Here is a 96,107-nt window from a genome sequence, read left to right on the forward strand (position 1 = left end):
CTATAACCGGCTCCTTTTCGTATTGTGGCTCTGCACTGGTTATCCCAAATTCAGTGTAACCCACGTGCTTACGAAATGGGGCCGGCCTCGTTCATTATGACTAATTGTAACTGTACACCTCGGTTATCATTTGTTTTTAACGGATTTTGACCTTTAGGTAACAACTTGAATTGTCAACATCGGGAATCTCGGATTAAAAAAAAGCCCGTCGATACTGACGAGCCATGTAAGGACTTGATTGTAAGTCTACATGGGGTTGTGGCGGAAAAATGCGGATCTACTTTAGCAAAATAAGTTCTACTCTGAGCAAAATAAGTTGGTTCCTACAGCACGGGTGGATTCGGGTCAAAAGCCTGAATTCGCCCGTGTTTTTGCGTTGCAGGGAAAAGGATTGAGGGTGAAGGGCAGGACGAAAAATTAGGGCGGGGGAAACTCAGAGCAAAAGTTCGGAAGGAAATAAAGACCCGAAAAAGCGTCGTAAAAATCGCGGTGAGTGCTTCTCAAATGGATTATAGTACAGAAAATAGGTACTGTTCACCCGTAAATTGTATTAAAGTAGGTTTTTCGCGTTTTGTTGGAGGTATCCATGGGGGGCCCCCCTAATGGAAATGCTACAAAATGTTCGTCTCTCATTTTTGTGGTGGACTCAATCGATTGAGCATAGTATTATGAGTGAGCACTCAATCATGAAAGGGGGTATAGTGATGACAACGGACGAGGAACCATTTCTCCGAACTGATTTCGAAAACATACAATCTGAGATTCAGGACATAAAGAATGAGTTTGGCATTGACATGAACTTTACGGAAAAACACTGGGCAATTATTGAAGCTGCAATTAAAGTGTTTTCCGAAAAAGGGTTTAGTGCCGGTCGTACAAGTGAAATTGCCAAAGAAGCAGGTGTGTCGGAAGGAACCATTTTTAATTACTTTAAGACCAAGCAAGATTTGCTACAAGGTATGCTTATGCCGTTTTTCCTATTTGTAACTCGCCCATTCATCCTTAAAGGAATTGAGTCATTCTTGTCTTCCAGACCAGAGACGCCTGTGGATGAGGCTCTGACCAAACTTGCCCTGGACCTGGTTAAACTCATTGATGAACGTCAAAATTTGGTCAAAACGATGGTTGCTGAAGCTATGTTTCACCCCGATTTGCTTGAACCAATTCGTAAGAAGATGTTTCCAAGTATGATGAAGGCTACACAGAAAGTTTTTGATTCAGAAATCGAACATGGCACCTTTCGTAAAGTGGATAGTTTAGAGGCCAAGAAGGTATTTATAGGGATGATATTTGCACATGTGACAATAAAACAATCAATTAAAGAACTTCGTGGGTCCGGGGATGATGAATCGGAAATCCGAAAGATGGTCGATATATTTCTTCATGGTGTCAGTAACACGATGGGGGAAAATTAGAGGAGGTGAAGAGGGGATAGTTTTATAAGCTTTCCTCAAAAAATAATGAGTAACTATTTACTCAAAAGATCCCACTTATATGGATTTAATTTAAACAGGAGGTGATTTGTTCATGCAACAAACAGCCAACCAAGTGTATGAAATAGACCGCATTAAGTCGCCAGCGCTACAGATGACGATTATTATTCTCGGAGTATTTATGGCAATCTTGGATACGAGCGTCGTCAATGTGGCGATCCCAAAAATGGAGACTGCCTTGAACGCAAGCACAGACCAAATTCAATGGGTTATCACGGCGTATATGCTTGTCCTTGGTATGCTAATTCCCATCTCTGGGTGGCTAACGGATAAGTTTGGCGCTAAAAAAGTGTTTCTATCTTCCCTAATTACATTCACCATTGGTTCAGCCCTTTGTGGTGCTTCGTGGAATCTCGACTCAATGATTACATTTCGAATACTCCAAGCTCTTGGTGGAGCTTTGATGCAGCCAGTCGCTATGTCCATGATATTCCGTATATACCCTCCACATCGACGCGGTGCAGTGATGGGGATATTTGGGATCGCTATGATGGCCGCACCTGCCTTTGGGCCGGCATTAAGTGGGTACCTGGTCGACTATTGGTCTTGGAGATTTATCTTTTACATCAATGTTCCAATTGGCATTGTGGCTGTTCTACTCGGTATGTTAACGATGCACGAATTCCCACATGAAGCGAAAGGTAAATTTGATCTTTTGGGATTTATCTTCACTGTGGTTGGGTTTGGAAGCCTACTGTATGGGTTCAACAATGTGACCTCTGATGGGTGGGGTTCGGCACAGGTTGAAACCTTCCTTTGGATAGGTGTTGTTTGTTTGTGTATTTTGGTGGTTGTGGAACTAACGGTAAAAGACCCAATGATCCAATTACGGGTGCTGAAGAACTACATGTTCAGTATGAGTCTGATCCTTAGTTCACTGATATTCGTTGCTCTATTTGCGGGTATTTTCTTTCTCCCGATATACCTCCAAAATACCCAAGGGTTCTCGGCTATACGTACTGGGCTTTTTATGACGCCTGGTGCATTGGTCTCGGCCGTGCTTATGCCGATTAGTGGCCGCCTATTTGACCGAATTGGTGCGCGACCTCTTGCCATCATCGGATTAATAATTGTCACATTGGTAACGTTTGGTTTTACAACTTTAGAGGTAAATACGAGTTCGGCGACTATCCAATGGTTGTATATCATTCGCAGTGCCGGCATGGGATTGACGATGATGCCGATTATGACTGCTGGCATGAATACGATTCCGTTCGAACTAACAAGCCAAGGTACTGCGATATCAAATACCGTGCGGCAGGTTGCTACTTCATTGGGAACAGCCGTCCTCACTGTTTACATGACCACACAGACCACAGTTCATGCTGCGCATTTGTCCTGGCAAGTGACTCCGACATCAGCATCGGGTCAGTATATGATGAAGATTCAGCAGTTGATGGAAGCCCATGGAATGTCACTTCAAGCGGCCAAGCAAGCTGCGATGTCCATGATGAACGGATTAATTGAGCAGAAAGCCTCTGTCGCGGGAATGGACGATTCTTTTATGATTTCGGCAATCTTAACAGCGATTGCTTTGATACTCGTATTGTTCTACGCAAGTAAGAAAGAACGAGCGATTCGAGAACAAAGACGCAGCAAATCCAATAAAGGATTGGAAGATAAGCAAAAACTTTTACTTGAGTGACACTAAGTATGGACTCACTTATATCACACGAATGATTAGGAGGAATCATCTATATGAAATCTGGACGCTTGTTAATCGTGAACGTCGTACTGATTTTGGTGATTATCATTGCGGGATTTACTGGTTACTACTTTTATAATCAATCGACGCTGTACTTAAAGACAGATGATGCACAGGTAGCAGGACAACAGATCACGATTTCTGCGCCGGCAACGGGAAAGCTTGTATCCTGGAATGGTGCAGTTGGAACTAACCTCAGTTCCGGGGGAACGGTTGGGAAAGTCGAAATCACAAGTGGTAATAAGACTCAGGATATCAATGTCCAAATTCCGCAAGATGGCACGATTGCTCAAAATAACGCCGTAACAAATGAATTTGTCGCTGCTGGAACGCCGCTTGCCGTTGCGTACAACATGAACAAACTATATGTCACTGCAAACATCAAAGAAACTGAGATCCAAAATGTTGAAGTTGGCGACAGTGTCGACGTTTATGTAGATGCATTTCCTGGCACCTCCATTACAGGCACTGTCAGTCAGATTGGTTTAGCGACAGCTTCCTCATTTTCTATGATCCCATCGGAAAATACGAATGCCAATTTTACAAAAGTAACGCAAGTGATTCCAGTTACGATTACTCTACAAGGGGTGCCCAGCGGTCTAGCACCAGGTATGAGTGCAACCGTTCGTATACACAAGTAATGTACACGAGATGCTACCAGTTTTAATTAGACGGGGGATGCATGATGAAAATATATGTAGTGTATGACAGTGAAATTGGTCACACAGAGGCATTGGCTAAAGCGGTTGCCGAAGGTGCACAGGTAGGAACGGGGACTGATGTCCTTCTTCGTCATGTGCATACAGCCGATATTCGAGAGTTAACTGACGTAGATGCCATCATCTGGGGGTGCCCAGGGCATTTTGGAACCATCAGCGCAGACCTTAAACAGTGGATCGACAAACTGGGTTATCTCTGGGCACAGGGCGCATTGGTGGGCAAGGTTGGCGCTGCTTTTTGTACGACAGCGACTGTGCATGGCGGTATCGAAATGACCCTTTGGAATCTAATCACGCCGATGTTGCATAACGGCATGATTATTGTGGGGCTACCATCGAATGTTCCGGAAAATGTGATGTATGGTTCTTACTATGGGGTCGGTATTACTTGCCCGGTTGAATTTTCTGAAGATGCACCGCCAAATATGCCGACTGAAACTGATTTGGCTCTGGGCAGAGCTTTAGGGAGAAGAGTTGCTGAAATTACTGCCAAGATGGTGGGATAAGTACTCTTGAAAAGGGATGACATAAATGGGTTTTATAACCGTATTTGTCCTTGTAATCGTCGTTGTCTGTATACTACTCATCGTTTTTAACCTTCGCGTCATGAAGCGTGAAGAAAGTGCCAAACAAGCCAATGACGAGAACCGGATGGAACAAAAACAACAAGAGGCGAGACAAACAGAAGCAGTCGCTGTTGAGCTGGAAACACCAGTTCAAGACATAGAGATGGCTGTTGAAAAGACGAATCGTCAGCCACGTCACAAGGAGCTGTCTCGTTCAGAAAGTACGAGTTCTGACAACAAGATGCCCGACGGACATTATCGGATGGCCTTGCGTCAAAAATTCAAACCGGATGGATCAACAGAATCCGATAAGCCAGCACAACCAGAAAATCTGAGCGAAGATGAATTGTACCGTTCGGCACTGCGTTCGATGCAAGGCAAAGAAGAGTGACGCAGTAACCATTGACGGTTAACGGATGTGTACTTGATGGACAATAATAAAGGTCAAGAAATCCACGTTTGTCCTTATTGTCATACAGTGAACAGGGTAAACTCTGAAAAGCTCCATCAGGCTGTATGTGGCTTGTGTAAAAATCGGTTAGATTCAACGTATTACGACATGTTGGGTATAAGTAAGAATGCCTCCATGCAGGAGGTCAAGCGACGATATCATGCGCTGACGAAAATGTGGCACCCCGACAAGAATTCGGGAAACGCGCACGCATTGGAAGTTTTCAAATCGATTACCCATGCTTATCGTGTCCTGTCGGATCCATATGAGCGTGAAGCCTATGATTTAACATTGAAAAAGCAAGAGATTACTCAGATTGAGAATGAGTCTCGAGAACCGGATAATTCAAATAAAGAAATGGACGAGAAGCAGTTCCAATTGAATTTAATGATCGTGCTGATGACTGTCTGCGCGCTCGTTATGATCTTTATTGCTTGGGTTTTAGTGAGACAAGTTAGATGATTTTACTTTTAGTTATTTTGATGCAATTACAAGCAAAGTGTTTCAGGACCTGTTAACATGCATGAAAAGAAAGACCTCTGGCATATTTGCTTATGCCAGAGGAATTCTGTGAAAAAGTATTAAACAGATAACCGTCTTGGTACCCATACGAAAGAAACACAGCTGTATTGTGTTCCTAAAAAACAAGAGCAAAAGACAGAAGATGGTTTCTGGGCGCATTGGGGTCGCCCCTGAGACAATGAGAAGTAGGGGTATAACCAAGGTTATACGCGATTACCATGAGATGCAGTTGGAACGCCAACTACATACTGAGATCGTGATGGCAACGGCCATGGACTACATCATCTGTATCTGGCAAACTGGGAACGTTACCACTGTTCAGGATGTTCTAAGAAAATGCAATCTCCCCATCGTTCCCCAACATTGTCCAGGAGCTTGGATGGAGAGAGCTCATTATATAGGAACAAGCACCTATACAAACGTATTCGGGAAGTAAGGCAGGCAATCCTAGAAAAGGATACTGATAGTACGGTACTTGAAGAGTTGGCTCAACAACCGTCGGATTGTACCATTTGATGTTATCAAAATTCTGGTTTGTGACATTCTTTGTTATATATAGTGGCAGATCGTTCTTATAATTCATGAGTGAAAAGCATCTGTTTATGACATCCGCAGGTATAACCCACAGATAGCTTCGCAAAACGCCGTTCTTCCCCAGTAAAATAAGTTGTTCCGTAGAGCACGGGTGAATTCGGGTCAAAAGTCTGAATTCGCCTGTGTTTTTTAGTGCAGGGGAAAGGGATTGATGATGAAGTGCAGGACGAAAAATCGAAGGAAACAAGATGCGGAAAAGCCCGACAAGTCAACGGATCTCCGACAATGCCCGATCAAAGATGAAAAAAACACACGACAAAATTGTTCTTCTTTCACCCAAAAACGTGCCCTGTTCTTCTAGGAAAGAAATTGATTTGACAGCTACATAGTACAGGGATTTGAATTTGGGTGAAAGGGTTCAGGGAGAGAATGTTTATCACGGTTTCTTTGTCACGGCGGCTATTGCCTTTCTCCGATTTTCGACATTGATGTCGAAGTGATCGGATAACTTGTGGCATTTATCGTCATAACAAATTAAAAATGTAAGATGGAGGACACTGAAAAAATCCTATTTCTGCGTCCATTTGATAACTGAGAAGGTACGAACGGGCGAAGAGGCTCGAGCGTCTTATTGTTGTGGAGGTGTGATAGTGTGAACAGGGATCAGTCACTATCGAATCGACAAATGAGTTAGTTGATGCTGTCGATTGATGTATCTAAGTGCGCGAAAGTGAACTGGAGTTCATTCTGGATTCTGCTACTATGAATTAAGGGTCAATATGCCAATGGAGGAATATCTTAAGCCTGTTTACTTGCAATATAACAGGAGGAACAGTTTTGAAGAAACGGTCGAAGTGGAAGTGGTTCGTCGGAATATCCGTACTTATCATCGCGGCGTTTTTCGTTGATTGGGGATATGTGTATTTCACTCATGCTACACCAGAAAAGGCACAAGCCGCAAATAGCCCAGGTGTGGGACCGTTCGAAACAGTGAAGTTCGCCAAAGGGGTCGTCTTAATTACTCCGTCTGGTCAGGGGAACTCATTCACGGCATGGTACATGACTAAGGACTTCTGGGGATGGCATGTGCACGGAATTTCAAACGCCGTAACTGGTCTTTCAATACAAAACTACAATGTAGACTTTGAGCCATTTAGTTTTGATGGAGAGACGTTCGTTTGGGGTACAGCTATGGTTCCAATCAAAAAAATCGTGTATCACCATAACGGAAAAACCTACATGACACGTATTGGCAAGCTCTCCGTCTGGCACATGATACTACCTTTCAAGCAAACTTTGTTTCCGTATTCGGAATGGACGATGGTGCTTCCCGATGGAAAAACTGCTCCATTGTTCAAATAATAGCGTTGTTCTGTGCGGCTGTTAGGAATGGCAATAATCATGGGTTCAATTGTCGGCGATATCCTGACGGGTGTGCTGGTCGCGATTCACGTCATCAGTCATAGAAAGCAAAGGAACTTTCATGGCATTTGGCTTCAAATTGTAGGGGCACTGTTTGTTGGATGGGATGTCAATTTGTTTTTAAATATTGGGTCTGGGTGGACATTCGTGGGTCAAGAACGCTCAATAATGCATTCGCGGACACGTCTTGAATGGGATAACTGCAACGAAGGCCTAACACTGACGGACGCGGTGGAAGCTTAACGAGACCGATACGGATTCTATCCGGGATTTTATGACTTGCAGACAATCTAGGATGTCTGTGAGCAGATTTCGCTAAAACCTTCGTTGAACGCTTAATATGGATGTCATAAGAACCGACGTTCTGCGAAACAGAGCGAGCAGGAAAGGAATGAAATCTAGAGAACCAAATATAACGCGGTTTAGTCGACAGAAGCACGTCGTTGGACTGATCGTAATAGGCAGAGTGAAGGGAGCCTCGTCATAATGACTGCCAGTATGTCGCCTGATGAAATTCGTGAGAATTATGATAAGATTGCAGATTTTTATGAACAGGGACGGTCCAAAACAATCGGACTAAATTATGTTGATAAATTCCTTTCCCTCATACCTCGTCACTTGAATCATCTAAAGCCACCTAGTGTTCTGGACATAGGCTGTGGAACGGGGATTCCGTTGACAAGATATCTTGTATCCAGTGGAGCAAGCGTAACGGGGTTAGACATATCAGCTAAAATGTTAGAGAAGGCGCGACAAATGCTCCCTGAAGTAACCTTTATCACGTCTGACATTACTTCATGCATGATAAATGGCAACTTTGATGGTGTATTGGCATGGGACGCTCTCTTTCACATCCCCTTAGAAAAGCAGATAGATACCCTTAAAAAAGTGATTCGATCACTCCGACCAAGTGGTGTAGCACTATTTACGACAGGTGGCCATCGTGGCGAATTAGTCTCAGAGATGTTTGGGCAAAAGTTTTACTACAGTTCATTGTCCAAACGACAATACGAAGACATACTAGCAGAGGAGAATTGCCAAGTACTTTTCAACGAGGTAGATGACCCAAGTGGTCATGGACACCGGGTCATATGCTGTAAGAAAAATAAGGTCATACAAGACGGAATCTCTCAATAAGCGAACTCCAGTGTATCAGTGTAATATGGGCATGTTGGAAGGGTTGAAAAAATTGAGTAAACTAAGAACAGCCATCGTCGGTGCAACTGGTATGGCGAGTGAATAATATGTTCAAGCGTGATCAAATCACCCAGCAAGTGTTTGGCGTAAGCAAGGTTTTGGTGGTATCAACGCAAGCTGTCAGTGGTGCAGGACGTAGTCCTGGTGTCCGTACGCTGGGGGAAGGTCCAGGATATGTCCTTGCAGAATAAAAAAAACGAGTTGAAGGGGAGGGATTATGAGTATGAAGGAACATACCATAACGCTATCTGATGGAAGAAACCTTGGATATGTGGAGTATGGTCAAAAAGATGGCGAAGTCGTTTTCATGTTTCATGGAACGCCAGGATCTCGTTACTATATTTATGCGACTCGGCTCGCATCTATTGCTGAGAAAGGGCAGATTTCGCTTCGAATCATTGTCCCGGAGCGACCTGGCTACGGATTGTCTGATGCGAAAGCCGGACGGACAGTTGAGGACTGGTGTCACGACGTTGAAGCTTTAGCTCAAGCGCTTGGCGTAAACCGTTTTTCTGTTGTGGGCATTTCTGGCGGGGGGCCTTTTGCACTCGCATGTGCATCCAGAATGTCAGAGTACGTGCGAAAGGTTGCGGTCATATGCGGAATGGGCCCAGTTTCCATCCTGGGTCAGGAAGGTCTTTCCGGAGAGGAAAAGATGTGTCTTGAGGGGCCCGATTCTGCACGCCTATACATGGAGCGGTTAGCAAACATGGTCAACGCTGATCCAGATCGATTTGCAGCGTACTATATCTCTTCACTCCCAGAAAAAGATAGGGAACTAATTTCGGATGATCTGGTTCCAGTTTTCAAGCAATTCGCCATTGAAGCCGCTCGGCAAGTTGAAGGTGCAATCCATGATTACGTACTTTACGGACAGCCTTGGAACCTTTCTCTAGAGGAAATTCATATTCCTGTTGCGTTTTGGCATAGTGAAGCCGACCACGCTGTCCCGATACACCACGCCGACTATTTGGCAAATCTCATTCCCCATGCACAGTTACATCGGTTGCAGGACTATGATCACACGGGATCAGTATTAGCCGCTCAACCTGCACTTTATGATTTTTTAACTACGGATTGAGCACAGTTATCTTTAGGGGATGACTTTAACCTGGGAATATACTATGGCGTAGTCGCACTGACGGCAGCGAGACCTCGATGAAGGTCTCGCTACTTTTGCACGAATATCCAATTCAGTTGGTTGGATTTTATTGAACATTTGGGCAGATGTGGTGAGATGGACGGTTCTCTACCTCCAAAAGGCGCCATCCAGGCGGTCTTGAGTCCCTCCATCAAAGGAATTGAACCACTTTGTTTAACCCCACAATCAGTGGGATGCTACCTTGTCAACATGCTTAACGTGATCGAGATTCAATCCGATAAACACGACCGCCAGAAATACAAATACGGATCCGACGATAAACGGAACGTGGGGATTGAACCAAGCCGCAAGTTTACCTGCCAAGTATGGCGCTACTGCTGCACCCAAAAACCGAAGGAAACTATAAGCGGCCGACGCCGTCGAGCGTTCCACGGGCGCTGCATTCATGACTGCAGTCGTTATTAATGTGTTATTGTTTCCCATGAGTGCACCCGAAATAATCACCATGACAATAGGCACCCAATTCACATACGTCCAAATACCCATGCTCAAGAGCAAGGCCGAGAACAGTACAAGCATTAAGCTCATGGCTTTCACTGTGCCCATCCATTGCTGGAGTTTCGGAGCCACGAAAACAGAAGTAATGGCGAGTAAGACGCCCCATCCAAGGAATACAAATCCGAGTTGATGAACGCCTAGATTCATGACAAATGGCGCGTAAGCTAGGATGGAAAAGAAGCCGAAGTTATATAGCGCTGCCCCAACTCCGAAGACAACGAGCGAGCGGTGTTTCATCGCACGAAATGGCTCGGCGATGGATGTGCCTCGGTTATTCGAAGGCCCTCGTTTGATGGATGGCATTAGAATGACCACTGCAAGAAAGGCAATCACCATCAACGACGCCACACCAAGAAAAGGCCCTCTCCAGGAAAACCCACCAAGCCATCCCCCGAGTAGCGGTCCGACTGATATGCCAAGGCCAATCGCAGCTTCATAAAAAATGATTGCTTTTGACATTCCATTTTTTGATAGAGAAATGATAGCAACTAGGGCGGTCGCCACGAACAAGGCATTGCCTAATCCCCAACCAGCACGGAAGCCAATCACCTGCCATACATTATGGGAGAGCCCACCCAGCGCGGAGAACACGGCAATGACGATCACGCCCAATATCAAGGTCCATTTCGCTCCAAGTCGCGAAGAAATGGCGCCAGTAATCAACATGGCCACAGCCATCACCGCATTGTAGCTGGTGAACAGCAAAGTAACTTGACTAGTGCTCGCATGCAAGCCCGCAGCAATTGATTTGAGAATGGGATCGACCAATCCAAGGCCCATAAATGCAATGACGCACGCGAAAAAAACAGCCCAGACAGCCTTTGGTTGGCGGAAGAAGCTCGCTTGAGCAGGCCGTGTTTCGCCCGAAGATTCAGGTGCTATGTCCTTATTCATAAGTCCCTCCAAGTCATTAAACTACACATCATTTAGGAGCATTGCCGTGAAACGTCAGCCTATAGGAATAATTTAAATACATTGCCGATTTCCAGCGGTGTCAAGCTTTGATCCCCATAGCGTCTCACCAAGTTTCATGATACAATTTCATAGTTCCATCATACAACAAAATTGTTTTGCGTCAACTACATGAAGGATGGATATGTTAGTATGTGGTTAACGTACTTAACTTGAATGGGGTTGTTCCACAAATTGTTATCGGTAGTGAGGTATAGCACATGGTGAACAACGACTCAATTGAGAAAAACTTACTTGATGAGCTCGCTGCGCTTGTACGCCATGTGACATCGTTCACCACGTACAAAAACGACAGTAATCTCGACCGTTCCGGTTATCTTTTGCTGAATCATATCGTGACTCACGGACCCACCGGTGTAAAAGCCTTGGCCGAACAATTTGGACTGCATGTTTCAACCATCAGCCGACAGTCGACAGCACTTGAACAAAAGGGGTATGTGGTGCGTGTGCCTGACCCAGTAGACGGAAGGGCCTTTTCCTTTGAGATTACGGCATTAGGCGAGAAGGAATTGAATCTTTATAAGCAGGTCCGAAGAACGCGAATGACAAAGATTATTGAGGATTGGACTACAGAGGAACGCCAAACGTTTGTAGCGCTTTTACAAAAATTTAATCGTGGATTCTGAGCAACAATATGAGAAATGCTGGCTAGTTGTCTCTGCCCAGCGACATCATGATTCGAGTCCTTCCGAATCGGCGATCCGGCAGTGGACGATGCAGTGGTTTCAACTATCTAGCCCCAAATGCTTGACGTGATCGCCAAGCATTATCTCAATCTGGTCGAATATGTCCAAAGTATCGACTTCTTGTGACGTTCAAGGACAGGAAAGTACAAGAACGAAATGGAATAAATTTGTGCGATATCACTGAAGTAGAAGCTCCCTTTGTGCGAACGCCTCTCTCCGCAGCATAAGTTCTTCCCTGAATAAAAATGGTTGTTCTATATAGCATGGGTGAATTCGGGCCAAAGGCATGGATTCACCTGTGGCGCTTCACGCACAGGGCAGCGCTCAAGCGCCCATAGATGTGAAAACAAAATCCCTTCATCCATATCAAAAATGATTCAATAATCGATTTTATTTCAATGTCAAACGGCTACCCTGAACTTAGTTTCACGAAACGGGTGGAGATATGGGAAAAAGATTAGGCCTTGTTTTCACTATGATTGGGACGCTGGGAATTGTCTTAACCCTTTGGCGCTCGCAAGCGACAGGTAAATCTACTGCAGACACGCCAGATAAGGTGATTAAACAAACGATGCATACAGTTACTAAAGATACCGAAAATAGCGTTACGCAAGCCGATTTTAATCCATTTGGATCGCAGTTTCATCAATTTCTAAAAACGCGCAGTGATGACGTATCTGTTGCCATCTATGACAAAAATACAGGGCAGACGTATAGCTATCATGGCGACGCTGTATATTGTCCTGCCAGCACAGTAAAAGTTCCGATTATGGCCGAGACGTTGGAGAAGACGGATGGAAATCTGGCGGAGGAGCAACAGGAGCAATTAACTACAATGATTGAAAATAGCGATGATGATGCCGCCACAGATCTTTGGGAAGAAAATGGCGGAACAGCAGCGATGCAAACGTTTATGAGTGAACTTGGGATGTCGCATACAGTCGCTAACAATGCATGGGGCTTATCGACTACGACAGCTTCAGACATGTTAAAAACGATGGAGTTGTTCGCATATCCAAATCACATATTAACCAATTCCGAACGAGCGTACGGACTGAATCTAATGGAAAACGTCGAAGCGGATCAACGCTGGGGGGTCAGTGCGGGCGTTGCCCCTGACGCCACCATAGCGCTGAAGAATGGTTGGTCACCTGAAACTTGGTCAGATTGGCGGATCAATAGCTTAGGTTATATAAACGGTGACGGACGTGACTACGTGATTGCGGTTTACACCATCAGCAATCCTACAGAACAATATGGAATCGATACGATTGAAGGGATTTCAAGAATCATTTGGAGCGAATTCGGAACGAATCACTAAGCGCCACATTGTATAACCCTATATCATGTCTTGAACGTCGCCAACAGCGCAAGAGGCTGCTGCCGCTTGCTTTCATGACTCCACGCGCACTGCAAGTTTTTGCGCTTCCAGACACAATTGTGCTGCCTTGAAAGCGTGCGCCTGTGTCATGGCATTTTCCGTTCGGTTCAGGCAATCAAGAATCAACTCACCGAAGAACGGATAGCCAACTTTTCCATGAACATCAAAGTGGTACTCACCTTCGTTGTTGACTAGGTAAACATGGTCTTGCCCGTTATGGCGCGCGATATCCGTGTATTTGCGGATCTCGATATAACCATCCGTACCTAGAATGAAAGTCCGTCCGTCCCCCCATGTACTGAGGCCATCTGGTGTGAACCAGTCAACACGGAAATAGTTGGTAGCGCCGTTATCGCCGATGAGTGTCGCATCGCCAAAGTCCTCAAGTTCCGGGAACTGCGGGTGGTGATAGTTGGCGATTTTGCTGTGTGCTACCTTGGCGTCTTTCACATTGGCAAAATGCAAGAATTGTTCAATTTGATGGCTGCCAATGTCGCACAAAATGCCGCCGTACTTTTCTCTTTCAAAGAACCAGGTCGGCCGGGTGTTTGCGTTGAGCCGGTGCGGCCCGAAGCCTACAACCTGAAGCACTCTTCCGATCGCGCCCTCTTCAATTAACTGTCCAGCGTAAATGGCACTTTCCACATGCAATCGTTCGCTGTAATACACCATGTACTTGCGGCCTGTACTCGCTACCTTATTTCGTGCTAGCGAAAGTTGTTCCAATGTGGTGAACGGTGCCTTGTCTGTAAAGTAGTCCTTGCCGTGATCCATGACGCGAATTCCGAGAGCAGCCCGTTCAGACGTGATTTTCGCGCCCGCAACCAATCGAACGCGCTCGTCCTGAAATATTTCGTTTTCAGAGCGGGCAACACGAGTCTGCGGATACTTTGCAACAAATTGTTGGGCCTTTTCATGGTCTGGGTCGTATACCCATTTTAGGGTGGCGCCTGCTTCAATTAGCCCATTGGACATCCCATAAATGTGCCCATGATCTAGCCCAATCACAGCGAAGACAAACTCTCCTTCTCCACAGACTGGTGCCGCCTTCCCTTTTGGTGCATAAAACATGCCATCTTTCGTCATTGGTTGCGCCTCCTGAAATGGTAATTGTCTCTATCGAGACATCGTTTCGTATTGATCTCGCACACAAGACCTATCTTGCGCGAAACTACATCTGCTTCAAGGGACAAAATAACTACGATTTGCTGCCGCGATATGTGGGAGTTCGTCCGTCAGTTTCCGGAGATGGTGCTCCAGCAGCTTACCGGCCATGTCTTCATCGTTTGATATCATTGCATTCAAAATCGCTTCATGTTCATTCACCAGCTCCGCCATCGTGGAGAGTTCCTGAAGAGACAGGTATCTGACGCGATTCAGGTGTCCACGCATATTGGTTACAATCGTCAACAAAGTTTGGTTCTCGGTAAGTTCCAATATCATCCTGTGGAAATCCTCATCAAGTTCGAGAAATTGCACGCGCTCACCTTGTTGGAGGGCCAGTTTCTGCTCACGGAATAGGGACCGAATCCGATGTTCAAGCTGTTTGAATCGTTCCGTGTGCGCATCCCACATCTGAGCTGCAATTTTGAAAGCATTCACTTCTAAACACTCGCGAACAAAACGTGTTTCTTCTACCTTCCGTACAGAAATCGGAGCAATCCTTGCGCCGCGTTGTGGAAGAACTTCAATCAGATCCTCCATTGTTAACATGCGAAAGGCCTCACGGATAGGTGTACGGCTTACACCCAGGTGTGATGCAACTTCAAACTCAGATACCATTTGGCCTGGTTTTAATTCCAATGAAATAATCGAATCAAGGACCGCTTCATACGCTAATTCGCCCAGGCCTTTCCGAGTCGTCTTTAAATTGAGCGACTTCATGGTATACCTCTTTTCTCATGTCACATAGTTCGATAAATTCCAACGAGTTGGGACTCCTACAGCGCCAACGGCGTCAGGAGGGCAAAATAACGATTCGGTCTCGCCATTTTGCCCTCCGAATTGAATCAGTTTCCGCGGGTCGTGATTTCATTGTTTTCAAATCGTTCGACGGATGCGGTTTTCTCGTAAAAGTGCGGCACAGACGCCATCAGTCCCTCCTTTGTGTAAAATGCATCATCCGATCCTAAAGGCAGTCGAACTGACGCGCCCGTGGAAGCTGATTGATAGATGGCCACGATGAGTTCTAGCGTCTTTCGTCCTTCTTCACCGTCGACAATGAGTTTGCAGTCTCCCTTCATAGCGCGAAGGACGTTCTCAATCTGACCGGTATGTCCCTCATAGGCTACTTCAGGAAGGTTGTCATAGTACGACTGAATCGCTGATTCCGTCTGTTCGTCACGTTCCGGGAAGCCATTTTCTTTGGAAGCGGATGCATATAACTGCCAAGGTGTCGAGAGCTTCGCTCGCTCACACTGAAACACCAATTGTTGCGCTTGACCATGGTGTACGACCGAACTGGTGATCTGCCCTACACTGCCAGATGCGAAGCGCAGAAGTGCCAGTGAGATGTCTTCTACCTCTGCATTATCATGTGCAACATTGCCCATCAGCGCGTGCACCTCGACGGGAAGGCCCATCATCCACTGGAGCGCATCAATATGGTGAACCGCATGATTCAGTGTGCATCCGCCACCTTCACTTTCCCAGGTGCCTCTCCACCAGAGATCGTAGTAACTGTGCCCACGCCACCAAAAAGAATCCACTTGTGTATGCAAGACCTTACCTGCTACGCCCTCATCTAGTATCTTTTTCAACTTCATCCACGATGATTGGAACCGGTTTTGGGCAACGATGGACAACAACTTACCACTTTTTTTCGCTGCTTCAATCATTGCGTCGCACTCTTCCAAGGAAGCAGCCATTGGTTTTTCGACTAATACGTTTTTTCCGGATGCCAGAAAATCAATCGCAATTTTCGCGTGGGTGGAAGGCGGGGTGCAGATGGAGACTAGGTCAATCGACGGATCATTCAATAATTCCTTGTAGTCACTGTAAGCTTCGGCATCCAGTTTGTAGCCCTCAATGTGCTTCGTCGCTTTATCCACGTAAATATCTGAAATGGCCTTAATTTGGCAGTCACTCGGGAAGTTTAAATATCCCTCGATGTGACTGGTCGAGATTGCCCCTGCGCCGATTACTGCAACCTTAATCATGTTACGCATGCCTCCTAGTTCTATCCTCATTTTATCAACTTCCTAACCGAAAGACACTCGCTTAATGCGCCTTAGTTCTTTAAGCCATGTGTTGCAATTCCTTCTACTAGATAGCGTTGGAAGATGACGAATATGACCATCACGGGGATGACCGATATGATAGACATTGCAAACAAGTCACCATACTGGCTGTTGCCCATGTTGTCCATGAACATATTCAAACCAATCGGCACCGTGAATAGGTTAGGGTTATTCAAGTAAATTAACTGGCCGAAGAAATCATTCCAAGTCCAGTAAAAGGCGAAAATCGAAATTGTGATGATAGCCGGACGCGTGAGCGGAAGGATGATGGAGCGAAACATACGCCATGTGCTGCATCCATCAATCACGGCTGCTTCATCTAAATCCTTCGGCAATCCCCTGATGAATTGCACCATGAGATAAATGAAAAATGGCGTGGTCCCGAGAAAGCTCGGCAGCATCAGTGGAACAAAGGTATTGATCAACCCGAATTTGTGAAAAATAATATACTGCGGAATCAGGACAACCTGTGCTGGAAGCATCATCGTCGCCAACATGAACCCGAATAAAAATTTTCTCCCATGAAACTGCAGTCTGCCAAACGCAAATCCAGTCAGCGCAGAACTGAACAGCGATCCGATCACGACGACGAACGAAATTTCAAACGAATGGAGGAACATCGGTCCGAAGCTGACGCCAGACGCCCCTGTAATGCCATCAATATAGTGTTGGAATGTCCACGTCGTAGGCCATAATTTTGTCGTTGAGAAAATCTGCGTATCCGGCTTAAAGGATGAGAAGAACATCCATAGAATCGGATAAATCATGATAAATGAAATCACAATCAGAAGAATGTGACGACCACCACTTCGCAGTACAGATTTAGAGGCTCCCATAATGCACCACCTTATACATCGTAATTGACCCAAAACTTTGAGGTCAAAAAGATAAACCCGGAACAAAGCGCGACAATCACCAGCAGAACGATGGCCATCGCTGTAGCGTAACCCATGTGGAAATATTGGAAGCCCTGCTGGTATAGATACAGGACGTAGAACAGGGTCGAATTCATAGGGCCTCCGTCCGTAATGACCTCCACTTGGGTGAACACCATGAAGGAGGAGATGGTCCCCATCAGCAAATTAAAGAAAATGATGGGGGACAACATGGGAAGCGTGATCCGAATATAGCGCTGAAAATGATTTGCACCGTCAATCGTCGCTGCTTCATAAAGATAGTTAGGGATTTGTTTTAAACCCGCCAAGAAAATGACCATCTCCGAACCAAACTGCCAGACGCTGAGTAAGACCAACACAATAATCGCCGTATTGGGATTACCCAACCATACCGGACCTTGAATGCCAAACAAGTGTAAAAAAGAATCGATAGGACCATTTTGATCGAAGAGTTCTTTCCATCCAATCGAAGCTCCGACGCTTCCACCAATCAACGACGGCAGATAAATGAGCGCACGGTAGATGCCGATTCCCCTGACCTGTTTACTGAGCAGTGTCGCCACAAGCAAGGAAGCGACCATTCTGGCTGGTACAGACGCGACCACGTAAATTAAGGTCACGCGAATGGATGTCCAGAAGTTGCGGTCCGAAAACAACTGCGTAAAATTGCTCGTTCCTACGAAGTGTGGACGACTCAGTAGGTCGTAGTTGGTGAATGAGAGATAGAGCGTGAATAGCATCGATCCTGCGGTCAAAAACAACATGCCCAAAAGCCAAGGTGTCATAAATCCATACGCAACTGCGTTTTGTCCGTTCCGGGCCGTTGTACGCCGACGTCCAACACGGTTCAACTCTTCAACAGTCTGTGCGGATGCTTCCATTTTCCAACTCCTCCTGAGGTGCGGCACCTTTCAGTCGCTTTTCACAAGTGCCACACCCGCAGTTTGACTTTAAATCAGCTATTGCCTTGAGATAGAATCTGGTTCGCTTGTTGGATGAACTGAGCTGCAGCTTGGCTCGGCGTCAATTTATTAAACGTCACTTCCTGCCCAATCGTCTGCAACAAATTGGTCAATTGCCCTGCATTCGGCGGGTCGAGTGGCACAGTGCTGGAGACCTTTTGCACCTTGTTCATAAATTCATCTTGCACTTTTACCGTGCCTCCGAGCGCTTGGGCATCTGCCTGCATATTCTTCACATTCGCCGTCACGCCACGGTCATTTTGGAAAATCTTCGACACCTGTGGATCGTTCTCAAGGAAATTGACCAGTTTCTCAGCCGCAGCGGGATACTTTGTTGTTGAGGAAATGCTCCAATACATGGCTGGATGAAGCATATAAGGCTTGCTCGGCAGGTTCCATTCCGGGTACAAAATACGTTGAATTGGCCCGCCAAGCGCCTGTTGATATTGCGGACCTTCACCGATGAACATGTACGTAAACGCCGCTTGCCCTTTGTCAAACGGACTCTCCTGTTGGTTCGTATGATCCCAGGAGGAGTTTTCCTGTGCAGGTTGAACACCCCCTTGATTCTGGAGGTTCAACCAATATTGAAACCAAGCTGCGAGGGTTTGTTGCGTCATGCCAATGGATTTGTCGTCTGCGGAATACATGGACTCGCCGTGCGTTCTAGCCCAGTAGGCCAACGGCGCCTCTTGCCAGATGTCGTCTGTGGCCCCATAAACATTTGGCAATTTCTTGTGAACTTCGATGAGGATGTTGGCGAATTGGTCCCAAGTATAGCTCTTCGTGGGATCGTATGTAATCCCCGCCTTTTTCAAAATCGCTGGATTGTAAATATAACAAATCGCATTAATCGCAACTGGAACCGCATACAACTTACCATTGACTTCGCCCAACTTTACCGTGTTTTGGCTCAGGCCTGATGTGTCAATCGAAGTATTACTCAAATCCATCAACTGATTCTTCGAGACATATTGATTGATGTAGGAGGCGTCCATCTGCATCACATCCGGTTGACTACCACCGGCAGCCTCAGTCGCCATTTTTGTCCAGTAACCATTCCAAGGTGAATATTCCATTGTTACGTGAATATTGGGGTACTTCTTCTCGAAAAGTTTTACAGCCTGTTTTGTCATTTTCGTGCGACTCGGATTTGTCCACCAGGCAAAGGTGATATTCTCCTGTTTAGAACTAGAGTTTCCCTTGCTCTGATTTCCATTGTTCGTTCCGCAGCCTGCAAGTGTGGCTATGGCAGCCAAACTGACGGATGCGACTGCAAGAAACCTCTTCTTGGACCGATTCATTCTGTTTCCCCCTTGAACAATGTCGTGATTCCGCTTTCATTCACTTCGCGAAGAGAATACTAGAATACTCGCATACTAGTATTGTAATGAGGTGAGTACTCAATGTAAAGGGTTACATTTGTGTTTGATGAAGTGTAGGCAGTTTTTCCAAACAAGTGGATGAACAGTGTTTTGGTGCAAAAGTCATTAAGAAGGTAGACATGGCTCCTGCTGATAGTTGATGTGGGGTAATGCTGTGAAGTGGAAGAAATCATTGATAAATTTCGTCTGCCGGATTGAAGTTCATCGCGGGATCACGGGTTTCATCCTTTAGTTGCTACAGTGAGTTGCTACAGTGCCGTATCATCAATCATCCATTACACTCATCTTAATCCGCCCACGCATTTCGCGTGGTGCGAGCATCTGAAATCTGGTTGGAAAGGTATATTTCATATGCCTATCGCAATTGGAAATACCACGAATCATCCTATGGAGGATTTAATCTAGGTAGTTCTCTGAATGTGCGTGGTTAGGCATACGGATGTACTCATATGGTATCAGGGACACCACAAAGTCGATTGGGACATCACTGTTTTTCTTGCTCATGTGAGAATTCCAAAGTATTGCGAACGGGGTAGCTCCTATCATGATACAGATTAGTATGACAGCCAACTGATACACCTCACCGCGTTTGTTTTGTCCAACAGTCCCGAATTCAACGCTGCCGGACGATGACGATCACTCTGCCGTTCCCGCCAAAACAAGTGTAGGCTGCCGATATGAATATAGTGAGGAAATTTGATTAAAGGATTATACATTTTGTGTAAAGAATTGATTACGGCGCTTATCGTATATCCCAAATGGGGAAAAATGCTGGCGTTATCTGTCCACTCGCGTGATCGTTACTAACTTGGCAATGCCCCATGCAATTAACGCGTACACTGCGAGATAAAAAGGGTTCCGCCAAAGTATCAACCATTCGGCGGAACCCCATCATTGAAACCAACTCGTTCATTGAACGTAGCTCTCAATCTCATTGAAAAACGAGCGAACTCCATACGCCCAGTTGGGATCTGTCGCATACACGCCGCTTCCTGCGCCGTTTTTTGGATCGTTGATCCAAATAATTGCGTCTTCCCCGCTTGGCGGTGCAACGGACAGTTTGACCTGAACGATTTGCGCGGCGTACGCCGCCGATTGGGCGATTGTCGTATGATAGAGTGCCCAACTGCCAAACACGTCGAACGGATTTTCCAGCTTCCACGATTCATACGGCGTCCCATTTTGGACAAAATCGAGTTCTTGTCCGGTAATCGCCACCATCAGTACCGGATTTACGTCATATGATCGCGCCACTGTACAAATGGTGTCAATGTCGCTCTGCGTAAATGCGGAACCGTTCATCTTCACAAATGCGTACAGCTTTTGCGGAGAAATTGGCTGATATCGAAGTGCAGGAACGACCACAGACGACGAACTGCTGCGGCTCCGTAAAATTTCCTCTTGCTGTCTGGCTTCTGCTTTGAGACGGGCAATCTCATTTTGTGTTAAGTTTAATTTTTTTGCGAGGGATTGTTGCTGCTGCGTCAAAGCGTTTGCACGGTTTTGTGCGAACGTTGCAGACGCTTGTGCCTTTTCTTCCTCGCTGATTGCTTGCTGTTTTAAGTCGTAGAGTGCGTGTGTTTTTTGGACCAACAGCTTGTAATTTTTTTTCTGACTCTCCTGTTGAAGTAAAAGCTGCTTTTGCATAGATTCAGTCTCATGAATTAAATGATTTTGACCTTCAGAGACATAAGAGAGTATCTGAAAACGACTAACAAAGTCGCTGAAGCTGGTTGCGCCAAAGAGCACAGACAAATAGGATACCGGTCCGTTTTCATATTGTGTGCGTAACATAGTTACTAAGTCGGAGCGGTCTTGCTGTAAATCTCCTTCCGTGCGATGGATTTTTTTAGTTTGCAAATGAATCACAGCTGTGATTTGGGCTGTCTCTGTTTCATTTTGATCAATTTTTTCATTTAAGTTGTCCACTGTGAGCTGCTGTTGCTGTGCTTGGTTGATGGCGGAAGCAGCGGCCTGCTTTTGCTGTGTGATTCGCTGTTGATTTTGCGAGATCTCGTTTTGAATCAGCCGTTTTTGTGTTTGCGCTTGGGTCAACTGACTGGCATACGCTGTGTCTACACCACCAAGGATGAGTGAGCCAAGCAGCCCAAACGCAATTTTGCAGCGTTTCAAACAGACTTAACCCCAATCTTTTTGGTTTTGTATAGTCTTCGTATATTATACGAGTTTTTGTCGGGGTCATACGTGGATGTATACGGTGCATTTTTACGAAACTTCGACCACAAAAGGGAAGCGATAAAGTAAGATGATAATCAAAGTGGAACACTTGATGACCATGCGACCCTACTCAAAATAGCGATGATGACCTAATTTGACTTATAGGAGGAAACTGCTTGAAGACGTATGAAATTGCCGTCATACCTGGTGATGGGATTGGAAATGAGGTTGTGCCCGCAGCGCTGCAGGTGCTGCGTACACTGGCCGATGTACACGGCGGCCTCAACTTCAAATTTACAAGTTTCCCTTGGAATTGTGACTACTACATGGCCAACGGCAAAATGATGCCCGACGACGGGATCGACATTCTAAAAGGCTTTCAAGCCGTTTTTCTTGGCGCAATTGGTGATCCCAAACGTGTTCCGGATCACATCTCCCTATGGGGGTTATTGATCAAAATTCGTCGAGAGTTTGAACAGTCCATCAATATTCGTCCGGCCGCATATTTTAAGGGGCTAGAATCGCCACTTAAGCATACAAAAAATTTCGATTTGATGGTCGTGAGAGAGAACAGCGAAGGCGAGTACAGTGAAATTGGCGGACGAATCCACAAAGGTGAAGATCAACTCGCGATTCAAAACGCGATATTTTCAAGAAGAGCTACCGAAAGAGCGATGGATTACGCATTTAAACTGGCGCAAAGTCGAAGAGGCCACGTAACGAGCGCGACGAAATCAAACGGAATTGTCCATACGATGCCCTTCTGGGACGAGGTCTTCGAAGATGTTTCCAAAAAATACCCCGACGTGCAAACAGCAGCGTATCATATCGACGCCTTAAGTGCATTTTTTGTAACCAGACCTGAGATCTTTGATGTGGTCGTATCCAGCAATCTATTTGGCGATATTTTAAGTGAACTTGGTGCGGCAATCATGGGGAGTATCGGAATCGCGCCAGCGGCCAACATCAACACGAAAGGCAACTACCCATCGATGTTTGAACCTGTTCACGGATCAGCGCCAGACATTTATGGACGAGGCATTGCCAATCCCATCGCACAGATTTGGACTGCGAAAATGATGTTAGATCACTTTGGGGATACCGATATCGCGCAGAAACTGCTGGATATCCTCCAGGATGTGACTGCAGAGGGTGTCAAAACACCAGACATCGGCGGGCGGGCGACCACGCAGGAAGTCACGGAAGCGATTTGCAATAAACTCAAGGACCTCGCTTGAATGGGCGTGGGGGGTACGAAATGGAGTTTCAACTGTTGACGCAGCTTTTGAATGGAATTATAGCGTGAACACCTCTAAACATCACCGTACGCCCCCTGAGCTGTCTCCGTAGGGGCGTACGGTGTGCACGTGTCAGCACCAGCCTCGTGCGCTGAAGCCAAGACTTTTTACCCACGCATCCCGTACCACTTAAGTACACGCATGGCGCGAAGCGTATTCCACCGGCTTGGCCGACCTTCGCCTTCGTCCATCTCGACTGGCATCACGCCGGGATACCGGACATCGAGCGGCCACCGTCCGTCGCCGTCGCGCTTTGACATGACCAACGTGATCGCCTCGGCCACCCGTTCGTCGGGCGCGACACCGGCGCTGCGCAGGTACTCGAGTCCACGCAGCACGTCATAGTACCACCATGTCGGGAAGCTGAAGCGCGTCCACGCGGCACCGCTCTTGCGATCTCGCTCGATCACTTCACCAGTTGATAGTCGCCGGAAGAGCCGTCGCTCAAGAAGGTATTCCTGTCCGCGGAGACGGGCCGCGGTCACCTCCGGTGTCCCGCCGTCGGCCCGTTCGTACTCGAGCAGTGCTTCAAGCACGCAGATTGTGGTGTTGAACGACGAGCGCGTCGATCCGCTCGGTGCCTCGCAGTTCCAGCCGCCGTCGGGTAGTTGCTCGCCGAGTAGCCGATGAACGATACCGTGGACGTCCTGGCCGAAGTAGGCGCCAACCATCGCGACCTGCCCGTTGATACAGGGTTCGATCTCGCCAGCGAAGAAGAGGTTGTTGTCACACTCCAGAGGACCACACCCCTGCCACGTCACTTGGTCGCGGACGATGCCCACCGCGCGCCATGCCTCATCGCTTGAGGGGTCAAGACCCATGTGGCACAGTAGCCACAGGACATGCATCGTGGAGTTCCACCCGTGGTTCCAAGCTGCGCCTTCCCATCGGCCGTCGGCTTCCTGCTTGCCCAGCAACTGTGCGCCCCAGCCTTCGGTGGCGACGCGGGCCCGTTCGGCTGCTACGACGTCTTCCGGCGCATCGAGTAGGTCGCGCATCACCTGCCAGCGGATCGCAGGATCCGAATCAAGCAACCACTCTAAGACAGACTTTCCAGACTCCGAGATTTGCCATTCACCTATCATATCCATACGCGGTTCCGCCCTTCTTTTCAATTGGTAGCTATGACAAATCAAGTCGGTTGTCATCATTTCAGACTCGTTGAGTTGTGAGTTATGTATTCTAGGGAGGAAAGATCATCCCTTTGAAAGATTGTCTCACACGCTGCCTTGATGTGTGCGATCACACGCGGCTTGAAACGATCCAACATATTCAAGCAAATACTCAAGAACAATCAAAAAAACATCAATTTCTGTGTATGCACAAGTATAATGGAATCGAATTAGTTGAGGAGAAGGAGCCTGCCAATGAATATCGATGTAGTCTCACAGCCAAAAACCTTTACGTTATATGGTTTTTCGAAAGTTCATGATGCCGATACAGAATATCGCGCAACGATGTTTGAGCTTATGGACAGACTTTGGACTGAGGTCAGGGCAAAACAATTGGCCCACTTAGGAATCAATCATGTAGTGTATGACTGTGGAGACGTTGTATTTTCCGGAGTTGAACTGTCAGGTGAACCAGAGACCATTTTGGAAAAAAGGCAGGTCACGCTTCAGAAATACGCTTATTGGAAACACATTGGGCCGTATAGTGAACTAGGGAATGTCTATGACGGAATAAGCGCCACGCTTAAAGAGATGGGATTGACGCCTACTTGCCCAAGTATGGAGATATATGGGGATTGGACTGAGGACGAGAGTAAGCTTGAAACTGAGATTTATATGTCAATCGAATGAGTCAAAAAAAGGATTGATATATCTATGAACCACTCTGGTCGAGTATGAATTTTGAGCAGTCGGCCCAATTTGGTGGTGGACTGTTTTTTATCAGGTCGTGACAATGCAACGCTTTTGTAAAGATATAAATCGCGATGATAACCCGGTGCTTGGTTAAATTGAAGGGTTATCATCTATTGCCTGCGTCAATTGGTCGATGGATCTCGTGACGTCATTTGACCCTGCGTACGCATCATTCGCGTATGCCCGAATCATGTTTACATTGCCATTTTGCGTTGATACAGATTCGAATAAATCATTGAATACACGCAGTGCCACTTCAACAGCGTCTGATGTTTGGCCGCTCATTCTTCGTGTGTCCTCATTGAATTTCAAGATATCTCGGATATCTTGGACAATCTGTGAAGTGATGGTGTCCACGTCAATGGCTTTACGTTGTATGAGATCGGATAGCTGTCCGATCTCGTTTGCAATCACACGAAACCCGCGACCATATTGTCCCGCGCGAGCCGCTTCAATTTGAGCATTCAATGTGAGAAGACGGCTTTGGCCAGCAAACTGGGAGATAATCTGAGTGATTTCTTGAATGCTCTCAATGCGGGACGCCAGGACATCAATTTGCGCTTGTTGATGATGATTGAGCGTGAGGAAGGTGTTCAGCGATGTGTTCACTTCTTCTATCACTTGGCGCCCTTCCGACGTAAACATCGTCATTCGCGACGACTCGTTTCTGCCTTCATCAGTCGCATCCACAACTTGAGATACCAAAGCTCGGATGCGTTCAACCATTTCCTTCGCACGGGTTAATGTGTCTTTCCTCAGTCCTTCAGATAGTTGCTGCATGATCCGTGACATCCCGAGAATATCCCTCATGGTCAAGATTCCGAAAAACTTATCGTCTTTCGTCACCACAACAGCATCGTAGAACTTTTCTTCCGTTCTAGATAAGGCAAGGTCTATGATTTCCATTGGATTCATATGGGCGGTGACAATGAGTGGACGGTTGTCCATCAGTAATGCAATCGGTCTGCCGAGAAATAGCTGAGTGCCGAAACGTTGGCCGAGTTCCTTGTAAAAGTGGGTCTTCATGACCATACCCTGGACCTGCAGGAATTCGTCACATACGACGATGCTCTCCGCAGAAGTTGTGCGAAACAAGTTATGGACCGCTTGGCTTTGAATGGTTGGGAGTACATGTGGGACTTGCCGAACATAGGACGCTAATGTTTGGTTTTCGTTTACAGCCTCAGGAACCGTTTGAAGTGTTTGAATCAAGGAAATTCCCCCAATGCACAGTGTTTCGTGAAACCGATTTATCATATCTTACGAGACTAGGAAACAGGACATCCGGCATTGAAGCCAGGGCCTGTATTGAAGTTATAGGTGTTTTCCATTTAGGAATATAGTGCAAATAGCATACTCAATCTGTTTGGGATCCACGTTAATTTTGTGTAAATTTTTGTTGATAAATGGAGCATTGTGCGTGTTTTTGTCGAAATATCACCTCGGAAAAATGATAACGATTTTGAAACTTGCTAAAAAAATGTTGACTGACATCCGTGTAAGCGGTTATCATGACGTTAGTTTCAACTAAGTTCAAACAAACTGAACGGGAGTAATGCTCGTGGAGCTGAAGAAGGGTACCTTATCTGACATAAGGAGATTTAACCGTTCGACGATTTTGCAACTGATTCGCGAAAACGCTCCGATATCGCGCGCGGATCTCGCCCAGACATTAAATATCAGTCGTTCCGTAGTGTCGATTATTGTCGACGAATTATTGGCCGATGGCATCATTCGAGAGGCTGGAACTGGAGAATCGACCACGCTAGGTGGGAGGCGTCCAGTATATCTGCGTTTTGTTCCTGAATCAAGATTTGCGCTCGGTATCGATGTGGGTGGCTCTAAGACAATGATCTCTCTCGTGAACCTGGCTGGTGAAATCGTACAGAAGAAGAAGATCCGGACTTTGCATCGCGGCAGTGCAGCCATTGAATACATCGCTTCAGAAGCGGCTGAATTTATCCGAAATACGAAGATTCCTGCAGATAAGATTCTAGGCACGGGAATCGGTGCGCCTGGCTTTGTAAATCCGCATACAGGATTGTTATCCAATGCGCCTGGACTTGCGATTGATGAGCTAGATATCAAAAGTGTGGTTGCAGACACCTTGCCGAACCCTATTTTTGTCGACAACGATGTGAACATGGCTGTGATTGGCGAAGTATGGTGTGGCGCGGCGAAGCATGCCACAGATGCCGTCATGCTCACCATCGGTACGGGGATTGGCGCGGGTATCGTCATCTCCAAACAACTTTACCGCGGAAGAAGAGGATATGCGGGCGAAATCGGGTACTTTCAGACCTATGATCATCCATCACAAGGAGAAGTGGGCCTTCTCGAATATGGTCCGCTTGAGGCAGTTGCCTCCGGTGGTGGCATCGTAAATCTGGCTCGGCAGTTACTTGGAGATTATCCGTCATCTGCACTTCACAAGTGCTCGAGTATCACTGCGGAAGACGTCTTTGCTGCAGCAGAATCAGAGGACATATTAGCGCTCAGGGTGATCGACAGCGTTTCAGCGCATCTGGCGGCAGCGTTGAACAATGTGATCGTGCTGCTAGATCCAGATATCGTGATCATTGGAGGGGGGGTTGCAGGGGCAAAGGATATCTTGTTGGACAGAATTCGCAGGATCGTTGCAAGGATGTCCCCGATTGACTGTTCAATCGCCCTAGCTCGTTTAGGCGAGGATGCAGGTGCTGTTGGCGCCGCAGGCACCGTCTTGATGCAGAGCGAGTATCTCAAGTTATCGTAGGCTTTCAACATAACTCTAGGAATGATTTATACGAATTCTTTAATCAACGTAGATTTGTGGGCAGTTCATCGTGCTCCGTGATGGTTTTGGGATGATGGTAGTGAAAACGCTAAATCATAATAAACTTCTATTTTTGGAAATGTCACAAGCATCTCGTTTTAAATATTACGGACGCGTCAGAGAGGGCGCTTAATGAGCGATTGATTGTACACAAAGGTGCTTTGTTGCGCTTATTTTCAGAAATACGTATTTCAAGAGCGAGTTCAAATCCGTGCTGCTAGCTATATCAAAATCAACATGGGGGTGTCTTTCATGAAAAAACGAATCATCGGAATGAGTGCTATGGGGGTCGTTTGTTTGATGACCGCCGTTGGCTGTGGACAGGCGGGGGCCAATGGAAAGGCGATATCGACGACTAGCCAAAGTGCTTCGGGGCCACATGTGGGAGGTTCCATCAGTATTAGTCCACAAGAGAGCGGGCCTTGGGCGGATGTTTTTAATCCGTATTCTCCAAATGGCAATACGAGCGATATCAGTAAAGTCATCTACGAACCACTAGTGGAGTGGGACAGCAATACGGGGATGAGTAAAGCTTGGTTGGCCAAGAGTTGGACTTGGAGTGATGGCAATAAGGTACTTACCGTCCACTTGCGTCCGGGTGTCAAATGGTCTAATGGGAAAAAATTCACGAGCGCGGATGTCGTGTTTACGTACAATATGTTAAAAAAATATCCAGCTCTTGATTCTAACGGGTTGTGGTCGTTCATGAAATCTATTTCGGCAAAGGGCCCGGATACGGTGCAAGTCGTGCTCAAACAACCGAACTCAACTTTCTTTTATTATTTTTCCGGTGTACCTATCGTATCAACATTTCAGTTCCAGGGTGTGAATCCGCTCACTTTCCAGGATCAACAACCCATCGGGACCGGCCCGTACATGTTACAGACATTTAATTCTCAACAAATCACACTTACAAGGAACCCTCATTATTGGCAACCAGGGAAACCTTATTTGCAAACGGTTAATTATCCTGCTGAGACATCGAATGACAGTACAATCCTTGGATTAGAGTCGGGACAAATACAGTGGGCAAGTATATTTTCACCTAGTTTAGAAACTTCTTATGTCAAGAAGGATCCGACTGCAAATCACTTTAATGACGGCCAGGCTCCAGCGTTTGATTCATTGTACGTGAATTTGCATTCCTATCCATTGAACATGCCAGAAGTACGTCAGGCAATCAGCGTGGCTTTGGATAGGAGCAAGCTATCGAAAATCGGAGAAAGCGGTTATGCATCGCCAGTGTCTTCTTTAGATGGAATTCCCGATAGCCTGGCAAGTCAATGGGGCACCACATCTTTAAACAAGATGTTCCCAGCCACATACAACACGAGTAAGGCAAAAAACATGCTGCTCAAGGCAGGTTTCAAAATGTCTGGGAGCAAAATGATGACGCCGCAAGGGAAACCCTTCACCATCAATATGATTGTTCCGGCACCATTTACGGATTACGTTACACTCTCTAATCAGATAGCGAGCATGCTTGGTCAAATTGGCATCACTGTGAATCAACAGTCTATATCATCAAGCCAGTATGCAGATGATATGGCAAAAGGAAATTTCCAAATGGGCGTCTACTGGACGCCAACGGGGCCGAACCCATTTTTTGTTCTGAATGGGCTAATGAACACTCAATATGGCGGCCCGATTGGCTCGACCGCACTCGGCTCCAACTATGGTCGTTTTGCAAATGATCAGGTACAGAAACTTGCACAGCAGTTCGAGGGAACAGAGAATGCGTCAACACAGAAAACAATTATTGATGAAATGGCAACCATTTATGCTGAGCAATTACCTGTGATTCCGCTGTTAAACAGTGATACAACCGATGAATATTCATCGAAGACAATAGGTGGCTGGCCAACAAAGCAAAATCCGTATTGGGATACAAATTCCTACGGTGGCCCAGTTGTAGTCTTGACCCAACTCTATCAAAAATAGGTAAATATCAGTTGGACGAAGATGTGACGGATGGTTGCGTGATACTATCCGACACATCTTTAGGATAGTGTCGGGAAACAAGTGAAAGGGAGTAGAGGCGACACACATGTATATTCTCAAGCGCTTCTTGTTTTATGTGTCCATTTTCTGGGCGGCCATCACCTTAAACTTTATTCTTCCGCGGATGATGCCAGGGAATGCGGCTTCATCTGTTATCGCCCGTGCGCGTGGTCAAATGCCGCCACAAGCGATAAAGGCTCTCGAATTGGCTTTTGGCGTCAACAATCATCAGCCGATGCTTAAGCAGTACCTCGGCTACTTATGGAATACCCTTCAAGGTAATTTCGGTGTTTCGTTTACTTATTTCCCTGAACCCGTCATTCAGGTCATTCGCAGCGCGTTGCCTTGGACATTGTTCCTGATTGGCGGTTCTACAATTCTAGGTTTTTTAATTGGGACGGTACTTGGCATCTATTCGGGATGGAAAAGAGACAGCATTCTGTCGGATGGGGCGCCTAGTCTTCTTTTTATGATATTGAACTCTATCCCTCAGTTCTGGGTGGCCTTAGTCTTTCTGTTTGTATTTTCCTATAAATTAGGATGGTTCCCAATCGCGCATGCCTACGATATAAGCCTTCCAATGGCATTCAGTTGGCAGTTCATCACCAGTGTTCTGTATTACGCCATTCTTCCGTTACTTGCGCTGGTCATCACGTCTTTGGGCGGATGGTCGATAGGAATGAGGAACAATCTCGTCAGTGTTCTCTCGGAGGATTACATCATGCTTGCGCACATGAAGGGTTTGCCAGATAGAGAGATCATGATGAATTATGGGGCTCGTAATGCAATGCTGCCCCAAATTACAGGGTTTGCGTTGGCAATCGGCGGGATTGTCGGCGGCGCTGTCGTCGTGGAGGTTGTCTTCAGTTATCCAGGCATCGGCTATGCGTTGTTTCAGGCGGTGTCAAATCATGATTATCCTTTAATGCAAACCATTTTCTTGATGATTGTCATCGCTGTACTGTTAGCAAACTTTCTCGTCGATGTTCTTTATTCATGGTTGGACCCACGTGTCGCTGACGTATAAGAAAGGGTGGTCTTTGTGTCTCTTACTAACGAACATTCGCAAACACAAATGGATACACCACCCATCCGTGGTGTAGTAAAACCAAGAAAGCGTCAATCCACGAACCGATGGTTGTCTATGTTTCGAAATTGGAAATCCGCAACAGGTTTTGTGATTATCGCTTTGTTTATCGTCATCGCTATATTTGCTCCATTCATTGCAAAGTCACAACCACAGGCAGAAATCTATCCGCTGAATCTCCCGCCTAGTGGTGCACACCTTCTGGGGACGAATTCTCTAGGCCAGGACGTATTCAGTCAATTGATCTATGGCACACGGGTGTCTCTGCTTGTCGCATTTGCTGCAGGGGTATTGACGACGTTTATTTCGCTGGTTGTCGGAATTACAGCTGGCTATTTGAGAGGCATAGTGGACAACATTCTAAACTGGATTACAAATGTGTTCATTGTCATGCCCGGGTTGCCGCTGCTGATCATCGTTTCGAGTTACTGGAATACGAAATCTGAATGGCCAATTATTCTCATCATTTCCATGACAAGTTGGGCGTACGGAGCAAGATCTTTGCGCGCACAGACATTGACACTACGCGAACGCGACTATGTCTTACACGCTAGACTCGTCGGCCGGTCTTGGTGGAAAGTGGTAGGCGCTGAAATACTACCGAATATGCTATCACTCGTCATATCCGGTTTGTTATTTTCGATGATTGGTGCATTGTTGGCGGAAGCAGGTCTCGACTTCTTGGGATTAGGCAACGTGAACACCGTTAGTTGGGGCGTCATGTTGTATTGGGCCCAAAACAATGAGGCGATGGTAAACGGGCTATGGTGGTGGTTTGTTCCACCAGGCGCCGCAATTGCCATGTTCGGTGGAGCGCTCGCACTCATCAACTTCTCTATAGACGAGATCACAAATCCACGTTTAGGACGAAAGAAGGTGAAATTGAATGGCTGAACCTCTAGCGCTTTCAATTCACAATATGTTTGTAAGATATCCAACAACACGTGGCTGGGTACAAGCAATTCGCGGTGTCAGTCTGGACATCAACAGCGGTGAATTCGTCGGAGTGGCTGGGGAGTCTGGGAGCGGGAAGTCAACCCTGGCGCTCGCTGCAACTAGAATACTGGCGTCTCCTAATGCGTATGTGGAGGGAGATGTCACAATAGTTGGTAAGGACATTTTTAAACTCTCACAATCAGAGCTAAAAAAAGCAAGATGGAAGTCCTTTTCGTTTGTCACACAAAGTGCAATGAATGCACTCAATCCTGTCATGCGAATACGGGCACAGATGATGGACACGTTGAAGGCTCATGATCCTAAGTTTAATCGTGTAAAAGCTCAAAGACGTTGTGAAGAGGTTTTCCAAATTGTTGAATTATCTGCCGACAAGCTTGATAGATATCCTCACCAACTCTCCGGTGGTCAGAGACAAAGGGCAGTTATTGCATTGGCCCTGCTTTTGCAGCCAGAGCTGATTATCATGGACGAGCCAACGACGGCTTTGGATGTGGTAGCACAGCGGGAAATTATTGCATTGATCCGGCAACTGCAAAAAGAGTATGGGTTCGCAGTCATGTTTATCACGCATGATCTCTCATTGCTCTTGGAAGTGGCGGATAGGGTTCTTGTGCTATACGGTGGGCGTGTAATGGAAATGGGGAAGTCAGAAATACTCGTCGAAAGGCCGGAGCATCCTTATTCACGGGCACTTATCAACTCATTTCCGCCATTGCATGGAACAATGGAGCGCCGAGAAGGGATTGCAGGATCGCCACCTGACATGTTGCAACCACCACCAGGGTGTCCGTTTGCTGCCAGATGCCCATTGGTTATACCGGTTTGTCACCAAGACATGCCTCCGTTGCTTGATATACAAGGAAGACAAGTGGCTTGCCACGCAGTTATGCAAACTTATGCCGAGGAGGTGCACACGTGATTGAACAGACACAAGCGACGACACTGGTAGGCTCGACGGACGGTAAAGGTGCTGCTTTGGTGCTTAAAGATGTACACAAGCGCTTTGTTCAAAGAGGTCGCGATTCGCATGTTCTGCGCGGCGTAAACCTAACTGTAGGAGCAGGAAAAATTGTTGCACTCGTAGGTGAGTCAGGCTCTGGTAAATCGACGTTGGCTCGTACGATCATGCGGCTCTATCGGCCAGATAAAGGGAAGATGTTGTTCGATGGTGTGGAGGTCGGCCGAATTCGTGGCCGGTCACTGAAAGACTATCGGAGTCAAGTGCAAATGTTGTTCCAGGATCCATTTGCTTCATTAAACCCGACGCATACGATACGTACGATCATGGCGCATAGTCTACCGGCGAATCGCGCTCGCATGTCCCGTCGTGAAAAGGATGAGCTTTTTGCCAGTTCATTGGCACGGGTGGGATTGAATCCACCCTCAAATTTCTTGGCTCAATTTCCCCACGAACTCTCTGGGGGCCAGCGCCAACGTGTGGCATTGGCGAGATCTTTGGCAGCTCAACCAAAATTGGTTCTGGCGGATGAACCGGTTTCTATGCTTGATGTGTCTTTGCGGTTGAGTGTCTTAAATCTTATGCAACGGCTGAATGAGGAATTGAACATTGGCTATTTGTACATCACCCACGATCTGGCCAGCGCCCGCTACGTGGCTACGCGAATTGCAGTGATGTACGCAGGTGAGATCGTCGAAGAAGGAACAGCAGATGAAGTGATTGAGGATGCAAAACATCCCTATACGCAACTCTTGATTCAGGCGGCTCCGGATCCAAATAGACAGACTCGGGCAATGGTCGACACAACGATTTTTCGCGGGGAACCTCCGAACTTAACCCAGAAAATTGTCGGGTGTCCATTCCAATTCCGCTGCCCGCATGTAAATAACCGTTGTCGAACTGAAGCGCCCAATATGGTTGAAGTTGGTGAAGGGCATAAAGCCAAATGTCATTTGTTTGATGTGTGATCAGTTCAAATGAAAGAGTGATGCCTAATGATAAGCGTTTTTAGTAACGAAGATGAAGTTGCTCACGAAATTGCTCAAGAAATGCAATGGCATATACAAAACGATGAAAATCCAGTTTTTTGCTTGGCTTCTGGTAGTACACCAAAAAAGAGTTATAAAAAGTTTGCTGAAGAAATGACAAATGAACAATCCCGAATCAAACAACTTAAAATTGTCAGTTTAGATGAATGGGTCGGTATTGATAGAACATCTGAGGGAAGTTGCTACCAGATGCTTTATCGAGATTTGTTTTCACTCATTCCGATAGATGATGAGCAAATTGAGTTCTTTGATGGGAACGCAACTGATCTGCAAAAGGAATGTAAAAAAATCGACGGTTTCATTCAAAGTAATCCCATCACCTTTAGTTTAATGGGTGTCGGTATGAACGGACATATTGGTTTGAATGAGCCAGGGCAGGCAGTGTTGGATTACAGTAGTGTGGTTGACTTATCCCAGAATACGAAAGAGATCGCTCAAAAGTATTTTCTTCAACCAACGGTGTTGGAGAAGGGGATTACGATTGGTTTGAACCAAGTGATGAAAAGTAAGCGGGTCATTGTGGCCATTACCGGGGAGCATAAGGCGGATATTGCTCGCAAAGTGTTTTCCAATCCGGAATCCCGGTTACCAGCGCACGAATTACTTGGTCATGATCATATTGACTTTTTCTTAGATAGAGCGGCTGCAAAATATTTAGAAGTGTTATCGAGTTAAGGGGCTAGCAAAAATGGAAAGTGTCATCGGAATAGATATTGGGGGGACGAATGTTCGGGTTGGGCTAATCGATGAACGCCTCAATTTGATTCGCAAGGAAGTCACCTTGGCAGATGATTTTAGCAGCACCGATGAACTCTTCAAATGTTTATTGGACATGATCGAGAAAGTGAAAGAAAAAGAACCAGTGAATAAAGTTGGAATGGCTTTGCCGATTCCCTGGAGAGATGGTACGGAGCGATTATGCGATGCAACCAACATCTCTTACTTAGAAGGTTTCGAAGTGAAGAGAATCCCGGATTATTTTCCGGGATACAGCATTTGTCTCGAAAATGACGTAAATGTAGTCGCCATTCTCGAATCAGCATTTGGTGCATCAAGGGAATATGCCAATTCCATGTATATAACGGTTAGTACTGGCATTGGCAGCGGAGTGATTTTGAACCACGAAATCTATCATGGGGCACACGGGTATGCAGGTGAAGTTGGTAGCATCATCATTTCCGACTCAAATCAACATCTCGCCGCAGAATTTGAAGGAAGCTTGGAATCACTGTGTAGTGGCACTGCGCTTGAAAAGATAAGTAGGTCGTTGTTTGGACATGATGCCAATGCGAAGCTCTTGTTTGAGAAGCATCAAGAGAGAGACGTACTAGCTGTAGAAGCCATTGAACAATGGATCGACTATTTTTCTAGGGGCATCGCTTCATTAATCCACAGCCTTGATCCTGGTGTGATTGTCCTGGGCGGAGCCGTTATTCAAAACAACCAATGGCTGATACAGAGGATAGAGGAAAGTGTTAAAAATAAAGTGTTTCTGAACTTAAAAGACAAAGTAAAAATTTTAATCTCCAGATTTGGGGACGATGCAGGCCTAATTGGGGCCGGATATGTGGCGCTGAAAACATCGACAGGAGGAAAATAATCATGAAAAAATTGAAAGTGGCTTTGATTGGTGCTGGGAGCGTATCGTTTGCCTTGGGATCGCTACAGGATCTCGTGCTATCCGAGAAATTGAAGAATGAAGCCGATTTAGAAATTGCACTGATGGATATTAGTGACGAAAACCTAAAGATGACCTATGTGTACGCCACAGAAATGTTTGAGGCTTTTTCAAATCCAGCGAAAATATGGATGACAACGGATTTGGAAAAGGCGCTTATCGATGCAGATTTCGTGATTGTTGCAATTGAAGTGAATCGTTACTTTTACTGGGCGCAAGATTTTCATATTCCGCGTAGATATGGCAGCAAGCAAATTTATGGTGAAAACGGCGGACCAGGATCGATGTTTCATACACTGAGAAATCTGGGTCCCATACTGCATATAGCAAGAACGATGGAAAGGTTATGTCCGAATGCTTGGTTCATTAACTACACGAACCCAGAGGCTAAGCTCGTTGAAGCGGTTTCGAAGTTCACTTCCATTAAAATTGTAGGCCTTTGTCATGGACTGGACATGGGGATTGAACAAATTGCCGAAATCCTAGAGGTAGATAAAAATCAGTTGGGGATTGAAGCAGGAGGATTAAATCACTTTGGTTTCTTTACAAAGATATGGGATAAGGCAACCGGAAAAGACTTGTATCCCCGGTTCCGAGAAAAAGAGGAAATCGCGAATCGTTTAGCTAAGTTTGATCACTTTGCGCTCTCAAGAACCATGTTTCGCACTTATGGATTCTATCCATATCCGGGCACAAATCATTGCGGTGAATATGTATCGTATGCGAATGACTTTTATGCAGGTCTGTCGTTGCAATTTAGATACGATCCTATGAAAGAGAAGATAGAAGACCCGAAATCAAAGATTCCAGAGTTTATTTATTGTGCACATGCAGGCAGTGTGGATCGGGAACTGTTTGATGAGAATGTTGGGTTAGACAAATGGATTGCAGAACAATTTGTCTTCAAAAAGGAAAAAGTTGAACAGAGTTGCGAATATGCGATCCCGATTATTGAGGCGATTCACTTTGATGAGGAGATTGTGATTCATGCAGCAAACATGCCGAATAACGGTGCAATCAAAGGGTTGCCAGATGACATGGTTGTAGAAACACAAGCGATTGTGAATGGAACCGGCATTTCTTTAGTGCCGATGACAGTTGAATTGCCCACTGCACTCATCGGGACGATTCACATCCAAGGAACCATTCATAAATTGTTGTTGGAAGCTTATGCTGAAGAATCAAAAACAAAGTTGTTACAAGCCATTTTATTGGATCCACAGGCGCCGACATACTATCAAGCGTGCGCTATGGTTGACGAAATGTGTAAGATACAAAAGGATATTCTTCCTAAGCTAGAGTGGAAATAGAAATCAATCCGAAGATAGGATGACGAACAAGTGGAGAAGCAAAAAATGGTTGAGTTACTTGGAAATATGACAATTGAAGAGAAATTTGGCCAGCTTTCGCAGATCACTGGTGAACATTATGTTGGCAAAATTGCTGGTGAGATGGTTGAGACTGGACCCGATATTGCGGATGATCTTATGAACGGGGACTTTTTATATACAATCGGAAGCGTAATAGGGGTTTCTAGCGCGAAAATAACCAATCGAGTTCAATCGGCATATCTCGCAAAATCGCGTTTAAAAATCCCGTTGTTATTTATGCATGATGCAATACATGGATACAAAACCATTTTCCCCATTCCATTAGCTTTATCTTGTACATGGGATCACAACATATTGGAAAAAACGGCTGCGTATACAGCTTCAGAACTGCGTGCTGCTGGTATCCATGTGAACTTCTCTCCAATGGTGGATCTCGTCAGAGATTCGAGATGGGGAAGAGTGATGGAATCATTCGGGGAAGATCATATTCTTTCGGGAGACCTTGGCGCTGCAATGATTAAGGGCTATCAAAAAAATGACGATGGAGAAATTCCAAGTCATGGCGTGGCGGCTTGTTTAAAACACTTTGCTGCTTATGGCGCAGCAGTGGGTGGAAAAGATTACAACTCTGTAGATATGTCGATGAGAGAGTTTTATGACTACTATGGTAAGCCCTATGAAATTGCACTTAGGCAAGCGCCTAAATTTGTCATGAGCTCATTCAATGTATTGAATGGTGTTCCGGTAACTGCAAATGAAGAAATGATGAAGTCAGTTTTGCGAGACATGTACAAATTTCAGGGTATCGTGATTTCAGACTGGGGCGCAGTTTCAGAGTTACAAAATCATCGTGTCGCAAAAGACCGTAAAGAAGCGGCAGAATTGGCCTTAAACGCGGGGATCGATATCGAAATGTGTTCTACTACATATTTCGAAAATTATAAGGAAATTTTGGAGCAAACGCCTCAACTCATGGAAGATATCGATGCGGCAGTCTTAAAAATTCTATCTCTAAAAAATGAGCTAGGGTTATTTGAAAATCCTTACGTAGATGAGGATGCGGAAGGCCGTATCGTCTTAAACGGAGAATTTCAAGCGTTCTCGAAGGAAGTAGCGAAGAAAAGCTGTGTGTTATTGAAGAACGAAGGTATGTTGCCTATCGGCAAGAACAGCAAAGAGATCTTAATTATCGGGCCTTTTTCCAAAACAAATGAACTGCTGGGGAATTGGTCGTGTAAGGGCAATTTTGCAGATGTCATTTCGTTAGCGTCTGGAATTCGCGCTTTGGATAGCACTCGGGAAATTAGCGCCTATGAGAAATTCGAAGATTGCCCAAAAGAAAAGTTGATGCAATGTGATTATATTGTTGTTGCCATCGGCGAGAGTTGGGCATTGAGTGGCGAGGGACACAGTAGCGTTCACTTGGAATTGGAAGAAGAACAGAAGATGCTCCTCAAGAAAGTCAAGGAGACCAATAAGCCGTATTCCTGTGTTTGCTTTGCTGGAAGGCCGCTTGCGTTGCAAGATGTGATTGATGATATCCCTGCATTGCTATGGTGTTGGTATCCGGGGACACAAGCTGGATCGGCCGTCGCTGAACTTTTACTGGGACAAGACACGCCTTCAGGCAAATTGACAATGTCATTCCCGCGTTATTCTGCGCAAACGCCGATTTACTACAATGAGTTAAGCTCAGGTCGCCCAGCAAATGAAACAGTATATAGTTCTAGATATCAAGATGCTGAGATTGGTCCATTGTTTAAGTTTGGACATGGTTTGACTTATACCGGCGCAAAGTATTCAGGATTCAAAATTTCAAGTGAACGAATTGATGAAAATCAAGCTGTAAAGATTTCGTTCCAAATTGAAAACCCAAGTGACTACGACTATTCAGAGATTGTCGTGCTATACGTACAAGATGTTGTGTCGAGAATCGCGCGTCCTACGCATGAAATGAAAAAATACCAAGTGGTCCCAATACTTGCTCGTCAGACGGTAACTGTTGATTTTGTATTAACGCTAGATGATTTAAGGTACTTAGATAATCAACTACAATATTGCGTAGAACCGGGGGATTTCAAACTGTTTATTAATGATTTAGATCACCCGGTATTCTCCATTCGGTACTAGTTTAGATGGTGTGGGGGACTGGGCTACCAGTCCCTTTTTTAAGCGTAGAAAACGCTGGTAATTGGCTGGAGGGCGGGGTCAACCACTTTCCCACCTTTGCCTAAAAGCGCACAGGGCCATCAGTGGCCAAATGTCAGGGTAGCTGTGATACCGAATATATGCCTGGCCAGCAATGCCGGCGCCCGTGGGGTATTTTTCTCTCCATCCGCCATTCGAATGCGCAGTTGCCACGAGATATTGCGCTGCGCGTGCCATCTCGGGCGTGCACCGCGCAGATGCCGAGATCATCCCCATTAATGCCCAAGCCGTCTGGGAAGCTGTGCTTTGCTTGAGCGGCACGTACACATCCTGCTCGTCACTGCGGCAGGACTCGCCAAAACCGCCATCGGCATTCTGGATGTTTTTAAACCATGACAGGGCTTTTTTCATAGCGGAGTGATCACGCCGAATACCTGAAGCATGGAGCCCTTGTACCGCCATGCAGGTGCCGTAAATAAAGGCGATGCCCCACCGGCCAAACCATGTCCCATCGTTTCGCTGTTGACCTAGCAACCAATTTACCCCATGGGAGACAGCTGCAGTGGCGCGGATGCCCGTGTATCCGATGGTGTGCAGTACACGGCCAGTGAGGTCTGGCGTGGATGGATCGCTCAAAACCTGCTTTAAATCGCCTGTTGGCAGAAGTTTGAGGAACACGTTGTCGCAATTGCGATCAAACGCAGCCCAGCCTCCGTCGTCGTTTTGCATCGTGAGCATCCATTTTGCGCCGTTCTTCCATTGGGATCGCACCATGCGACGAAAGGGATAAAGCGCCATTAACGCAGCAATCGTATCATCTACATCCGGGTACATTGTGTTGATGTTCGAGAACCCCCATCCTCCAGGTTCGGCGTTGGCTGTGTGGTGATGCCAGTCAGACAGTAGATGCTGCTGTCTGGCGAGGAGATAGGCGGCGCCGCGGGTCAATGCATCACTGTTCGGCGGGACGCCAGCAGCGGTCAGCGCGCGCATGGCCAGCGACGTGTCCCAGACTGTGGATGTAAAGAACTGTTGATGCACAAAGGATTTTCGGCGATATGCCATGTCTTTTAGCCCCATGACAGCGCGGGCAATCAGCGGATGGTTGCGCGAATATCCAAACGCTTGCAGCGCGAACACCATCATCACAGTCGCGGAAAGATAACTGGCCAATGTGCCGTTAGGTTCAACGCGCTCCAGCAAAAACGCGCGGCATTTTTCCACCGCGCGTTCATCGCGCAGCGGGATGGCTCGTTGCGGGATTTCAACATCTGGATCAATGAGGTCCATCAGCGTCAAATCCACAGGTAAGTGGTACGAGAAATTCAAATGTGAAAGCAGCATAAGGGATGGCAAATGGATCCGCGCTGGACTCGAGATTTCAAATAAATTGATGGGAGCCGCTTCTTTCCACAGGATCATTTCAATGTGTGGATTGGGCAAGGCGCTCCACGGGAGTTGTCCGGCAACGGCCAAGAACCCTTTGGCAAAGGAAGAAGCGCGGGTGATGCCGCCATGTTTTTGGATACACATTCTTGCCTTCAGCATCTGGGGGGACGTTTTCGGGAAGCCAGCCAGCAGCAGCGCAAAGTAAACAAGCGTCGTTACCGAGAGATCCGATGCTTCTCCAGGGCGTAACGTCCATCCTCCGTCCGCTCGTTGTCGATGTGCCATCGTATGGCATAGATCAGATATCAGTCGATCCGCTGAATCCCCGATGAGCTTGAGGAAAATCACCATGACGGCCTCAGACAATGGCGTGACTTCACAACAGTACGAAAAGCTGCCATCCAATTGCTGATGCGCCAAAATCCGCTTTGTTGTAGCTTCTATGATATTGTCAACTTGATGTTTCTGTTTCTGCAACACCCTCAAATCCCCTTTGCAGCCTGGCATCCAAATGTTTTGCTTGTGCAGTATATGGTCGAATGGGCGAATATGCAGTAGACATCTGCCTAAGACCGGATCCCAGCGCGACGTTCTTGTCCGTTTTGGTGGATGACATCATCAGAAAATCCACTTGCGGAATATCATGAATCATCTTTCAGCGCGATTTGCGCCATTTTGATGCGCGCGGAGAAGGGATATCTGCATGAACGGCACTGTAGATACCACCTGTGAGGGATATAGGGGGTGACAAAATGCCGCGCAATCTCTACTTGGCCTTTGGGGACTCCGTGACAGCTGGATACGGCGCCACACATCCGAGTTTGGCGTTTGTACGCCAAGTGAGTGACTTCACACAACAAAAAGGGTTATCGAAGCGTCCCATCGTCATCGCCAGAAATGGATGGACGGCCAAAGATGTATGGCAAGCTGCGATGATGGTCCATCCAAATATCTGGGAGCAAACGAATATCGCCACCATTATGGTTGGTGGGAATGATCTGCGCAAACTTTTACGCCGTCAGTATTTGCCCATTTTTGGTGGACAAATTTCACCACAGCTGATAGATGATAGAATTCAAGCATTTCAATTTCACATGGATAAATTATGTGCCTTCATACATCAGTTCAAAATCCCGCACGTGGTCGTTGCAACCATCTACAACCCTGTGCCCAATTTTCCGCTGGCCGTTGATGCATTTGAGCAATTAAATGGGGCGATTCGAGAGATTGCAGGGCGGTATTGTTTTGCGCTGGTGGATGTTCACAAGACATACCAGAACAACGAAGCTGATTTCATAGAGGGTTATCGATCAGGGCGTTTTGAAGATTTGGCTTCTCCCATCCGTCGCCCCATTCATCCAAACAACGCTGGTCATCAACAGATTGCCAGTCTCATGACCAGACAATTATCCAGTCCGCTCTCCAAGAAGAAGAATCACTTATCCTCGCTGCATGCTCGCTCTAAAAGGAATTTGCGCTCGGCGAACTTGCGAAAAAAACGATATTCGACCATATGATTTCGCGGTTTTTATTGAAAAATGTCGAAACTATACTTCCTACTAGGTAAATTCTAGGTTAATATGAATGAAAGGGGTTATTTATGGATGCGATGTTTATGCTCTTCAGGGGGATTATAAATACAAAGAAGAAATGATTTACAAAAATGAGACAGATTATGATGATGGTAAGGAGGATTTTGGTTGAATAGAAATCTGAAGGGAATTTTGGCTGGTTTAATTGCCGTCGGGACATTTGTGCCGAATGTGCTCGCGGCAACATCTTCTTCGACCAGCAAACAGTTTATTTCTTCGATCACGCTCGATGAATCGGTCATTGCAAAGCCGTACGGTTTGGTTGCGAAAGAAGGCAGCACGAATACTACATACATGCCAGTTTACTACTTGAACGAAGCGATGAAAGCGGCTGGGTTCACGGCGAAGTGGGATGGCAAGACAAAAACTTGGGCTGTGACAAGTTCCAAGAAGAACTTTGATTTTTCAGGCATCTCAGTAGGGTCAGGCAATACGACCATCACGGTCAATGGCACGGTCGTGAAAAAGGTCAACACCATTTCGCATAAGGATCCGGCTGGCGGTCCGAAGGCGCAAGTGACAACATATGTGCCAATTTATTATGTCAATCAACTGTTGAGCGCCATTGGCGTTCAGAATGTCTGGAACGGTGCGACTCATCAAATGACGGAAAAATCGCCATTGGTTGTCGCGACAGGGACATATGGCGCTGCAAGTGGGGCCGCTAAACAGGTCTCCAAAGACATCTGGGTCAGTGGAAATAACGTGACATTGCAAAACTTGAACGTATCTGGGGATATCTTCTTGGATCCAGGTGCAGACGGCACAGTCAATCTGACCAATGTCACAGCATCAGGCAAGATTGTCGTCTTGTCTGGGGCGGATCACTCCATCCATTTGACTGGCACTACAGCAAACTCAGTGGACGTGCATACGAGTACACCCGTTGATGTCGATGTCAGTGACAGCACGCTGGGCACCATCACGCTGACAGACGGCAGTGGCACCAACACCGTGACATTGAACGTGACAGGTGGCCAAGTTGGCGATGTGAACGACAACTCAGGTGGTCCGGTTGTGCTCAAAGGCGATGGTTACAGCGTCGTGAACGTGGACGGCACCAACACGATTGAAATTACTGGACAAGTACAGAGCCTCAATATCACTGCGGCAAATACGCAAGTTGTGGTAGATTCCGGCGCTTCTGTGGGGACGCTGACGGTCAGCGACAGTGCAACGGGCGTCGCATTGGAGAATAATGGTACAATTACTACGCTGAGCAATTCTTCTTCGACGGCAGTGGATGTTTCGGGCACAGGTACAGTCACCACGACCACTGGATCGACGACAGGCGGGACGACGCCACCGGTAGGTGGAGGCGGTGGTGGTTCGGTTGGGCCGAGTGGACCGCCGACGGTAACCTTGACGGCAGCAGAGCAGGCTACACTTGCGAAAGTTGCAACGGAACTACAGGCAATTCACGATAATTTGACACCTGATGAAATGGCTGCAGTAAAGACGGCTCAAGCCAGTGTGAATGCATTGACGCCGGACGACATTGCTGGGATTCTGTACGGCAAGAATGCGACGTACGATACTTTGCCGGCGGCTAACGAGCAAACGCTAGTAACTGCATTGCAATCTATGCTTCCACTCTATTACACGAGCTTGGAAAGTGATATATCCAGTGATGACGTTCAAAATTTGTATGATGAGATTTGGTCGTTGGATAATAATATCACGGTAGATGATTTATATAACTTCTATAAAGATTTTAAGACCGATTTGATGACACAAGTGGGAGAGGCCCTTCTCTCGGATCAGTCTATATCAGTGACGGATATTGTCTCGACTGCCTTATCAAGTGCGGCTACTGAATCGGGATTTGATGGTCTCTTAACTGAGTATGGATTGCACGTGTCCGACATTCCAGCTATTGAGTCGCAAATGGCGTCTGACATCGCAGGATACACAGCGGCTGAACAAGCGTTGATCACAGCGGCTGGTGAGACAATGTTCAACGTGACTCAGGATGGCATGCATCTGGAACTTACGTTCAGTGCGAATGCGCCAGATGGTCTAAGCGGTACATCTGTTCCAGCAGAATATGTCACGTGGAGTAGCTCAAATCCGAGCGCAGTGGCAATTGATCCGACAACCGGTGTACCCACACTTGTCACATCGGATGCAACAACTGTTCTTACTGCAACAGTTGACGGGTTCACCGTATTCAGTCAAGAATACACAGTGCCAGTGCTGCCGCTATAATGATGGGTAAGTAAAGGCATATCGCCGCCTTTCGAGCTTTCTCGAATGGCGGTTTTGTGTTCTGCGCAGTTCATCGCTGATAGAAGTAGAGTCTTTGCCTATCTATGTAAATAAAACCGAACGACGTTTTATGCTTTCTAGCTAATTATCAAATGTTTTCCATGCAACTATCCAGGAGGAACCCATGTCCAAAACCAAACTTCGCAACACGGCGGCAGTTGCCATCATATCCGCTACATTGGCTACCACTGGCGTCTTCTCTACCATCCCATCCGCCCAAGCAGCGACTTATTCTTCATCTGTAACATCAAGTATTACAACATTGGCTGAACAGATAGAGAATGACTCACAGTTGGTGAACAGCGAATTGGGCCAGGCCGTTGCTGGCCAGACGCTGGCGATGATCACGTCACCATCTTTTGATTGGAATGAAGTGATGTTCGGCACCGATACACTGACCCCGTCTCAATCCGCAACGGCCAGTCAACTGACAGGTGAAGTCAAAGAACTGCTCAGTTTCAATTCGTCAGACGCCACGGGCCTCATCGAATCCATCATCAGCAGTATGCAGTCGTTAAACTCGGCGGTGCAGGCATCCGACGTCGTCACGTTCCTGTCTAACATAGTGAACGGTGCAACGGGGGAATTTTCAACGCTGTCAGGCATTTCAAATGCACAAGACGCGGCTACCCAGATGCACGGAGCTTTTCAAGGGTATCTGTCCAGCGCTTCGTCGGCCATTCAAGCGCTGTTCTCCCCAACTGGTCCTGCGGGAGGGAGTGGAATCGGAGGCGGCGCAGGCGCAGATACCGGCACAACGGATACGGTGCCGACAGGATCTGGCGATGCGTTTACATCACTACTTCAATCTGTGACCGTTGACGCAAGCGCGAAGACCATCCAGGCGCAAGCGGGATCGTCCACCATCGAGGTTCAGGTTCCTGCGGGGGCATTTTCGTCGTCGGAACAGATTTCCGTTGTCTCCGGTACAGCGTCAGATGCGACGAGCTTGTTCACTGCAAATACCACATACAGCAATCTGACGCCGATCAGCACTTTTGGCATCGCGTTTACTGGCGCAACACCGACGTCGCCCATCACGGTGACCGTATCGAGCAGCGACATTCAAGCAGGGGACCAAGTGTTCAAAGTGGGCGCCGACGGTGCTTTGACACCTGTGCAAGCGACCGTGTCAGATGGCCAGGTGACGCTCACCATCACGTCTGATCCCGACTTTGTCATTGCCACAGACGCCTCATCAGCGACAACTGGCGGTGCGACCGGAACAGGGGCTTTACCGAGTTGGAAAGGCTATGGTACGGGCGAGATCGTCGTGGGTGGCACATTGAAGTTCGCAGTTCCGTCGCTGGTGAAGCGCGGCACGACCTACATGCCGATTTGGTACGTGATGCAGACGTTGAAGGGATTGGGCTTCACAACGACATGGAACGGACATGACTGGAAGATGAAGACCCCTGCCACGACGAAGCCGAATCTCTCGAACATCAAAGTCGGCACAGGCACAGCGATTGATTTGAACGGCACCTTGATTGAAAAAGCGCCGTCCATCACAGCGATCGATCCCGCTTCAGGCAAAAAGACGACCTACATGCCGATTTGGTATGTGATGCAGGCGCTCAACCGCGCCAATGTGTCCGATACATGGAAGAGCCCTGTGTGGTCATTTAAATAATTTGTTGTTTATACGCATTCTGCTCAACAAACAAGACGCCAACCGTGTGTTGGGGTCTTGTTTTTGATTGACGCCTCTAACAAGTCGATGGGATGAAGCGGTTTCAATTCGTATGCCAGCGCTGCTCTCTATTCGTTTTCACTTCCACGTCCTTCAGTCAAATTTCTTATCGTTCAAATCTTCCAATCATTCAACGGAATCGAATTAAAACCAAATACACTCTTTACATTCCACACATGTTCTCTACATGTTGACAAGTTAGCCTATAGGCATGACATCGCGCGATGTATGCTCAATGGTCTCAACGTGTAAATCTGTTGCAATCTCATAAAGAGGGACATAGGAGGAATGGACGGATGGCCACAACGGCACCGCATGTGCTGGCACAACTCGACGACAGTCAAGTGCGTCGTCACCATGTTCGCTTGTTTTCGTTGGCGGCGGCAGGGATTTTTGTAGACGGTTACGATTTGAATGTGATTAGCGCGGCTTTGATCAATCTCGTGCCAAACTTACATCCATCGAGTCTGGAAACGAGCTGGTTGAGTACGTCAGCTTTGATTGGCACCGCGCTTGGCGCAGCCTTTCTCGGACGGCTGACAGACCTTATCGGCCGCAAAAAAATGTTCGTCATCGACCTGATTTTCTTCGTAGTTTTCGCACTTGCTTCAGGATTTGCGCCAAACATGCTCTGGGTCATCATCTTCAGATTTTTGCTCGGCGTGGGCATCGGGGCAGATTATCCGATTGCCGCGAGTTATGTCGCTGAAATTATCCCTCGTCGACGGCGCGGCGCATTTTTGGCAGCGACCGTTGGCATGCTCAGTGTCGGATCCATTGTTGCCAATCTGGTCTCTATTTTCATCCTGTCGGTCGATCACGGTCCAACTGCATGGCGATTTATCCTGGCCTCTGGTGCTGTGCCTGCCTTGATTGCCATTCTGATGAGAAGCGCAATGCCAGAGTCTCCTCGTTGGCTGTTGGCAAAAAATCGCGCGCAAACGGCAAGAAGTTCGCTTCGACAAATTGGATTGAGTGATGTCGCCAATTTACCGCCACAGCATTTGAATCGAAAGTACCCATATTGGAAACTGTTTGCGCCCCAATTTATTCGCATCACACTTCTAGTCACCATGTCCTGGTTGCTGTTTGACATTCTTGCATACGGGGTCGGGATTTTCCAACCGATTCTGTTGGAGGGACTCGGGTTTCAGTCGGGCATTCCTGCATTGTTAGGCTCTCTTGCCATCAATATGATTGGCTTTGCTGGCATGCTATTGGCCATTGTGACGATTGAAAGAGTGGGCCGCAAATGGCAGCAAATCATCGGCATGGTCGGCATGGGGCTTGGTTTGCTCTTGGTCGGGGTCATGTCTGCGCATGGCACAAATGGGTTGCCTGTCGGCGCGTTGCTCGCCGTCTTTGGGCTGTACAGCCTCAGTGATAACTGGGGGCCAAGCGCAACGACGTATACCTCTCCTGCTGAACTTTATCCGACTGCTTTGCGAGCGGGTGGGCATGGGCTCGCGGCGATGTCAGGCAAAGTTGGCGCTGCCATCGGCACGTTCTTCCTCCCCATCGTGAAACAGGCGGTCGGCGTCTCGAACCTGATGTATCTGCTCGCAGGCGTGGCGGCGCTTGGCGCGATTGTCTCGATTGCCTTCGGTGTCGAAACGAAAGGTGGACAATCGTTGGAGGACATTGAAGAGAAGATTGTCGCCAAAAGGGGAGAGATCAATGTATGAAGTGACTCGTCACCATGCGGGAGATAAACAAAAACTGGGGCTGCAACCACGCGTGCATGAGACGGCAAGTGTCATCGAGAGCGTGCTCGGCAGTTGGGTTGACATTGGGCGTGGCAGCAGCATTTATTTGTCGATGATAGGTGATTACAGCTACACGGCTGGCGATGCGCAAATCGTTTACACAGACGTCGGCAAGTTCTGTTCCATCGCCTCGTATGTGCGGCTCAACCCAGGCAATCACCCAACGTGGCGCGTGTCACAGCATCATTTCTCGTATCGAAAAAAAGACTATGGATTTGATAGTCAGGACGATGAGGGATTTTTCGAGTGGCGTAAGGAACATCGCGTCACCATCGGTCACGATGTCTGGATTGGGCATAACGCGACGGTCATGCCGGGTGTGAAAGTAGGGACGGGCGCGGTTATCGGCGCTGGGGCGATTGTGACAAAGGATGTCGATCCCTACGCCATTGTTGTGGGTGTGCCTGCCAAACCGCTTCGTCCGCGGTTTCCGAAAGAAGTGGCGGACAAATTGCTCGACATCGCCTGGTGGGACTGGCCTAGAGAGATGCTGGAAGAAAGGTTCGATGACTTTCTGCATCTCGAACCATTTTTGGAGAAGTATGCGCGATGAACGAGCGGCCGCCAATTCGCATTTTAAGCATCAATACCTGGAAATGCGACGGTGACTACGAACTGCGCATGCAGGCGCTTGTCCGACAGATGATGTCCGTTGATCCGGACATCATCACCATTCAAGAGTCGTTTCGAACGACGGACGGAGCAATTGATACAGCGGCTTTATTGGCGAGCAAGTTTGGCATGCAATACAGGTTCGCTCAGGCGCGGCGCAAAATTCGCACATTCAAAGCGAGGGAGATCGAGAGCGACAGTGGGCTGGCGACATTGTCACGGCTACCTATTCTTGCAGCAGAGCGGCTTGTGCTGCCGACGGATTCCCCAACTGAAGAGCGCGTCGCGCTGCTCACGACCATCGACTGGCATGGCGCGCTCGTAAACATCGCAAATGTGCACTTCACGCATTTGCCAGACAGGTTGCCACTCAAGCGGGCGCAGCTCGGCGCAGTGCTTGACGCGTTGGCGGCAGACGATGAGATGGTTTGCCGCATAAAGTTGATTTGCGGCGATTTCAATACACCGCTATCGCAACGAGAAGAGCTCCTTTCCGGCCAAGATACATGGACTTTTTTGGACAGCTACGTGTTGGGTGGTGGACCGTCGGATCGCGCGACCATACGCGGCATCGGCGTGGATTGGCCCGAACCAGTATGTATTGACTATATTCTGTACGCGCGAAAATCTACTGAATCCGTGCGCGTCCGCTTCGAAACTTCCGCCATCGTACTGAATCAACCTGACGAACACACTGGTGTATTTCCGAGTGATCACTTTGGTGTCATGACAACGATGAGTTTCTTAAATGGAGGGTGAACTTTCTCATGGGGAGCGAACATGTCGTTGCGGGGAACATTGTCACACCGACAGGCATCGTCGAGAACGGTGCCGTTGTCATTCACGATGGGAAAATCGTCGATATCGATGAGATGCCGCGCCAATATCGCACGCAATTTGCAGAAGAAACGGGCGTCAAATGGGTGTTGCCGGGGATGATTGACACTCATAGCGACGCCTTCGAAACGGAAATGCAGCCGCGGCCCGGCAGTGTCTTTCCCGTTGAGATATCGTTTCATGAAATGGATAGAAAACTGGCTGCGCAAGGGATTACGACCATCTACCACGCGTTGAGTATGTTCGCGGACAACGCGAGCGATTGGGCAAGGCAGAATGAGACGGTGAAGCGGATCATGCTCGATATTCGTCAACTGTCTGGAGAAAACGCGCTGATACGTCATCGCCTTCATCTGCGCTTCGAAATCACGAATATGGCAGCAGTCCCTTATGTCGAGGAACTGTTGGCCTCGAAGTGTATCGAGCAAGTGTCGTTTATGGATCATTCGCCGGGACAAGGGCAGTTTCGCAGTCTCGAGCATCAGAAAAGGCTGATGATGTCCAAATACGCGATGTCTGCGGCGCAGGCAGATGAGATGTTGGCGAAGCGTCTGTGTCAAGCCAAGGTGAGTATTGAAGAATTGGGTCGACTTGCATCGATTGCAAAGGACTACGGCGTTCCGCTCGCTTCGCATGACGACGACTCTGTGGAAAAACTGGACTTGATGCGCGATTGGGGTTTGGCCATCAGTGAATTTCCAGTTGAACTCGATGTCGCTATCGCGGCTAAACAAAGAGGATTGGCGGTTGTGATGGGCGCGCCGAACGTGGTCCTCGGCAAATCACACAGCAACAACGTGTCCGCTTTCGAAGCCATTTCACATGGCGCGGTAGCCGCGCTCTGCTCCGACTACTATCCACCCTCCATGCTCCAGGCGGTCTTTTTCCTCTATCGCAACGGCATGCCGATGGTAGAAGCGGTCAAACTTGTCTCATTAAACCCAGCAAGGGCGCTCGGCATCGACGGTGCGCTTGGATCTATCGAGATCGACAAAACAGCTGATTTACTGCAAGTTCGTGAGCGTCGTCAAATTCCATCCATAGAGGAGGTCTATGTGGGCGGAAATTTGGTCTGCAAGATGTCTTATCAGAAGTTGGCGATGGAGGCGGTGGGGAAAGTGATGGTAGATGACGTTTGTTGCATGAATGTGTCTGCAGACACACATGAACAATCCGCTGCAAATGGGGCGTTGCGATGAAAATAGGGTTTGCGGTGATACCCGATGACGGATTGCTCGATGCGCTCATCTCCTTCCAGGCTGCCATGCGCGGCACAATCGCGTGGGAGCCGAGGTTGAGTCGCACTGGCAATCTACCTCATATCACGCTCATTCAGGGCGATTTTAAGTCCGGGTTCCAATATGTAGATATTCTACACGATCTCCATGCCTATCTAGCCCGCTTATCCACCAGTCCACTGGTTGCATCCGTACAAGAAATCTTCTATCAGCCTGTCGGATGGTATTTTGTACGAGTCCAGAAGGAACCATGGCTCATCCACTTGCACACTTACCTATTTGATCTCGTCAAAACCGCCATGACGCAAGGCAACATCACGCCAGACCAAGCGCGCTGGTATACACCACAAGAGTTACAAAACCATCGACAATATGGTTATCGCTATATTGGCGATGCTTATTTGCCGCACATCACCCTCGGGAGATGTGCGGATGCCGCGCAGTCGGACTTGATTGATGCTTTGAATCGACAATGGAAACAACGAAATCTCGATACGCCGCAGTTGATGACAAATTTGACTGTTTATGAAATGGGTGAACATGGCGCGCATGCCAGAACGCTCGTAAGTCTATCTATTTGAACGCGTGCAAGCCATGATTTCTTGTGGTGATTTTCACTCAATTTTTACGCAATATTTATCATTCCTTTGCACATCCAACATGTCGACAAGTTACCTTGTTTACGCAAGCAGAAGGACGGTTTGCACAGAAACAATATCGGCGCGCTGCCGAACCAAAGGATGCAGTTGGGAACCATCTCCACTCTAGTCTGAAGGTTGTCTAGATATCTCAACAGGAGGTTCCAAAGTGATCGAACGTGACAGTGGTATGCCGTACTACTTACAGATGGCTGATTATCTGATGCAGAAGATTGAAAGCCATGAGTATCGCGTTGGGGACAAGATTCCTTCGGAATTGGAACTGTCGAAGCTGTTTCACGTCAATCGACACACAGTGCGGCAAGCGATTGCCAAACTGGCGAGCATAGGACTTGTGACAACGGTGAAAGGTCTAGGTTCGTATGTGAAATCAAGTCCTGTGATTCCCTATCAGCTCTCACAAAGAACTTGCTTCACAGAGAATGTCGGTCGTTTGGGCAAATCTCCGAAGAGTGAATTACTAGACTGGAGCAGAGATTTTCCCACCGACCACGAACAAGCGCAATTGGGACTGTCTGGACACGAAGCGGTCTACCGGCTGGATATTTTAAGGTCAATCGATGGAACACCGTATTCTTTGTCGACGACCGTGTTGCCTGAAAATTTGGTGCCGGTTTTGGAGAGGCACTTGGACGGGTTTCACTCACTCTATCACATTTTGGAAGTTCATTATCGATTCCGGCCGATCCGCCTGCGTTCCATCATCAAGGCGACATGCTGTACGCCGCGGGATGCCATGTATCTGCCAGAGGAGATCCCCATCATTCATGTCGAGAGCTTGGGGATTCACCCAATCACGCGCGCGCCCGTGGAAATCGCCATTGGACGCACACGCGGAGATATGAATGAGATGGTTGTTCAATTTGAAAATGGAGGCGAACCCTGTGAATACAAGGCAACGGACGAAAATCTTGAGCGAAGTTTCACTTCGTGAACTAGAGCCTTGGCTGATGAAAGTAGAGCGGATGGCAGATATCCAAGTGGTGAAATCGCCACAAATGGGCTTGGTGATGATGCGGGCCAAGGAGAGTGTCGAACAGGAAATATTCAATGTGGGTGAAGTTTTGGTGTCAGAGTGCACCGTGATGGTGGATGGACAACTTGGCTATGGCGCCGTCATGGAGAATGATGTGGAGCGCGCGCGGGCACTGGCGATTTTGGATGCGGTCTTTCATGCGAGCAACCCCGTCTGGCAGGACTTACAGCAGCAACTGGACGGATGGCTCCTCGCGCGACAGAGCCAACAAGACGAAGCTTGGCGCCGGGATTTTGCGAAGATTCAACGCAGCTTGGTGAACTTTGATTTGTTGGAAGAGGTGGATAACGACTGATGGCGACACTTTCATTTCCAACCCTGTCGGAAGCGGAGTGCGGCACACAAGCGTTGTTTCGCACGTTGTTGGACTGTATGTCGAGGCCAGGGAAGATCGCTAGCATCGCTGCGTCGGATGTGGTCGTTGAGACCGAGCTTGACCCATGCGTGATGAGTGTGGCTTTGACTTTGCTAGATCAAGAAGTGACGTTCCACATTGTCCGTGATGCGGGGGGCAGTTCCTCGATGCTGCAGGTGTACACGATGGCCAGAGTGGCGCCGTTGGACCAATGTGACTTTGTGTTTATGCGGGGAACCGATGACCTGGATGTCGGCAGTCTGAAGCGAGGTGTCCTCGCCTATCCGGATGAGAGCGCAACCGTCGTCTGTCTCGTAAATCAAATGTCGGGCGCGGCGCTGTATCCATCCGGCACCATCAAATTTACACTCTCTGGTCCAGGCATCAAAGACCAGACTCAACTCTATTTGGGCGGGATCGACGAACAGTTGGTCTCATTGTGGCAAGGCGCAAACCGGGAATATCCGCTCGGCATCGATTGGATTCTGGTTGACAGGATGGGCCATGTCTGTTGTGTTCCCCGCAGTACAGCGTTCACATGGGAGGTGATGTGAGATGGCTTACGTTGCAGTTCGAGGTGGACAACGCGCCATTGACGAAGCGGAGCGACTCATGAAGTACTACAGATTGAAAAATGGGAGCCTACCCATTTCAGTGCAACAAATTCGCGATCAGATGCGGTTAGCGGTGGATCGCGTCATGAGTGAAGGTTCGCTATACGCTCCAGATCTGGCGGCCATTGCGTTGAAACAAGCGGAAGGAGACACATTAGAAGCGTCATTTTTACTGCGCGCGTTTCGTTCCACACTCCCCAGAAACCTGTATTCCCTACCCGTAGATACTACCCAGATTCGCATGATCCGGCGCGTTTCCGCGACGTTTAAAGACATCCCAGGCGGACAGTTTCTCGGTCCGACACGCGACTATACAAAACGCCTCATCGAATTTTCCTTGCGTGAGGAAAGCGAGGAAGATGTCAAAGACTTCTTGGCTGAGTACATGGGCGAAGACAACGTGCCAGATACGTTGCCGGAATTTCCGCGCGTTGTGGATTTGCTGCGCGCGGATGGTCTGCTGGAAAATCGCGGTTTGCATAAGGTCGGACAATGGGGTGCGGACGCTATTTTTCCGGAACCAGAGGATGTCGGCGACATCACGCGTCAACCGATACGCTTCCCAGCCTCGCGCGCTGTGCGGATGCAATCGCTGAGCCGGGGCGAGCAAGGCGCGCTCCTCGCTTTCGCTTACTCCAGCGCACGTGGATATGGATTTATTCACCCCACGCTTGGTGAACTCCGCGTCGGCTATGTTCCGCTCGAAGTGCCGCATCCGATTTATGCAGAGGAGACCATCGTGGTTGGCTGGGTGCTCGTGACAGAAGCTGAGATTGTCGCTCGCATGGAAGAACAAGCGGATCAAACACGCCCGCAGTTTTCGTTGGGATACGGATTCTGTTTCGGACACAACGACGTCAAGGCGATGTCCATGGCGACATTGGACCGCTCGATGGTATCGGAAGGGGCCACAGCGCCAGCAGAGGATGAGGAATTTGTGCTCTATCACATCGATGGCATCGAATCGTCAGGATTTGTATCACACTGGAAATTGCCTCACTATGTCGATTTTCAAGCAGATATGAACCGTCTGCAATCCATTCAGGAACGGAGGGGTAGAGCGTGAACAGCAACTACAACTTCGCTTTTCTCGACGAAGGGACAAAACGGGAAATCCGGCGCAAACTGCTGAAAGCTGTTGCCATACCGGGCTATCAAGTGCCGTTTGGCTCCAGAGAATTGCCCATCGCCAGAGGGTGGGGAACGGGCGGACTGCAAATCACGTTTTCAATTGTTGGCCAAGCGGATGTGGTCAAGGTGATTGACCAGGGGGCAGACGACAGTGTCAACGCATGCAATTTGCGCGACTTGATTGAGGAGACTACCGGCTGCGCCACCACCACCGATACACTCGAGGCGACGATTGTGCAGACGCGCCATCGGATTCCTGAAGAGCGCATGACGAGGGAACAAATCCTCGTGTTTCAAGTGCCGTATCCGGAGTCGCTGCGCTTTGTGGAACCGAGCGAGCGGGAGACCAGGCGGATGCACGCTGAGGCCGATTACAGCAAACTCTGGGTGTTTCTTTATGAAGATATTGTGCGCTGGGGCGAGATCACGCTGGCACATCGCTATCCCGTCATGGTCAACCAGCGCTATATTATGGACCCGTCCCCCATTCCACGGTTTGACGTGCCGAAGCTCCATCAGGCCGACACGCTTTTCTTATTCGGGGCTGGTCGTGAAAAGCGCATCTACGCGATACCACCATTTACGGATGTTCAACCATTGCAGTTTCACGATTATCCATTTCATGTCGAAGATTTTCAAGGCGCAGGTTGCGCGGATTGTGGCAGCGCAAATTCATATCTAACCGAGGTCTATGAGCGCAAGCGCAACGTCAAGCGGTATGTTTGTTCGGACACGAGCTATTGCATGAAGCGACAGGCGCAGCAAGCAGGCTCGAACGTCGTCATCGGGGGGCTTTGGCATGAATGAAGCAATAGCGCGCAAAGCGGTCGCCATCGAGGAACGGCCGATGTTGGCGGTGCAGGGGCTGACGAAAATTCACGGTCGCGGTTGCCCACATTGTCTGGAACTGACCGGACCGGCGATGGGAGGGAATCGCTGCCCACAGTGCGGTTCGATTGTCGCGTGCGCAGACGTCAATCTCACCGTCTATCCAGGCGAGATCGTCGGTATCGTCGGCGAAAGCGGATCAGGCAAAAGCACGTTGATGAAGTGTCTCCACTTTGACGAGCCACCGACAACCGGCAGCGTTTATTTGAGCAAAATGGAAGATGGACACGCCAATTTATTCGATTTGAGCCTGCAAAAGAAGCGGTGGGTCTGCAACCACTTGATTGGGATTGTGTATCAAAATCCGATGATGGGCTTGCGGCTTGATTTTAGCAGCGGGGGGAACATTGCGGAAAAGCTCATCGCGGCGGATTGGTATCATATCGGCGACATTCGTGAGCGGGCTGGATATTTGCTGAAACGAACGGAGATCCCGCTGGATCGGATGGATGATTTGCCGAAGAATTTCAGCGGCGGCATGCAACAACGCGTGCAAATTGCCAAAGCGTTGGCGAACGATCCGCCGCTGTTGCTGCTGGATGAAATTACGACCGGACTGGATGTGTCTGTACAAGCCCAGATCCTCGATCTCATTCGCCAACTGAAACGCGCGCTCGGCATCACCATGGTGGTGGTGTCCCACGACTTCGGTGTGATTCGCATGTTGACGGAGCGAACCTTTGTGATGAAAGACGGCCGTGTGGTGGAGCAGGGGCTCACAGATCAAATTCTGGAGGATCCACAACATCCGTATACGCAATTGCTTGTCAATTCTATGCTTTAAGGCGGTGAGAACGATGGGCAAAGTCCTGCAAGTGGAGAATTTACACAAGTTGTTTACCTTGCACGAGTTTGATGGCAAACGAATTATTGGCTGTGACAGTGTGAGTTTCTCTGTGGAGCCTGGCGAGTTTGTCGGGGTCAGAGGCAAGAGTGGCTCTGGAAAATCAACCATGCTCAAATGCCTATACCGAACCTACATCCCAACTTCGGGGGAAATCTGGTTTGCATCCGCACAATTTGGCCAGATTGACCTATCTTCTGCGACGGAACGGCAGATCTCGACCATACGGCGCAGCGAAATCGGATACGTTTCGCAGTTTTTGAACGTGCTGCCAAGGGTCACCGCACAGCAGGTTGTTGTCAATTCGCTAGTCGAGACAGGGGCGGACATCGAGACAGCGCAGCAAAAAGCGGCTTCTATCTTGGCGTATTTTCAAATCCCGGCGGATTTGTGGGACGCGTATCCACAAAATTTCAGCGGCGGAGAGAAACTGCGGCTGAATCTGGCGAAAGAAATGGTGAAACAGCCGCGACTATTGTTGCTTGATGAACCCACTGCGTCGCTCGACAATGCTTCGAAAGAATTGGTCAAAGACATCCTCTACGAGTTAAAACGATCCGGCACGAGTATGGTCGGGATTTTTCACGACTTAGATTTTATGGAGCAGACCGTGGACACACACTATCGGATGGCCGAGGGTGTGCTGGGGGGTGTCACCGTATGATGAGGCGTGGGCAGGAGCGGTGGATGGTACGCAATGTTCATGTGGTTGCGCCCAATGAGGTCGTTCATGGCGGATACGTCGTCATTCGAGATGGGACCATTGAACACGTGGGGACTGTGCCAGGCCGGGCGGAAGCATTGTTACCGTCCGTTGACGGTCAAGGGTGCTGGTTGTTGCCAGGGTTTATCGATCTCCACAACGACGCCATTGAGAAGGAAATCGAACCGCGGCCGAATGCGTTTATACCCGTCGACATCGCGTTTCTTTCCCTGGAGCATCGCCTGGTCTGCCATGGCGTGACCTCGATTTACCATTCGCTGTCGTTTGCCAGCAACGAGTTTGGCATACGCTCGTTGGATCGCGTTGAAGCGATTGTGCGCGAGCTTCAGCGTTTGGGTCCATCTGGACGCATCCGACATTTGATACACGGGCGTTATGAGATCACGGACGAAAGCGCCTGTGGTGTGCTCGCATCGCTGATTGATGAAGGGTGTATTCATTTGTTGTCGTTGATGGATCATACGCCAGGACAAGGTCAGTTTCGGAAACTGGAGGACTATGTCCATTTCATCAGTGCAACCTATCAACGGGATCACGAAGAAATTGTAGCGTTTGTCGGGGAGAAACAATCCATTCGAGAAGCGGCGTCGCTGAAATACATCGACCGCTTGACACGCAGCGCAAAGACGGTCGGGATTCCCATTGCCTCGCACGACGATGATACAGCGCGCAAAGTGCATGTGATGCATGAACGAGGCGTAACATTGAGCGAATTTCCTGTCACAATGGAGGCCGCGCGCGCAGCGACTGCGTGCGGCATGGCCGTCATGATGGGCGCGCCGAATGTGGTTCGCGGCGGATCGACATCCAATCATTTGAAGGCTGCGGATGCCATCTTGGATGGAGTTGCGCAGATTTTGTGCTCTGACTACATGCCGTCATCGATGTTGCATGCTGTATTTACATTATACTTGAAACAGGGGATGTGTCTCTATGAAGCGGTGAACCTCGCTTCTCTACATCCGGCGCGGGCACTAGGATTGGAAGCGGAAGTTGGTTCGATAACCCCCGGCAAAATCGCAGACTTTAGCTTGGTGCGCCTTCACCAGGAAACGCCGATGGTCGAGCGCGCGTTTGTGAACGGGAACCAGGTGTTTTATGCTGGGGACCGTGTACATTCAAGTGTGGCGGATTCGGTTCGTAAAGGGAGCGTGTTGATGTGACGACAACGTGGATCACCGGTGGAACGGTCGTTTTAGAGAACGGCGCAGTGGCGGCTGACCTCGAAATCACGGATGGGATTCTGAGCGACATTCGCCTCGATAACATGCCTGCTCATGTGAATTTGGCGGACGTGCAACACATTGATGCGACAGGGTTGCTTGTACTTCCAGGCATGATTGATTTACACACAGATGCCATTGAAAAAGAGGTTCAGCCACGTCCTGGCACTCAGTTCCCCTTGGACGTCGCATTTCGGGAACTGGAGCGGCGGATGGTGAGCAATGGGATCACCATGGCCTACCATTCCCTGTCGATGAGCGGTGGGGAAGGTGTCCGCAGCAACCGTTTAATTGAACAGATCGTTGAGGAACTCGGCCACCTACGTGAAACGCGGACGCTGATGCGCCATCGGGTTCATTTGCGCTACGAGTTGTCAAATTTCGCCGGGCGTCCACTCGTCGAAGCATTGATTCGCGAGGGGAGGGTTCATCTGCTGTCCTATATGGATCATTCCCCAGGGCAGGGGCAGTTTAAGAATACGGGAAACTATGCGAACTATTTGCTGAAAACATATGGCGCACAGGGGGTGGCGACCCAAGCGAAGGTGCAAGAAATGGAACGCTTGCGCGCGCAGAGATCGTGGGATGAGCTTGCGCCACTGACAAAAATGGCGCTTGCAGCCAACATCAAAATCGCGTCACACGACGATGACGAAGCGGAAAAAGTGGACATGATGCGCGCGCTGGGCGTCACCATCAGCGAGTTCCCGATTAACTTGCACACTGCGCATTACGCCAAGTCAAACGATATGTTTGTCTCGGTTGGCGCGCCCAATATTGTGCGAGGTGGATCACACACGGCGAACCTAAACGCGCGTGAGGCAGTGCACAGTGGCGCTGCAAATATGGTCTGCTCTGATTACCACCCACCCTCCATGTTGGCTGCAGTTTTTCAGCTGATTCAGGATGGAAGGCGTTTGGCAGAGGCGGCCAAATTGGTTTCTCTGTATCCGGCGCAGGCGGTTGGAATCGATGCGGACTATGGGTCCATACAAGTCGGCAAGAAGGCGGATCTCGTTTTAGTGGAGCGGATGAGGGAGCAACACACGGTCAGATACACATTGATCGACGGCCGTGTAGTCTATGCAGCAGATTATCATCTGATGGATCACGCTTGAAGTGTTGGTTAAGGGTGTAAGCTAAGGTAGCTTGCTTTCGCCATCTGCATATAGTTTCGATATTTCCCTGGCGTCGTGCCAAATGTGTTGTGAAACTGACGGCTTAAATATGCCGCATCGTTTAGGCCGCAGGCCGTCGCAATCGATGCCAAGGTTTCTCCCGTGGATTCCAACATGCTCTTCGCCTTGTTGAGTCTCATTTCTCTCAACATCTGCATGGGATTCATGCCATACGCTTTATGAAAGGCTTTATCCAAATAATTTGGGCTCAAATGAGCCTGATCAGCCAACAAATCTCTCGTAATCTTCTTTTCGATGTTTTCTGACATGTATCGAATCAGAAAGAAAAATCTGTCTTGCCCTGTCATAAACGCAGAGGAGCGAATCGGTTGCTCCTCTTGTTTCCAGTTTTTCATGAGCAATGTAACGAGACGTAAGGTTTCGTTGGTCACGCTCATGTCTCGAAATGGGGCGTCCATATCGAGCCAGTGGGACAGTAATTCGCGAAAAATGGCTTGGTATTTTGCTGGATCCGCGAGATGAATCACCGGCCCAATTGGATACAACCGCAGGAATTCCACATTGTGCGCGCCGATGAGGTCTAAGGACATCCAGTGATGGATACCCGGCCCAGCAGCGCGCTCAGAGAATGGCAAGAAGGGCGGATGAATCATGACTCCGCCCGCCTGAACAACATGTTCTTCATGATTTGATTCCGTGACGACTTCACCGCTCACCACATGACTGATAATCCAATTTGGATACACGATGTTCGCGATGTCGAGTCGGTCATAAGTCGCTTCTTCCACAGTATAAACTTGAGCTTTCCACTGAACTTGCGCTGATTTCAACGTCTGCATATCGAATCGTCTCTATCCTATAAATGAAATTGACACCTGGTGCAGCCGCGGGATGTATCACACAGCGCGGCTACCCGCTCAACATTGGTCCTGGGGGACAAATGCACTGTAACAAGGCACCCCGTTCTTGGCGATCAGTGGCCCGTTTTGAAATCGCTGATTTGTCACTGGATTATATGCGCCGTCAACAGAGTATTGAATGACATATGCTTTGCGTGTGATGTTTTGACTGAGATTCGGCGAACTGCGATGAAAGAGCAGAGAATGGAACACCACCATACTGCCTTTTTTCAGTTCTACAGGTGTGCCGGGATCGTCACCTTGATAGCAAACCCAGCCAATCGGCGATTTTACATGTTCCACATATCCTTTGTGATGAGAGCCTGGTTGTACCCAAATGCAACCGTTTTCTATTGTCGCATCTTCTAAAGCCAACCAACAGGTCACATAGTGTACAGGTTCTGTCGGTACGTATCCGTTGTCTTGATGCCAAGGGAAATCACGAGAAGCCTCCGGTCTTTTATATACCGATTGATCCCAATAGAGTTTGACATCGGGCCCAAGGATGGAAGTGGTAATCTCTACGAATCTAGGATCCGCCACGAATTTTTGCAGATTTGGATGCCGGAAATTGAGATTGGTTGTGAAGTTGATCTCATTTGGAATGTTATTAAATGTCTCTGCGGCTTGTTGCAGCGCCCGTTCTGATTCTTCGTCCAATTCGTCGATGATCGGACGAATTGCGTCCATTTCGTCGATGATCGGACGAATTGCGTCCATTTCGTCTGCGGAGAACAAATGCTCAAAAACGATGTACCCGATCTCCTGATATTGTTTCAACTGATCTTCTGTTAACATGTGGCGCGCTCCTTTAAAAAATATTGATAGACCGCCATGCGTGATGCGTCTCGCGCCGACAGAATCATGAAAATGTCAGTCAATCGAGGCATCGCGGATGGCGCACGCACAGGTATCGACTTTATTTTCAGGGTAGACCGCCATGCGTGATGCATCCCGCACCAGCAGAATCATGAAAATGTCAGTCAATCGAGGCATCGCGGATGGCGCATGCACAGGTATCGACTTTATTTTCAGGGTAGAACAGTATGATAACTTATGACTCAGATACCTCTTGGCGCGTCGACAACAATTGGCGTATGCGCGTTTCTAAGTCAACATGGTTTTTGACCTGATAAATGTCCTCTTCGTATACAAACTGTGGCGAGTATCGACAAGAACCACACAAATCCATACATTTCTCAACCTTAATTGGATAGCCCTCGCCGATGAGCCGCTTGAGCGTTTCAACCAACTGGTGTCGCACCGCATTGGATATACAGATTTGGATTGGTTCCTCATTCACAGCAGGCTTCTCCTTTCATTCGGTCTTCAGTGTGTTTGGCGTGTTGGTTCCGATTATGCGGTGTTCAATCGAGGGTAGCAATGTATTTGTTAAGTCTGTATTTGTACTTTTTCCTCTTGTTAAAAATATGCCTGATGCCGTTGGGCATGCCCACATTGCAGGGTCAATGCACAACGAAAGTCCCTTAATGCGATCCCGTGCGCCGACGTTACAGCCCAGTTCTAAAAATGATGATTGACAATTCAGTCATGTGATGCTAGCTTAAACTTACTAATCCGATATGATTTTGCGTCATGTGGTGATCACAGCGACAACCCGCTGCGACGCCACAGGGTGTGCCGACCAGTTCACTGGAGGTCCCGTGTACTTGAACACAAGTGCACAGGGACCTTTTTGATTTTATTTCACGGTTGGCCATCTGTTTGTGGTTGGCTTGGGCAATCGCGGTTTGTGTGTCGCCGTTCACTGGGACATGGCGGGTTTGGAAATGCGGGGGTTCTAAAAACATACGCCCATAGGGAGGAAACACGACGATGAAACGATGGTTACACAAACAATTTGCACTGATCGCTCTGCCGCTTTTAGCAGTATCCACATTGGCAGGGTGCGGCACAAAGGCTGAGCCGGCCAGCGCATCGACAGGAAACAGCAGCGCAGCGGCATCTACTTCGAGCGATGCGGGCGTGACGGTCAATATCGGGACACAATCGCAAACGGGCCCCATCTATCTGGCAGAGAAGAAGGGATGGTTCGAGCAGGCGTTTGCGAAAGTAGGCGCCAAGGTGAAGTGGACGCAGTTTACCAGTGGACCGCCGTTTTTCCCTGCCATCGCCTCGAATCACCTGGATTTTGGCGAGGTAGGCAACGCACCTGTACTTGTGGGGCAAGCAGCCAATGTCGATTTCAAGGAAATCAGCGTCGAGTCGAGTGGCAAGGACGGTGATGCCATTCTCGTACCCAAAGGCAGTCCCATCCACAGCCTCCAGGATTTGAAGGGGAAGAAGATCGCAGTTGCGCAGGGGAGCTCAGCCTATAACTTTTTGTACAAGGCTTTGGATAAAGCAGGGTTGACGGCTTCGCAGATCCATATTGTGCAACTCCAACCAAATGAGGCGCAGCCGGCGTTTGCTTCGCATGCAGTCGATGCGTGGGCAACCTGGGATCCCTACATCACGGAAGAGGTTCAGCAACAAGGCGCAGTCGAATTGGCCAACGAGCAGACTTTAGGGACTGCTGATCCAGGATTCACCATCGTGCGAACCAAGTTTGCCGAGGAACACCCAGATTTGGTCGTGCTCTTTTTGCAGGTCTATCAAAAGGCGCTTGATTGGCAGAACCAGCACATGAGCCAAGCCGTCCAATTGTATGCGCAGTCGACACATTTGAGTCCGTCCGTGGTCAAGCAAATGATCATCAACTCGGATGATGAGAACGTGCCGATATCGAAGGCCATCATTCAGGAACAGCAGCAGACGGCGGATTTCCTGTACAGTCAGAAGGCATTGGCGGCGAAAATTGACGTATCCAAAGTGGTCGACAACTCTTACATCGACAAAGCTTTAAAAGAGAAATCCAGCCAATAACAGCGAATGGAGGAGGGACAAAAAATGACAGAGCTGCGCTTACTTCATCTGAACCTGTTTTTGACGCCAGTGGGCCATCACGAGGCAGCATGGCGGCATCCAGATACCAAATTGAACGAAATTCACGATTTTCATCACTATCGTCGTCTGGCCGAAATGGCGGAAGCGGCCAAGTTTGATTCCATCTTTCTCGCGGACCGGCTGTCAACCTCCACGAAGGCAGTCAGATATGGGGCAGTTGGCGGGCTGGAGCCACTGACGTTATTGTCCGCGCTCGCCGTGGTGACAAAGCGGATCGGCCTAATCGGCACGGTGTCCACCACATTCAATGATCCCTATAATTTGGCGCGCCGGTTTGCTTCGTTGGATCACTTAAGCAGAGGCCGGGCTGGCTGGAATATCGTCACGTCGGGGACGGATGCCGAGGCGCAGAATTTCAGTTACGAGGGCATTCCGAAGCATCGGGAACGCTACGAGCGGGCAAGCGAGTTCGTCGATATCGCATCGCAGTTGTGGGACAGTTGGGATGCGGATGCGCTCGTGATGGATAAAGCGCAGGGCATTTTTGCAGACCATCGCAAAGTTCATGCAATCGACTACAAGGGGAAGCACTACGCTGTGCGCGGGCCACTCAATGTCTCGCGCTCCCCACAGGGGCGGCCGCTTTTAGTGCAAGCGGGATCGTCCGAGGATGGGCGGGCGTTTGCAGCAAAGTGGGCAGAGGCGATATTCACAGCCCAGCAGTCGTTTGACGAGGCAAAGTCGTTTTATGCGGACATCAAATCCCGCACTGCTGCGGCTGGGCGCAATCCAGCGCAGGTCAAAGTGTTGCCGGGGATCTGCCCGATTATCGGCATGACACGAGATGAGGCCGAGGAAAAAGAAGCGCAACTGCACGCATTGACGACACCGGAGTATAGTCTGTTTCAACTGTCGAATCGAATCGGGTTTGATCTCTCCGCCTATCCGCTGGACGGACCATTGCCCGATTTCTCCGATCTCGACAAAGTGGAGGGGCACAAAAGCCGGACGCAATTGATTGCCGAATTGGCAAAAAAGGAAAACCTCACGATACGCCAATTGTTGCTGCGCTTGGCTGGTGGGCGCGGACATCAAACCATTGCTGGGACGCCAAAACAAATTGCCGACCAGATGGAGGCGTGGTTTCGGGAACAGGCCGCAGATGGGTTTAACGTCATGCCCCAGCTGATGTTTGGCGGCCTTGAGGACTTCATCCAGTTTGTCGTACCTGAGTTGCAGCGACGCGGCTTGTTCCGTCGTGAATATACCGGGTCCACACTGCGGGCGCATTACGGCTTGGCTGCGTCGCAAGCGGCCGTCGCCAAGTGAAGGAATAAGCAAGTTTGGTAGGCTCGTTCTGCGAGTGGTGCAGGCGTAGGCAGCAGCGAACGGGGGAGGATGACTCATGAATCTGTTGGTTGATCACATCGTTCAAATTGTGGATGATCCCAAACAAGCGGGTTGTCAGTTGAAGCGCCTCAACTTTGACGTTGTCGAGCATGTGACAGAAGCGCCCGAAACATCGTATGTGCGATCCACTTGCGATAACACTTATCTCGAATACCGCGGCCGTCGATGTACAAGTTCACAGACGTTTCGGTTGATAAACAAGTCACGTGAACGAAAAGGTGATGTCGGCGGGCAAACCACGGGCACTTGGATCGCGTTTCAGGTAGAAAATCTCGAATGCTTGGCTCAACGTTTGACGGGGGAAGGATTCCGGGTTTTTTGTCTATCGGAGCCTGCCACGCTGATGACAGAGGGTGTGCAAAAGGAGTCCCGTGTGCTATTTCCGCGGATGAAAACGAAGAGAATGATGCCGCTGCCAGTCTTTGTCGAACGCGGGGAGGCGTCACACCATGTTCAACCAGCCTCCCTTGCTTGGCTTCCTCGCCACTCAGAAGGCCTGCGCCTGCGCAACATCGTGATCGCCGTCCGAGATCTGCCCTTCGTCATTGAGACGTGGGCGCGGATTTTGCAGCGGCGCCCCACTGAATCCTGGATTCAGGCGGATCTGAACGCATATTGCGCTCGAATTCCACTCGACGATGACATCTACCTCATCTTCTGCACGCCGACAGGGGACGGGGTGGTGCAGGACGTCTTGACGAAGCATGGGGAGCGTCCCTTTTTGTTGAATTTTACGGGGAGCAACCGGCAAGGCGACAGCGCGGTGTGCGGAACGGTTTATCGGCTCACGTGAGATGAGTGGTCTTTGCATTTTGCAATGGAGGACAGCGCCGCATGTGTTAAGCTGTCAATGATTTTAGAAGCAAAGATAGAAAATTTTCCAAGATGGCAAAATCCGCTTGCGCAGAATCTTGTTGAAACACATTTCTGCGCGTCGCCAAACGCTGCATGGTGCCAAACGTGGAATGGATCAACGTCATCGTCAGCACGCGGATGTCTGCTTTTAAGTGGTCTGCCAAATCCAATGAACCGTCTTCAATGCCTTGTAACAGCACGCTTTCGATTGGGCCATACAGATTGCGGATGAACTCGCGATACATTTCTTGCAACTCCGGCAAAGGATAGGCCGTGCGATAAGCGTGATCGAATACAGCGGTAAATCGTATTTGATCACGATGTGTTTTGAATCTCCCAATCAATTGATACAGCAAAGCGGCGAGCTGCTGTGCGCCATTTTGCTCTTTCGGCGCTTCAAAGTCGCTGAACGCATGCAACTGTGTGAGCACATCCGTTTGCACATCAAACATAATTTCGTCGATCGACTTGTAGTAGTTATAGATGTTCACACGGCTCGTGCCGGCTTTTTGCGCGATATCCACAATGGTTACCCCTGGAATCCCCTTCTCCAATGTCAATAGGAAAGCGGATTCCAGAATGTCTTTTTTCATCAACTGCCGAACCATATCTGCGCGCTGCTTTCGTTTGGATTCCACAAAGCAACTCTCCCACGGTTTAACATCAAATGCGCTTGTCCACGTTCTTTTCTATTCATGTGAACCTCATGATCCTATCTTACGGCATGTCCCGTCTGCAAGGTAGCGGTCGCCCCCCTTTACAAAGTAGGGAATATCACGGAGTGATACCACGTCAACTTGTCATGACATCACTATAAAATTGACAAAAAACATTGGAATGATGAGAATTGTGGTATGTTCGATGTTGACGATGTGTATACATTAATTAACACTATGTAAAACGAACGTGGCATTTAAACATCTGGAAATGTGACAAGATCCGATGACAAAAAGCCAATGGAGGAATGCTGAATGACCACATCCAGACCCAACTTTCTCTTTTTCTTTCCCGACGAATTGCGCGCTGAAAGTTTGGGGTGTTACGGACACCCAGTTGCCCAGACGCCAAATTTGGATGAATTCGCGCGGCAAGGGGTTCAATTTGAGCAATGTCATGTTCAGAACACGGTGTGTTCGCCTTCGCGGTGCAGCCTGATGACAGGTTTGTATCCTCACGTATCTGGTCATCGAACTTTGTGGCATCTGCTGCGCCCACACGAACCCAGCCTTTTTGGCTATCTCAAAGAAGCGGGCTATCAAATCAAGTGGTTCGGCAAGAATCATCTATACGCCGATGAAGCATTAAAGGATCTGTTGGGGGACGATGCGTATCGGTCGCCGGATGAGATGAAACGAGAGATGATGGGTGATTTTCGCAAAACCAACCCGTACGCAGAGGATGATCCTCGTTTTTACAGTTTTTTAATGGAGCCTGAGCGTGGAGACCAAGGACTTACCGAGACGCAGATTCACGTCCAGCGGGCGATTGATTTTTTGCAGTCGGAAGAAGCAAAGGAAGCGCCATTTGTGCTCTTTTTGCCGACGTTGTTGCCGCACGCGCCGTACGTTGCGCCAGAGCCGTTTTACAGCATGTATACACCGGACGCGTTACCGCCGTTAAAGCCTGTTGTTCATCAAGATAAACCGTCGTACCACGAGTTGATTCGCGCTTATCGGCATTTAGATGCGCTTTCTGACGACACGTTGAAACAAATTCAGGCCGTTTATCTAGGGATGACAAGCCACGTGGATGCGGCATTTGGGGAACTGATACAAGGGCTTGAGGCAAATGGTTTTTCTGACAACACGACGGTCATTGTGTCGTCAGATCACGGGGATTACGCCGGCGACTACGGTTTAGTCGAGAAGTGGCCGAACGGCATGGAGGATTGCTTGACGCGGGTGCCGTTGTTGATTCGCAGTCCGGGATGCCAGGCAGGGCATGTCGTCCGCGAGCAGGTGGAACTGTTCGACATCATGGCGACCATGTTAGACCTCGTAGGCGTCGAGGCAAGGCATGATCACTTCGCGCAATCGCTTGTGCCACAGCTGCGCGGCGCATCGGGCGACCGGGATCGGGCCGTTTTTGCGGATGGGGGTTATGATCTGCGCGAGCGGCACTGTTTTGAGGGAGATCCGGTTCGGGATGCTTGGTTCGCCAACAATCGCCAGAGCATTTATTGGCCCAAAGCAAGGCAGCAGCAGGAACATCCTGCAAGCGTGTGCCGGACGACGATGATGCGGACGCTGGACTACAAGCTCATTCGCAGGACGAATGACATCAGTGAGCTATATGACTTAACGGTCGATCCGCTCGAACTCCGCAATGTCTACCAAGATGATCGCTACGAAAAGATCAGGGCAGATCTGGAACGGCGCTTACTGGACTGGTTCTTGCATACTTCCGACACCGTACCAAGAGACAGCGATGCAGGAGTGTTTGTATCTCGTTGATGCAGCTGCAGCAAAAAGCGCGTGATTGGCTTGGTTTGCGCGTGGAACTTACTGAACTGATGAAAGAAGGGAAAACATGAGTGCAACGACGTCTGTAAAGATCAATGTCAAACAGGCATTCAGTTATGCGGCAGGCAATTTTGGTTTAAATCTTTTTTTCAACGCGGTTTCAACCTATCTTCTCTATTTTTATACAGATGACTTTGGCATCACAGCGGCTGCGGCAGGAAGTTTGATGTTTATCGTCCAACTTGTCAACTTGGTGGCCAATCCAGCGATGGGCATCATCATGGATCGCACCAGAAGCCGCTTTGGAAAATTTAGGCCATATCTTTTGTTTGGATCATTGCCGTTGGCCGTGATCGGCGTGTTGACGTTTTCCGCGCCTCATTTGTCTTCTTCAGACAAACTGGCCTATGCGTATATCACGTATATCTTGTTTAATGTCATTTATTCGATTGTGAATGTTCCTTACAGTTCTTTGCTCGCCGTCATGTCAGACGACTATTATGCGCGAGCACGCATTTCTTCCATCAAGGTGTCCATCGGACAGTTCGGCGGGCTTGTCGTCACGACGGCGACATTGCCACTAGTACATTTGTTTCATGTGGAAGCGAATGGCTTTAAAGTGATTTACTCGATATTTGGGCTGATGTTGTTCGCGTCGATGTTGATCTCGTTTTTTGGCACAAAAGGCGTAGGTCTTGTTGAGACCGCGGCGAAGGTGCAGCCTGAACGGCCGCGGCAGCCGTTTGGCACGCAATTGAAGACGGTATTCGTAAATAAATATCTGATGTTGCTGTTGCTGTTTATTCTGGTGAACCAGATGTCGTTATCCATCAAAAACTCAGTGGCTGTCTATTTTTTTAAGTACAACATTGGACGTGCTGACTTGTTTTCGGTCTATTCGTTTATTGGTTTTGCCGTGATGATTGTGTTTATCATCATCAACCCATTTGTGGTCAGCCGGATAGGCAAGCGAAATGTCGGGATTGTCGGTCAAGCGCTCATCGCAATCGCCTTGCTTGGTTTTTATCTTCTGCACGCGAATGTCGGTGCGGTCTTCTTCTTTGGCGCCGTCACATATGCAGGGTTTGGCTTGACCACACCGCTGCTTTGGTCAATGGTGCCTGACACGGTCGAATACGGTCAATGGAGGACGGGGGTGCGCGCCGAAGGGATGATTTATGCGGCGTTTATCTTCGTACAACTGCTGGCGGCGGCAGTCGCGGCAAAACTGTCTGGTTCGCTGTTAAGCGCGTTTGGATACGTTGCAAACAAAACGCAAACGGCAGGGACTTTGCATGGTATTTTGGTCATGCAGACATTGCTGCCCATCATCGGCGCGCTGCTGGGGATCTGCATCCTTTCATTTTATCGATTCAACCAAAATGCCTTTGCGCGTATCGTCGAAGAAATTCAACAGCGAAATCGCCAGGTGTAGGTGCTTGGTGACATTGGTTGATTTTCAGCATAGCGCACCTGTGAAGAACCATTTGGTGTCTTCGCAGGTGCGCAATTGACAATATTGGGGGCGTAATCATGTTCAACGTCTTATTCATCCACACGCACGACACAGGGCGCTACATCCAGCCGTATGGATACCACATTCCCACGCCCAATTTAATGGATTTTGCGCAAAAAGGGACTTTGTTTCGCAAGGCTTTTAGCGCTGCGCCGACATGTTCACCCAGTCGTTCTGCGATGCTGACAGGGACGATGCCGCATGTCAATGGCATGCTTGGACTCGCGCATCGCGGTTTCAGCATGACGGATTACAGGAAACACATGGCGCATTTTCTCAATCAGCATGGCTATGAAACGGTGCTGTGCGGCGTCCAACATGAATCGAACCAGATTGAAGATCTCGGATACCAGAAAGTGCTGCGCACTTATCAGCCAGGTCACGCGGCGGATGCGGCAGAGGATTTGACAAATGCCAAAGAGGTTGCCAAATATCTTCGTGCGAAAGAGACAGATACGCAGCCATTTTTCTTGTCGTACGGGCTGTTGAACACGCATCGAGCGTTCCCAGCGGACTGTGGCGTGAATCCAGACTATGTCATGCCGCCTTATCCACTGCCTGATTTGCCTGAGACCCGGCAGGATTTCGCAGCATACATGGGCTCCGCGCAACTGGTCGACCAATGTGTTGGCGAAGTGCTAGAAGCGTTGCGTGACAGCGGAAAAGCAGCGAACACCTTGGTCGTTTTTACCACAGACCATGGCATCGCATTTCCAATGATGAAATGCAACCTCTACGATACAGGCATTGGCGTGTCTTTTATCGTGGACTACCCCGGCAATCCGGCGCAGGGCAAAGTGGTCGACGCGCTCGTTTCCCAATTGGATTTGTTTCCCACCGTTTGTGACATCTGTCAGTTGCCAGAACCAGATTGGTTGGAAGGAAAATCGCTGATTCCACTGTTGAATGGCCAAGTTCACACAATCCGTGAAGAGGTATTCGCAGAGGTGACATTTCACGCTGCTTATGAGCCAATGCGCGCCATTCGAACGGATCGCTACAAACTCATTTGCCTTTATGACGATCACGACGGTTATGTCCCTGCGAACATCGATGACAGCGCAAGTAAGGACATCTTGATGCAGAGCGGGATACTGGCTGGATCGCGCGATAGGGAGATGCTGTTTGATCTTTACTTGGATCCTGTGGAGCGAATCAATCGGATTTCTGACCCCGCTTATCAGCAAATTTACCAAGACTTGTCCGCGCGCCTTCATACATGGATGGCGTCAACTGGGGATCCGTTGCTTGGCGGAGCAGTCGCCAAACCGTCGCACGCCATCGTCAACACGCGCACCTGTATCAGCCCGCAATTGGAGGAGTTTGAGTAATCGAGAAAACAGAGTTGACAAACTTGAGAATCACCTTTAACATGCACATTATTCAGTTCCGATAAAACACATGATTTTACTGTGGATTGTTAGTCGGTGTTTTATCGTGACCAATAGAGATACAGGCTGATCGGACCACCGAAGGCTCTGCTCATGTTCGCATGCTTTAAGCTTGCGCGCATGAGTGGGGCCTTTTTTCGTTCAGTTTCGTTAGACGGCCTGTTTGCGATGTGGCGCATATCTCTAATTTCGAGACAAAGGGAGGTAAATACGATGTCCTATCAGCCTGACGAAACAAGTTCGAGCATTCGTAGCGATGGGCAGGGCAAGGCGGAACATGATGTACTGGCGCGATTGCGACTGAGAAACTTCTGGTTTTGGCGGGAAATGGGCGGAAAGCTGAAGCCGCCTACTGGTCGCACGCAGATGGTCGGTGTTTGGAAGCTAATCGGGTATATCAAATATGTCTGGTGGGCGGCAATCGGACTACTCGCGTTCATTATCCTATCGTCTTATCTGGGTGTTTTGCCTGCATTCGTGATCAAAAACATCGTCAACAACGACATCGGCCATCATTCTACTTCGGCCTTGTGGGGCGACATCTGGCATTTGCTGCTCGTATATGCGCTGCTTGCATTCGTGGATGCGGTCAGCGGCTGGTTTTCCAGTTGGTCGAACAGCCGAATCATCTGGCGTTTGCGGGAAGATGTGATCAAACGTCAAATGGACATGCCGTTGGATCAGTTGGTGCTTCGGGGCGCGGGGCAGACGACAGTGCGCTCCATCAACGAAGTCGGTGTGCCTGGTGGAGATTCGCCAGTGTTTACTGGCGTCGCCGGCCTGTTGTCGACCATCACGTCAGCCATCAGCAATGTGGTTCAATTGATATCGGCCATCATTGCCATGTTTGCGTTGAGCGTTCAACTTTCGCTTTGGGCTTTTCTCTTGCTGCCGATTCCGATTTTTCTGGCAATCTGGTGGGGGAGATTGACATACGGCGCTGCACATCGTCAATATGAGACGCTCACGAAATTGACAGGTTTTCTTCTGCGTCATGTGACCAAACAACGTGTTCTCCTCGACAAACTGCTGGGACGGCGACGCAATGTCGAAGAATCGTTTCGGGATCAAAACCGCGTGCTGACAAACGCGTCTATTTTTGAGCAAGTATTTAGCCATTGGTATGACAATACGTTTCAAATCATCACGGCCGCGACCATTGGCATTCTATGGCTTATCGGTGGACATCACATTTTTTCCGGTGCGTTGTCGTTGGGCGTGATGCTTGCGATGGTCAATCTGGTCTCGCGCTTGGATAACCCGATTCATTCGCTGGCTGAACTTTGGTTTTCATTTCGGAGTCTTGCCGCAGTTGCAGAGCGTGTCAGCCACGATTTGGAGAAATTTGACGCACATGTAGAGGTAGATCAGCCTACTGATGAATTTCGGAATCAGTCTCTGTCCATTACCACAGTCAATGCGACCATTGCAGATGCCAATGGTCACATTTTGGCTTCAAACCTTCATTTTAGCTTGGAATCTGGTGAGGTATTGACCATTGTGGACGAGGCTAGTGCCGAAGACGCGCGTTGGTCATGGGCGGCTGCTTTGTCAGGGTGGAGTTTGCTTCGGCAAGGCAACATCAAGATAGGCAGGCACAACATTCACGCGGCTCCCAGCTCGACGCGCCGAGCCATCGTCTCCATCATCAGCGGAGAATTTCCAGATATCCCTGTGACCATACGCGAATTTTGGCGCAAAGCCGCGCCGGAAAGCGATGAGGCGACATGGAAGGCGGCCTGGCGCGAGCTGATTGGCGACAAGGCGGCATTTCCTGACGTAGATGTGCAATTGGGGAGTCGATTATCTCCCACAACAGGCTTTCAGGTGAGTCTTGTAGCGGCGTCTCTTCGTCAAAGCCCGGTTTGGGTTGTCATCAGTGAGCCGGCGGACACCGCCATTCGTTGGAACGAATTCCATCGTCCCGTCATCAGAATTCAACCGCGCTCCCGCAATTTGCCTGTGGGTACTAAATATTTGGTGCGGCGCAGTGACGAAATCACGGAGCAGGGCGTTGTGTCTGCCAACGAGCCTGTACTGCAGCGTGATCCCGTCGAGTATGAAACAGCGAGACTGGCCGTTCCTGACGCGGATGCATCTTCGCCAGAGGAGGCTGTTCAAGGGGAGAACAGCGGTTGGTGGCGGTCGATGGAGCTAGGTAAGACCAAAGTGCAAAAAACAGGCCGCTTTTTTGTTCCCTTTCGCTGGTTGCTGGGTTATATCCGCCGGTTTTGGCTCTATTGGCTGGTCATTCTGGTGTTTGGTGTGGCTTTGTCGAGTGTAGGCACAACCGTTTCACCGTTGTTCACCAAACACATCATTGATGTGGGCATCGGCAAGCACAATCATGCAGCCTTAAATGTCAACGCGATTCTGCTCATCCTGTTTGGCATGGCGCAAGGTGTGGCAAACGGGCTGTTTGTGACGCTGTTCGTGCAAATGGGTGGAAAGCGCATGTGCGGTGAAATCCGCGATGATTTCTTTTCGCGGTTGATCCGCTCGCCATTTTCCTTCTTCCAGCAACATGACGCGTCAGACATCGTGACGCGTGGCATCAATGACGTGAATGCAATATACACAGGCACGGATCAGCTCATCAAGGTATTGACGTGGCAAGTGATTCCCAATATCCCTGGGATGGTTCTGTTATGGACCATCGGCGGCGCGCATTACGGATTGCTCACGCTCGCTGTCGACATCCCATTTGTGGTATTGACCCTCTGGGTCGCGCGCTTCAACGCTCGCCTGCAGCAGAGATTGTTCGAAGTGGTCGGGAATATGTTTAAAGAACTGCACAAGATCTCCAGCCTGCAGTTCGCTTTTATGGTCAGGGCGCTCGGCGTGGAACGTGAAGAGATTCCAAGTCTATCTAGGAGTAATCGTCTGCTGTATCGCTTGGGGCTTGTGCAATCGTTGCGAAACTATTGGTATGGCACGACATTGTCCAACTTGGAAAGCAATGTGTTGACCGCCGCATTTTACGCAGTTGGTGGACTTAGCGTCATTCATGGATCACTGACGCTGGGCACGTTGACCGCCATCATGTCTTACGCGGCGCTATATGTGGGATTGGGCGGCGGTGTCAGCAGTTATGTCGGGATCTACGGCATTCTGGCCAATGTGGAAAGGGTTTCGTCTTATCACGCAGAACAACCAGAGCGTGAATCTGATCAGTTGGTAGAGGCCGATGCATCTCTTCTACAATCGTCAACGCCGCTGCGCGTTGGGATTCAATTGGCGCACGGGACACACGTTGTGCAGGGCGCGCCTGGCACATTGCAACGGATTCAAGGCCAATCCGGCTTCATCGACGATGTGCGCGATGCGATTTTGCGCTTGCGGGAAACAGACGGCATTGATGTTCGCGCTGGAGATACGCCTGTGGCAGATATACCGCTGGACAGTTGGCGCAAGATGGTCACGTGGATTTCAAGCGATTTTCCGTTTGACGACGTCACACTCAAAGAACTGTTGCAGTGGTCGGCGTATTCGCCATCTGCACAGCAGGATGCCATTCGGTTTCTACAGGAAGAAAGCCGCACCATCAATTTGGATGTTCCGGCAACGCGCTGGACCCAAAATCAGTCTCTGCGCACATTGCGGTTGTTGGGCGCGCTGGCCATCGCGCAGCATGCTCGCGTGGTGCTTGTCGAATTGCCGCTTGTGTCAGAAGCACATCAGCAGACATTGCAGCAACTGAAATCTACGCTGCCGGACAGCACGTTCATTCTGCTTGAGACTGCGGATCAAATCGAGTTTTCCGCTTGATGCGAAGCACGCAGACAGTGGAGGCGGGATCGACAAAGTATTTTTGAGTGGAGAGGGGAATCTTCTGTGGTAAAGCGCAATCGACCGAATGTCATCGTCTTTTTTACAGATCAGCAACGGTGGGACACGTTAGGGGCCAACGGCAATCCTGCCGAGATCACGCCGAATCTGGATCGCTATGCAAAATACGGGACGAATTTTGAGCACGCGTTTACGTGCCAGCCGGTTTGTGGACCGGCTCGGTCTTGCGTGCAATCCGGAATGTACGCGACGACGACGGGATGCTATCGCAATGGCATTCCCTTGCCATCGACGACACGTACATTGGGGAGCCATTTTCAATCCGCTGGTTATCAAACCGCCTATATCGGCAAATGGCATTTGGCTTCGAGCAATCCAGTCGCTGCCGCTGAAAGGCAAGGATACGATCACTGGCTTGGCTCAAACGCGCTGGAACATACTTCCGATGCGTATGATACATCTCTCTATGATGGAGACGGTCATCGCGTGCGCTTGCCGGGGTATCGCGTGGACGCGTTGACCGATGCGGCCATCCGTTATATCGATGGGCATGCAGACGACCCATTTTTCTTGTTTCTGTCCTTTCTCGAACCGCATCACCAAAACCACCGGGATGATTACCCAGCGCCTGTAGGCTATCGGGAACGGTACGCAGGCAAATGGATGCCGCCTGATTTAGCGGCGCTGGGTGGCACGGCGGCGCAGCAGATGGGTGGGTATATGGGGATGATCAAACGACTGGACGAGGCGTTTGGTCGTTTGACGGACTGTCTGACCAGCTTAAAGTTGCTCGAAGATACCATCATTGTGTTCACGTCGGATCACGGCAATCATTTTAAGACGCGCAACAGGGAGTACAAGCGGAGTTGTCACGACAGTTCCATTCGAGTGCCGATGGTGATTGGCGGACGGGACTTTAACGGCGGGGGAACGGTGCAAGAACTTGTGAGTTTGATTGACTTGCCGCCGACGCTGCTCGATGCAGCGGGGATTGCGGTGCCTGATGAAATGCAGGGCAAGTCCGTTTTGCCGCTTGTGCGCCGAACACCTGTGTCCTGGCCGGAGGAAGTGTTCGTCCAAATCAGTGAATCACAGATTGGGCGCTGCATTCGCACAAAGCGATGGAAGTACAGCGTCTCTGCGCCAGAGGGCGAGAATTTGAGAAAGCCGTCTGCAACCAGTTACGTAGAGGAGTTTTTGTACGATTTGGCGTCTGATCCATATGAATTGACCAATCTGATAGATAAGGAATCACACAAAAAGGTTGCTGCGGTGCTGCGCGAGCGCCTGTTGGAGCGCATCTATGACGTGGAGGCGGAGCGGCCAACCATACAAGTGGCTGACAAGAAACCAAGTGGGCAACGGATCGTATTTGATGAAGAACTTCCCTTTCAAAACGATGATGCTGAGGCGGCTGTGGATGAGCCGCTTGTCGTGAAAAGTTACTGAGGGAAAAAATGATGAGCAAAAAGGCGGCTGTCTCAAATGTGAACTGCCCCCTGTCAAGTAGACAGCGAAAAAACAAGACTTTACGCAACCTTCGTCCGAGGTTCCATTGGACGAAGGTTGTTTAGTTTGGTTAAATACTTAGGACTCCATGACAACAAGATGGGCAATATCAATCAATGCACGCAACGCACCTGAAACGTATGAATCGCGTCGATGAATAAAAACCGTCGGAACAGTGCCATATGGTTCAGGAATGCGATGACATTGGATCTTTCGCTGGGTTTCGTGGTGTTGGATTTGGGCATACGGCACGACAGTGATGCCAAAACCGTTCTCGATGCAGTGCAAAATCCCGTCAAGCGTGCCAAACTCCATGACCTTAGATACGCGATGACCTCGTTCATTTAACCAGCCCTGCCATCTATCCAGATAAACACAACGTGAAAATGGCGTTAGCAGCGGTTCTTCTAAAACGTCTTCCAATTCTATTGTTCCTCTGGCCTTTGCGCACACCAACACCAATCGTTCATCGATTTCCAGGTCATTGACAAGCTCAGGATGTGAGACCGGTCCATCGACGAATGCGCCATCAATTTCATGTGCTAAAACTGCACGAATTTGAGCTTCTGTGGGGGCCGTAAAGATATTGAGATCGACCAGAGGATATTGATTATGGTATGCCGAGACCACTTTTGGCAGCCATACAGCCGCCGCCGAATCCATCGCCCCGATGGTCAGCGCACCTCTCGGAATGGAAGTGTCAGTCACTGCTTCTTTTGCTTCGTTGAAAGTTTCAATCAGTCGATTCGCATATGGCAACAGGATTTGTCCGGCTGAAGTCAACGTCATTTTACGATAATCGCGATGAAACAAAGTAACGCCCAGTTCCTTTTCCAATTGCTGAATGCGAGCGGTGATATTCGATTGGACATAGTTCAATCGTTCCGCTGCTTTCGTAACACTGCCTTCAGCGGCAACCGTGCGGAACACCAGGAATGCGTTGATGTCCATATAGAGTCCTCCTTACCATCACACATCATGATGCTATCATTCATTATTATTCGTTGTACATGAACGTGGTGCATCATTTACTGTGGAAGTACCAAATGAACAAGGAGATGAACGACCATGAAACAGCTTCAAGTTTATCACGTGGATGCTTTCACGAATCAGCGGTTTGGAGGCAATGCAGCAGGTGTTGTCCCAGATGCGACAGGGCTATCCGAAATAGAGATGCAAAACATCGCTCGCGAACTCAATCTGTCTGAAACAGCATTTTTGATTCCAACTACCAGCGAAGGACAGTTTCGAGTGCGATACTTTACGCCAAAATCGGAAATTGACTTTTGTGGTCACGCCACTTTGGGCGCTGCATGGTTGATGGCCACTGAATTCGGCTGGAAACCTGAGTCAACGGAACTCATCTTTGAAACGAACGTAGGAACTGTGCCAATTCGCGGATTTATCGGTGACGATGGCATGATAGAGAGGGTATTCATGCGACAGGCTCCACCACGTATACGTCATGTGGACGTTCCGATAGAGAAAATTGCGTACGCAATCGGAATGGATGTATCTGAACTTGACCCTAAATATCCGATCCGACTAGGCTATACCGGTAACTGGCATTTATTCATTCCAGTTCGATCACGGTCCTCCATAGATACTGCACAGCCCCGTCTGACCGAATTGGGACAAATGAATACAGAACAGAAAGCCGCAACAACCCACTTATTCACATTTGCGGCCGAGGGAAGTCCGTATGACATTTACACGCGGGACTTCGCGCCTGCTGTTGGGATTGCAGAGGATCCTGTGACGGGTGCAGCCAATGGGGCATTAGCTGGATATCTGGTGTTAGAGGGAATGCTCGATGCCAACGCGCCTCATTCATTGAAAATTGCGCAGGGAGACACTGTTGGGCGGCCAGGAATCGTATATGTTGACACTTTTCCAGGAGATCTAACTGAAATACACGTTGGTGGCACGGCTGTCGTGACAGTCTCTGGCCAACTGTTTCTTGATTGACGGCGGATCTAGTCATCATTCAAATTACCAAAGGGCGGTTTCTGTTTGATGACAAATAAAGAACTGCCCTGGCAGTCAACTGACTTTTGGGGCAGTCTCGTCCTTTTTGCAGTCTATCTGATTTCCAATTTGCACGCATGAACGGAATACTGGTTATGAATCATGACTCATGATTCATAAATCGATGAAAACAGACAGTCCTCTACTGAATTCGACAAAGTTTCTTCTAACGCAGTCACTTGCTCCAAATAGTCTTGCATGCGCTTGCCGTCTTTTTTGCCAAGCAAAAAACTCATGTAGCGCCATTTGCTGAGATAAGTATCACAAAAGTTGTCATCGAGCCGGAGGCGGTGCTTCATCTTCTGGAGAAACACCTCTCGCTGCGCCACTGTGCGCATGATACAGTACATGGCCTTTCTCCATTGGGTCCTGTTTTCGAGATCTCCCACTCGTGTTTCTACCTCTTGCGCAAAAGCGTGTAATGCCGCCAGTCCGTGGAATATATCTTCATCGAACAGCCGAACGGTCCGATTGTCGCGCATCTTCATGAGCACCCGAGTAAACTGCAGGCGAATCATTTCTTCGATGGGCAGCGGGTTTGCGTCGCGGAGGTCCAATGCCCACACGACATGCGGATACAGCGTCTGCGCCAGTCGATCACGCTCAATTTCACGGTATAAATCGCGGTTGTCTGTTCCGCCCGCCCGACTGTCCCAGTACGTGATGAGGTTCGTTTTCGCATTGTAGTCCAGCAGTAGAACGACGTGGTAGGGGAGATCGAGATCGGCTACCCGCTGATACCATGTATACCAAAGTTTTGGGTTGATGGAGACGATATATTTTATACCATTCTGCAAACCTTCACATATGAGGTCGATATCATTGCGTTCGCATTCGCGAACGCCGATGCCATAGAGTTCATCAAGGTCGCGAATCAACGTGTATTTGCCAGACTCTAAAAACATGCGAGGAAATGTTTTATCCGCTTGTGAGACTGCCAGATTCATATCCCACTGATCCGCCAGGATGCCGTTCGCTGTATGGTTGTGCATCTCCAAAAGCGCAATCGCTGTTCGGCAAAGGCAGGAGAGTTCTTGTATCGGCTGTATCGCTGGATAGTCCACTGTATCTCAACTCCAATTCTGAATCAATTAGGCGTCAATGAATTCCCAGATAAATAGTACAACAAAAAAAGAAGTTTCATATTCGGTCAAATATTCATAATAACCGTATGATATTGATCGATTGATATAGGTGGAGGCATAATGGTCAACATAAATTTTCTCGGGTAGGCAGGGTGATGAAATAACATAGAGTGATTTTAGATAACGGCGAAGGAGAATCAGTGTGGCAAAATTCATCTGGTTTGCGCCGACGACTGGGGATGGAAGCTATCTAGGAAATCTAAAGCTTTGGCAGCCCCATGATGTACATTACGCCACGAACGTGTGCTGTATGGCAGAAGAGGGAGGAATGGATGGCGTATTGTTTCCCGTTGGATCCAATAACTTGGATCCTTGGATTGTTGCAACGAACACAGCGACGAAGACGAAACGAATTGAATTGATTGTCGCTGCTCGCCCGGACAACCAGCAACCCTTGGTGCTCGCTCAGCTTGCGAGATCGCTAGATCAAGTCAGCAACGGCCGTACTTCCATCAACATCGTGACCGGCGGGTTCACGAATGAACTCAAAAAATACGGGGATGAGGTGGAAGACAAAGAGGAGCGGTACCTGCGAACCGAGGAATTCTCCGAGTTGATTGTCGATTTGTGGACGAAAGATTCCGTCACAAAGCAGGGCGCGTATTATTCGCTGGAAAGTGCCGCTGTCGTGCCGAAACCGACTGGTCAGGAGCGGCCAAAGCTTTACCTGTCAGGCAATTCCGCGAGTGCGTTGGATATCTCAGCGCGTTTCTATGATTACTATCTATTCGGCGGACAGAAGATGGAAAATACCATCAAGATGACGCAAAGGTTGCATGAGGTTTCCAGTCAGCACACTTCTGCAGTGCGTCCGGCTATCACTTTCGATGTGATTGCCCGTCCAACTGACGCGGAGGCGTGGGAACGGGCGCATGATCTCGTGAGCAAGGTGAGCAGAGAGCAACAAATCCGCTTGGCGCTTTACAAGCGGGCGCAGAGCGCCAAAGGCAACACGATGTTGGAGGCATTAGAGCAAGCGAATTACTTGCTCGAAGAACATGTGTGGGCCGGGCTGTTTCAGGCGCGTTTCGGGGCAAGCGCTTGTCTGGTGGGAAGTTATGAAGCCATCTCCGACATTTTGCAAAAATATATCGAACACGGCGTTGAGGCATTCTTCGTGCGGGGCTACCCGTACAAAGATGAACTAGAGAGATTTACCACGCATGTACTACCCCGGGTCAGGTGATACGCAATTCAATGGTTCTAACCAAATTTCCAGATTTCTAGGAAGACGATTCATCATACTCCGAAGCGAGAGGTGAAGTAGATGGAGGAAATTGTGAAACAGTTGCAGGAAATGTTTAAAGAAATGGGCTATGCGCAGGAAATCGACCCGAAGCGCTCGTTGACGGCCCAGTTGGGATTGGATTCTATCTCGCTGATAGAAACCGTCGTGATGATCGAGCAAAAGTTTAAATTGGAGTTTGACGAGTTGCAGTTGGATTTGGCCGCTATGGATAACATTTCGAATCTTGCCAAGTTGATTCTCGAACACTCAGAAACACAGGAAAGGGTGTGATTTGATGGACGAAAAATTGATCTTGGTCACGGGCGGATGCGGCTATATCGGGATTCACGTCGTGAAGCGCCTGTTGCGTATGGGGCATGCAGTTCGCATTGTCGACAAGTTGATCTGGGGCACGTTTGGCCTGGAGCAATTGAGTGAACGCGTTGAACTGATCAATGCAGATGTGCGCAACGTAGATCCGCGCTGGTTCCAAGGCGTGGATGCGGTCATCCATCTCGCGGGGCTATCGAACGATCCGACAGCGGAATTTGATATGGGCGCCAATTACAGTATCAATTACATTGCATCGAAAAATTTGGTCGCATCCGCGAAAGAGATGGGGGTGCGTATTTTTACCTACGCTTCCTCAGCGGCCATTTACGGATTTCACATCGACGATTTGGCGAATGAACAAAATGAGGTTTTCCCGCAAAGCGACTACGCGCGTACAAAACTGATGGCGGAACAGGAGATTCTCAAAGAGGCGAATGATCAATTCGCGACAGTCGTACTGCGCCAAGGGACGTTGTTTGGTTATTCCCCGCGTATGCGCTGGGATTTGGCTGTGAACACATTTGTCATGCAGGGCATGCGCGATGGCGTCATTACCGTCCACGGCACTGGCGAGGTATGGCGGCCGATGATTCATGTGACAGATATTGCGAATGCCCATATTCAATGTGTCGAGGCGGAACAGAAGCAAGTCAATGGCGAGATTTTTAATTTGGTGACGACGAACGTCAAAATCATCGATCTTGCGAATCAGGTGCGAGACATCCTCGACGATGATGGTGTAGGGGCTCAAGTGAAGTTGAGCGGCGCCACTGATACACGCAATTATCGCATTGACGGCTCCAAATTCGAACGACTGGTCGGTTACAATTCCACAGTTTCTATCGAACAAGGCGTGCGCGAGATCATGGCGCAGTTTGCGTCGGGTGGGCTAAATACAGATTTCGACAATCCGAAATATTACAATATGCGCTGGCTGGAATGCATGTTGGAACTAGAGCAGTATTTTATGCACTATCAAAAAGCTTTGTGAGGGGTTCACCTCGATGAAAGCGACGGTCATTTTACCTGTTTATAACCAGCCGGAACGTTTGCGGCTGACGATGCTCGGCTTGCAACAGACAGATTTTGCGGAGCCTTTTGAAATCGTCGTCGTTGACGATGGTTCTGAGCCAGAGACGGCGCGAGCCATCGAAGATATTCAACTGCCCGAACATGCTAGATGCACTCTTTTATATCAAGAAAACGCGGGGCGCGCCATCGCGCGCAACCGAGGCATTGCGCATAGCCGAGGAGAGATTTTGATCTTTTGTGACGCGGACCGCGTGCCCAGCCCACAGTTTGTATCCGAGCATGTGGCGGCGCATGGCACAAGCAATCAGCGTGTGGTCATTGGCAATGTGCAGGAAATGTACATTTCTAAACTGGACAAGATACGCGGCTACGCAGATTTGGCGCCACATATGCAACGTTCGAAAACGCCGCGGTATATCAAATTGATGAACGACATCTATGACAGCGCTGGCCATACCGATTCACAAGTGGCTTGGATGACATTTTACAGCGGGAATGCTTCCGTTCATCGCGCTGTTTTGGCACAGCAACAGTTTGAAGAAGGGTTTGTGACCTGGGGTGTGGAGCATTTTGAACTCGGGTTGCGGCTACTACAGGCAGGACTTGAATTTACGTTTGCCGAGCGCGCGGTGAACTACCACATTGCCCATGCACGAGAATCTTCCTTTTATAAAGACGCTTATGCAAAGACATTGTCTCATTTCGCGTCATTGCACGGAGAGACCATCGCCAGTCATTTTTACGCATTCATGAATGGCGAACTATCGCTTCAGGAGATGGAACACCGCATTGGTTCACCACAAGCGGAATGGCTTTGCCGTATAGAGGAACCGATTGTCTACAAATCGATCAGCGCGCTGAGGTGACGAATGAATGGAGAAATTGGTCTCATTTCAAGGACCAGATTTTACGCTTTTCGGGGTTGAACACAAAGCTGACAACGCTGCTGGTTACATCCTCAGTTGCTGTGGACTGAATGGGGATCGGACAGACATTCATCGCATCGGCGTACAATTCGCGAGGTGCGCCGCACGCAAAGGGTTCAGCGCACTGCGGTTTGATTACCGCGGGCATGGTGTGTCAGATGAGGCGTTTCAACGGACAAGCCTAGTGACAAAAATCCAGGATATCGAGTGTGTGCTCGGGCACCTGGATCCCGAACTGCCGCTGTATGTGATTGGTTTCAGCGATGGTGTACATGTAGCTGGTTACTTGGCTGAACGTTATCCAAACCGGGTTCGCGGTGTTGTGCTGTGGAGTCCGCTTTACACCAGTCTCCATTCGGCAAGGCAGGCAAAAGTGAAAATTGCCAAAGACAAACTGTACAAAGAGTTGGCGTCTCCCATGCTTGGCCTTTGGTTTGGCATGCCGTATTTGAAGTCATTGAAAATACCCATGTCCATCCCGACCGTTCCACAACCTCTCCTCATCGTTTATGGGGCGAGCGACCCACAAGTTTTCCCTACGGTGCAAGGGTTGATGGACAAAAACGCGCACGCGGAACAAGTGGAAATCCCAGATGCCAATCATGTCTATAGCGATGTGCGCTGGAAAGACCAGGTCTTTGCAACTACGATGGACTTTTTGCAAAAGCACAGCAGCCATTCGTCAAAAGAGGACGTGGAGCTGTATCGCCGACAAGGGGAGATATCATGATTCGGCAATCGTTTCTCCAGGTGGAAGAAGGTTTCTGTTGTGTGGTGGAACACATACCTGATGTGCATCGCGCGACACTCATTCTGTTCAGCGGGTTCGGCCAGACCAAGTGTGAATATGCCTTTTTCTACTCGCGTCTAGCCAAATGGATGAGCCAACACGGAATTTTGACGATTCAATGGGATTATCGGGGCCATGGGGACAGCAGTCATCAGCTCGAAGACATCACGTGGCATCATTTACAAAACGATGCGTGCGCATTGATGGCGTCCGTTGTCAGGGAATACGGCCATCAGCCACTGTACCTTTTGGGCAAAGGCATCGGTTATACGCTGGCATCCCAGATGGCGAATGCGTTTCCAGTCAACGGTGCGCTGGCCTTTTATCCCCATGTGCCAAGACCAGGCCATGTGGATGTGCTCTTGCAAACGTTGGGCATGGCAAATGAGCCTGTTTTGAATTTGGCGGATGCACTGGCAGCCTTCAAAGGCTTCGACAGCCAACTGACCCCAGACGAACAGCGGACACTCATGTACTTTCAGAATCTTGGTGGATACCCAGAGAATCTGAAAGGCCAGCAGGTGCAGGCGCATTTTCTACGCGAATTGGATGCGCTTGCGCCTGACAACGTCCCCTGCACTGTCTTGCTATTAGCTGGCCATAACGACTTGATGCGGGACGCGCGGGAAGAGATGATGCGCCAAGTGCAGGGCGAATATCAGGTGCGCGCTTTTGCCAGCGGGCCAACGCATTACTTGTCTGCTGATGGATTGGACAACGTGATCTTGGCGGTTAGTTCATGCTTGGAGGAGGAGTTGTATGGGCACACTTTCGCGACAAGTCAACAACTGGCTCCATGAACACGCGGATTGTGTGTTCTCATATGTACACGGATGGACTTATAGCGACGTAGCGCAGCAAGTGGATGCATGCGCCATTCGTTTACATGAACAGGGTGTCGCTGAACGGCACCTGGTCGCGCTGTACGCTGCCAATTCACAGGCAGCGGTCATTGCGTTTCTGGCGCTCTTAAAACTCGATGCCGTACCCATTCTTGTGCACCACTATTATCAACCAGAACAGGTGCAGGATATCATTGGGGCGTTTTCACCGCACGCTTTACTGACAGATACACGCGAAGGGGTGGCGACAAATCCTACCCATTTCGATATCGGGGAGCGCACATTGTACCTGTCATCGGCGATCACGCGCGATGCCCAAGATATCCCGCCGCAGGTGGCGGTCATTGGCATGACATCCGGCACCACCAACCGTCCCAAAGGCGTGATGCTCACAGATTCGAACTTATTGAGCAATATCGAATCAATTGGGAGATATCTCGGGCTGACGTCGAAAGACCGGATGTTGATCATGCGCTCCCTCTCGCATGCCTCCGTCTTTACGGGCGAGTTTCTGGTCGCTTTGGCACAAGGGTGCGCGGTGGACGTCATTGACCAATTCAATGTCCTTCGCATTCATAAATGGATGCAAGCGCATCAGATAACCATCACGGGTGGATCACCTTCCATGATTCGCAGCCTGTCTAACTTGCAAAAGAAGTTGGAGACCAGCTTGCCGCTGCAGAAAATCTTGATCAGTGGATCCCCGGTGAGCGCGCAAGTATTGGCGGAGATCGTATTTCCATTCCCGGATGTGAAATTCTACCATGGCTATGGGTTAACAGAGGCATCTCCACGTATTTCGTGCTTGTTGCCGCAAGATTTCCGCCGGAAGATGTCTTCTGTTGGCCGTCCGCTGACAAATGTGACGGTGAAGATTATCGATGAGGCGGGACAAGAAGCGCCGCCAATGCAAGTTGGCGAGATCGTGGCGACGGGGCCAAACGTCATGTTCGGCTATTACGGACATGAACCATTATCCGGAAGCACCATTGCAACTGGGGATCTCGGCTATTTGGATGATGAAGGGTTCCTCTATGTGATTGGCCGCAAGGACGATTTGATCATCCGGGCGGGCATCAACATCTATCCGTCAGAAATTGAAGAAGCGCTCCTGCAGCACCCCAGTGTCACAGACGCGTTTGTGTATGGGTCTCCCGACGATGTGCATGGTCACCGCATTCATGCGTGGGTCGTCGTGGATGAAGCGGCGTCGGAGATGTTGCAGGATGACATATTTCAGCACTGCGTCCGTCTGTTGGGGAGCGCGCGCATCCCACAGGAAATCCGGATTGTGCCGGAGATTGCAACCAATGCGGTTGGAAAACGGGTGAAGCCGTGTCTTCTGTGACACCGATTTTCAAAATTCCGCATTCCAAACCGGATATCGGTCAGTTGGAGCAGGATTATGTCAGGGACGTACTGCAGAGCAACATGTTGATGACCGGAGCTTGTGTGCCAAAGTTCATGCAGGCCTTTCTCGCTTCTCTGAATGTGCCTTATGGGGTTGCGACGCAAAGCGGCAGTTCAGCCATCCAACTCGCACTCGCCGTGTTGGGGATAGCGCCCGGCGATGAAGTGATTGTGCCGGTTTACATATGTGACAGTGTGTGGCACGCCGTCCGCGCCGTTGGCGCTATTCCGGTGCCTGTGGACAATGCGCCGGGAAGTTGCAATCCATCGTGTGAAGAAGTGCTGGGGGCAATCACGCACAGAACCCGCGCCATCCTCGTGGCGCACATCATGGGCTATCCCTTTCCAATTGAAGATCTCCGGAGAAGCACGCAATTGCCAATCATCGAGGACGCATCACAAGCTTTAGGGAGTATGTTGCTGGAAAAGCCGTTAGGGACATTCGGGGATATCGCCATATTTTCCTTTTCTGGCACGAAGATGATCACGGGCGGAACGGGCGGATTCCTGGCCACAAGCCATGAAGCGTACGGACAACGCGCGCTGCAAATGCACAACAGCAACGATGGCGTTCGTGCGCCGTATGTGAAATTCAGCTACGCCATGAATGAACTGCAAGCGGGCTTACTCTTGGCACAGATGGAGCGGTTTCAAGCCATGCTGGAACGCCGCGCGCGCCTAACTGACCTGTATGACGAAAGTCTGGCCGGCACGGGGTTTGCGCGCTACACACACGCCAACACATTTTCCTTTCAATATAACAACTATCGTTTTTTGATCCCGACGGGGAAAGCCGTTGACCGAATTTTGCAGCGCTTGCACGCGCTCGGGATTTCATGCCGACGTCCGATTGATCCGCTGTATGTGTTGCATGAGGACATTGCAGAAAATCAATATCCGAACGCGGCGCATTTTCACGATTCCATACTTTCTATACCGATTTATCCGGCATTAACCGACATCGAGGCTGCTTATGTCGCGCACCACTTACACGTGATGTATTCCGAAGAAGCGATGTATCGAGAGGATGAGTAGGCCAATGCAGGTTCAAGCAGACGCGCTGCAAAACAGGTTGGATGAACTCAAAGGGGATATATTCGATAAAATCAAGGAATTTCAAACCGTCAAAGCGCAATTAAAAGCTCAATCGCCGCAGAAATTCATCGGCTATGCGGGGGCTGTTTACGATCACGAGGAACTGATTGCCATGACAGACACGATGCTCGACGGTTGGTTTGCCTTGGGCAAACGCGGCAAACTTTTTGCCGATAAGCTGAGCGAATTTGTGCAAACGCGGCACACCGTTTTGACCAACTCGGGTTCCTCGGCAAATCTGGTCGCGATTTCCTCATTGTTGTCGCCGGAATTGCCCAATCCGCTCCAACCCGGAGATGAGGTGATCACGCCAGCCTGCACCTTTCCGACCACACTGAATCCAATCATTCAGAATGGACTCGTGCCGGTTTTTGTCGATGTCGATCTCGGTTCTTACAACATGAATCTGGATCAGGTCGAAAATGCCATCAGCGACAAAACCCGCGCCATCTTCTTTGCGCACACATTGGCCAATCCGGTGAACATGGCGCGGTTGATGGAAATCGCCAACAAACACCAGCTCATCGTGATCGAAGATTGCTGTGATGCGATTGGGTCGACTTATAATGGCCAGAATGTCGGGACGTTCGGGCTGCTTTCGACGTGCTCTTTCTACCCTGCCCACCACCTCACAACTGCTGGGGAAGGCGGTGCGGTCTTTGTCAATGCAGGGCAAAAAGTACAGCGCATCGTGTATTCGTTCACCAATTGGGGACGCGCTTGTTGGTGCAGTTCGGATGAAAAAAATCCACTGGGCGCCTGCAATGCCCGGTTCAATTTTAAAGTGGACGGCATTGCGTACGACCACAAGTTCTTGTACTCGCACATCGGCTACAACCTGAAGCCCACAGAAATCCAGGTGGCCATGGGCCTAGCGCAACTAGAAAAACTGCCAGATTTCATTGCGGCGCGCAAACGCAATTTCTACGCATTCCACCAGGGGTTATCCCATCTCAGTGACGCACTCATCTTGCCGCAATGGGAGAAAGCGGCGGATCCATCCTGGTTCGCCTTTCCCATGACCGTACGCGAAGATATGCCGTTCAGCCGTGAAGACCTGGTTCATCACTTGGAGGAAAATGGGATACAGACGCGCAATCTGTTTGCGGGTAATATCCTGCGCCATCCAGCTTACCGCGACAGTCGCTGGGAAGTGCGCGCCGAACTGAAAAACTCTGATCTAGTGATGAAAAACACGTTCTTCGTCGGGGTGTACCCTGGCTTGTCGGAGGCAAACATCGAATTCATCATCGACAGCATCTCCTCTTTTGTGAGAGGGCGCGTCTAATGGCATCCTCTCTCGCAAAAAAGCGGTTCTTGGTCACCGGCGCAGGCGGGCAACTCGGTGCTCAGCTTGTTCAGGAATTGGCTTATCGCCACGGGTGTCCAGTCATCGGTTGGACAAGCCAGAACGTAAGCGGGGAAATGCGTGGTAATCACGCGTACCGTCAAGTGGACATCACAGACCGCCAAGCCGTCGAACAGGCTTTTCACGAATGGCAGCCTGACTGCGTGATTCACTGTGCAGCAGTCACCAATGTCGATCTCTGCGAGCGGGATCGCGAAATCGCCAAACAGGTAAACACCACCTCATCCGCTTGGCTGGCCGAATTGGCCAGCCGTGGAGGGGCCAAATTTGCCTTTCTCTCCAGCGACTATGTGTTTGATGGCAGCGACGGGCCGTATGACGAGGATGCGAGGGTCAATCCCATCAATTACTACGGGGTGACGAAAGCGGCGGCTGAACAGATTATCTGCGAACATCTGCCTGATGCCCTGATTTTGCGCACGACCGTGCTGTACAGCAACGGCAGGCACAACAATTTCTTGAAGTGGGTCGTGACCCAATTGCAAATGGGGGCAGAAGTTCGCGCATTCACGGATCAATACGGAAACCCCACGTGGGTGGATGGGTTGGCTCGGGCCATTCTCGATTTGATTGCCCTGGATTGTCAGGGCATCTATCACGTGGCAGGACCTGACTGGGTCAATCGCTACACATTCGCATTGCAGATAGCCACCGCATTTGGTCTGCCTGCAGCGCGCATCTGTCCGGTCACAGCAGAACAGCTGCCGCAAACGGCAAAACGGCCAGTGCGCGGCGGATTCCGAGTCGCGAAGTCGTTGGCGCTGACCGAACATTTGTATTCCATCGACGAAAGTCTGCAATGGTTGCGAGGAGGGGAACGTGCATGAACAGACAATACGATGGCAAAAAAGCGCTGATTGTCGGCGGACTCGGATTTATCGGCAGCAATTTGGCGCACGCTTTGGTCGAGGCAGGCGCAGATGTGACGATTGCAGACTGTCAACTGCCTGGGCACGGCGCAAACTTGTTTAACCTGCACGGCATCGAGCAGCGCGTGAACGTGCACTACACAGATATTCGGGATGCGTTCGGGATGGCGGCGCTGGTCCAAAATCAGGATGTCATCTTCAACATCGCTGCACACTCTAGTCATCTGGACAGTGTGAAAAATCCACTGTATGACCTGGATATCAACGCGCGCGGCAACCTGATTCTGTTGGAGGCCGTTTGCAAGGCAGGCGCGAAAAGCAGGGTGGTCTACGTGGGGACGCGCGCGCAGTATGGCCGCATATTGCACAAGCCGGTCGCAGAAGAGCACCCCATGAATCCGCTGGAGCAATATGCCGCCCACAAGATGCTGGCGGAGCGGTATCACCTTATTTACCACCACCTCTACGGTCTGCCAGTCACCTGTTTGCGTGTGAACAACACGTACGGCCCGCGCTCACAAATGGGCCATGCCCGATTTGGCGTCTTGAACTGGTTTATGCGTCTGGCGATAGAAAACAAGCAGATTACCGTGCACGGTGATGGCAGTCAATACCGCGACTATAACTACATTCAGGATGTCGTCGCAGCGCTCTTGATGGCTGGCGTCGACGAACGGATGAACGGCGAGGTATACAACCTCGGCAGTGACGATCCACGTCCATTTCGCGAACTGGTTGAACTGATCTTGGCAGCGGCTGGGCAGGGTTCCTACGCGTGTGTGCCGTTTCCCCACGAGAATCAGGTCATTGACGTGGGCGACTTCGTAGCAGATATCACGAAGATCAAAGCGCTGGGTTGGCAACCAAAAACCGACTATGTGGAAGGGTTTCAGCGCACCATTGAGTTCTATCGCGAATATCAAAAACATTACTGGTAGACCGCCGTGTGTGATGCTTCCTGCACCAGCAGCATCATGAAAATACCAGTCCATTTCGGCAGTGCGGATGGCGCAAGCGAATATATATCGACTTAATTTCGGGATAGACGGAAGGTGAGAAAAATGAAGGTCGTCACGGTCGTAGAACCCTATTTTCTGCCTTGGTTAGGCTATCTGCATCGCTTGTTGGTCGCAGATACCGTGGTCATGCTCGATCACGTCAAGTTCCCCAAGCGCATTTACTGCAATCGGGTCCAGGTGTATCAACGCAATGGCCCGACCTGGCTATCGGTGCCCATCCGCAAGACGACAGAGGATGAGCAACTCGGTGAGGCGAAAGTCGCCGATGGCAAGTGGAAGCACAAAATGCTCAATATCATGAAATACAATTACTGCACGCTGCCATATTTTGATGATTATTTTCCGCGCATCCGCGAATGGATACTCGGTTCCGCAGATACATTGATGGATTTGGACCTCAAAATCATCCATGGGATGTTTGACATCATGGGGTTGGACGTGAAGTCGAAAATCGTTTTTTCCAGCCAAATGGGTGATGTGGGCAAGAAGAACGAGATGAACAAGGACTTGGTTCAAAGGTGCGGCGGCAATGTCTATTACTCGGGCACGGTCGCCCGCAATTACAATGATGCGTCCGTATTTAAGCAAGCAGGCATCTTGCTTGCTTATCACAATTGGGAAGAACCAGACTATGCGCATCGCTGGGGGCAGCACGTCAAAGGGATGTCGTCCATTGATGCGTTGTTCCATCTTGGGCCAGATGTGTTAAGCAGATATTTGTTGCGCCACGTTGAACAAGAGCGGGATCGCCTGACGAAAGAATGGAGCTTGTTTCATCAGAAAGCAGTCACGAAGTCCTTGTCACGCAATGACTTGCTGTTGTCGATACAAGAAGTGTTGATACAGATCCACCTGTGTCCAGCACTGCGCATCGACGAAGAAACGCCGTTTGGCAAGTATGTCACAGATACGTATGGCTTGTTGACGATGATTCGGGCGTTGGAACTCAAACATCGCGTGTGGCTGGTGCAAGACATCGAGGAATTGGGCCATTTTGGCGTGATCGGCGACTTTGTCGATCACTGCGAACAAGCGCTGCAACGCAAGGCATTCCATCGTCAAAGTGAGGGAATTGAATATGCAGATTCGGGCGTTTCGACAGGATGAACTTCATCTCTTAGCGGAATTTTGGAATCGAATCGACGATTTGATTCCAGGCACATTGAATGCAGGAATCACGCTGACGGAAGCGGAAGCGCGTGAGTGGTATGTATCCCGAAACATTCTCTATGCGGTGGCTGCCTATAAAGACGAGCAGATGATTGGTTTCCTCGACATCACGCAGGGCAGTGACAAGCGCACGGCCATCTTGGATTGGATAGCCGTGCTGCCGCAATATCAAAGCACGATGCTGGTGGGGAAACTGGCACTCACGGCGTACAAATACGCGCTCGGGCGCTACGAATATATGGAGGCCAAATCTTGGCCAGCCAATCACGCGCTTGTTTTTTACAAAAAGTTCGGGAAGAAGTGGATTCCCGGTACAGGCGTGAAGTTTATCAACTATCTGCCCATCATCAAAGATCATCCGCTGTGCAGCGATTACTTTCAGCGCCATGATCTGATCAAATCCAATCAGGTCAATCGCGAGATTTTTGAACCGTATCAGAAATGGAAAGAACGGGATGTTGTAAAGTATGACTTCTCCGATGCTGGGGAGGACATGCGTGTATTCATCGATGTGATGAGCAAGCAAGTGGCGGGGGTCGAGGTCGGCGGAGGTCATGCCGCGCTTGCGGCGATTTGCCGCCAGGCGCAGCCATTGGGCGCACAGACGCTCCAAGTGACAGTTGAACCGTTTTGTCCGGCACAGGCGCAGCGTGTCATCGTGTGTGTGCAAAATGCTCGTCATACATTCTCTGTCGCGCCAGGCGGCGCCAACCCTTCGTTGGATTTTGAGATCCCGCTTGAACACATCGACGCGGACCAACTGATTGTCGAAGCTATTGTGGTGGAACGTGAGCGTGTATATTCCCTGTTTACATCGGTCGCTTTGCCTGAACAAAAAAAACATGTCAAACGCTGGGCGCACAATGGTTTTACCATCCTGGAATCGGACGGGGACATCACGGTGAAAAATCACGATCTTCACCTGATGATTGGCAAACGCGGCGGGACGTTGCAGGTGAGTCGATCCGACGAAAAAATCGCGTTCTCACAAGGTGCAGTCGAGATTGGCCCGCCATATCAGCCATCCATCATCTCTGATCATACATTTCAAATCAAGTCGATGGAGGCCAATGGGCGCGATTTGGTCTTGTCTTTGGAAACGAGTGCTGCGGTGACGAAAGATTGTGGACGCTTGCATTGGGAACTCGCCTTGACGCCGGAGGCGCAGTTTACACAGAAATTTTACACGGAATTTCCGACAGAACGACAATTGCGCATTTCACCAGTGCTCTCCAACGAGTATGGCACATTGTACTATCCATTTGATGAGGAGATCATCTCGGGAGAACTGCTGGTGGGTGAATTTCCGCTTGGCAACGACCTGTATAGTGAAGGCATGCGTTACACGGGCCGCTGGTGCGCCGTGACGTTTGACGACCGCGCGCTCTACTTCAGTTGGAGTCACGCGAACAAGGTGGTGTTTCACCAGAACCGCATCCCGCAGTTGACGGCATGTTTATCCACTCCGTTTCATTTTGAATGTGATTTGCAACCGTTTGACGACATCAGAGAGCGTTTAAATGTCAAACACAAAATCAATTACACCAAACAATCGGTTCGCCCGTATATTCAATTGATCGCGACGGCGCAGAGGCGAAGCAAGACGATGGTCGAGGTGGACGTCAGGCTGCAAACGATATGTCGTGCCACGAAAGACGGTTGGGTGCAAATTAAGCCCTGGGGGGCAGACAAAAAGCTGCCGAATGGTTTTTTCGCTTTTGAAGGCCTTTCAGCCGAGCGTCCCGTCGAAACGACGCTAGCGGTGGATGTCGAGCAGTTCAACGGCGCCATCGACGTGCTGCAAGTGGCGTATGAATTCAACGGTATCATCCGCACCATGTCAGTGCCGATTGAGTCCGCTGGAACTGCCCTGCGCGAAGACGCGGCAGAACTGCAGTTCACAGCAGATGATCACCATGGCGCGCTGCAGACGGTGCAGTGGCGTGATCGAACGATTGTGCGCGCGAACGAGTCTGAGAAATTTGGCGTGTATTATCCTTGGCCCGGTGGACTGTTTGTCGATATCTGTTCACCGTTTGAACCGGCGTTCAATCTGTTGACGGGCGATAAGTTCCAGCCAGTGGCGCAGGATTGGAACATTTGTAAATATCGTGTCGATCCGCTACATATACCGGAACTGGAAGTGCTTATTTCGTACGAACTGGATCGCGCGCAAAATCTTCTATTGGCAAATGTGCAGGCAATCCATCATGGAACACAGGCGCTGCGACCCCTGCGCTTTCGCATCAACACCATGTTGGAACAAATTTTGGCGGCTAGATTGCGGTTGGATAACACCGGGCGTGAATTGCGGATTGGCAAACGGGCCACGTATGTGAAGTGCTTTGCCCAGGAAGCGGATGTTGCGTTGGCAGACGTGCAACTCTGCTTTCAAGGCGTCTCCTCCCATGCAGACAGCAAGCGATTGGTGTTTTTCGAAACGTTCGGCAAAGATGTGTACAATGTGGGACTGTCTACTGATGCGGCGCTAGAAGCGGGTCAACGTCTGGAGATACAGTTGAGCTTGCAGTTCATAGAAAATGCTTTGGCGGAAAACGGCGCGCATCGGCCATCTGCTTACTTGCGCGGTGAAACGAGGGGCGCGGCATGTTTTCTGTCTTAAGGGAGCGGGCGTTTCGCAGGTTCTGGTTCTCGCAGGTCTCCTCCCAGTTTGGCGACGGCATCACCAAAACGGCGTTGATTTATCAGATTACCATCATTTCGATGAATCCGTTTTTGATCAGTCTGGTACTGCTCGCTGAGATGCTGCCGGGCATTGTGCTTGGTCCGCTGGCGGGGTCATTTGCAGATAAATTTTCTAAAAAACAGATATTGGTGAGCGCGGATTTATTTCGGCTTGTCATCGTGCTTCTGATGATTCCAGCGTTGAAATCCGCCGGATGGTTATTGGCGCTGATGCTTTGCAAGGCTATCGGAACAGCGTTTTTTATGCCTGCTAGATCAGCAGGAATTCGTCAAGAGGTTGGGGAAGAAAAGGTCTCGGAGGCGGTCGGCATGGTGCAAAGCACAGCCAGCGCATTGCGGTTGCTGGCGCCTTCGATTGCCGGTTTGCTGTTGGTTTTGCAAGCGAGGTGGCTCATCTTTGTCATTGATGCGGCGACGTTTTTATTGTCGGCCGCCTTTCTGTCAGGGCTTCCATCCATGAAAGTGGTGCGGGAGGCCGCAGATACAGATGCATCATTCAAAGCCAAGTGGTCGTTTGGTTTTCAGTTTGTGTGGGCGCAATCCTGGTTGCTGAAGCTGTTTCTGCTCTCTGTGCCATTTTCGTTGGCGGTGGGGATGAACAGCACGAATATGCGGGTGATTGTCCTGCAGCGCTTCCATGTGCCCGTTGTGCAATATGGCTTGATGGAAGGCATGCTGGGGGCAGGCGCCATCATTGGGGCACTGATTGCCACCCAACTGTCCAGGCGGCGTTCGTCGTTTGTTCCGCTGTGCTTGGGGATGTGCTTATTGGGGCTGACGATGGTGCTCATATACCCACTAAACAGTTGGCGTCTTGTGGTTGGCACTGTGCCGGTATTTGGGTGGATCGCGTTTTTGGGTATTGCGACTGCAACGGCGAATGTTGGATTCAACACACTGCTCATGAAAACGGCAAAACCACAGATGTTGGGGCGCGTTGCGGCGGTGTCCAACTCGTTCACCAGCTTGACCGTGATTGTCGGCGTCTGTTCCGTCGGCAGCCTGGACCATTTTGTCGGTGTCATCGGCACCACTGCCTGTGCAGGGGGATTGCTGTTGCTGACCTTGTTGGCGTTGCCATTCCTCAAAGATCTGAAGCATATGGATTTGGCGCAACAAACGGTTTCCGACTCTTCGCCGTGAAGGGATTGCCAAAAGGCTTTATCGCGGCTGGCGTACATGCGCTGAAAAATAAAAGTATACGCGTACTGTAAGGAGATGTTCGATTGAGTTCCCTCTATCCTGCACTTTTTGCTTTTTTGCTCGTCATGTGCGTCATTCCGTTGCAAACCCGTCTCTTTAAAGCGTATGGCGTGGTTCAACCCATCCGCAAGGAATTGCCGGCGGATCAACAAAAAAAGCGGGGAACACCGCTCATGGGTGGATTGGTGTTCGTTGTGGGCGTCTTCATCTCCCTATGGCATGGGGAGTCGACGTACACTGTTTTCTTACCTGGCATCTTTGTGCTATATGCCTGCATTGGCTTTCTCGACGACTTTAAGAAGGCCTACACCAAATCGCCCGACGGCATCTCGGCGAAAACCAAGCTGCTGCTGCAAGTGTTGGTGACAGGCGGCGCCCTATTTTATCTGTTTGACGAGACGGCATTGCAGTCGATGCTCACCGTCACGCGCTCCGTCTCATGGGATGTGCCGATTGTCATTTTTGTCATCGGCGTCGGCCTGATTGTCATCGGCTCTACCAACGCCATCAATTTCACAGATGGACTGGATGGGCTATTGTCCGTTGTCGCCATCCCTACATATTTTTTCTTTTTCGTCATATCGAGTTCTGCAGACATCCGGCTGTTCTGTCTCATCATGATTGCTTCCCTGCTCGGTTTCTTGTTTTATAACCGGTATCCAGCCAAGTTAATTATGGGCGATACAGGCTCCATGGCCATCGGCGGCACGTTGGCTCTATTGGCCGTGATTGATGACGTCATTATTCTTTTGCCTGTGTTGTTTCTGGTGTACTTTGCGGAAATTCTCTCTGTCATCATCCAAGTGTCCTATTACAAGCGGACAGGCAAACGCATCTTTCGGATGTCGCCCATCCACTATCACTTTAGTCTGAAATATGGCTGGAACGAAAATACGATTGTCATTGTGTTTGGGGCTGTATCGTGGGTTTGCGCGTTGTTGTGCATCGGGTATTACGATGTCTTCATGAAATAATGCAATCATCGCGAGCAGCGCCCTCGGGGACTTTTTCACAAGTCCCCGAGGACCTTTCTATTCATCG

At 49.2% G+C, this 96,107-nt stretch carries 82 protein-coding genes; 65 read left to right on the plus strand and 17 right to left on the minus strand.

Annotation, left to right across the window (positions count from 1 at the left end; genetic code table 11):
• Nucleotides 1-602: 602 nt before the first annotated feature.
• The 10 genes from ACFSB2_RS04280 (at nucleotide 603) to ACFSB2_RS04325 (ending at nucleotide 9,690) form a co-directional block, all read left to right on the plus strand.
• Nucleotides 603-1,415: a TetR/AcrR family transcriptional regulator gene (locus ACFSB2_RS04280; RefSeq protein ID WP_377941544.1), complete on the plus strand. Its 813-nt coding sequence runs from the start codon at nucleotides 603-605 to the stop codon at nucleotides 1,413-1,415.
• Between the two features lie 112 nt (nucleotides 1,416-1,527).
• A complete protein-coding gene (locus ACFSB2_RS04285; protein ID WP_377941545.1) occupies nucleotides 1,528-3,138 on the plus strand; it encodes a DHA2 family efflux MFS transporter permease subunit in 1,611 nt (536 codons plus the stop codon).
• Nucleotides 3,139-3,191: 53 nt separating this feature from the next.
• Nucleotides 3,192-3,839, plus strand: coding sequence for an HlyD family secretion protein (locus tag ACFSB2_RS04290; protein ID WP_377941546.1), 648 nt, complete (start codon nucleotides 3,192-3,194; stop codon nucleotides 3,837-3,839).
• A 44-nt stretch (nucleotides 3,840-3,883) separates the two neighbouring features.
• Complete coding sequence (locus tag ACFSB2_RS04295) at nucleotides 3,884-4,423, plus strand: NAD(P)H-dependent oxidoreductase (protein ID WP_377941548.1); 540 nt, start codon at nucleotides 3,884-3,886, stop codon at nucleotides 4,421-4,423.
• A gap of 25 nt (nucleotides 4,424-4,448) precedes the next feature.
• Nucleotides 4,449-4,874, plus strand: coding sequence for a hypothetical protein (locus tag ACFSB2_RS04300; protein WP_377941549.1), 426 nt, complete (start codon nucleotides 4,449-4,451; stop codon nucleotides 4,872-4,874).
• Between the two features lie 36 nt (nucleotides 4,875-4,910).
• Entirely contained in the window at nucleotides 4,911-5,396 is a 486-nt protein-coding gene (locus tag ACFSB2_RS04305; protein WP_377941550.1) for a DnaJ domain-containing protein, read from the plus strand.
• 1,431 nt (nucleotides 5,397-6,827) lie between these two features.
• Nucleotides 6,828-7,352 (plus strand): hypothetical protein, encoded by a 525-nt coding sequence (locus tag ACFSB2_RS04310; RefSeq protein ID WP_377941552.1) that lies wholly within the window; start codon nucleotides 6,828-6,830, stop codon nucleotides 7,350-7,352.
• A 546-nt stretch (nucleotides 7,353-7,898) separates the two neighbouring features.
• Entirely contained in the window at nucleotides 7,899-8,549 is a 651-nt protein-coding gene (locus ACFSB2_RS04315) for a class I SAM-dependent methyltransferase (RefSeq protein WP_377941553.1), read from the plus strand.
• A gap of 107 nt (nucleotides 8,550-8,656) precedes the next feature.
• On the plus strand, nucleotides 8,657-8,800 hold the full coding sequence (locus ACFSB2_RS04320; RefSeq protein WP_377941554.1) for a hypothetical protein: 144 nt from the start codon (nucleotides 8,657-8,659) through the stop codon (nucleotides 8,798-8,800).
• 32 nt (nucleotides 8,801-8,832) lie between these two features.
• Nucleotides 8,833-9,690 carry an alpha/beta fold hydrolase gene (locus ACFSB2_RS04325; RefSeq protein ID WP_377941555.1) on the plus strand — a complete coding sequence of 286 codons (858 nt, stop codon included), beginning with the start codon at nucleotides 8,833-8,835 and terminating at the stop codon, nucleotides 9,688-9,690.
• A 246-nt stretch (nucleotides 9,691-9,936) separates the two neighbouring features.
• On the opposite strand, the gene ACFSB2_RS04330 is transcribed toward ACFSB2_RS04325, so the two are convergent.
• A complete protein-coding gene (locus tag ACFSB2_RS04330; RefSeq protein ID WP_377941557.1) occupies nucleotides 9,937-11,163 on the minus strand; it encodes an MFS transporter in 1,227 nt (408 codons plus the stop codon).
• A 278-nt stretch (nucleotides 11,164-11,441) separates the two neighbouring features.
• Here ACFSB2_RS04330 and ACFSB2_RS04335 point away from each other — a divergent pair, with 278 nt between their 5' ends.
• Nucleotides 11,442-11,867 (plus strand): MarR family winged helix-turn-helix transcriptional regulator, encoded by a 426-nt coding sequence (locus ACFSB2_RS04335; RefSeq protein WP_377941559.1) that lies wholly within the window; start codon nucleotides 11,442-11,444, stop codon nucleotides 11,865-11,867.
• A 505-nt stretch (nucleotides 11,868-12,372) separates the two neighbouring features.
• A complete protein-coding gene (locus ACFSB2_RS04340; protein WP_377941560.1) occupies nucleotides 12,373-13,248 on the plus strand; it encodes a serine hydrolase in 876 nt (291 codons plus the stop codon).
• A gap of 72 nt (nucleotides 13,249-13,320) precedes the next feature.
• On the opposite strand, the gene ACFSB2_RS04345 is transcribed toward ACFSB2_RS04340, so the two are convergent.
• From ACFSB2_RS04345 to ACFSB2_RS04375, 7 genes are all read right to left on the minus strand, one after another.
• The gene (locus ACFSB2_RS04345) at nucleotides 13,321-14,394 is read right to left on the minus strand and encodes a Gfo/Idh/MocA family protein (RefSeq protein WP_377941561.1); all 1,074 of its coding nucleotides are present in this window, start codon (nucleotides 14,392-14,394) and stop codon (nucleotides 13,321-13,323) included.
• A gap of 96 nt (nucleotides 14,395-14,490) precedes the next feature.
• The gene (locus ACFSB2_RS04350; protein ID WP_377941562.1) at nucleotides 14,491-15,192 is read right to left on the minus strand and encodes a GntR family transcriptional regulator; all 702 of its coding nucleotides are present in this window, start codon (nucleotides 15,190-15,192) and stop codon (nucleotides 14,491-14,493) included.
• Between the two features lie 125 nt (nucleotides 15,193-15,317).
• A complete protein-coding gene (locus tag ACFSB2_RS04355) occupies nucleotides 15,318-16,466 on the minus strand; it encodes a Gfo/Idh/MocA family protein (RefSeq protein ID WP_377941564.1) in 1,149 nt (382 codons plus the stop codon).
• A gap of 71 nt (nucleotides 16,467-16,537) precedes the next feature.
• On the minus strand, nucleotides 16,538-17,383 hold the full coding sequence (locus ACFSB2_RS04360) for a carbohydrate ABC transporter permease (protein WP_377941566.1): 846 nt from the start codon (nucleotides 17,381-17,383) through the stop codon (nucleotides 16,538-16,540).
• An 11-nt stretch (nucleotides 17,384-17,394) separates the two neighbouring features.
• Nucleotides 17,395-18,324 (minus strand): carbohydrate ABC transporter permease, encoded by a 930-nt coding sequence (locus ACFSB2_RS04365; RefSeq protein ID WP_377941568.1) that lies wholly within the window; start codon nucleotides 18,322-18,324, stop codon nucleotides 17,395-17,397.
• A gap of 74 nt (nucleotides 18,325-18,398) precedes the next feature.
• Entirely contained in the window at nucleotides 18,399-19,709 is a 1,311-nt protein-coding gene (locus ACFSB2_RS04370; RefSeq protein ID WP_377941570.1) for an ABC transporter substrate-binding protein, read from the minus strand.
• A 990-nt stretch (nucleotides 19,710-20,699) separates the two neighbouring features.
• Nucleotides 20,700-21,923 carry a murein hydrolase activator EnvC family protein gene (locus tag ACFSB2_RS04375; RefSeq protein ID WP_377941571.1) on the minus strand — a complete coding sequence of 408 codons (1,224 nt, stop codon included), beginning with the start codon at nucleotides 21,921-21,923 and terminating at the stop codon, nucleotides 20,700-20,702.
• 221 nt (nucleotides 21,924-22,144) lie between these two features.
• Between ACFSB2_RS04375 and ACFSB2_RS04380 the strand changes: the two genes are divergently transcribed.
• The gene (locus tag ACFSB2_RS04380) at nucleotides 22,145-23,206 is read left to right on the plus strand and encodes a tartrate dehydrogenase (protein WP_377941573.1); all 1,062 of its coding nucleotides are present in this window, start codon (nucleotides 22,145-22,147) and stop codon (nucleotides 23,204-23,206) included.
• 167 nt (nucleotides 23,207-23,373) lie between these two features.
• Here the strand turns inward: ACFSB2_RS04380 and ACFSB2_RS04385 are convergent, their stop codons facing one another.
• Nucleotides 23,374-24,357 carry a prenyltransferase/squalene oxidase repeat-containing protein gene (locus tag ACFSB2_RS04385; protein ID WP_377941574.1) on the minus strand — a complete coding sequence of 328 codons (984 nt, stop codon included), beginning with the start codon at nucleotides 24,355-24,357 and terminating at the stop codon, nucleotides 23,374-23,376.
• Nucleotides 24,358-24,633: 276 nt separating this feature from the next.
• Between ACFSB2_RS04385 and ACFSB2_RS04390 the strand changes: the two genes are divergently transcribed.
• Complete coding sequence (locus ACFSB2_RS04390) at nucleotides 24,634-25,068, plus strand: GyrI-like domain-containing protein (RefSeq protein ID WP_377941575.1); 435 nt, start codon at nucleotides 24,634-24,636, stop codon at nucleotides 25,066-25,068.
• 153 nt (nucleotides 25,069-25,221) lie between these two features.
• On the opposite strand, the gene ACFSB2_RS04395 is transcribed toward ACFSB2_RS04390, so the two are convergent.
• Nucleotides 25,222-26,343 carry a methyl-accepting chemotaxis protein gene (locus tag ACFSB2_RS04395; protein WP_377941576.1) on the minus strand — a complete coding sequence of 374 codons (1,122 nt, stop codon included), beginning with the start codon at nucleotides 26,341-26,343 and terminating at the stop codon, nucleotides 25,222-25,224.
• 349 nt (nucleotides 26,344-26,692) lie between these two features.
• Here ACFSB2_RS04395 and ACFSB2_RS04400 point away from each other — a divergent pair, with 349 nt between their 5' ends.
• The 10 genes from ACFSB2_RS04400 (at nucleotide 26,693) to ACFSB2_RS04445 (ending at nucleotide 39,137) form a co-directional block, all read left to right on the plus strand.
• Entirely contained in the window at nucleotides 26,693-27,886 is a 1,194-nt protein-coding gene (locus ACFSB2_RS04400) for an ROK family transcriptional regulator (protein ID WP_377941577.1), read from the plus strand.
• 312 nt (nucleotides 27,887-28,198) lie between these two features.
• A complete protein-coding gene (locus ACFSB2_RS04405; protein ID WP_377941579.1) occupies nucleotides 28,199-29,887 on the plus strand; it encodes an ABC transporter substrate-binding protein in 1,689 nt (562 codons plus the stop codon).
• 106 nt (nucleotides 29,888-29,993) lie between these two features.
• Nucleotides 29,994-30,974, plus strand: a complete 981-nt coding sequence (locus ACFSB2_RS04410) for an ABC transporter permease (RefSeq protein ID WP_377941581.1) — start codon at nucleotides 29,994-29,996, stop codon at nucleotides 30,972-30,974.
• Between the two features lie 117 nt (nucleotides 30,975-31,091).
• Nucleotides 31,092-31,928 (plus strand): ABC transporter permease, encoded by an 837-nt coding sequence (locus ACFSB2_RS04415; protein ID WP_377941582.1) that lies wholly within the window; start codon nucleotides 31,092-31,094, stop codon nucleotides 31,926-31,928.
• On the plus strand, nucleotides 31,921-32,910 hold the full coding sequence (locus ACFSB2_RS04420) for an ABC transporter ATP-binding protein (protein ID WP_377941583.1): 990 nt from the start codon (nucleotides 31,921-31,923) through the stop codon (nucleotides 32,908-32,910). The genes ACFSB2_RS04415 and ACFSB2_RS04420 overlap by 8 nt, the downstream gene beginning before the upstream one ends.
• Nucleotides 32,907-33,917, plus strand: a complete 1,011-nt coding sequence (locus ACFSB2_RS04425) for an ABC transporter ATP-binding protein (protein WP_377941586.1) — start codon at nucleotides 32,907-32,909, stop codon at nucleotides 33,915-33,917. Before ACFSB2_RS04420 ends, ACFSB2_RS04425 begins: the two co-directional genes overlap by 4 nt.
• 27 nt (nucleotides 33,918-33,944) lie before the next feature.
• The gene (locus ACFSB2_RS04430) at nucleotides 33,945-34,673 is read left to right on the plus strand and encodes a 6-phosphogluconolactonase (RefSeq protein WP_377941588.1); all 729 of its coding nucleotides are present in this window, start codon (nucleotides 33,945-33,947) and stop codon (nucleotides 34,671-34,673) included.
• 13 nt (nucleotides 34,674-34,686) lie between these two features.
• Complete coding sequence (locus ACFSB2_RS04435; protein WP_377941591.1) at nucleotides 34,687-35,598, plus strand: ROK family protein; 912 nt, start codon at nucleotides 34,687-34,689, stop codon at nucleotides 35,596-35,598.
• 2 nt (nucleotides 35,599-35,600) lie between these two features.
• Nucleotides 35,601-36,986 (plus strand): family 4 glycosyl hydrolase, encoded by a 1,386-nt coding sequence (locus ACFSB2_RS04440; RefSeq protein WP_377941592.1) that lies wholly within the window; start codon nucleotides 35,601-35,603, stop codon nucleotides 36,984-36,986.
• A gap of 30 nt (nucleotides 36,987-37,016) precedes the next feature.
• Nucleotides 37,017-39,137 (plus strand): glycoside hydrolase family 3 N-terminal domain-containing protein, encoded by a 2,121-nt coding sequence (locus ACFSB2_RS04445; protein ID WP_377941594.1) that lies wholly within the window; start codon nucleotides 37,017-37,019, stop codon nucleotides 39,135-39,137.
• A 78-nt stretch (nucleotides 39,138-39,215) separates the two neighbouring features.
• On the opposite strand, the gene ACFSB2_RS04450 is transcribed toward ACFSB2_RS04445, so the two are convergent.
• Nucleotides 39,216-41,024, minus strand: a complete 1,809-nt coding sequence (locus ACFSB2_RS04450; RefSeq protein ID WP_377941595.1) for a terpene cyclase/mutase family protein — start codon at nucleotides 41,022-41,024, stop codon at nucleotides 39,216-39,218.
• Nucleotides 41,025-41,296: 272 nt separating this feature from the next.
• Between ACFSB2_RS04450 and ACFSB2_RS04455 the strand changes: the two genes are divergently transcribed.
• The 17 genes from ACFSB2_RS04455 to ACFSB2_RS04535 all read left to right on the plus strand — a co-directional run bounded on the left by ACFSB2_RS04455 (nucleotide 41,297) and on the right by ACFSB2_RS04535 (nucleotide 59,142).
• The gene (locus ACFSB2_RS04455; protein WP_377941597.1) at nucleotides 41,297-42,061 is read left to right on the plus strand and encodes an SGNH/GDSL hydrolase family protein; all 765 of its coding nucleotides are present in this window, start codon (nucleotides 41,297-41,299) and stop codon (nucleotides 42,059-42,061) included.
• Nucleotides 42,062-42,244: 183 nt separating this feature from the next.
• Nucleotides 42,245-44,344 carry a hypothetical protein gene (locus ACFSB2_RS04460; RefSeq protein WP_377941598.1) on the plus strand — a complete coding sequence of 700 codons (2,100 nt, stop codon included), beginning with the start codon at nucleotides 42,245-42,247 and terminating at the stop codon, nucleotides 44,342-44,344.
• Nucleotides 44,345-44,528: 184 nt separating this feature from the next.
• Nucleotides 44,529-46,037 carry a hypothetical protein gene (locus tag ACFSB2_RS04465; protein WP_377941601.1) on the plus strand — a complete coding sequence of 503 codons (1,509 nt, stop codon included), beginning with the start codon at nucleotides 44,529-44,531 and terminating at the stop codon, nucleotides 46,035-46,037.
• Between the two features lie 356 nt (nucleotides 46,038-46,393).
• Complete coding sequence (locus tag ACFSB2_RS04470) at nucleotides 46,394-47,782, plus strand: MFS transporter (RefSeq protein WP_377941603.1); 1,389 nt, start codon at nucleotides 46,394-46,396, stop codon at nucleotides 47,780-47,782.
• Nucleotides 47,775-48,416 (plus strand): DapH/DapD/GlmU-related protein, encoded by a 642-nt coding sequence (locus tag ACFSB2_RS04475; RefSeq protein WP_377941605.1) that lies wholly within the window; start codon nucleotides 47,775-47,777, stop codon nucleotides 48,414-48,416. Before ACFSB2_RS04470 ends, ACFSB2_RS04475 begins: the two co-directional genes overlap by 8 nt.
• Nucleotides 48,413-49,234: an endonuclease/exonuclease/phosphatase family protein gene (locus ACFSB2_RS04480; RefSeq protein WP_377941606.1), complete on the plus strand. Its 822-nt coding sequence runs from the start codon at nucleotides 48,413-48,415 to the stop codon at nucleotides 49,232-49,234. The genes ACFSB2_RS04475 and ACFSB2_RS04480 overlap by 4 nt, the downstream gene beginning before the upstream one ends.
• Nucleotides 49,235-49,242: 8 nt before the next feature.
• On the plus strand, nucleotides 49,243-50,511 hold the full coding sequence (locus tag ACFSB2_RS04485; protein ID WP_377941608.1) for an alpha-D-ribose 1-methylphosphonate 5-triphosphate diphosphatase: 1,269 nt from the start codon (nucleotides 49,243-49,245) through the stop codon (nucleotides 50,509-50,511).
• A complete protein-coding gene (locus ACFSB2_RS04490) occupies nucleotides 50,508-51,131 on the plus strand; it encodes a 2'-5' RNA ligase family protein (RefSeq protein ID WP_377941611.1) in 624 nt (207 codons plus the stop codon). The genes ACFSB2_RS04485 and ACFSB2_RS04490 overlap by 4 nt, the downstream gene beginning before the upstream one ends.
• Before the next feature lie 226 nt (nucleotides 51,132-51,357).
• Nucleotides 51,358-52,143, plus strand: a complete 786-nt coding sequence (locus ACFSB2_RS04495) for a GntR family transcriptional regulator (protein ID WP_377941613.1) — start codon at nucleotides 51,358-51,360, stop codon at nucleotides 52,141-52,143.
• A complete protein-coding gene (phnG, locus tag ACFSB2_RS04500; protein ID WP_377941615.1) occupies nucleotides 52,094-52,540 on the plus strand; it encodes a phosphonate C-P lyase system protein PhnG in 447 nt (148 codons plus the stop codon). Before ACFSB2_RS04495 ends, phnG begins: the two co-directional genes overlap by 50 nt.
• On the plus strand, nucleotides 52,540-53,154 hold the full coding sequence (phnH, locus tag ACFSB2_RS04505) for a phosphonate C-P lyase system protein PhnH (protein ID WP_377941616.1): 615 nt from the start codon (nucleotides 52,540-52,542) through the stop codon (nucleotides 53,152-53,154). Before phnG ends, phnH begins: the two co-directional genes overlap by 1 nt.
• 1 nt (nucleotide 53,155) lies before the next feature.
• Nucleotides 53,156-54,280, plus strand: coding sequence for a carbon-phosphorus lyase complex subunit PhnI (locus tag ACFSB2_RS04510; RefSeq protein ID WP_377941617.1), 1,125 nt, complete (start codon nucleotides 53,156-53,158; stop codon nucleotides 54,278-54,280).
• A complete protein-coding gene (locus ACFSB2_RS04515) occupies nucleotides 54,277-55,152 on the plus strand; it encodes an alpha-D-ribose 1-methylphosphonate 5-phosphate C-P-lyase PhnJ (RefSeq protein ID WP_377941619.1) in 876 nt (291 codons plus the stop codon). The genes ACFSB2_RS04510 and ACFSB2_RS04515 overlap by 4 nt, the downstream gene beginning before the upstream one ends.
• The gene (locus ACFSB2_RS04520; RefSeq protein ID WP_377941621.1) at nucleotides 55,145-56,017 is read left to right on the plus strand and encodes an ATP-binding cassette domain-containing protein; all 873 of its coding nucleotides are present in this window, start codon (nucleotides 55,145-55,147) and stop codon (nucleotides 56,015-56,017) included. The genes ACFSB2_RS04515 and ACFSB2_RS04520 overlap by 8 nt, the downstream gene beginning before the upstream one ends.
• A 13-nt stretch (nucleotides 56,018-56,030) precedes the next feature.
• Nucleotides 56,031-56,741 (plus strand): phosphonate C-P lyase system protein PhnL, encoded by a 711-nt coding sequence (locus tag ACFSB2_RS04525; protein WP_377941622.1) that lies wholly within the window; start codon nucleotides 56,031-56,033, stop codon nucleotides 56,739-56,741.
• Nucleotides 56,738-57,964 (plus strand): alpha-D-ribose 1-methylphosphonate 5-triphosphate diphosphatase, encoded by a 1,227-nt coding sequence (locus ACFSB2_RS04530; RefSeq protein WP_377941624.1) that lies wholly within the window; start codon nucleotides 56,738-56,740, stop codon nucleotides 57,962-57,964. Before ACFSB2_RS04525 ends, ACFSB2_RS04530 begins: the two co-directional genes overlap by 4 nt.
• The gene (locus tag ACFSB2_RS04535; protein ID WP_377941628.1) at nucleotides 57,961-59,142 is read left to right on the plus strand and encodes an alpha-D-ribose 1-methylphosphonate 5-triphosphate diphosphatase; all 1,182 of its coding nucleotides are present in this window, start codon (nucleotides 57,961-57,963) and stop codon (nucleotides 59,140-59,142) included. The genes ACFSB2_RS04530 and ACFSB2_RS04535 overlap by 4 nt, the downstream gene beginning before the upstream one ends.
• 8 nt (nucleotides 59,143-59,150) lie before the next feature.
• On the opposite strand, the gene ACFSB2_RS04540 is transcribed toward ACFSB2_RS04535, so the two are convergent.
• The 3 genes from ACFSB2_RS04540 to ACFSB2_RS04550 form a co-directional block, all read right to left on the minus strand.
• A complete protein-coding gene (locus ACFSB2_RS04540; protein ID WP_377941630.1) occupies nucleotides 59,151-60,002 on the minus strand; it encodes an AraC family transcriptional regulator in 852 nt (283 codons plus the stop codon).
• A gap of 78 nt (nucleotides 60,003-60,080) precedes the next feature.
• Nucleotides 60,081-60,860 (minus strand): phytanoyl-CoA dioxygenase family protein, encoded by a 780-nt coding sequence (locus ACFSB2_RS04545; protein ID WP_377941631.1) that lies wholly within the window; start codon nucleotides 60,858-60,860, stop codon nucleotides 60,081-60,083.
• Between the two features lie 256 nt (nucleotides 60,861-61,116).
• Nucleotides 61,117-61,365, minus strand: coding sequence for a hypothetical protein (locus ACFSB2_RS04550; RefSeq protein WP_377941632.1), 249 nt, complete (start codon nucleotides 61,363-61,365; stop codon nucleotides 61,117-61,119).
• 533 nt (nucleotides 61,366-61,898) lie between these two features.
• Here ACFSB2_RS04550 and ACFSB2_RS04555 point away from each other — a divergent pair.
• From ACFSB2_RS04555 to ACFSB2_RS04565, 3 genes are all read left to right on the plus strand, one after another.
• Nucleotides 61,899-62,948, plus strand: a complete 1,050-nt coding sequence (locus ACFSB2_RS04555) for an aliphatic sulfonate ABC transporter substrate-binding protein (protein WP_377941633.1) — start codon at nucleotides 61,899-61,901, stop codon at nucleotides 62,946-62,948.
• A 24-nt stretch (nucleotides 62,949-62,972) separates the two neighbouring features.
• Entirely contained in the window at nucleotides 62,973-64,298 is a 1,326-nt protein-coding gene (locus tag ACFSB2_RS04560) for an LLM class flavin-dependent oxidoreductase (protein ID WP_377941634.1), read from the plus strand.
• 76 nt (nucleotides 64,299-64,374) lie between these two features.
• On the plus strand, nucleotides 64,375-65,172 hold the full coding sequence (locus ACFSB2_RS04565) for a VOC family protein (RefSeq protein ID WP_377941635.1): 798 nt from the start codon (nucleotides 64,375-64,377) through the stop codon (nucleotides 65,170-65,172).
• Nucleotides 65,173-65,218: 46 nt separating this feature from the next.
• Here the strand turns inward: ACFSB2_RS04565 and ACFSB2_RS04570 are convergent, their stop codons facing one another.
• Nucleotides 65,219-65,872: a TetR/AcrR family transcriptional regulator gene (locus tag ACFSB2_RS04570; protein WP_377941637.1), complete on the minus strand. Its 654-nt coding sequence runs from the start codon at nucleotides 65,870-65,872 to the stop codon at nucleotides 65,219-65,221.
• 333 nt (nucleotides 65,873-66,205) lie between these two features.
• Between ACFSB2_RS04570 and ACFSB2_RS04575 the strand changes: the two genes are divergently transcribed.
• From ACFSB2_RS04575 to ACFSB2_RS04595, 5 genes are all read left to right on the plus strand, one after another.
• Nucleotides 66,206-67,687 carry a sulfatase-like hydrolase/transferase gene (locus ACFSB2_RS04575; protein WP_377941638.1) on the plus strand — a complete coding sequence of 494 codons (1,482 nt, stop codon included), beginning with the start codon at nucleotides 66,206-66,208 and terminating at the stop codon, nucleotides 67,685-67,687.
• Nucleotides 67,688-67,763: 76 nt separating this feature from the next.
• Nucleotides 67,764-69,131 (plus strand): MFS transporter, encoded by a 1,368-nt coding sequence (locus tag ACFSB2_RS04580; protein WP_377941639.1) that lies wholly within the window; start codon nucleotides 67,764-67,766, stop codon nucleotides 69,129-69,131.
• Nucleotides 69,132-69,229: 98 nt separating this feature from the next.
• On the plus strand, nucleotides 69,230-70,543 hold the full coding sequence (locus ACFSB2_RS04585) for a sulfatase family protein (RefSeq protein WP_377941641.1): 1,314 nt from the start codon (nucleotides 69,230-69,232) through the stop codon (nucleotides 70,541-70,543).
• Nucleotides 70,544-70,816: 273 nt separating this feature from the next.
• Nucleotides 70,817-74,371 (plus strand): ABC transporter transmembrane domain-containing protein, encoded by a 3,555-nt coding sequence (locus ACFSB2_RS04590; protein WP_377941642.1) that lies wholly within the window; start codon nucleotides 70,817-70,819, stop codon nucleotides 74,369-74,371.
• 66 nt (nucleotides 74,372-74,437) lie between these two features.
• Nucleotides 74,438-75,841 (plus strand): sulfatase-like hydrolase/transferase, encoded by a 1,404-nt coding sequence (locus tag ACFSB2_RS04595; RefSeq protein WP_377941644.1) that lies wholly within the window; start codon nucleotides 74,438-74,440, stop codon nucleotides 75,839-75,841.
• 138 nt (nucleotides 75,842-75,979) lie between these two features.
• On the opposite strand, the gene ACFSB2_RS04600 is transcribed toward ACFSB2_RS04595, so the two are convergent.
• Complete coding sequence (locus ACFSB2_RS04600) at nucleotides 75,980-76,852, minus strand: LysR family transcriptional regulator (RefSeq protein WP_377941645.1); 873 nt, start codon at nucleotides 76,850-76,852, stop codon at nucleotides 75,980-75,982.
• A 117-nt stretch (nucleotides 76,853-76,969) separates the two neighbouring features.
• Here ACFSB2_RS04600 and ACFSB2_RS04605 point away from each other — a divergent pair, with 117 nt between their 5' ends.
• The gene (locus ACFSB2_RS04605) at nucleotides 76,970-77,869 is read left to right on the plus strand and encodes a PhzF family phenazine biosynthesis protein (protein ID WP_377941646.1); all 900 of its coding nucleotides are present in this window, start codon (nucleotides 76,970-76,972) and stop codon (nucleotides 77,867-77,869) included.
• 167 nt (nucleotides 77,870-78,036) lie between these two features.
• Here the strand turns inward: ACFSB2_RS04605 and ACFSB2_RS04610 are convergent, their stop codons facing one another.
• Nucleotides 78,037-78,993 carry a hypothetical protein gene (locus tag ACFSB2_RS04610; protein WP_377941648.1) on the minus strand — a complete coding sequence of 319 codons (957 nt, stop codon included), beginning with the start codon at nucleotides 78,991-78,993 and terminating at the stop codon, nucleotides 78,037-78,039.
• A gap of 223 nt (nucleotides 78,994-79,216) precedes the next feature.
• Between ACFSB2_RS04610 and ACFSB2_RS04615 the strand changes: the two genes are divergently transcribed.
• From ACFSB2_RS04615 to mraY, 15 genes are all read left to right on the plus strand, one after another.
• Complete coding sequence (locus tag ACFSB2_RS04615) at nucleotides 79,217-80,260, plus strand: LLM class flavin-dependent oxidoreductase (protein ID WP_377941649.1); 1,044 nt, start codon at nucleotides 79,217-79,219, stop codon at nucleotides 80,258-80,260.
• Between the two features lie 81 nt (nucleotides 80,261-80,341).
• Nucleotides 80,342-80,593, plus strand: a complete 252-nt coding sequence (locus ACFSB2_RS04620; RefSeq protein ID WP_377941650.1) for an acyl carrier protein — start codon at nucleotides 80,342-80,344, stop codon at nucleotides 80,591-80,593.
• Nucleotides 80,594-80,597: 4 nt separating this feature from the next.
• Nucleotides 80,598-81,626: an NAD-dependent epimerase/dehydratase family protein gene (locus ACFSB2_RS04625; protein WP_377941651.1), complete on the plus strand. Its 1,029-nt coding sequence runs from the start codon at nucleotides 80,598-80,600 to the stop codon at nucleotides 81,624-81,626.
• Nucleotides 81,627-81,639: 13 nt separating this feature from the next.
• The gene (locus tag ACFSB2_RS04630; protein ID WP_377941652.1) at nucleotides 81,640-82,533 is read left to right on the plus strand and encodes a glycosyltransferase family 2 protein; all 894 of its coding nucleotides are present in this window, start codon (nucleotides 81,640-81,642) and stop codon (nucleotides 82,531-82,533) included.
• Nucleotides 82,534-82,540: 7 nt separating this feature from the next.
• Nucleotides 82,541-83,323 carry an alpha/beta hydrolase gene (locus ACFSB2_RS04635; RefSeq protein ID WP_377941653.1) on the plus strand — a complete coding sequence of 261 codons (783 nt, stop codon included), beginning with the start codon at nucleotides 82,541-82,543 and terminating at the stop codon, nucleotides 83,321-83,323.
• The gene (locus ACFSB2_RS04640; protein ID WP_377941654.1) at nucleotides 83,320-84,183 is read left to right on the plus strand and encodes a serine aminopeptidase domain-containing protein; all 864 of its coding nucleotides are present in this window, start codon (nucleotides 83,320-83,322) and stop codon (nucleotides 84,181-84,183) included. The genes ACFSB2_RS04635 and ACFSB2_RS04640 overlap by 4 nt, the downstream gene beginning before the upstream one ends.
• A complete protein-coding gene (locus ACFSB2_RS04645; RefSeq protein WP_377941656.1) occupies nucleotides 84,143-85,573 on the plus strand; it encodes a class I adenylate-forming enzyme family protein in 1,431 nt (476 codons plus the stop codon). Before ACFSB2_RS04640 ends, ACFSB2_RS04645 begins: the two co-directional genes overlap by 41 nt.
• Nucleotides 85,561-86,670, plus strand: coding sequence for a DegT/DnrJ/EryC1/StrS family aminotransferase (locus ACFSB2_RS04650; RefSeq protein WP_377941657.1), 1,110 nt, complete (start codon nucleotides 85,561-85,563; stop codon nucleotides 86,668-86,670). The genes ACFSB2_RS04645 and ACFSB2_RS04650 overlap by 13 nt, the downstream gene beginning before the upstream one ends.
• Nucleotides 86,671-86,674: 4 nt before the next feature.
• Entirely contained in the window at nucleotides 86,675-88,018 is a 1,344-nt protein-coding gene (gene rfbH, locus ACFSB2_RS04655) for a lipopolysaccharide biosynthesis protein RfbH (RefSeq protein ID WP_377941659.1), read from the plus strand.
• A complete protein-coding gene (rfbD, locus tag ACFSB2_RS04660) occupies nucleotides 88,018-88,926 on the plus strand; it encodes a dTDP-4-dehydrorhamnose reductase (protein ID WP_377941660.1) in 909 nt (302 codons plus the stop codon). The genes rfbH and rfbD overlap by 1 nt, the downstream gene beginning before the upstream one ends.
• Nucleotides 88,923-89,906, plus strand: a complete 984-nt coding sequence (locus ACFSB2_RS04665; protein ID WP_377941662.1) for an NAD-dependent epimerase/dehydratase family protein — start codon at nucleotides 88,923-88,925, stop codon at nucleotides 89,904-89,906. The genes rfbD and ACFSB2_RS04665 overlap by 4 nt, the downstream gene beginning before the upstream one ends.
• A 123-nt stretch (nucleotides 89,907-90,029) precedes the next feature.
• Nucleotides 90,030-91,094, plus strand: coding sequence for a WbqC family protein (locus ACFSB2_RS04670; RefSeq protein WP_377941774.1), 1,065 nt, complete (start codon nucleotides 90,030-90,032; stop codon nucleotides 91,092-91,094).
• Nucleotides 91,066-93,780 (plus strand): GNAT family N-acetyltransferase, encoded by a 2,715-nt coding sequence (locus ACFSB2_RS04675; protein WP_377941663.1) that lies wholly within the window; start codon nucleotides 91,066-91,068, stop codon nucleotides 93,778-93,780. Before ACFSB2_RS04670 ends, ACFSB2_RS04675 begins: the two co-directional genes overlap by 29 nt.
• Nucleotides 93,765-95,006 carry an MFS transporter gene (locus tag ACFSB2_RS04680; RefSeq protein ID WP_377941665.1) on the plus strand — a complete coding sequence of 414 codons (1,242 nt, stop codon included), beginning with the start codon at nucleotides 93,765-93,767 and terminating at the stop codon, nucleotides 95,004-95,006. The genes ACFSB2_RS04675 and ACFSB2_RS04680 overlap by 16 nt, the downstream gene beginning before the upstream one ends.
• An 83-nt stretch (nucleotides 95,007-95,089) precedes the next feature.
• Nucleotides 95,090-96,040 (plus strand): phospho-N-acetylmuramoyl-pentapeptide-transferase, encoded by a 951-nt coding sequence (mraY, locus tag ACFSB2_RS04685; protein ID WP_377941666.1) that lies wholly within the window; start codon nucleotides 95,090-95,092, stop codon nucleotides 96,038-96,040.
• Nucleotides 96,041-96,107: the final 67 nt, after the last annotated feature.

The organism is Alicyclobacillus fodiniaquatilis (genome assembly GCF_042678105.1).
Lineage (GTDB): Bacteria > Bacillota > Bacilli > Alicyclobacillales > Alicyclobacillaceae > Alicyclobacillus > Alicyclobacillus fodiniaquatilis.

Coding starts and splice junctions, on each gene's coding strand:
- ACFSB2_RS04340 (WP_377941560.1), top strand. CDS start 12,373: ATGGGAAAAAGATTAGGCCTTGTTTTCACTATGATTGGGACGCTGGGA.
- ACFSB2_RS04420 (WP_377941583.1), top strand. CDS start 31,921: ATGGCTGAACCTCTAGCGCTTTCAATTCACAATATGTTTGTAAGATAT.
- ACFSB2_RS04490 (WP_377941611.1), top strand. CDS start 50,508: ATGAAAATAGGGTTTGCGGTGATACCCGATGACGGATTGCTCGATGCG.
- ACFSB2_RS04390 (WP_377941575.1), top strand. CDS start 24,634: ATGAATATCGATGTAGTCTCACAGCCAAAAACCTTTACGTTATATGGT.
- ACFSB2_RS04370 (WP_377941570.1), bottom strand. CDS start 19,709: ATGAATCGGTCCAAGAAGAGGTTTCTTGCAGTCGCATCCGTCAGTTTG.
- ACFSB2_RS04475 (WP_377941605.1), top strand. CDS start 47,775: ATGTATGAAGTGACTCGTCACCATGCGGGAGATAAACAAAAACTGGGG.
- ACFSB2_RS04585 (WP_377941641.1), top strand. CDS start 69,230: ATGTTCAACGTCTTATTCATCCACACGCACGACACAGGGCGCTACATC.
- ACFSB2_RS04305 (WP_377941550.1), top strand. CDS start 4,911: ATGGACAATAATAAAGGTCAAGAAATCCACGTTTGTCCTTATTGTCAT.
- ACFSB2_RS04555 (WP_377941633.1), top strand. CDS start 61,899: ATGAAACGATGGTTACACAAACAATTTGCACTGATCGCTCTGCCGCTT.
- ACFSB2_RS04345 (WP_377941561.1), bottom strand. CDS start 14,394: ATGACGAAAGATGGCATGTTTTATGCACCAAAAGGGAAGGCGGCACCA.
- ACFSB2_RS04540 (WP_377941630.1), bottom strand. CDS start 60,002: ATGCAGACGTTGAAATCAGCGCAAGTTCAGTGGAAAGCTCAAGTTTAT.
- ACFSB2_RS04320 (WP_377941554.1), top strand. CDS start 8,657: ATGTTCAAGCGTGATCAAATCACCCAGCAAGTGTTTGGCGTAAGCAAG.
- ACFSB2_RS04630 (WP_377941652.1), top strand. CDS start 81,640: ATGAAAGCGACGGTCATTTTACCTGTTTATAACCAGCCGGAACGTTTG.
- ACFSB2_RS04285 (WP_377941545.1), top strand. CDS start 1,528: ATGCAACAAACAGCCAACCAAGTGTATGAAATAGACCGCATTAAGTCG.
- rfbH (WP_377941659.1), top strand. CDS start 86,675: ATGCAGGTTCAAGCAGACGCGCTGCAAAACAGGTTGGATGAACTCAAA.
- ACFSB2_RS04525 (WP_377941622.1), top strand. CDS start 56,031: ATGGGCAAAGTCCTGCAAGTGGAGAATTTACACAAGTTGTTTACCTTG.
- ACFSB2_RS04365 (WP_377941568.1), bottom strand. CDS start 18,324: ATGGAAGCATCCGCACAGACTGTTGAAGAGTTGAACCGTGTTGGACGT.
- rfbD (WP_377941660.1), top strand. CDS start 88,018: ATGGCATCCTCTCTCGCAAAAAAGCGGTTCTTGGTCACCGGCGCAGGC.
- ACFSB2_RS04480 (WP_377941606.1), top strand. CDS start 48,413: ATGAACGAGCGGCCGCCAATTCGCATTTTAAGCATCAATACCTGGAAA.
- ACFSB2_RS04430 (WP_377941588.1), top strand. CDS start 33,945: ATGATAAGCGTTTTTAGTAACGAAGATGAAGTTGCTCACGAAATTGCT.
- ACFSB2_RS04360 (WP_377941566.1), bottom strand. CDS start 17,383: ATGGGAGCCTCTAAATCTGTACTGCGAAGTGGTGGTCGTCACATTCTT.
- ACFSB2_RS04435 (WP_377941591.1), top strand. CDS start 34,687: ATGGAAAGTGTCATCGGAATAGATATTGGGGGGACGAATGTTCGGGTT.
- ACFSB2_RS04645 (WP_377941656.1), top strand. CDS start 84,143: ATGGGCACACTTTCGCGACAAGTCAACAACTGGCTCCATGAACACGCG.
- ACFSB2_RS04560 (WP_377941634.1), top strand. CDS start 62,973: ATGACAGAGCTGCGCTTACTTCATCTGAACCTGTTTTTGACGCCAGTG.
- ACFSB2_RS04485 (WP_377941608.1), top strand. CDS start 49,243: ATGGGGAGCGAACATGTCGTTGCGGGGAACATTGTCACACCGACAGGC.
- ACFSB2_RS04575 (WP_377941638.1), top strand. CDS start 66,206: ATGACCACATCCAGACCCAACTTTCTCTTTTTCTTTCCCGACGAATTG.
- ACFSB2_RS04295 (WP_377941548.1), top strand. CDS start 3,884: ATGAAAATATATGTAGTGTATGACAGTGAAATTGGTCACACAGAGGCA.
- ACFSB2_RS04350 (WP_377941562.1), bottom strand. CDS start 15,192: ATGAAGTCGCTCAATTTAAAGACGACTCGGAAAGGCCTGGGCGAATTA.
- ACFSB2_RS04605 (WP_377941646.1), top strand. CDS start 76,970: ATGAAACAGCTTCAAGTTTATCACGTGGATGCTTTCACGAATCAGCGG.
- ACFSB2_RS04565 (WP_377941635.1), top strand. CDS start 64,375: ATGAATCTGTTGGTTGATCACATCGTTCAAATTGTGGATGATCCCAAA.
- phnH (WP_377941616.1), top strand. CDS start 52,540: ATGGCGACACTTTCATTTCCAACCCTGTCGGAAGCGGAGTGCGGCACA.
- ACFSB2_RS04405 (WP_377941579.1), top strand. CDS start 28,199: ATGAAAAAACGAATCATCGGAATGAGTGCTATGGGGGTCGTTTGTTTG.
- ACFSB2_RS04620 (WP_377941650.1), top strand. CDS start 80,342: ATGGAGGAAATTGTGAAACAGTTGCAGGAAATGTTTAAAGAAATGGGC.
- ACFSB2_RS04440 (WP_377941592.1), top strand. CDS start 35,601: ATGAAAAAATTGAAAGTGGCTTTGATTGGTGCTGGGAGCGTATCGTTT.
- ACFSB2_RS04325 (WP_377941555.1), top strand. CDS start 8,833: ATGAAGGAACATACCATAACGCTATCTGATGGAAGAAACCTTGGATAT.
- ACFSB2_RS04455 (WP_377941597.1), top strand. CDS start 41,297: ATGCCGCGCAATCTCTACTTGGCCTTTGGGGACTCCGTGACAGCTGGA.
- ACFSB2_RS04470 (WP_377941603.1), top strand. CDS start 46,394: ATGGCCACAACGGCACCGCATGTGCTGGCACAACTCGACGACAGTCAA.
- ACFSB2_RS04665 (WP_377941662.1), top strand. CDS start 88,923: ATGAACAGACAATACGATGGCAAAAAAGCGCTGATTGTCGGCGGACTC.
- ACFSB2_RS04315 (WP_377941553.1), top strand. CDS start 7,899: ATGACTGCCAGTATGTCGCCTGATGAAATTCGTGAGAATTATGATAAG.
- ACFSB2_RS04330 (WP_377941557.1), bottom strand. CDS start 11,163: ATGAATAAGGACATAGCACCTGAATCTTCGGGCGAAACACGGCCTGCT.
- ACFSB2_RS04410 (WP_377941581.1), top strand. CDS start 29,994: ATGTATATTCTCAAGCGCTTCTTGTTTTATGTGTCCATTTTCTGGGCG.
- ACFSB2_RS04465 (WP_377941601.1), top strand. CDS start 44,529: ATGTCCAAAACCAAACTTCGCAACACGGCGGCAGTTGCCATCATATCC.
- ACFSB2_RS04300 (WP_377941549.1), top strand. CDS start 4,449: ATGGGTTTTATAACCGTATTTGTCCTTGTAATCGTCGTTGTCTGTATA.
- ACFSB2_RS04280 (WP_377941544.1), top strand. CDS start 603: ATGGAAATGCTACAAAATGTTCGTCTCTCATTTTTGTGGTGGACTCAA.
- ACFSB2_RS04545 (WP_377941631.1), bottom strand. CDS start 60,860: ATGTTAACAGAAGATCAGTTGAAACAATATCAGGAGATCGGGTACATC.
- ACFSB2_RS04625 (WP_377941651.1), top strand. CDS start 80,598: ATGGACGAAAAATTGATCTTGGTCACGGGCGGATGCGGCTATATCGGG.
- ACFSB2_RS04670 (WP_377941774.1), top strand. CDS start 90,030: ATGAAGGTCGTCACGGTCGTAGAACCCTATTTTCTGCCTTGGTTAGGC.
- ACFSB2_RS04680 (WP_377941665.1), top strand. CDS start 93,765: ATGTTTTCTGTCTTAAGGGAGCGGGCGTTTCGCAGGTTCTGGTTCTCG.
- ACFSB2_RS04640 (WP_377941654.1), top strand. CDS start 83,320: ATGATTCGGCAATCGTTTCTCCAGGTGGAAGAAGGTTTCTGTTGTGTG.
- ACFSB2_RS04385 (WP_377941574.1), bottom strand. CDS start 24,357: ATGGATATGATAGGTGAATGGCAAATCTCGGAGTCTGGAAAGTCTGTC.
- ACFSB2_RS04600 (WP_377941645.1), bottom strand. CDS start 76,852: ATGGACATCAACGCATTCCTGGTGTTCCGCACGGTTGCCGCTGAAGGC.
- ACFSB2_RS04675 (WP_377941663.1), top strand. CDS start 91,066: ATGCAGATTCGGGCGTTTCGACAGGATGAACTTCATCTCTTAGCGGAA.
- ACFSB2_RS04520 (WP_377941621.1), top strand. CDS start 55,145: ATGAATGAAGCAATAGCGCGCAAAGCGGTCGCCATCGAGGAACGGCCG.
- ACFSB2_RS04510 (WP_377941617.1), top strand. CDS start 53,156: ATGGCTTACGTTGCAGTTCGAGGTGGACAACGCGCCATTGACGAAGCG.
- ACFSB2_RS04580 (WP_377941639.1), top strand. CDS start 67,764: ATGAGTGCAACGACGTCTGTAAAGATCAATGTCAAACAGGCATTCAGT.
- ACFSB2_RS04355 (WP_377941564.1), bottom strand. CDS start 16,466: ATGATTAAGGTTGCAGTAATCGGCGCAGGGGCAATCTCGACCAGTCAC.
- ACFSB2_RS04415 (WP_377941582.1), top strand. CDS start 31,092: ATGTTTCGAAATTGGAAATCCGCAACAGGTTTTGTGATTATCGCTTTG.
- ACFSB2_RS04530 (WP_377941624.1), top strand. CDS start 56,738: ATGATGAGGCGTGGGCAGGAGCGGTGGATGGTACGCAATGTTCATGTG.
- ACFSB2_RS04290 (WP_377941546.1), top strand. CDS start 3,192: ATGAAATCTGGACGCTTGTTAATCGTGAACGTCGTACTGATTTTGGTG.
- ACFSB2_RS04590 (WP_377941642.1), top strand. CDS start 70,817: ATGTCCTATCAGCCTGACGAAACAAGTTCGAGCATTCGTAGCGATGGG.
- ACFSB2_RS04635 (WP_377941653.1), top strand. CDS start 82,541: ATGGAGAAATTGGTCTCATTTCAAGGACCAGATTTTACGCTTTTCGGG.
- ACFSB2_RS04335 (WP_377941559.1), top strand. CDS start 11,442: ATGGTGAACAACGACTCAATTGAGAAAAACTTACTTGATGAGCTCGCT.